Raw genomic sequence first — 115343 nt, 5'->3', positions numbered from 1 at the left:
GATGCCTGCACGGCGCAGGGCGGCCATGACCTGGGTCATCTGGGTGGCGTTGTCGCGCAGGGCGGCGGCGGCGGTCGTCGCCTCGGTCTGAACGCCGAAGCTGATGGTGGCCATGTCCGGCTTGATCTTCACTTCGCCATAGGCCGACAGATTCAGGGCGGGTGCAGCTTGCACGGTCTGGACTCCGGTTTGGACAGTCTGCGCCAGGGTCGGCGAAGCGGCGGCGGTCAGGGCGACAGCAGCGGCCATTGCGCCACCCATAGCCAGGGCCTTGAACGTGCGGGTCATGTGATCATTCTCTCCGTGGGGGCGATCGCGGTTGACGAGGTCGTCATCCGTTATGGCGACAACCTTCGCCTTTCCAGCCTGAATGTACGCCAACGCCCGATTGGCAGATTTCGTTCATCTTCATGACATCGCGGAAAGACATCTGTTGGGCACACACTGTCTTGGCAAGCGACACCTGCCCCTGCTAGGCGAGGTGTCCCGCGACGCAAATCGCCCGGGGGCCTGTAGCTCAATGGTTAGAGCCGACCGCTCATAACGGTCTGGTTGGGGGTTCGAGTCCCTCCGGGCCTACCACTCCTTTCCCGATCTGTTTCTCGACACGACTGGCGATCTGATGACGGTCGCTGATCTGGTTTTCGTTCAGGAAAAGCGGCTGACCCTTTATGGCGAGCGCCGCATTCGCGCGTCGGGTTCAGGCCTGTCTGTCGGCGGCGAGGCGTGCAGTTCACCGATCACGTAGAAGCCCCGGTTCGCCAGTTCGGCGGCCAGTTGGACCAGATCGATTCTTTCGGATGCGCCGACTTGATGTCTGCGGTCAGGTTTCATCTGCCTGTCCTCCCGAAGATCAACGCGTATCGGCGGTTTGAGTGGCTTCACATCCGCGCGACTGAAAGGGACGCAGACCGCTCGCCTGCACTCTCGCATCAGACGCGCCAGCACCCTATATCGCCGCCCGTTGAAGGAGAGTTCTGATGGCCTATGTCGCCCGCGACGACCGCCCCGCCGACAAGGCCGCCCGCTATGCCGAGGTCGAGGCCGAGATTCTGGCCGTGCTGGATGGCGAGCCGAATCTGACGGCGCGGATGGCCACGGTGTCGTCCATGCTGGCGGACGCGTTTGAGCACTTCTTCTGGACCGGCTTCTACGTCGTGGATCCGGACAAGGCAGACGAACTGGTGGTCGGTCCCTATCAGGGCACGCTGGGCTGTCTGCGGATCGCCTTCGGGCGCGGGGTGTGCGGCGCGGCGGCGGCGACGCGGGCGACCCAGATCGTCGAGGATGTTCACGCCTTCCCCGGCCACATCGCCTGCGACAGCCGTTCCGAGAGTGAGATCGTCGTGCCGGTGTTTAACGCGTCGGGCGCCCTGATCGCCGTGTTCGACGTGGACGCCACAGTGAAAGCCGCCTTCGACGCCGAGGATCAGACCGCGCTGGAACGCCTCATGTCCCGGGTCTTCGCCGCCGGCTGATCTGCCTCTATGGTCCGGCGGTGATGGAGAACGAAATGTCGGAACGGGTGATCGCGATCACGGGCGGACACGGCACCCTGGGCCAGGCCGTCTTGTCGGCGGCGCGCGACGCAGGCGGCGGGGCCGGGCTGAAGATCGCCGTCATCGACCACGCCATGGGCAATCCTGTTCCGCAGGGCGTGCTGGCGCTGGGCGGGGTGGACCTGACCGATCCCAAACAGGCCGAAGCGGCCATCACCGGCGTGATCAGCCGCTTCGGAAGGCTGGACGTGCTGCTGAACATCGCGGGCGGTTTCGTCTGGCAGACCACCGATGACGCCGCCCCCGCCTGGGACCGGATGCACGCGCTGAACGTCGCCACCGCCCTGAACGCCAGCCGCGCGGCCCTGCCCTATCTGAGGGTGTCCGATGAAGGGCGGATCATCAACATCGGCTCGGCGGCAGCGCTGAAGCCCGGCGCTGGCATGGGGGCCTATGGCGCGGCCAAGGCCGGGGTCCATGCCCTGACCCAGGCGCTGGCTGACGAGTTGAAGTCCACGCGCGTCACCGTGAACGCCGTCCTGCCCTCGATCATCGACACGCCCGCCAACCGCAAGGACATGCCCAACGCCGATCCCGCCGCCTGGGTGGCGCCCGCCGACCTGGCCGCCGTCATCCTGTTTCTGGCCTCGCCCGAAAGCAGGGCGATGACCGGCGCCCTGGTGCCTGTGACGGGGCGCGTCTGATGCGCGCCGACCGCGTCCGCAGCGTTCTCTACCTGCCCGCCTCCAACGCCCGCGCGGTCGAGAAGGCCCGCACACTGGACTGCGATGTCGCCATTCTGGACCTTGAAGACGCCGTCGCGCCCGAGGCCAAGGCAGAGGCCCGCGCCGCTGCGGCCGCCGCCGTTCAGGCAGGCGGCTTCGGCCCGCGCCTGGGCGTTCGGATCAATGGGTTGGACACGCCCTGGGGTCTGGATGATCTGGCGGCGTTGAAGACAGTCGGCGCCGCCCTGATCGTCGCGCCCAAGGTCGAAACGCCCGAAACAGTTCACGCCATCACTGCCTGGCTGCCCAAGGGCGCCGCCCTGTGGGCCATGATCGAGACGCCGCGCGCCCTGCTGACCTTGACCGAAATCGCGGAGGCGGGCGGCGCGTTGGACGGGTTGATGCTGGGCGTCAATGATCTGGCCAAGGCGCTGGGAACCGGCCCGTCTCCGGATCGCGAACCGTTCAAACCGTGGCTGGCCCTGCTGGTCGCCGCCGCCCGCACCCACAATCTTCTGGCCATCGACGGGGTGTTCAACCGCATCGACGACACGGACGGTCTCGCCGCCGAGGCCGCCCAGGGGCGGCTGTACGGGTTCGACGGCAAGAGCCTGATCCACCCGTCGCAGATCGCCCCGGCCAACGCCGCCTTCTCGCCGTCCGAGGCTGAGGTCGAACAGGCCTGCGCCGTCATCGCCGCCTTCGCCGCGCCTGAGGCCGAGGGTCTGGGCGCGATCCGCGTCAATGGCGCCATGGTCGAGCGACTGCATCTGGAGCAGGCCAGGGCTCTGCTCGCACGGGCAGGATGAAGTCCCTAGCCGCCTTTCGCCAACCGGCCTAAAGCTGGTCGTCCACCACGTCGGATCGTCCTTGTTCGCAACCGCTGAAAACTCCGCCAAGACCCCGGCATGGGTCTGTGCGCCCGGCGTGCTGAAGGTTCCCTTCCTCAGCGCCTTCCTGCCCGACTATGAGCTGAAGGCGCTGCCGACGAATGATATCGAGGCGATCCTCGGCTGGGGCATGAAGCCGACCGCCGCCGCCGGACGCCGCAAGGCGCAGAAGGCCGGGCTGACCTATGTCGCGCTGGAGGACGGCTTCCTGCGTTCGGTCGGCATCGGAGAGGCGGGCGCGGCCAGCCTCAGCCTTATCGTCGATGATCTGGGCGTCTATTACGATGCGACCCGACCCAGTCGGCTGGAGCAGTTGATCCAGAGCGCCGACGGCTGGTGCGATGCGGCCATGACCGCCCGCGCCCGCGCCCTGATCGACCGGATCGTCGGCGCACGGGTGTCCAAGACCAATATGGGCGGGCCGCTGGACCCCGGCCTGCTGAAGCCCGGACGGCGTGTGCTGATCGTGGATCAGACGTTCGGCGACGCCTCCATCGGCTATGGATTGGCTTCACAGCAGAGCTTCGCGGACATGGTCGCCGCCGCGCGACGGGACGAGCCGGACGCCCAGTTGATCCTGAAACGCCACCCCGCCGTCGCGGCTGGCCGTAAACAGGGCTGTGTCACCGACCTGAACGGCCTGACGCTGATCGACACCGATGTGCGGCCCGCCGACCTGCTGGATGCGGTGGACGCGGTCTATTGCGTGACCTCGGCCCTGGGGTTCGAGGCCCTGCTGCGCGGCCTGCCCGTCCGCTGTTTCGGCGCGCCCTTCTATTCCGGCTGGGGCCTGACGACCGACGCCGTAGAAACGGGCCGTCGCGGCGTCGCGCGCAGCATCGAACAGATCGCCGCCGCCGCCCTGATCGCCTACAGCCGCTATGTCGATCCGGTCACGGGCCACAGATGCGAGGCCGAACAGGCGCTGGAGCGGCTGATCGCCCTGCGCGACCGGGCGGACCGGCTGGCGGGATCATGGGCGGCGGTCGGTTTCGCCCCGGCCAAGCGTCCGCCCGTGCGCCGCCTGCTGAACTCGCCCAAGGCCTCGCTGCGCTATTTCATGTCGCCGCGCCGCGCCGCCGCCCATGCCCAGACGACGCACGGTCGCCTGATCTGGTGGGCGGGCAAGGAGAGCGAGGCGACGCGCCAGGCGGCCGCCGCCTTCCACGGTCCGACCGTGCGGATGGAGGACGGCTTCATCCGCTCACGCGGCCTGGGGTCGGACTTTGTCGGCGCCCTGTCGGTCGCGCTGGACGATCAAGGCGTCTATTATGACCCGTCCCGCCCGTCACGGCTGGAAACCCTGATCGAGACTGATGACCTGTCGCCCGATCAGCTGGCGCGGGCCGCGAAACTGCGGATGTGGGTCGTCGATGCGGGCCTGTCGAAATATAATCTGAAGGGTCAGGCCCCGACCGGCTGGCCCACGGACCGCGACATCCTGCTGGTGGTGGGCCAGGTCGAGAATGACAAGTCGATCCTGCTGGGCTGCGGCCCCGACCTGAACACCAACTCGGCCCTGGTCGAGGCGGCGCGCGTCGATCACCCGGACGCCTTCCTGGTCTATCGCAACCACCCGGATGTGCTGGCGGGCAACCGCCCCGGTCGGCTGGACGCCTCGGCCATGGCGTCGGTGGATGCCACGGCGGACGGGCTGGACATCATCGACTGTCTGGCAGCGTGCCAGCGGGTCGCCACCCTGACCTCCCTGACCGGGTTCGAGGCCCTGATGAGGGGCAAGGCCGTATCCGTCTATGGCCGCCCCTTCTATGCGGGCTGGGGCCTGACCGACGACCGGATGACATTCGAGCGCCGCCATCGCCGGGCCAGCATCGACCACCTGATCCACGCCGCCCTGGTCGCCTATCCGATCTATGTCACGCCCGAGGGCTGGCCCTGCGAGGCCGAGGATCTGGTCGATATCCTGATCGCCGCCCGCAGCCAGCCGACGCCCAGGGCGCCGCGCGGGCAAGTGCAACGTTGGGCCACCGGCGTGATCGCCAGTCTCGACCGAAAGCCTCCGCCATCCTATTGACGGGTTTAGATATGAAACGCTCTGCTTCGAACCACCGAGGCCGTGCGACAGGAACAGGCTCCTCAAGCAGCGAGGCCCCGCGGGCTGAGCGATAGGAACAAAACAAAGATGCCCCACGCCGTCATCGCCGCCACCGGCCTCTTCACCCCCGAACAATCCGTCTCGAACGACGAACTGGTCGCCAGCTACAACGCCTGGGCCGACGGGTGGAACGCGCGTCACGCCGCCGAGATCGAGGCCGGCGAGCTTGAGGCCAAGACCCATTCCTCGTCCGCCTTCATCGAGAAGGCTTCGGGCATCAAGAGTCGCTTCGTGCTGGACAAGACCGGCATCATCGACCCGCAGCGCATGGCCCCTCACCTGCCGGAACGCTCGAACGAAGACCTGTCGATCCTGGCCGAGATCGCGGTCAAGGCCGCCCAGCAGGCCATCGCCGCCTGGGGCAAGCCGGTCAGCGAGATCGGCGCCGTCCTGTGCGCCGCCTCCAATATGGAGCGCGCCTATCCCGCCCTGTCGATCGAGGTGCAACAGGCCTTGGGCATCGAGGGTTTCGCCTTTGACATGAACGTGGCCTGTTCGTCGGCGACCTTCGGCATCAAGACGGCGGCGGACTTCATCGCCTCCGGCTCGGCCAAGGCGGTGCTGATGGTCAATCCCGAGGTCTGTTCCGCCCACCTGAACTTCACCGACCGCGACAGCCATTTCATCTTCGGCGACGTGGCCACGGCGGTGATCGTGGAATCGTCGGACACGGCCGGTCCCGGCGGCTGGGACGTGTTGGGCGCGCGGCTGAAGACGGTCTTCTCCAACAACATCCGCAACAACTTCGGCTTCCTGAACCGGGCGGCGCGCGACACCAAACATCTGGACGCCACCGTCGCCGACGACAGCCAGCAGAACGACAAGCTGTTCGTCCAGCAGGGCCGCAAGGTCTTCCGTGACGTGGTGCCGATGGTGTCGGACATGATCGTCGACTACGCCGACGAACTGGGCCTGGACCCGCACGGGCTGAAGCGCCTGTGGCTGCACCAGGCCAACATCAACATGAACACCCTGATCGGCAAGAAGGTGCTGGGCCGCGAACCGTCGGAAGACGAAAACGTCATCATCCTGGATGACTACGCCAACACCTCGTCGGCAGGCTCGATCATCGCCTTCCATCTGCATAACGACGGGTTCGAGCCGGGCGACACGGGGCTGATCTGCAGCTTCGGCGCCGGCTATTCCGCCGGCGCCGTCTTCGTTCGCAAACGGGGCTGAGAGACTGGTCTAGGAAACAGGCTTGCCCGTCTCGGGGTGAGCCTTCTTCCACTCCATCGCCCGGCGTACGCGGTTTTCGACGCTGGGATGATCGTAGAACAGGAACTCCTCGACGGCCGAGGGTGAAGGCGCGCGATATTCGGCCGTCTTCACCAACGCCTTGGCCAGACCATCCGGCTCATTGGCGTGAACCAGCGAGAAGTGGTCGGCGTCTTCCTCGATGGTCCGCGTCATGGTGGCGAACACCGGGGTCGCCAGCACGCCCAGAAAGGCCAGCACCAGCCCCAGCACCGGCAGGCCCGCCGGGTCGGAGATGTCCCCCACCCGCTTCGCGCCCAACAGACGCCGCGCGAACGGATACAGCCGGTCGGTCAGCCAGAAGGCCAGCCCCGCCAGAATGACCAGAACCCCGACCATCCACAGCACATGGGCGTGGACGTAATGCCCCATCTCATGCCCCACCACGCCGCGCACTTCTGACAGGTCGGCGCCCTGCTGGAACATGGTGTCGCTCATGGCCACGCGCGCCGTGCCGAACAGGCCGGACACATTGGCGGTGTAGCGGTCCGACTGTTTGGAGCCGTTGTAGATGAAGATCTTGTCCGACGGCGTGCCGGTCTGTTTGGCCAGTTCGACCACGGCGTCACGGACGGGGCCGTTCGGCGCAGGCGTATAGGTGTTGAAGATCGGCTCGATCAGGATCGGCGACGCGACCAGGCCGATGACTATGAACACCGCCGTCACCACCGCGCCCCACGCCCACCACAGGCGCCGCGCCCGCCGGATCAGGGCGTAGATGACAACCAGCAGCAGCGACGACAGCACGACCGACATGGCCGCGCCGATCAGCGCTTCGCTCAGCCAGCCCCCGAAGGCCTGGCTGGTCAGGCCATAGGCCTTCTCGCGCCACCAGCTCTCATAGACGGCCCACGGCAGGGCCAGAACGGTGCTGAGCGCGAAATAGGCGGCCGCAACCGCCAGGGTCGCCAGATTGGGCCGAGGCTTCTTGCGTTCGACCCGCTCCCGGATCGCCACAAGCCAGTTCGCCCGCACGATGATCCAGGCGACCAGGGCCGAAACCAGAAAACCCCACAGGATCAACCAGTGCGAGCCCTGCGTATAGGCCACCGCCCGCGCCGTCTCCTGCGGCGACAGGGTCGCCAGCCAATGGGCGGTCGCCGCCGCCGGATCAAAACTGTTCATATCGTCCTCCCTCCAGAGAACCAGAACGTGTGACCGGCGTTATGTCAGGTTAATTCGCTTTCATGATCACAAATGCGCGGCCAAGCTTGAAACTCCGGCCCGTTTTTGTCACGGCTTCTGCTGTCGAGAACAGGGGAGCGCCCAGATGGCTCAGACAACACCGAAACATGTCCTGGAAAGCCTGGCCAAGGACATCGCCGCCGTGCTGCGAAGCATGGGCGGATCGGCGCACCAGAATCTGGTGGTCGACTGCGTGACGGCGATGAAACGCCAGCGTGGCGAAGCCGTGAATCCCACGGACCTGCGCCAGAAGATCATAGAAGCCTTCGAACAGTATCGCGACATGTTCGTGCGCCCGTTCGGCGAAGGCTCGCAACGTTGGGCCCTCGCCGGCGACATGGCCTGACGCCTTGGCCTGACGACCGTCACCTGGAAAATGCAAAAGGCGCGCCCCTTTCGGAGCGCGCCCTTTTTCTGTTCAGCGAATGCTGAAGATCAGAAGCGACGGATGTAGCTGACCGAATAGGCGTCAGCCTTGCCGCCGTCATCGCGGTAGTCGCGGCGGGTCCAGTCGGCGCGGACGCCGTTCACGCCGTCCAGGAAGTAGTTGGCGCCGGCGCCGTAGTTCCAGCTGTCGCCGCCAATGTCCGTCTTGGCGCCCAGAACGTCCTGCTTCAGTTCGGTGTGGCCATAACCGCCACGCGCAAACAGCTCCAGGTTATTGGACACCGGCACGCGGCCAACCACATAGCCAGCGGCGTCCCAGTTCTGCTTGATGCGGCTATCAACGCCGTTGATCGTCACATCGTCCTTTTTGACGCCGACCGAGGCTTCGGTCTCGACGCCGATGTAACGGTTGATGTTCACGCCCAGGCGGCCCGTGACGGCGCCAGTCGTGGCGGCATCGCCATCAAGATAAGTGTAACCCAACGAACCGTAACCACGCGGCTCAGGATTGGTTTGAGCAAAGGCGGGTGCGGCGATTGCGGAAACGGCGACGGCAGCGAGAAGAATGTTACGCATTGTTTCTTATTAACTCCTAGATGTGATGAACCGAAGGAACATCAGCCCCATCCAGCGAGTGCTTAAATAGGTGACCGCCTGATCTGTTCCAGAGCCAGACAGAAGCAATCTATGCCTGTTGAAACCGAGACACACACAACGTTTGACTAAAAGTGACAGTTTTGCGGCACGCAATCGATTAGGCGCCGTCAGGACCATGCCCCGGTCGCAACTCCTGCTAACTCGCGCAGGAGCGGTTCTAGTCCGCCGCCGCGTTTGCGGCCTGGGCCGCGTCTCTGATCCGCCCGACCATGCTGTTCAGACCGTTGGCGCGCTGGCGGGTCAGGGCGGAGGGAAGACCCAGCCGCTCCAGCGCCGCCTTGGCGTCGAAGGCCAGAATCTCGGCCGGGGTGCGGCCCGAATAGAGTTTCAGCAGCAGGGCGATATTGCCCTTGGACAGGGCGCTGTCGCTGTCGGCGGCGAACCACAGACGACCTTCGCCTGCATCGGTCGCCAGCCAGACCTGGGCCGCGCAGCCCGGCACCTTGTTGGTCTCGATCCGGTCGGCGTCAGCCAGAGGCGCCAGCCCCTTGCCCAGTTCGATGACATATTCGATCCGCTGCTCCCAGTCGCCCAGCAGGTCGAAATCCTCGACCAGTTCGCCAAAGGTTTCGTCCAGAGATTCGGTCGGCGGGGTGCGGGCGTCAGTCATGCGCCGCCACATAGTCCCTGATCGTCGCCGTGCAAACTGCTTGCCCACATCAAACGAGACCTGAAACCAACCGGCGTTTCATTGAGAGCACGGGCTGGTCAGGGACAGATCAGGGGCGGCGTTAACGATATGCGCCCGTATTGTCCCCTGAAAAGCTTGGTAAACGCCGCCGCCGGAGTCGCCTCAGGGGGGAGCGGCCTCGCACCGACTCAGACGCGGGCCTAATCTGACGCTGCAAGACATATGGCCTGAACCCTTGAACAAACCCCGCCAGCACCAGCAGAGGAACGCCACCCGCGCCCGGCCAGACGCCGACGCGGCGCGCGGGCCGTCGCTGGTCGCCCTGTGGCATGCGGGCTGGGCCGTGTCGGTCGCCCTGACGGCGCTTGCGGCCCAGATCATGGGCGCGATCCACGAACCGGCCCTGTCGGCCCTGCTGGTCATGGCCCTGCCCGGCGTGGCGGGGATCGTGCTGATGGCGCAGGACGGCGCAGGCCTGCGGTTCCTGCTGATCGGCGCCTGGCTCCTGGCGTCCCTTGCGGCGGCGGGCCTGACGGGGGGCCTGGCCGGGCCGCTGCCGGGCCTGCTGGTCATGCCCTTGGCGGCGGGGATCGCGCTCGATCATTCCGGCGCGGGCGACGACCGGCTGACCCGCGTGGGCGCCTTGGCCGTGGGGCTGGCGCTGGCGGCGGGGCTGATCGCGGTGTGGCTGAACGGGGTCGGCGCGCCCCAGCCCGTTCTGGCCGCCGCCTCCGGCTTCCTGGCCCTGATCGCCACGGTGACGGCCATGCGCCTGACCTGGGGCGAGCGCCGCCGCCGTCTGCAACGGGCCGAGAACGGTCTGTCGCACGTCGAAAACCTGCTGAACGCCCAGCCCGGTCTGGTCATGCTGCTCTCGGCGCAAGGTTGGCTGGAGGCCTCATGGGGCGCCGGATCGCCCGCCCTGCCCCTGGCCGAGGTTCGGACCCACGGCCTGTCCGCCATCGTCAACACGCCCGACCAGGCCGCCGTCGCCGCCGCCCTGGCCCGCGCCGAGACGGGTCAGACGGTCGAGGTTCAGTTCAGCCCGCGCGCCGCGCTGGACCGCCGCATCACCCTGATCCTGCGTCGCTTCGACATCGCAGGCGACGCCCCGCGCCTGATCGCCCAGGCCTTTGACGGCACCGCCCAGTTCGCGCGGGAACTGCGGCTGGAGAACGCCCGCCTGGAGGCCGAGGCCCAGAGCGCGGGCAAGACCCGTTTCCTGGCGAACATGAGCCATGAACTGCGCACGCCCCTGAACGCGGTGATTGGCTTCGCCGACATCATGCGCCAGCGCCTGTTCGGCGCCCTGCCCGACCGTTACGCGGGCTATGCCGACTCCATCCATGAGGCGGGCGGCCATCTGCTGGCCCTGATCAACGACGTGCTGGACCTGTCGAAGATCGAGGCCGAACGCTATGAACTGGCGGTCGAGACGTTCGACGCGCGCGACGCCATATCCGCCGCCATCGCCCTGGTGCGGCTGCAGGCCGACGACCGCGACATCCATCTGGCCGGGGTGCTGCCGCCCCAGCCTCTGGCCGTGACCGCCGATCCGCGCGCCCTGAAGCAGATCACCCTGAACCTGTTGTCCAACGCCGTGAAGTTCACGCCCAAGGGCGGATCGGTCACCGTCACCCTGGACGCCATCGGCCCCTATATGGAGCTGGCCGTCGCCGACACCGGCGTGGGCATCGCGCCCGAGGATCTGAAGCGTCTGGGCCGTCCGTTCGAACAGGCCGGCGGGGCGGATCAACGCTCGCAGGGCACAGGTCTGGGCCTGTCGCTGGTGCGGTCGCTGACGGAACTGCACGGCGGACGCATGACCATCGACAGCACCCTGGGCGAAGGCACCGTCATCATGGTGCGCCTGCCGGTCGTCGCCTTCGCCTCGCGCGTCGAGCCGACCGCCCCCGTCGCCAAGCCCGCGCCCGTCGAGGCTTAAATCCGACCCATCGACATTTAACCGGCCAAAATCTTAGATCGTCATTCCGGGGCTGAGCGAAGCGAAGAACCCGGAACCCAGGACTGCGGCGCCGTTGCTTGACGTGTTCAGGGGCGTATCGCCTCTCCTGGGTTGGCTGCTACGCGCCGCCCTTCGGGTCCGGGTTCGTCCTACGGACGCCCCGGAATGACGATTTGGAACTGAATATCGATTGAGCCTAAATCCGGCCCATCGCCAAGAAGGCGCGGCCGGCGCCGAAGTCGCCTGCCTCAAAAGTCGACGTGGCGATGCTGCCGTCGCGGAACACGAACTGGACCACGAAAACCTCACGCGGGTCCAGATGCGACAGGGCGTCCGCCGCCGTCGCCGGGAAGACCCAGGCCTGTCCTGTCGTGCGCTTCGCCGCCAGCAAACTGGCGTCCGCCGCCGTCACGCCCGACGCCCAGAAGACGCGGCGCTGGGCCTGCGGCGGCAGTTCCCGCGCCAGCCACGGGCGATCCGTCACCGTCTGGTCGCGCATGACGATCCGCACGCTAGTCGGGCGCGACCGCCCCTGCCAAGACACCACCGACATCAGCTGATCAGGCCGGTCCAACCCGCCGACGACCCCGAACCGCACGGGCGAGGCCCCGGTCGTCGTCGCCTGCATCAGCCGCCACGTCGGGCGGGCATAGGCGGAGCGGTCGGCGCTCCAGCTGGCGCGGTCCCCGGGAAAGGTCATGCGGGCCGTGCGCGACAGGCCCGCAAAAGCGTTCTCGACCCGGCCGCTGACCGTCTTCAGATCGTCGGATTCACAGGCGGTCGAGGCCGCCCGCGCCCGCGCCCGCGCCGCCGTCTCGGCGACCTCGCGGTCATTGGCCCCGGCGCGCAAGGCCGCGCCCCGCGCCTGCCAGGCGGCGGCGTTCAGGGCGGCGGTGAGCTGAGGCTGAAACAGGCTGCAGCGCTCATTGGCGGCCAGGATGAAGCTGCGCTCATAATAGGGGTCGAAAACCCCCGCTGCGGCGCTGACAGGCGCCGCCGTCGCCAGCACGGCGCAGATCAGGGCTTGGGTTCGCCGGGTGGAAAGGCCTATCCTCATGCCTCCACCCTAGCGGCTCCTCGTTTGGGTTCCGTGTTCGAGCAGGGTTAGCAAATTGCTTCTTTCCAGCGACCTGTGGGTCAGCGCCCTGATCCGCCGCGCCCAGCTCGAAGGCGCCTACGCCACAGTGGTCAAAAAGGGCGACGACCGCGCCGGATCGGTCATCGTCAAGGCCTACGACACCTCAACCCGCACGGCGAAACTGTACACCGAAGCCTTTGGTCAGGACGGCGACCGTCTGTGGATCCAGCCGGTGACCAGCGAAAGCGAAAGCGAACTGGACGCCTACATCACCCGCCAGCGCGGCTACGACCCCGACCTGTGGGTGGTTGAAATCGAAGACCGCCAAGGTCGCCATTTCATCACGGAGAAGGTGGCGGGATAGCCGCCGCCCCGCCTACCGCCGGCAATACTGATAGATGATTTCGCAGCTGGCGCCGCTGCGGGCGCAGCGGCTTCGCACCATGGATCGAACCTCGCTCATGGTGGCGGCTGCGGCCCACGGGTAGCTCTCGCCGGAATTAATGCTGGCCACGGCCACGCAAGGGTTTGAGTATGAGGTGACCAGGGCGCAGTCATCGCCGCCGTTCTCCCTGCACTGCTGCAAGGCGGCGTTTTCAGCCTCCTGCTGATCGGATGCGTTCACCCATGCGCCCGACACGACGCCCGACGCCGCCACCGCGCCCCAACGCCCGCTGCTGCCGCTGCTTCTGGTGTCGCCGACGCCGTGCGCGGGAAGAAAGACGCTGTTGTAGGCCGCAGTCCCCGGCTGCTGAGCGCCCGCCGGCGCCGCGCAGAAAACCAGCGCCGTCAGTGACAAGGCCGCCGCCAAAGCGATCTTCATGTTTACGCTCCTCATCAGGCTCTCTGGCGACGACTGACGCCGCCTTCTCATTCCATCCTTCCAGAAGGAAACGGCATCTATCGAGACAGTCAATCGCCTACCGCTATCCAGTTACGGCGGCGTCGCGCTCGGCCCGGTCTTTGATGATCGTCAGCACATTGTCCTGAATGTCGCCCATCATCAGCTCACCCCACAGCTTGGCGTAAGGATTGACGTGAGTCTTGGCGACGTAGCGGGTCGTCAGAGTCACCTCGGTCATGTCGGATGAAATCGGACGCAGGATATAGTCACCTGAATCGATCTTCAGGAACTCGCCATCCGGCGAGATATGCTTGTCCGTATAGTCCTGGACCGAACTGTTGGTGAAGCTGAACGCCCAACCCAGCTTGCGACCCGGCTCCCAGGTCACGATCCGTTCTTCAAAATTGACGTGGTCGCCCCAATAGGCCGTCCGCACCGCGCCCACGCCGACACCGGAAACAGAGGATTCTCTGGGACGAGGCATGCCGATGATGTTGTGCGTCACGGTCCAGCGCCCCTCATCGGCACCGATGTCGCGGCTGGAGACGGCATAGGGCCAAATCTCTTCAGGGGCCGCCTTCACCACCACGCTGCGGCTGAGCGTGACCGTCTCATGCGGCGTGGGAATCTGCGCCTCCACGACGCCCGCAACCAAGGGTATGATCAGAAAACTGGACTCGAGAACGCGGCCACGACGATTGCGCTGCGACCGCATCAGAAACGCCCCCACCCAGCCGCTGACCAGCCAGATCGGCGCCACCATGATCAGGCAGATCACGCCTTCATGCAGAATAAAGACCGAGGCCAGGCAGACAATGGCGCAAAGGATCAGGGGGACCAACCAATAGAAGCCGGAGGTTCGGTTCCGGTCCGGGTCGCCGATGTAGCAGATCAGCGCACAGAGCATGGCGGGCAGCAGGGCCAGAAACCACAGACTGGCAAACCAGATCGTTCCTGCGCGCGAGGCCGAAAACAACATGAAGGCGGTGAGCGCGATGACCAGCGCCAGGCCGAACGCCGAAACAAGCCTGTGACGCAGACGCCGACGGCCCCTGACGGCCACTGCCTCCTGTTCAGTCATGACACCCTCACCTATTCGTCAGTTATTTCTGTAAAAAGAGAAATCAGTCGCCAAATTTTTAATCAGCCGCTGCGGTCCTTGACGCCGACAAACTTCAGAAGGCTGGCGACCTTAGAGCCCATGCGGATAAGCCGCATCAGTGTTTCAGGCGGAACGTCCAGCATCTGTTGGTACCAGTCGTCGACCGTCGTAACGAAAGCCTGCATCCGCTTCAGCCGCGCCTTGACCTCCGGGCTGATGTCAGAATCGTTCTCGTTGACCCCGACGACCGCATCATTGATGGCGGCGACCATGGGATCAATCTCGCGCGCCTTACGTCCCTGGGCGACCTTGGTCGCCATCTGCCAGAGATCGGTTTCCGCCTGATAATGATCGCGGCGATCGCCCAGCACCGGAACCCGGTGGATCAGCTTCCAGGTCTGCAGTTCCTTGAGGCTGTTGGAGACGTTAGAGCGCGCCAGACCCAGGGTCGCGGCGATGTCTTCAGCCGTCAGCGGCTTCTCACTGAGATAAAGCAGGGCCTGGATCTGGGCCACCGACCGGTTCACCCCCCATTGCCCGCCCAGGTCGCCCCAGCGAAGCACGATCTGCTCCACGGCGAGAGGCATCGACCTGTCGTTTATTTCTGTCATGACAGAAATAAACGACGAACATCGTCATAAGTCAATAGAAGGCGTCAGGCGCGACCTCACCCCTTTCGCCCATCAAACGCGGCCCGCGCCGCTTCAATGCGGTCGATGTTCTTTTCGGCCCAAAGCCAGACGCCGCAGAAGGCTTCGGCCAGGGTGACACCCAGGTCGGTCAGGCGGTATTCGACCTTGGGCGGGATGACGGGGTGGACGGTGCGGACGACCAGGCCGTCGCGCTCCATCTGACGCAGGGTCTGGGTCAGCATCTTCTGGCTGACGCCCTCGACCAGCCGGCCCAACTGGGTGAAGCGGGTCTCGCCGTGTTCGGCCAGAACCTCCAGGATCAGCATGGTCCATTTGTCCGCAACCCGCCCGATCACCTCGGTGACCAGGGCCTCGACGCGCGGATCGGCGGTCTGTCCGGTGTCAGGATGTGCGATTTTTGCGGCGGGAAGTCCCGTCATGTCTTAATCTTTCCGTGCGGTAAGTATGGCGGGTTTCGGTGCCTACTTTCCATAAGAGAGCGCCCGTCATAACTGGGTTTCAACGCGATTGCACGCGTCAGAACAGGAGCCTGACCATGAACATCACCGGCAACACCATCCTGATCACCGGCGGCGGCACCGGCATCGGCCGCGACCTGGCAGAGGCCCTGCACGCGCGGGGCAATCAGGTCATCATCACCGGCCGTCGCGAGGCCCCGCTGATCGAGGCCGCAGCCGCCAACCCCGGCATGGCCTGGGCCACGCTGGACATCGCCGACCCGGCCGCCATCCGCGCCTTCGCCGCCCAGGTCGTCAGGGATCACCCGGCCCTGAACGTGGTCGTCAACAATGCCGGCGTCATGTTGGCCGAGGACCTGAAGGCCGAGCCGTTCGATCTGGACACCGTCGAGACGACGGTCGCCACCAACCTGCTGGGCCCGATCCGCCTGACCGCCGCCCTGCTGCCGCATCTGCGCGCGCAGAAGGCCTCGACCGTGGTGACCGTGTCCTCGGGCCTGGCCTTCATCCCCCTGGCCGCGACGCCGACCTATAATGCGACCAAGGCGGCCATCCATTCCTGGAGCCAGTCGCTGCGTCACCAGTTGGCCGATACGTCGGTCGAGGTGCTGGAGCTGGCCCCGCCCGCCGTCGCCACCGACCTGATGCCCGGCCATGCCGAGAACCCGAACTCCATGCCCCTGGCCGACTATACGGCGGAGGTCGTCAGCCTGATCGAACGCGGCGACACCCCGCGCGGCGAAATCCTGGTCGAACGCGTCAAGCCGCTGCGGTTCGCGGAGCGGAATGACTATCAGGCGGTGTTCGAACGCCTGAACGGCGCGCACTAGCGTCCGCCGACCCTCTACTAAGAGCCGTCATTCCGGGGCGCCTGAAAGGCGAACCCGGAACCCAGGAGGCGCGCATCCAGCGCCAACGTCCAATGGCGCAATCACGCCCCTGGGTTCCGGGTTCTTCGCTACGCTCAGCCCCGGAATGACGACCCGATGAATAGGCCGAATGTAAAATCGACCGCCTAGGTCTCAAACGCGGTCAGGATCGGGCAGGGTCCGGCGTGGTTCTGACCGCAACGTTCGGCCAGGGTCGTCAGCGAGGCGCGGGCGGCCTGAAGCTCGGCGATCTTGACGTCCAGATCGGCGATCCGCGCCTGGGCCAGGGCGCGCGCCCGGTCGTGGTCGTGGCCTGAATCCAGGGCCAGAAGCTCGCCGATCTGCTCCAGGGTGAAGCCCGCGCCCTGGGCCGCGCGGATGAAGCGCAGGCGGCGGACCTCCGGCTCGCCATAGCGGCGCACCCCGCCGTCGCCGTCCGGTTTGGGCATCAGATCGCGCCGCTGATAATAGCGCACCGTCTCGACGCCGACGCCGCCCGCACGGGCCAATCCTGCAATCGTCGTGGTCATGCCTTGACTCCGTACCATGGTCCGCACCCCACATGGGGTTCGACGCTGGAAACGCAAAGTCGAAGGAAGCCCCATGTCCGCTCAAAAGACCGCCGTCCTGCACCGCATGGTGATGGATAAACACGTGTGCCCGTGGGGTCTGCGCGCCCTCTATCTGCTGAAAAGCGAAGGCTACAAGGTCGAGGACCGCTGGCTGACCACGCGCGAACAGGTCGACGCCTTCAAGGCCCAGCACGACGTCAAGACCACGCCCCAGACCTTCATCGACGGCCAGCGGGTCGGGGGATACGACGACCTGCGCCGGTTCCTGGGCAAGCCGGTCAAGGACAAGGACAAGAAGACCTACACCCCCGTTCTGGTCGTGTTCGCGGTCACCGCCCTGATGGCCGTCGCCGCCAGCTATGCGGGAGGAACCCTGCTGACCATGCGCACGCCGGAATGGTTCATCGCCTTTTCGATGGCGGCGCTGGCCATGCTGAAGCTGCGCGATCTGGACGGGTTCGCCACCATGTTCCTGGGCTATGACGTGCTGGCCAAGCGCTGGCTGCCCTATGCCTACATCTATCCGTTCATCGAACTGGGCGCGGGCGTGCTGATGATCGCAGGCGTGCTGAACTGGCTGTCGGTGCCAGCGGCCGTTGTCGCTGGCTCCATCGGCGCCTGGTCGGTGTTCAAGGCCGTCTATATCCAGAAGCGCGAGCTGAAATGCGCCTGCGTCGGCGGCGACAGCAATGTGCCGCTGGGCTTCCTGTCCCTGACCGAGAACCTGATGATGGTGGCGATGGCCGTCTGGATGGGGTGGATGGCCTGGGGCTGAGGCCATCCACTCGCGACCGTTTACCGGTCGCCGGTCGAGCGGGCGATAACGGCGCGCATCCCCTCGGCGTGAAGGGCGCCGGACGGTGCGATCTTGGTGTTGGGCGTCTCGGCCGGGCCGGTGTTGGCCGTCAGGTCCTCCGGTCCGCGCCAGCCGGGGTTCTCGGACTTGTGCTGCACGGCCGCGGCCAGGTTCCGGGTCGCCTTTTCCGCCGGAGATTTCCTGGCGGCGTCGCGGCGGGCGTGAACCTCGTCCGTCACCCGCTTCACGGCCTCGGCTAGCAGGGCCTTCTTCTGGCGCGCGCCCGTGTCTGGGCCGGGGGCTTCGGCGTTGCGGGTCCGTGTGCGGATCATGCGCTGGACCCGGTCGCGCCGGGCGCGCAGCCGCTTCTGCAGATCGGTCAGCTGGGCCTGATTGAGAGCGCCGAGGTCACGGCTCTGAGCGACCAGTTCACGCTCGCCCGTGTCCAGAGCGCGCTCTTCGTGGCTGATGGCCATCCGTTTTCTCCGTTTTCCGTTGCAGGAAAAATAAGCGTCCGCCCTCGCCGGATGTTCCATATTTGCGACGGTGGGTCACAGCCCGAGACGCCGGGACAGGCGTTGTTCTTGACTTCACGCGCCTTTGCCTCCATTTGCGCCGCATCGCACAATCGCGATCTCCGGCGTCTCCAGCGCGTGTGGGTCCCTCCCCGGGCCTGTCTGTAGAAGTCGCCGGTTCCTCAAGTTCATTCGCTGCCCGGACACGCGGGGCGGCGCCCGATCCACCCCGCAGGCCTCACCCCCGAGGCCCCGTCGGGACTGGCGGTGCGCGGCCCTTAGGCGTCATGCCATGGCTGAAAGCGCCCTGCCGCACGCGAAAGACACTGCTGTGAGCACCACATTCGAATCCATGGGCCTGAACAAGGCCCTTCTTCAGGCCCTGACCGCGACCGGCTACACCAAGCCCACGCCGATCCAGGAAAAGGCCATCCCTGACGTCATGCTGGGCAAGGACCTGCTGGGCATCGCCCAGACCGGCACCGGCAAGACCGCCGCCTTCGCCCTGCCGATCCTGCATCGCCTGGCCGAGAACCGCACCCCACCCGTGCCTCGCACCACGCGCGCCCTGATCCTGAGCCCGACGCGCGAACTGGCCACCCAGATCGGCGACAGCTTCAAGGCCTACGGCGCCCACCTGGGCTTCCGGGTCGCGGTCATCTTCGGCGGCGTGAAATACGGCGCCCAGGAACGCGCCCTGCAACAGGGCCTGGACATCCTGGTCGCCGCGCCGGGCCGTCTGCTGGACCATATCCAGCAGAAGACGCTGGACCTGTCCTCGACCGAAATCTTCGTGCTGGACGAAGCCGACCAGATGCTGGACCTGGGCTTCATCAAGCCGATCCGCCAGATCGTCAGCCGCATGCCTGCGCGCCGTCAGAACCTGTTCTTCTCGGCGACCATGCCGTCCGAGATCGGCAAGCTGGCGGGTGAACTGCTGAAAGACCCGGTCAAGGTTCAGGTCACCCCCCAGTCGACCACCGTCCAGCGCATCAGCCAGTCGGTCGTCTATATCGAACAGGGCAAAAAGCGCGCCCTGCTGACCGAGATGTTCAGCGACCCGGAATACAAGCGCTGCCTGGTCTTCACCAAGACCAAGCACGGCGCCGACAAGGTTGCGGCCTATCTGGAGACCGGCGGCGTCGAAGCCGGCGCGATCCACGGCAACAAGTCCCAGCCCCAGCGGGAACGCACGCTGGAAGCCTTCAAGAAGGGCAAGCTGCGCGTTCTGGTCGCCACCGACATCGCCGCGCGCGGCATCGACGTGGACGGCGTCTCGCACGTCGTGAACTTCGAACTGCCGCACGTGCCGGAGAGCTATGTCCACCGCATCGGCCGTACGGCCCGCGCGGGCAAGGACGGCACCGCCGTCAGCTTCGTGGCTGGCGACGAGATGAAGCTGCTGCGCGACATCGAAAAGGTCACGCGCCAGAAGATCCCGGCTGCGGATCGTCGCAACGACAAGCAGCTGGCGGCTCTGGACGCCTCCATCATGTCGGCGGGCGTGGCCAAGAAGGCGACCCTGCCGGAACGTGAAGGCGGCGAACGCAACGAGGGCGGACGCGGGGGCCGCGGCCGTCGCAACCCGCATCGCGACGGCGTGCGTCCGGAAGGCGGCGGCCAGCCTCACCGCAAGCGTCGCGGTGATCGCGGTGGCGAAGCGGCGGCGGCGAGGCCTGAGAAGACCTACAACCCGATGGCCGGCGAAAAGACCACGCCGCGCGAACCCCGCCCGTCGGATCCCCGCAAGAGCGAGCCGCGTCCCGAGGGCGAACTGAAGCGCCGCCCCCGCCGCCGCCCGTCGAACGGCGGCAAGGGCTACGGCGCCGCCAAGGGCTGAAACGATCCTGCCCGTGAAGCGTAGCGGAACGGAGCCTTCTAGCTCGTCATTCCGGGGCTGAGCGTAGCGAAGAACCCGGAACCCAGAGCGCCCCTCACGCCGCTCAATGCGACTGGCGCCTGGTGCAAGCCTCCTGGGTTCCGGGTTCGTCCTGCGGACGCCCCCGAATGACGGCTCTAGATTCCTCCCCCGCTGCGGGAAGAGGAATAAAAACGGCGGCGCCTGCGAAGGCGCCGCCGTTCTCATGTCAGCCGATGGCTGCGGACCTTAGAAGTTCCAGGTCGCGCCCACCGAGAAGCCGACGCCCGAGCCGCTCGACTCGGCCAGGATGTTGGAGATGGCCACACCATTGCCATAGACGTCGCGCGTCTCGACGACCTTGCTCTTGTCGATGTCGATATAAGTCACCGCGCCGTCGAAGGTCACCGAACCCAGGGTCTTGGAGATGCCCGCCGAATACAGCATGCGGTCGCCGTCCGGGATGCGGGCGGTGCGCTGGCCGTCGCGGGTCGGGGTCGGATCATAGCCGATGCCGCCGCGCACCGTCATGGTCGGATCCACGGCGTAGTCGAAGCCGATCGCGCCCGTGGTCACGTCCTTGTAATTCTGGACGATGGCGCTGTCGGTGGTGTTGTAGTGGACGCGGATGGCGTCGAACTCGCTCCAGCCGATGCGGTTGACCTGGGCGTTCAGCGTCAGCTTGTCATTGACGTGATAACGGCCCGACAGGGTGGCGAACCATGGGGTGTTGAAGTTGGCGTTGCCGTTGGCGGCGACATTGGCCACAGCCAGCGCGCCCGTCAGACCCGAGATGTTGATGTCGCCGTCCAGGTCATGCTCGATCTTGGAGCGGTACGACAGACCCAGGTCCAGCTTGCTGAAGTGCGCCTGGGCGCCGACGTTCCAGCCGTAATCCCAGCCGTCGCCTTCCAGCGAGTTGAAGCCGTCCGTCGCCGCCGGCAGCAGGAACACAGGCACGCCCGTCGCCGTCGGCGCGCCAGCCACGCCCGTCACCGTCGGCAGGTTCGGCATGGCCGAGGTCAGCTTGGCCTTCACATACTGAGCGTCGAAACCGGCGCCGACGTCCAGCCAGTCCGTGACCTTGGCGGCCAGCACCAGGCCGATGTTGGCCGAGCGCAGTTCGGACGTCATGGCGTCGTAGCGGGCGAAGTCGTTGGCTTCGTACTTGGTGGTGAAGTTGTAGGGCGCCTGAACGGCCAGGCCAACGGTGAAGCGGTCGCCGATCGGCTGGGCGATGGCGAAGTTCGGCACCAGGCCGCTTTCAACCACGTCATGGACGTGCGGGTTGCCGCCGACCGGGGTCGAACCCGTCAGGATGGTGCCGGCCGGGAAGGGCGCGGGCGCAGGCAGGTTGTAGTTGATGGTCGATCCGCGGTCGTCGACGCTGGAGTCCAGGATCAGGCCGTGGGCACCGACATAGGCCTGACGACCGCTGCGGGCGATGGCGGCGGGGTTCCACCACAGCGACTGAACGCCGGTGTCGGCGCCTTCGCCGGAATAGGCGCGTCCTGCGCCGCGGGTCGATTGTTCTTGAAGATAGAAGGAGCCGGCCATGGCCGGGGCGGAGACGCCGACCAGCAGGGCGGTCGTCAGGGCCAGTCCGCCTACGCGGGCGATGTTCCTGGGGTTCATTTCATACACCTAATAAGCGTCGCCCGCCTGATCAGCGGGACGATCGGGGGAGGAGCCCAAAAAGCGTTCTCGTCATGAAAACGTTGCAGGCAAGGCCCCCATCGGACCGGAAGCGGGCGAAACAGTGGCGCGAAAGCCGCACACGATCACGCCTTCGAGAGGTTCCGCGACGGCAAGATCAACGCCAGGCTTTGCCGTCATTCTGGTCAAATATTGCGCCCGATCAGGGGCTTCGACGCCTTGTTAAAGCCAGCATCCGATCATGTGCGTCCGATCGCCCTGGCAGGATCAGACCCGGATGTGGCCATGAAACGACAGGTTGGGCGCAGCGGCGTCAGCCTAGCAGGAAGCGTAGCGGAATCTGGACACGGCGCGCCCAGCTGGGTTCGTTGTGGCTGGCCCCCGGAAAGACCGAAGTCTCGAACGACACGCCGTCGACATAGCCGCGCGCCCTGGCGACCCGATCGGCGACCGGTTGGAACAGCGCATAGCGCGCGTCCAGATCCTCGGTGCCGCGATCGAAATAGAGCCGATGCATCGCCGGGTCCGGCAGAGCCGCGCGCATATAGTCGATCATGGCCCCGTCGCCGATGATCCAATGGGGAGACAAACAGGCCGCGCCGCCGAACACCTGGGGATATTCGCACATCCCATAGAGCGAGATCAGTCCGCCCATGCTGGACCCCATCAGCAGGGTGGCGGCCGAACGGCGGTCCGTGCGGTAGGTCCGGTCGATGTGCGGTTTGACCACCTCCACGACGAAACGAAGATAGGCGTCCGAGGCGATCTGGTCTGCCAGGACGGGACGCCCGGTCGAGGTGGCGACCGGCGCACCGCGCGCCGTGGCGATGTCAAAGGCGCGACGCGGCATATATTCGCCCGAGCGGTTCGGGCTGTTGTCGATGGCCACGATGATGGCGGGTCGGACCGCCTGTCGCGCCAGCAGATCGCTCATGGCCTCGTCGACAGTCCATCGGCCAAAGGGACCGGCCGGGCGGGGATCGGCCGAAAAGACGTTCTGGCCGTCGTGCATGTAGATGACGGGCAAGTCCCCTGACAGGGCGTCATATCCGGGCGGCAGCCAGACCTGCACCTGCCGCTCGGGCAGGCCCTCGCCGCCCGCCGCAAACGCGGGCTCCAGCCGCCCCCTGTCCGGCGCCCGGGCCTGAGCAAATGAGGCCGCCAGAAGACCGCCTCCCGCCCCCGCCAGGACGGCGCGGCGTGTCGCGATCACCGGCCCGCCGCCGGAACCGCCGCGTAGCGCCGTCGGATCGCCTCGGGCATGTCGGCCAAATGGGCGCGGAACGACGCCAGATCGGAAGGCGGCGCCTTCCAGTCGGGGTCGGGATATTGCTGCAGGGCGCGGTCGATGTTGGCCTCGGTGACGAAATCCACCTCGGCCGTCGCTGGCTGCAGTCGCGCGATCGGCGCCAGGAAGACGTAGCCGTCAAAGAAATCGCCAAGGGTGAAGTCAGCCTGACAGGTCGCAAAGGCGCTGGCGTCCGGCAGGCGGCCGACCGGCGCGCCCCGCAGATCAAAGCCCAGCGGCCGATCGCCCACCCGCGCCATCAGCCGCTCGATCCCGCCGCCCGCCGGCTGGATATAGGAGTCCGCTCCGCCCGCCGCCGGGAAGGGCTGGTGCATCAGGATGGCGGCGATCCTCCCGCCGTTGCGTTTCAGCAGATGATTGCCCAGCCATTCATCGTCATAGCTGCAGAAGCCGTCGGCGTTGCGCTCGACCCGCCCCGAAGCGTAGCGCATGAAGGCGTGCGGCGTGCCGGTCAGGACCAGCGCTTTCTCTTTGCGGTCCAGCACTTCGCGCTGGATCAGATCGGCCCGGAACCGGTCGATCGTGCCGCGCGGGAAGATGCGACGCAGTGACTCGGGCGTCGCAGGCGATTCATAGGCGCTCCAGTCGAACACATAGCTCATGTTCAGGATGCGGAACGGCGGCGCGCCAGCCGGAAGCGTTCGGTTGAAACGCCAGGCCGCCTCATAGAAGGCTCGATATTCCAGCCAGCTCCAGGCGACATTATAGTTGAACATCAACCGACGCGCCGTCTCCGGGTCCCAGGTCGGCGCGGTGATCAGGGCGTCCAGCGCCGCCTGATCCTCTTCTGCGCCGAACTCCATGACCAACTGCCTGATGCCTGCGCGGTACAGGTTCGGGATCAGATCGCGCACAAAGGCCAGGGTCTGGGCGATGGCGTGATCTTCGCCCAACAGGACGACATCGGCGCGTTCGAACTGGCTGATCAGATAGTCGCCAGGCGCTCGGCCATTCTGTCGCAGATAGGCCAGGGCGGCGTCTTCGACGCCAGCCTGCGCATGACCGACCGTCGGCCTGATCGCCAGCCCAAGGCCCAGCGCGCAGAACGCCGCGCCAAACCGGCGGCGATCCAGCCCCGACGCCCTCTTGTCCAACCCAGTCACCTGATCGCCCTCCCCTTGGAATCAATTTTTGTCGGGAGCGACCATACCGGCGAGGTTTTCTTTCAACCGATCAATTTGTGTGGCGGGCGCCCCTGAGCAGACGTCGCGTCTGAATCCAGAACCGGACTTGAGGTTTTGTGCTATAAGGACCATCTCGGGCGGACGGATTTCGCCCCGCCCAGGCTTTTTGCCGCCAGCCTTTTGCAGACCGATCCCTATGTACGAAACGCCCGAACTGGAAACCGACGTCCTGGTCCGTTCCAGCAGCATCCGCATCCACACGCCCGAGGATTTCGAGGGCATGCGCAAGGCCGGGCGTCTGGTCGCCGAGGCGCTGGACATGATTATCCCTCACGTACAGCCGGGCGTGACCACGGGCCGGATCGACGATCTGGTGCGCGAGTTCACCCTGGACAACGGCGGCCTGCCCGCCTGCCTGGGCTACAAGGGTTATGAGAAGACCGTCTGCACCTCGATCAACCACGTCGTCTGCCACGGCATTCCCGGCGACAAGGTTCTGAAGGAAGGCGACATCGTCAACATCGACCACACCGTCATCGTCGACGGCTGGCATGGCGACAGCAGCCGCATGTATGCGGTCGGCGAGATCAACGCCCGCGCCAAGCGCCTGATCGACGTCACCTATGAATCGCTGGATCTGGGTCTGGCTCAGGTCAAGCCGGGCAACACCTTCGGCGACATCGGCTTCGCCATCCAGAAGTTTGTCGAGGCCCAGCGCATGAGCGTGGTGCGCGACTTCTGCGGCCACGGCATCGGCCGCGTCTTCCACGACAGCCCCAACGTCCTGCACTATGGCCGCAAGGGCGACGGCGCCGTGCTGAAGGCCGGCATGTTCTTCACCGTCGAGCCGATGGTGAACCTGGGCAAGCCGCAGGTGAAGGTGCTGTCCGACGGCTGGACCGCCGTGACCCGCGACAAGTCCCTGTCCGCCCAGTGCGAACACACCATCGGCGTGACGGAAGACGGGCTGGAGATTTTCACCGCCTCGCCCAAGGGCTTGTTCCGCCCGAACTGACTCCAGGTCTGATCGATACCGGACCTTCCTCCCGGCTCGTCATTCCGGGGCGTCCGAAGGACGAACCCGGAACCCAGGAGGCGTGCATCCGGTGTTGAATGCGGCCAGGGTCGTGATTGTGGCCCTGGGTTCCGGGTTCTTCGCTTCGCTCAGCCCCGGAATGACGGTCAGGCTGAACGCCGCCACACACGTCTTCCCCCGACGAACGTAGTGAGACCGCGGGACGGCGAAAGAGTTGACGTCCGCACACGCCGTGCTTGCGCCCGCCCCCGGATCGACCGATCCTGCCGGCGCATGACCGACGAACTTCCCGCCAAGACCCCGCCGCGCCACAGCGGCCACCGCGACCGGCTGCGCGAGCGGGCGGCCAAGGGGGGACTAGGCGCCCTGCCCGACTATGAACTGCTGGAGCTGCTGCTGTTTCGCAGCGTGCCATACAAGGACACCAAGCCGCTGGCCAAGGACCTGCTGGCGCGGTTCGGCGGGCTGGAGGGAATAGGCGCGGCCAGTCATGAGGCGGTCGAGGACAGCGTGGCGCGGTCGCTGGGCTATGCGCCGGGCAAGGCGACGCGGGCGGTGGCGCTGGACCTGCAGCTGATCTTCGACGTGACGCGCCGGATCGCTCGCGAACCGACCGCCAAACGCCCCGTCATCTCGTCCTGGTCGGCGCTTCTGGCCTATGTGCGGGTCGCCCTTCAGCACGAACCGCGCGAGCAATTCCGGGTGCTGTATCTGGACAAGAAGAACCAGCTGATCCTGGACGAGGTGCAGAACCGCGGCACCGTCGATCACGCCCCCGTCTATCCCCGCGAAGTGGTGCGCCGCGCGCTGGAGCTGTCGTCCAGCGCCCTGATCCTGGTCCACAACCATCCGTCCGGCGACCCGACGCCCAGCCGGGCCGATGTCGAGATGACGAAACAGGTTGTGCTGGCGGGCCGCGCCCTTAACGTCGAGGTGCATGACCATCTGGTCGTCGGCCGCGACGGCGTGGCCAGCCTGAAGCAACTGGGACTGATGTGACGACGACGCTGAGCACGGAACGGCTGGTCCTGACCCCCGCCGGGGTCGATGACTTCACCGAAATCGCCGCCCTTTGGAAGAAACTGGACTTCACCCAGTTCATCATGGGCCGCGCCCTGTCGGATGAAGAGGTCTGGTTCCGCCTGTTGCGCGACCTGGGGCACTGGACCGCGCTGGGCCACGGCAACTGGTCGATCCGATTGAAGCACGGCGGCGCCTATCTGGGCAGCGTGGGAGTGCTGAACTACCGGCGCGAGATGACGCCCGCCTTCGATGCGCCCGAACTGGGCTGGGGCGTCGATCCGGCCTATCAGGGCCGGGGTTACGCCGCAGAGGCCCTGACCGCCGCCCTGGCCTGGGCCGACCGGACCCTGGGCGCCGCGCGCACCGTCTGCATGATCGCGCCCGACAACCTGCCCTCGCTGAAACTGGCCGCCCGCGTCGGCTATCGGCCCTATGCCGAGACGACCTACAACGACCATCTGGTGCGGCTGTTCGAACGGCCCAGCATAGCCGCGTAGTCAGCCATTAAGGTTTATGAGGCAGGTTGCAGGGTGAACGTCTCACGAGTGCCTTCCCATGCCCATGCCCGTCGAAACCCTGCGCCAGCATCTGGTCGACGCCTTCCCTGACGCAGAGATCACCATCGAGGATCTGGCCGGAGACGGCGACCACTATCGCGCGCGCATCGTTTCCGGCGCCTTTGCGGGCCTGTCGCGCGTGAAGCAGCACCAACTGGTCTATGCGGCCCTGAAGGGCCAGATGGGCGGCGAACTGCACGCCCTGGCGCTGGAGACCTCCGCCCCACAGACGGCCCAGGGAACCTGATCCATGCGTTATCGTCCGTTCGGCGCAGCGGGCGCCGCAGTTTCGAACCTGACCTTCTCCATCGGCACGGACACCCTGTCGGGGGGACGCGGCGCTACGCTGGACCTGCTCTATTCGGCTCTGGAGGCGGGCATCAACTCCTACCGGCTGGACGCGCCCGACCCCGTCACCGCCGAGGTGCTGGGCGAGGCCCTGTCCCACGTCAACCGCGACCTGGTCTGCGTCAGCCTGAACCTGGGCGCGGGCGAAGGCAGGAATGCGCCCCGCGACTTCTCCGCCGAGGGCATGACCGACGCCATCGACCAGGTTCTGCATTTCTCGGGCCTGGGCTGGATCGACGTCGCCGTGCTGCAGGAGCCGGGCGAGCACGAGCTGCAGCAGTCGTCCCTGACGGCGTTGAAGGGCCTGCGCGCGACCGGACGCATCAAGCTGCTCGGCGTGGCGGGCGAAGGCGAGGTGATGGACGCCTATGTCTCGACCGGCGCCTTCGACGTGCTGATGACGCCCTACAACATCCATTCGGACTGGAAGATCCGCAACCGCGTCCGCGCCGCGCGCGAACAGGACATGGCGATCTTCGTCTATGACTATTTCCGCGACCGCCGCGCGCCGGATCGCGACATCTCCAAGGCCCCGCCCCGCAAGCGCGGCTTCTTCGGCATAGGGGCGGAGCCGCGCGTGAAGGGGACCGCCGATCCCTATCATTTCCTCTACAACACGCCGAAATGGACGGCTGAGACGATCAGCCTGACCTACGCCCTGATCGATCCGTCGATCGCCAGCGTCATCGTCCGCGCCAAGGACAAGGACCGGCTGAAAACCCTGGCCGAGACGCCCGAACGCGACATGCCGCCGGGCCTGGCCGCCCAGATCGAGATGGCCGGGGTCCAGCCCAACGCCGCCTGAACCCATCACGTTAGGGTCAGGACGCGCGACGCGACGCCGCGCAGCGCTTGACCCGGAGCCTTCGCCTCCCTAGCTGACGGGCTTCACGAAAGGCCAATATCCGTGACCGACACCGTTCAAGCCGCAGACCCCGTCCACGCCTTCATCGCCGACACCGTCGCCCAGCACGACGTGGTGCTGTTCATGAAGGGCACCCCGGACCAGCCGCGCTGTGGCTTCTCCTCCCTGGCGGTTCAGATTCTGGACCATGTCGGCGCGTCGTTCGTCGGCGTGGACGTGCTGCAGGACGAAAGCCTGCGCGAAGGCATCAAGAGCTTCACCGACTGGCCCACCATTCCGCAGCTCTATGTAAAGGGCGAGTTCGTCGGCGGCTCCGACATCGTGCGCGAGATGTTCCAAGCTGGCGAGCTTCAGGCCCTGATGGTCGAGAAGGGCGTGGCTCTGGGCGAGGCCTGATGGCGCGCGCGACCCTGACCCCGCGCGAAGACCGCGAGATCTTCGTCCTGCCGCTTGAGGTTCTGCCCGAGCATATCGACGCCAACGGCCATGTGAACAACGTGGTCTATGTCGGCTGGCTGCAGGACGCCGGCACGGCGCACTGGAACGCGCGGTTTTCCGAGGAAGACCGCGCGAAATGGTCGTGGGTCGCGACCCGGCATGAGATCGACTATCTGCGCGGGATCGAGCCGAACGCGACGGGCGTTGTCGCCCGCACCTGGGTTGGCGAACCGCACGGTCCGCGCTTCAACCGCTATGTCCGCATCGAGAACGCCGAGGGCAAGGTCTGCGCCCAGGGCGTCACCGAATGGGTGCTGGTGGACGCTGCGACCCTGAGGCCGCAGCGCATACCGCCGTCGATGCTGACGGTGTTCGAGGCTACTTCAGCGGATTGATGATCCGCACCGGGCTGCCCGCCTCGATGCCCAGGTCCGCATAGGTCCAGCGCAGCTCCACGTCGGGAACCGCGACCAGCGAGCGGCAGATGTCTTCCTTGATCCGGCGCACTGTGACCTCGGCCTGACGGTTGTCAGCGACCGAAACCTCGAAGTCCGCCTGGGTGGTGCAGCCGTTGGACGAGACCAGAACGACCAGGGCACCATCATCAATCCGGGCGCCGCGAATGGTTTCTGCGGCCGGAGCGTCATTGCGCGTGACATTGACCCGGACATTGTCGCTGGCCGTGCTGTCATAGATGACGCAGGCCGACAGGGCCGGCGCCAGCAGACCCGCCAGCGCCAGAACCTTCAAACCGCGCATCACTTGGCCGCGCATCACTTGGCCTCGGTGGAGGACGTCACGACGCGCGTCGTCGGCTTTTCGGTCGAGATGATGATGCAGCCCGACAGCAGCGGCGCGGCGATGGCGAGAGCGAGAGCGAGACGAAGCATTGGTGTGATCCCCTAAAGAGCTTGCCCCTTACTGACCTGCCTTTGCGCGCCGCACACGTGAAAAATCAGCAAGGCAGGTGAACAAAATGACAGGTCCGGGGCGGACGGCACCGTCAGGCAGCCTCTGACGCCGCCTCAGCGATGAACACGATCTTTTCGCCATTCCACATGGTCAGGGCCTCATCCTGAAGCTGGCTGTCGGCGACTGGCTTGGGCCGTCCCAGCAGATAGCCCTGGACCTCGTCACAGCCCTGATCACGCAGGAAGCTGAGCTGCTCCAGCGTCTCGACCCCTTCGGCCAGCACCGGAATGTCCAGGCTTTCGCCCAGGGCCAGCACGGCGCGGATGATGGCGGCCGACTGAGGCCCGCCGTCCAGCTCCGACATGAAAGAGCGGTCCAGCTTGATCTTGTCGAACGGGAAGGCCCGCAGCGTCGACAGCGATGAATAGCCGGTGCCGAAGTCGTCCATGGCGATGGAGACGCCCAGCAGCTTCAACTGGCGCAGGATGTGGGTCGTGCGGTCCAGGTCGGCGATCATGGCTGTCTCGGTGATCTCCAGCTCCAGACGGTGCGGCGCTAGCCCCGTCTCCATCAGGATCTGATGCACCAGACGCGGCAGGTCCACGTGGCCCAGCTGGATCGGCGACAGGTTGACGGCGATCTTGTACGGCGCCTCCCACAGGGCGGCCTCGGCGCAGGCCTTGCGCAGCACCCACTCCCCGATCGGCAGGATCAGGCCGCTTTCCTCGGCCAGCGGGATGAACTCGGCCGGCGACACGAATGTCCCGTCCGGCTGGATCCAGCGCAGCAGCACCTCGTAGCCCGTGACCTCGCCCGTTTCGGCCGAGGCCTGCACCTGCCAGTTCAGGCTGAACTGATCCTGGTCCAGCGCCTCGCGCAGTTGCTGGACCAGGCGGCGGCGCTCGCGCACGGCCTTGTCCATTTCTTCTTCGTAGAAGCAGACATCCGTCGTCAGCGACGCCTTGGCCCGGTACATGGCCAGGTCGGCGTCATTGATCAGGGCCGACGGCTCTGTCGCATCATCGGGCCATATGGCGATGCCCACGCTGGCGCCGCACATCACATCGGCATGGCCCAGATCGACCGGCTCGGTGATGGCCACGCGCAGTCGGTCGGCCAGCCCCAGGGCGTCCTCGCGCTGGGTGATCTGCATGACGGCGACGAACTCGTCCCCGCCCAGACGGGCGATGAACTCGCCAGGCTTGAGGCAGGCCTTCATCCGCTCGCCGATGCGCACCAGAAGCTGGTCCCCGGCGGCGTGGCCGTGAATGTCGTTGACCTCCTTGAAGCGGTCCAGGTCGATGGCCAGCAGGGCCACCTTGTGCGCCACGCCTGCATCGGCGGTCTGTTTGGTCAGCAGTTCAAGGAAGGAGGTGCGGTTCGGCAATCCCGTTAGGCTGTCGTTGCGCGCCAGGTGGGCGATGCGGCGCTCCTGGGCCAGACGCGCGCGCAGGTCGCGCACGGCGTAGATCATCAGGGGCGCGGTGTTGGCTTCGCCGCCGTCGCGACGCACGGCGACCTCGACCGGCACCAGACGCCCCTCGTCCAGATGCAGCGCCGACTGCGTCAGGACGCCCACGCCCAGCTGGTTGCGCTCCGGCAGCCATTTGGACAGATCGCCGCCGATCAGCGCCTCATGGTCGGCGCCGACCAGATCGGCGAAGGCGGCGTTGGCGGCCAGGATGACCCCGCCCTGCTCCACCACCATGCCGTCCACGCTGCCCTCGACCAGATGGGCCAGACGCTGGCGGGCCTGGGCGCGCGACTGCAGGTCCAGAGCATGGCTGGAGACGCCCGTGCCCAGCACCAGAAGACCGACACCCGCCACGGCGAAGGCCATGACCAGATTGGCTTCCTGTCCGGTGATGTCGCCGACATTGGGGGCGAAGGGGATGACGATCATGGCCGCCATGCCGGTGAAGTGCAGGGTCACGATCCCGCCCACCATCAACAGGGCGGCGGGCCGGGTCGACCCGCTGCGGCCCGCCCGGCGCGCAACCTCGAACGCCAGGCCGCCGAAGACCACCGCGCCGATGATCGAGGCCGCCACATATTCGGGCGACCAGTGGATCACGGCCTCGGCCGCAAAGGCCTTCATGCCGATATAGTGCATCAGGGTGACCGCCAGGCCGAACAGCACGCCGCCAATGGGCGCCGCGAACCGCATCTGGCGCGACCCGAACCACAGGGCCAGGGCGCTTCCGCAGATGGCGATGCCCAGGGACACGCCGGTCAGACCGGGTTCATAGGTGACGTCCACGCCCGGCTGATAGGCGATCATGGCCACGAAATGGGTGCACCAGATGGTCGCTCCGGTGGCGATGGCTCCCATGAAGGCCCAGGCCAGACGCCCGCCCTTTTCGGCGAAACGCAACTTCTGGAATAGTCGCGTTGCAACTAGAGATCCAAGAAGACAGAGAATAGCCGCGATAAAGACCAACCAGAGGTTATGATCTTCAACCAGGCAGGAGAAGAAACGCATCAGAGAACCAGGCAAATTCGAAGAATAGCCTCGCTCTTTAATGATGGGACCTTATGAATCACCCACTGAACAGGCCTAACAGACCCTTAAATCCAGAGCGCGCCCGTCGAACGCCAAGTTTTAAAGCGTCAGGTCTGGGGCAGTTGATAGGGATTGTTGACGCTGACCGGCGAACCGGGCTGCAGGCCCAGCTCCTCGAACGACCACTTCACCTGCACCCCCTCGGCCAGCTTCTGGTGGCACTTGTCCTCGTCGATCCGGCGCAGGGTGATGACGGCGTTTCCGCCCTGGATGCTGACGATGGGGATCAGGTCGGACTTGGAGGTGCAGCCGTTGGAACTGACCCAGAACACCGCTTGGTCACGGGTGAAGGCGGCGGCGTGGATGGCTTCCAGTTCGCCCGGCATTCCCGCCGTCGACACCGTGGGCTGAGCCGTGAGGCTGGCGCATCCTGACAGGCTGGCCGCAGTCACGGCGGCCAAGGCCATACGTCCGATGACGGCGCGCTTCACCTGGCGGCCTCCCATTCCCATCTGCCTGAACACCCTCAGAATGCGCCTGTTCGCCTGATAAGGGAACAGCAGGAAATAACAGAAAAGGCCCCGAACGAATCCGGGGCCTTCTCCAAACTCAAACTCATGAACGGCGGGCGCACATCGCGATGTGCAAGCCGTTGTCTTTTTAGATCTTCGAACGCTTCGTGGATTACGAAGCGTAGTATTCGACGACCAGGTTCGGCTCCATCTTCACCGGGTACGGCACGTCCGACAGTTCCGGAACGCGGACGTAGCGAACGGCGAACGAACGGTCCGACAGCTCCAGGTAGTCCGGCACGTCACGTTCCGACGACTGCTGGGCTTCCAGCACCAGAGCCATGTTGCGCGACTTTTCCTTCACGGAGACGACGTCTTCCGGCTTCACGCGGTACGAACCGATGTCGACCTTCTTGCCGTTGACCAGCACGTGGCCGTGGCTGACGAACTGGCGGGCGGCCCAGACGGTCGGGACGAACTTGGCGCGATAAACGACGGCGTCCAGACGCGATTCCAGCAGGCCGATCAGGTTCTCCGAGGTGTTGCCCTTGCGACGGGTGGCTTCCTCGTAGGTCTTGGCGAATTGCTTCTCGGTGATGTTGCCGTAGTAGCCCTTCAGCTTCTGCTTGGCCTTCAGTTGCAGACCGAAGTCCGAAACCTTGGACTTGCGACGCTGACCGTGCTGACCGGGGCCGTAAGAACGCTTGTTGACCGGCGACTTGGCGCGGCCCCACAGGTTCTCGCCCATGGCGCGGTCGATTTTGTACTTGGCGCTGTGGCGCTTGGACATTCTATTCTCTTTTCACTCGATGCGGCCCGGCATCCCCTGGATTGGGAATGCGATCTCAACGGCGGTCCACGCATCTTCCGTCATCAACCCCGCCCCTCGGCGAAGCGGGAGGCGTGGAAGGCGGCGCTTATGGCCAGCCCCGCCTCCAGAGTCAAGCTGCGGCCAGCCCCAGCGGGCGTTAAGCACGATTTTGGGGGAACCGCAGGCGCAAGCTGCGCCTTACAGACCGAGCGCCCTGGTCTTGCGGCGCTGGACTGACGATGCACCCAGCCGGAGTATCTGATGCGACCGAACGGAGACAATTTTCACCTCAGCCCCCACGTCGGCCTTAGCCACGTCGGCTTCGATCACCTGCGGACCCAGTTGGTCGATCTGGTCGAACCGCTGAACGACCAGCAACTGCTGTCCCTGGCCGACGGCATTCACGAACTGCTGCGCCAGCGCCGCGCCCTGCGCCAGCATCACGTCGAACGCCTGCGCCACAGGCTGAACGAAGCCCCCGACTTCGACATCTGACCCCAAAGAAAACGCCCGCCGGATAATCCGGCGGGCGTCTTGGTCGTTCTGACGACGGGCCTTACTTGGCGGCTTCGTACAGTTCGTTGACCTTGTTCCAGTTCACCACCGACCAGAAGGCCTTGAGGTAGTCGACGCGGCGGTTCTGGTACTTCAGATAATAGGCGTGCTCCCACACGTCGGCGGCCAGAAGGACGGCGCCCTTCTCTTCGGCGACGTCCATCAGCGGGTTGTCCTGGTTCGGGGTCGAGGTGACCTTCAGCTTGCCGTCCTGAAGGATCAGCCAGGCCCAGCCCGAGCCGAACTGACCGGCGCCGGCGGCGTCGAAATCGGCCTTGAACTTGTCCAGACCGCCCAGTTCGGCGTCGATCTTGGCGGCCAGTTCAGCCGAGGGCTCGCCCGCCTTGTCGGCCGGGGCCAGCAGCTCCCAGAACAGGCTGTGGTTCCAGTGGCCGCCGCCGTTGTTGCGGACGGCCTTGGGCGCCTTGGAGATGTTGGCGAACAGTTCTTCCAGCGACTTGCCCTGCAGGCTGGCGTCGGCGTCGACGGCCTTGTTCAGGTTGTCGACATAGGTCTGGTGATGCTTGTCGTGGTGGAAGGTCATCGTCTCCTTGTCGATGGCCGGCTCCAGCGCGTCATAGGCATAGGGCAGCGGGGGCAGGGTGAAGGCCATGGGAGGTTCCTTTTTCCAACAGAGTTCGATGGGGTGCACATAGGCGCCCGTTCCTCAAACCCAAGCGCCTGCGCCCGGATTTGTTCCCCGCTTAATCCGCGAGAACGGTCAAGCTGGCAAGTTCGACTTCAGGCAATCGCGCACGGCCCGCTTCAGGTCGCCCGGCGCATTGGGTTCGTCCACCCCTTCGGCGGCGAAGACGGCGCGCACGGCGGCGTCCAGGCCCTTGGGCAGGGCCTCGACCACCCGCTTCTGGCCCTTCTCGTGCAGGCAGAGGCCCACCTCGCGGCAGAGGGCGGAAAACATCGGTTCGTAAGCATCAAGAGCAGTCATGCCGCCCCTCTATCATCAGGGGAGAAGTCGCGACAGCCAATGCATCAGGTTCAGCGCGAACTGCTGGTCGTCGTGCCCTGACGTATTCAGTCCCATGCGAACGGGTTGGCGATCCGGTTGGTCGGGAAAACGCACGATCTGCGCCGTAAGCATCCCGGCCTCTCCAAGTACGACGACCCGGCCCTCGCCGAAACGGAACGCAAGACCTTGTGCAGGCAATGCGGGCCTCGACAGCTCCGCGAGGACGACCGACTGATCTTCACCGGCGCGCAGGCGACGCCTTATGGTCTGCATGGCTTCAAGATCCGGAGCCTCCCGCGCATCCACGCTCATCGCCAGCAGCACGGTGGCGTCCTTCGGCCCAGCCAGTGATTGCCCGGTGAAGCTCCTGACCACATTCACGCGCTCACTGTCGTCACGCCCTTCGATGATCGGATGATCCGCAAGCGCTTGGCGCGGAAACACCAGATTGGCCGTGGCGTCATCGCCTAGGGGCTGAAAAGCATAGCCCGTGCCCATCAATACCCCGAACCTGGCGGCCAGAGCTTCAGCGGCTGCGCCATGGGGCGCGTGATCGGCGGCTAGAAGCAATGACCCGCCTAGCTCCACCCAACGGCTGATCGCTTCGATTTCCGCGTCGTCAAAAGCCGAGGCGCGCGACGCGTCCGCAGGTCGCGCCGGATTGGCGATGACCAACACCGCCACGCCATTAAGCGCGTTAGGCGCATCGAAGCGACCCCGGCTCGCCTCGATGCGATATCCGTCCGTCCGCATCAGGGCGGCGAAGGCGGCGTACCGCCCGTCTATCGTCTGCTCGCTGCCATGCCCCTGATCGACACGGACCAGAGGCCCGTCGGCTGCGTACGCCCGCGACGCCAGATTGGGCCGCCAGTCGAGATCGCCGACCTGCTCCTGCGCCAAGGCCGATCCAGCCGCCAGCATGACCGTGAGAACCATCCAACCAAGGCGACGCGTCATCCGAATGTCAGCCCTTCAGACGCTTTGCATGGAAGGCGACGTGGTCGGCGATGAAGCTGGCCATAAAGAAATAGGAGTGGTCGTAGCCGGGCTGCATGCGGAGGGTGACCTTCTGGCCCACGGCGTCGGCGGCGGCCTCCAGCAGTTCGGGCTTCAGCTGGTCAGCCAGGAAGCTGTCGGCGTCGCCCTGGTCGATCAGGATGTCGTCATAGACGCCTTTAGCAGCGCCCGCCGCGATCAGCTTGGTGGCGTCATGCCGGTCCCAGACAGCGCGGTCGTCGCCCAGATAGGCGGTGAAGGCCTTCTTGCCCCATGGCGCGACGGACGGCGACACGATGGGCGCAAAGGCCGAGACCGAGCGGAACAGGTCGGGGTGTTTCAGCGCCAACGTCAAGGCGCCATGCCCGCCCATCGAATGGCCCGAGATCGAGCGCACGCCGGTGGTCGGGAAATGGTCGTCGATCAGGCGGATCAGCTCGCCCGTGACGTAGGATTCCATGCGGAAATGCGACGCCCACGGCTCTTGCGTCGCATCGACATAGAAGCCCGCCCCCTGCCCCAGGTCATAGGCCGGATCGTCCGCCACGCCTTCTCCGCGCGGGCTGGTGTCGGGCGCCACGATGATGAGGCCATGCTCGGCGGCGGCCCCGTAGACCCCGGCCTTGGTGGTGAAGTTGTCTTCCGTGCAGGTCAGGCCCGACAACCAGATCAGGACCGGAAACGGCCCCTCTCCGGACGGAACGAAGACCGACAGGGTCATGGGCGTGCCGGTGGTTTCGCTGTCGTGCTTCAGATAGCGAAGGGTTCCGCCATGAACGATGTGGGTCTTCGTGGTTTGCATCAGCCGTACCTGTAAACAGCGCAGATCTTGTTGCCTGACGGATCGCGCAGATACGCCAGATACATGTCGCCGAACGGATTGGGACGACGGCCGGGCGGGTCCTCGATCGCGGTTCCGCCATGGGCCACGCCCGCCGCATGGAAGGCGTCCACCGCCGCCTCATCCTTGGCGTAGAAGCCGATGGTGCCGCCGTTGGCGTGGCAGGCCTCTTCGCCGTCGATAGGCGCGCCGACGGCGAAGGCGCCCAGACGGGTGCGCCACCAGTACCGCCCCTTGGGGTCCGGCCCGGCGGAGGCCGCAACCCCCAGCGCGCCCAGCGCCGCATCATAGAACTGACGCGACGCCGCGACGTCGTTCGCCCCCACGGTGACGTGTGTGAACATGGTCTTGTCTCTTTCCCTTCGCCGCTCTGATCCGGCGGCTCGGCGTCATCTAGTCAGAGAGCATTTCGATGCACAACTGACCGATTGGCCGCGGCGGGTTCAGACCTAGAAGACCACCACCGAACGGATCGACTTGCCCTCGTGCATCAGGTCGAAGGCCTTGTTGATGTCTTCCAGACCGAAGGTGTGGGTGATCATCGGGTCGATCTCGATCTTGCCGTCCATGTACCAGTCGACGATCTTGGGCGTGTCGGTGCGGCCGCGCGCGCCGCCGAAGGCGGAGCCGCGCCAGACGCGGCCCGTGACCAGCTGGAACGGACGGGTGGCGATCTCCTTGCCGGCCTCGGCGACGCCGATGACGACGCTTTCGCCCCAGCCGCGATGGCAGGCTTCCAGCGCCTGACGCATGACGATCGTGTTGCCGGTGCAGTCGAAGGTGTAGTCCGCGCCGCCGTCGGTCAGTTCGACCAGACGCGCCACCACGTCAGGCGTGTCCTTGGGATTGACGAAATGGGTCATGCCGAAGCGACGGCCCCACTCCTCCTTGTCGCCGTTGATGTCCACGCCGATGATCATGTCGGCGCCGACCATCTTCAGCCCCTGGATGACGTTCAGGCCGATGCCGCCCAGACCAAAGACCACGGCGTTAGCGCCCGGCTCGACCTTGGCCGTATTGACCACCGCGCCCACGCCCGTCGTCACGCCGCAGCCGACGTAGCAGGCCTTGTCGAACGGCGCGTCCTTGCGGATCTTGGCCAAGGCGATCTCGGGCAGGACGGTGTAGTTCGAGAAGGTCGAGCAACCCATGTAGTGGGCGATGGCCTGACCCTTGTAGGAAAAGCGCGACGTGCCGTCCGGCATCAGGCCCTTGCCCTGGGTCGAGCGGATCGAGGTGCACAGGTTGGTCTTGCGCGACAGGCACGACTTACACTGGCGGCATTCCGGCGTGTACAGCGGGATGACGTGATCCCCGACCTCGACCGAGGTCACGCCCGGCCCCACCTCGACCACCACGCCCGCGCCCTCGTGGCCCAGGATCGAGGGGAAGATGCCCTCTGAGTCCAGACCATCCAGCGTATAGGCGTCGGTGTGGCAGATGCCGGTGGCCTTGATCTCGACCAACACCTCGCCCTCACGCGGCCCCTCCAGATCGACCTCGACGATTTCGAGCGGGCGTTTGGCTTCAAACGCGACGGCGGCGCGGGTTTTCATAATTCTAGGTCCTCCGGAGGCCCCTATCGCTCGCCGCGCGGCGGCGCGCTGCTTGAGGGGAATTGGGTGCGTTATTACGCCCGATGAGGCGGCATCGAAACGGCGACAAACGCAAAACATTATTGCAGAAAGGCAACAATAATGATCGAACGTCCCAATGAGCCGCTGGGACGGGATCGACGAATTCACCGCCGTGGCGGAGCAGGCCAGCTTCTCCGGCGCCGCGAAACGTTTGGGGCTGTCGACCTCGGCCGTCAGCCGTGAGATCGCCCGGCTGGAGGACCGGCTGCAGACACGGCTTCTGAACCGCACCACCCGCCGGGTCGAACTGACCGATGCGGGCCGTGATTTCCTGGCCCGCTGCCGCCGTCTGATCGACGAACGCGACGAGGCCTTGGCCGCCGTCCAGCCCGACGACAGCGCCCCGCGCGGCCTGCTGCGGATGACCTGTTCCGTCTCCTACGGCGAACGCTTCGTGGCTCCCGCCGTCAACGCCTTCGCCCGCACACACCCCGAACTGTCCATGGAACTGGACCTGGACAACCGGCTGCGGGATCTGGTCGGCGACGGCTATGATCTGGCGATCCGTTTCGGCCATCTGACGGACTCGCGGCTGATAGCGCGCAGGCTGGCGTCGCGCAGACTGATCCTGTGCGCCGCTCCCGATTATCTGGGCCGTCGCGGCGCGCCGCGCGACCTGTCCGAACTGCCCGCGCATGATCTGCTGACCGGATCATCGGAACACTGGCGGTTCACCGAGGCCGGGCGAGAGGTGAGCCTGCGCCCCACGGGCCGCTGGCGCTGCAACTCGGGCGCCGCCGTGCTGGACGCGGCCCTGCAGGGTCTGGGCCTGTGCCAGTTGCCGGACTTCTATGTGTCAGAGGCCCTGGCGACCGGCGCCCTGATCCGCGTCCTGCCCGACCACCGCCCGCCCGACGAAGGCGTCTGGGCCGTTCACCCGCACCCCCGCCACGTGCCGCCCAAGGTGCGGCTGATGGTCGACCATCTGCGTGACAGCCTGTCGGCCCTGGCCGCCTGACCCTTTACTTCGCGGCCTCGTGCGCCTGCACCCGCGCCCGGATGTCGGCCAGCAGTCCGTCCAGTTCAGCCCGGTCCAACAGACGGCCATCACGCACGACGGCATTGATCCGGCGCGTGGCCGCGATGTCGGTCAGGGGATTGGCGTCCAGCACTATTAGGTCCGCCGCTCTGCCCGACGCCACTGCGCCATAGCGGTCGCTGACGCCCATCAGCGCCGGACCATTGATCACAGACGCCTCCAGCGCCTCACGCGGGGTCAGGCCGTTGGCGACATAGAGGGCCAGTTCGTCATGCAGCGAGAAGCCCGGATAGTTGAAGGCGTTCAGGAACCCCGCATCCGTGCCCGCCAGCACCCGCACACCGGCTTCGCGCAGCAGCGGCAGGGTCCGCAAGGTCGTCGCCTCGACCCGGTGGCGCGCCTCGACCTGCTCAGGCGTCGCCGCCGCAGCCCGTTCGACCCGCCAGCCATAGGTGCCGCGAATGCCCGGGCCGATATAGGCCAGTTCTTGGTCGTGGCTGTGGTCGTCGCGGTCCAGCCACGCCAGGGTCGATGATCCATGCTGGGTCGGCGAGGCCATGACGCCCAACTCGGCCAGACGCCGATAGACGCGGCGCGCCGTGTCGGGGTCAAAGGTCGCGGCATACTGGGCCATGGCCTCGGCGTAGGTGTAGCGCCCCGCCAGGTAGTCGGCCGAAATCGCCGCCTCGTCGCGCGATCCCGCCTTCATCAGATAGCTGAGGTGTTCGATGGTCGACAGACCGGCCTCGGCCGCCTCCAGCACCGTGATCCCCATCGGGATATGGCCCGAGGTCTTCATGCCGCGCGCCTTGGCCTGACGCACCGCATAGAGGAACAGTTCGGGCTTCAGGGTGCTGTCGGTGATCTTGACGAAATCGACCTTGAGTCCCTGCAGGCGGTCCAGGGCGGCGTCGACATCAGCCTCGTCGCCGACCTCGATCACGCCTTTCCAGACGGGCGCGATGCCTTCGATCTTGGGGCCGGAGGTGAACAGGCGCGGACCGATCGGGCGCGGCGGCGTCGCGCGCCAGTCCAAGACCGTCTGGGCCAGATCGCCCGCCGCGTCGCGCACCGCGACCACGCCATTGGCGACATAGAGGGGGAACAGGTCGGCGTTCTCGTCCTCCAGACCCGCGCCGCCGAAATGGACGTGGTTGTCCCACAATCCGGGCATCACATAGCGCCCGGCGGCGTCATAGGTGCGGGTGGCGGCATAGGTCTGGGCCGCCTCGGCGTCGGCGGTCACGGCGACGATGTCATCACCCCGCACCACGACGGTCTGGCCGGGCGTGACCTGTCCGGTCTTCACATCAATGACATTGGCCGAGCGTATCAACAGATCGGCGACCTGAGGCGCTGCCAGTGCAGACGACGACAGGCCGCCCGCCAGAACGGCGCTTGCGGCGAGGGCGGACATGAAGGTCAGAATCTGGCGCATGATTGGCTATAGAATTGGCCGCCGACCGCGCCAAGATAAAGCCTGCTCGTCATCAACCGGGACCCTTGCATGAACATCGTCATTCTGACCGGCGCGGGCATATCGGCGGAATCGGGGGTGCCGACCTTCCGGGCCTCGGACGGGCTGTGGTGCGGGCATCGGGTCGAGGATGTGGCGACGCCGGAAGGCTATGCCGCCGACCCGGCCCTGGTTCAGGACTTCTACAACCAGCGCCGTCGCCAACTGGCCGAGGTCCAGCCCAACGCCGCCCACTACGCCCTGGCCGATCTGGCGGCGCGGTGGGAGGGGGACTTCATGCTGGTGACCCAGAATGTCGACGACCTGCACGACCGCGCCCACGAGACGTCGCCCCCCGCGCCGGGGTTCGAGCTGATCCACATGCATGGCGAACTGCTGAAAGCGCGCTGCAGCCGTTCGGGTCTGGTCAGCGACTGGCCGGGCGACATGGCGGCGGACGAACCGTCGCTTGATCACCCGCACGGCCGGATGCGGCCCCACATCGTCTGGTTCGGGGAAATGCCGCTGCACATGGACCGGATCGAGGCGGCGCTGGCGGCCTGCGACCTGTTCGTCTCCATCGGCACGTCCGGCGCGGTCTATCCGGCGGCGGGCTTCGTGCAGGCGGCGCGCCATGCCGGGGCGCGGACGGTGGAGATCAATCTGGAGCCGACGCAGGGGGCCGACCTGTTCGACGAAGGCGTCTACGGCCCGGCGACCGAAACGGTCCCGAGCTTCTTCAACAGCCTGAAATAGACGGCGGCCGCCCGCAGACGGCCGCCGCTGAAATCACGCGAGGACGACGATGGTCACGCGGCGGTTCTGCGAACGGCCCTGGGGCGTATCGTTCGAGGCCACCGGCTGTTCCTGTCCGTACGAGATGGTCGACATCCGGTTCAGCGCGACGCCCTGACGGTTCAGGAACCGACGCACGGCCTCGGCGCGCTGCTCGCCCAGCTGGTCATTGTGCTGGGGCGTGCCGGTGGAGTCCGTATAGCCCTGGATCTCCAGATAGACGTTGCGGTTCTCGCTGGTCAGACGCTGGGCGAATTCGGCCAGACGCTGCTCCGCTTCCGGCGACAGGGCCGAAGCGTCGGTCGGGAACTTCACGGAATCATCAGACAGCACCACCTGGTAGAGGAACTTGCCCTCGGCCAGCTTATGGGCGTCGTTGGCGCGTTGCAGCGCCTGTCCCGCCGTGCCTTCCACGCCGGTCACGCGGGTGTCCACCACCTCTAACTGATCACGCACGAAACGGTGGCTGGCGCAGCCGCTGGCCGCAAGGCCGAGGGCGAGAAGCGCGCCGCCGACGACCGCAGTCCTGAGTTTCGATCTGCTCAAGTCATGTCTCCTTTTTGCTGGTGCGCCACGTCCAGATCATGCGCCAGATGAACCTGCCGTAGGGGAAACGGCAGAGTAATGGCGCGTATTTGGCCAGAAAATGTCAGCTTAGCCGTAGAAAATCACGCAAATGGGCATGATTATTCCAATTCATCGGAACCATAGGTCGAGTGAAAACGTTGGCCCGCCAGAAGGCTGAAGGCCGATTGACGGACCGCTCTACAGAACGTCGATCAGTCTCAGCGATAGGTTGTATTTCGCCAGCGCCACGTTCCTGACGCGCCGAAATGTTTTCAACAGGCGTGTAGAGTTTTTACAGGCGTTTGTTGCTGATGCCCATGCGACAGAGAGTTCACATTCCATCACGGTCAGGCGATTGAGCGCCCGCCCGGACCGTCGCCGCCCCGACCGTCGCCGCCCTGCACGGCGGCCCGCCCGCTGGCCCGCCGCCGTCGCCCCGGTGCTGGTCGCGCACGGGGCAGTTCTGATGGCGCTGATGTGGGCCAGACCCGAGGCGCCGGTCACCCGGATTGATGAGACGCCCGCCGTCATGGTCACCCTGACGCAGCCGCCTCCTCCGCCTCCCCCGCCTGCTCCTGCGCCAGACCCCGCGCCCGTTCCCGCGCCCAAGCCGCAGGCGTCGTCGCCGCCCCCCGGCCCCAAGTCCGCCCCGCCCGCCACAGCGCCCAAGCCGTTGCCGCCCGCACCCCGCGCCTCGCGTCCCCGACGCGTGGTCGCCCAGCCCCCGCCCGATGTGGAGCCCCTGCCCGCCTCGCCCGCGCCGCCGGGACCGCCGCTTCCCTTGCTGGGCGCGGCGCAGCTGGCCGGCGCCATGACGGCAGGGCCGGGGGCAGGCGGCGGCGATGGCGACGGGCCGGGCGGCGGCGGTTCGGGCGCAGGCGCCGGAAGCGGCGGCGGCGCGGGCGCCAGCGGCGGGCGCTGCGACATGGTGCGGCGGGTTCAGGACCGTCTGCGACGCACCCCCTCGGTCCGCACCGCCGTCAGCGAGGCGGGCCGTGCGATGAACGCCTCCGGCCGCGCCATCCTGGTCTGGGACGGCGACTGGCTGCAAAGCCAGGGTCAGTCGGGCAAGGGGCTGGCCGGCGTGCGCCAGGCCATCGCGCTTGAGGTCGCCTTCTCACCGCCCGAGTGCAAGACCCAGGCGATGCATGGCCTGGCTGTGCTGTCGATCGAAGACGGCCCCGGCAGCGCCCGTCTGGCGCTGGGCAAGAGCAGCTGGCGCTGGTCGGACCTGCTGGGCGCGGGTTAGGCGGCGCGCGGGCCGAACAGGATGATCCCCGCCCCGATCAGGCAGACCAGACCGCCCAGAACGTCCCAGCGGTCGGGGGTCGTCTTCTCCACCACCGCCATCCAGATCAGGGACGCGCAGATATAGACCCCGCCATAGGCCGCGAACGCCCGACCCGCCGTGTCGGTCGGAACCAGCGTCAGCAGCCAGGCGAAGGCGATCAGGCAAATGACGCCCGGCGCCAGCCACAGCGGCGAACGATCCAGCTTCAGCCACGCCCAAAAGGCGAAACAGCCGCCGATCTCGGCCAGGGCGGCAAGGGGATAGATCCAAAGCAGTTTCATAGAGGCTCCCTATGCGGTCCTGGGCTCCGGGTTCTTTGCTGCGCAAAGCCCCGGAATGACGATCAGTCCTTTTTGGCCCGTTCCGCCGCCAGCTTGGCCAGCACCCGCCCACGTCCCTTGGCCAGCGCGTGGATGGCGCCGCGCATGGTGGCGACCTCCTGTTCGGTGAAGGCGGCGCGGCCCAGCATGACGCGCAGGTTCTGGCTCATCGAACGCTTCTTCTCGGGCGGATAGAAGAAGCCGCCGTTCTCCAGTTCCTCCTCCAGATGTTCGTACATCCCGACCAGCAGGGCGTTGGAGGCGGGCGCCTCGCCCTCGCGAAAGCGCGGCGGCGGGGCGTCCAGGATCAGGGTGCGCCATTCATAGGCGTTGATCGCCACCGCCTGCGCCAGGTTCAGGGAATGGTGTTTGGGGTCGATGGGAATGGTGACGATCCCGGCGCACAGGGCGATATCGGTCGTCTCCAGTCCCGCGCGCTCGCCGCCGAACAGCAGGCCGGTCTTCAGGCCGGACGCGGTGTCGTCATACAGGACGCGGCTGGCCTCGCGCGGAGTGCGGACGGGCTGGCGCGTCTCACGCGGGCGGGCGGTGGTGGCGAAGACGGTGTTCAAGTCAGCGATGGCCTCGGCGACGCTGTCAAACACGCGCACACCCTCCAGCACCCAGTCAGCGCCCGAGGCCGTGGCCCAGGCCCGCTCCTGAGGCCAGCCGTCGCGCGGCGTAACCAGACGCAGATCGGTCAGGCCGAAATTGGCCATCACCCGCGCCACGGCGCCGATGTTCTCGGCCATCTGGGACTTGTCGAGGATGACGGCGGGGGGAGTCAGGTCGGACATGGGCGGCCTTCTAGGCCTTCTCCCCTTGTGGGAGAAGGTGGCTCGCGCAGCGAGACGGATGAGGGGTCACACAAAGCGTGGACTACTCACCCGTCAAAAGCTGCAAAACCCCTCATCCGAGCCCTGCGGGCCCACCTTCTCCCGCAAGGGGAGAAGGGAAATCGGCTCAGTCGTCGCCGACCATCGACTTCCACGGATCGACCGTTCCGGCCTCGACCTCGGCGACCTTGACGGCGGGCCAGCCGATGGAGGCGGTGGCGGACGCGCGCCAGGAGGCGGTGATGAAGTCACGCAGTTCCGCGGCGCCCGCCGCCAGACGCTCGTTGACGAAGGCCGCGCCGCGCGGATCCACGTCGCGGAAACCGCCCTGTTTCTCCAGACGATAGAAGGGGATCACCGTCCCCAGTGTCGTGGTCAGATAGGAGACGGTGCGGGCCTTCACGTCGAACCCGTCGATGTTCAGAGGCGCCATGGCGGCCTCGACCGTGTCCAGACGCGCGACGCGGCTGGTGAAGGCGCCCTCAAACTGGCCGTGGGTCTGGCGCGAGTTGGTGAAACCTTCAGGGTTGGGGAAGTCGCCCCAGCCGTTGAAGTGAATGCTGGTGTGGTGCGGCTGCGAGCCGTCGCCGACATAGTGGCCCAGCACGCCGATGTCGCGCAGGATCAGGGCCTCGCGACGGACGCGGTCGGCCTTGTACCAGGCCTGACGCTCCAGGTTCGTCTCACGCTTTTCGGCGGCGGTCAGAACGCGCCAATAGGCGAAGTCGCGACCCAGCTGCTGCCAGGCGTCCATCATGGCGTAGGGCAGGTAACCGGCGTCATCGACCTTCAGGCCCGCCTGGGTCAGGGCGGCGTCATATTCCGACTTCAGGCGCGGCAGGGCGGTGATGGCCATGCCGCGCTGGTCATAGACGCGGCCTTCGTCATCCAGATCGACGAAGTGAGCGGTGTCGCGTTCGCGGTCGTGCGGCTGGCCCGCGCCCTTCCAGCGGTCCGGCTCACGCGCCAGTTCGCCGACATCGGCGATGGCGCCGGGCGTCAGCAGGAAGGCGGGCAGATCGCTGGGCAGGGCGCGCATCGCCGCCACCCCGATCAGGCGGTGGCCGGTGTTGCCCCAGGCGGTGACGGTGACGGCGGGCGCGGCGACCGCAAGAACCGCCAGGGCGGCGATGGCGAGACGTTTCATGAAGACGGACCTCGGTGGGGGATATGGCTTCGCTCTAGCCTATCGCTGCCGCCGCCTCCACCCGCGTCAGACGCCGGCCTGCTCGGCGTCGGCCGTATCGGCGGCGTCAGGGGCGGGCGGCCCCGCCTCGTCCTCGTTCAGCAGACGCCCCTCGCGACGCGGTTTGACATAGGGGGCGGGCTGCGGCGTCGGCACATTGCCGCGCATCAGCTGACGTCCCGCCGCCAGACCGCCGGTCAGCTGCAGGTCCAGACGCGCCTCGTCGCGACGGCGCACCTCGCCCACGGTGTCGGCGGCTTCGCTCTCGTCCAGGCCCAGTTCGACCAGGGCCCGTTCGCCGAACTTCAGCGCCGATTCAAACGTCTCGCGGATCTGGTAATCGACGCCCGCCTGGATCAGCCGCATCGAATGGCCCCGGTCGAAGGCGCGGGCCATGATCTTGGTGGTCGGGAACTCGTGCTTGACCAGTTCGACGATGCGGTCCGCCTGTTCAGGCTTGTCGATGCAGACCAACACGATCTCGGCCTCTTCGGCGCCCGAGGCCCGCAGCGTGTGCAGCTGGGTGCCGTCGCCGTAATAGACCTTGAACCCGAACTGCGAGGCGGCCTGGATCATCTCCACGTCGTTCTCGATGATCGACACGTCCACGTCGCGCGCCAGCAGGGGTTGGGACACCACCTGGGCGAAACGGCCAAAGCCGATGATCAGCACCTGGCCGCGCAGGTCCTTGGCGAAGTCCACGTCGTCCGCATCCTCGGCCGATTGTTTGGGCTTTGGCAGCAGGCGGGTGGTCAGCAGACTGGTCAGAGGCGTCAGGGCCATCGACAGGATGACGATGGCCGTCAGCATCCCCCCGACACGGGCGTCGAACAGGCCCGCGGTGATGGCGGCGCCATACAGGACAAAGGCGAACTCGCCGCCTTGCGCGAACAGAGAGGCGCGCTCCACAGCCTCGTGGTGGGACGCCTTGAACAGGCGCGCGACGCCATAGATGCCCAGCGCCTTGATCGCCATGAAGACGACCACGCCGCCGATGACCAGCCGCCAGTCGGCAATGACCACCGACACATCCAGCGACATGCCGACGCTGAGGAAAAACAGGCCCAGCAGGATGGCGCGGAACGGCTCCACATCCGCCTCCAGCTGGTGCCGGAAGGTCGAATCCGACAGCAGAACCCCGGCCAGGAAGGCGCCCATAGCCATCGAAAGGCCGCCCAGCGACATGGCCCAGGCCGCGCCGACCACGACCAGAAGCGCCGCCGCCGTCATAACCTCGCGCCCGCCGTATCGGGCCAGCAGGCGGAAGACCGGATTGACCGCATAGCGTCCCGCCAGCAGCACCCCGCCGACCGCCGCGACCGCCAGGCCGATGGTCTGCCACAAGGGCGGGGCGGTCTCATGCGCCACGCCGGTCACGGAGGCCAGGATGGCGACGATGGCCAGAAGCGGCACAATGGCCAGGTCTTCCAGCAGCAGGATGGACACCGCCCTCTGGCCCGCCCCGCCCGCAATCTCGCCGCGCTCCTCCAGCATCTGGATGATGACGGCGGTCGACGACAGGACGAAGCCCATGGCCCCGATGAAGGCGACCGGCGCCGAAAAGCCCGCCAGCATGGCCGTAAGCGTCAGGATCAGGCCGCAGAACAGCACCTGGGCCGCACCCAGGCCGAAGATTTCACGCCTCAGCCCTCACAGACGCTTGGGCCGCATCTCAAGCCCGATGATGAACAGGAAGATGACCACGCCGAACTCGGCGACATGCAGGATGGTCTCAGGCTCGCGGAACAGCTTCAGGCCGAAGGGGCCGATGGCCAGACCGGCGGCCAGATAGCCCAGAACCGCCCCCAGGCCGATGCGCTTGAAGATCGGCACAGCCAGAACGCCCGCCGCCAGAAGGGCCGCCGCCGCGCCCAGATCCAGTCCTGTCGTCGCCTCGGCCATCGGCCCTCCATCATGTTGAAGACCTATTGTGGGGTCGAAACCGCCGGATTGCGAGATGGCGCAAATGACACGGTGGCGGATCACTGTGCGGCGGACGGCGCCGCGCGCCACAGTTTCGCCCAAGCCGCGCTTGCGACTAGGCTGATCGACAACCGGAGGAAGCCATGACCCGTCCCCTCAGGATCGCCGCATCGGCGCTGCTGGCCCTGTCCGTCGCCGCTCCGACCGCCGCGGTCCCAACCTTCGCCGCGGCGACGCCGCGAGACGGTGAAGCGACCCCCGCAGCCTGCGCGCCCCTCGGCTTCGACCTGAACCAGAGACATCAGACCACGATCGTTCGCCGCGGCCGGATAGCCCCCCTGCCGGGCGTGCCTGCGCCGCCTCCTCCGCCTCCGCCTCCGCCGCCTCCGCCTCCGCCTCCCCCAGCGACGATCCAGCCGGCTCAGCGAGACGCCCGCATCGAATATTCCGCCCCCGCCGTGAACGAGATCGTGACGTCCGGCTCGCGCGTGCTGCCGGGCGTGACGCCCCCGCCCGCCGACACCGAACGCTATCCCGACGCCACGCCAAACCCGGTCAAGCGGACGGCTGACCAGCCGGTCTCGACCTTCTCGATCGACGTGGACACCGCCGCCTACGCCAATGTCCGCCGCTTCATCAACGAAGGCCGCACCCCGCCGCGCGACGCCGTGCGGGTCGAGGAGCTGATCAACTATTTCGACTACGGCTATGCCCGCCCGCGGTCGCAGGCGCAGCCGTTCGCCATCACCACCGGCGTCGCGGCCTCGCCCTGGGCGCCGGGACGCCAGATCGTGCAGATCGGACTGCAGGGCTATGAACTGCCCGAGGCCCAGCGCCGCCCGCTGAACCTGACCTTCCTGGTCGACGTCTCCGGCTCGATGAACAGCCCGGACAAGCTGGCCCTGGCCCAGCAGTCGATGAACCTGATCATTGACCGCCTGCGCCCGCAGGACACCCTGGCCGTCACCTATTACGCCGAGGGGGCAGGCACGCGTCTGGCGCCCACGCGCGGCACGGAAAAGCTGAAGATGCGCTGCGCCGTGGCCAGCCTGTACGCCTCAGGCGGGACGGCGGGCGCGACCGGCATGACCAACGCCTATGACCAGGCCCAGGCCAGTTTCGCCCGCGACAAGGTCAACCGCATCCTGATGTTCACCGACGGCGATTTCAACGTCGGGGTCACCGATGACAAGCGGCTGGAGGACTATGTCGCCGACAAACGCCAGACCGGCATATACCTGTCCGTCTACGGCTTCGGGCGCGGCAACTATCAGGACGCGCGTATGCAGGCCATCGCCCAGGCCGGCAACGGAACCGCCGCCTATGTCGACAGTCTGAACGAGGCGCGGCGCCTGTTCGGCCCCCTGTTCGACAAGGGCGCCTTCCCCATCGCCGATGACGTGAAGATTCAGGTCGAGTTCAACCCGGCCCGCGTCGCTGAATGGCGGCTGATCGGATACGAGACCCGTCTGCTGAACGAGGAAGACTTCCACAACGACCGCATCGACGCGGGCGAGGTCGGGTCGGGGGCCAGCGTCACGGCCCTGTATGAGATCACCCCCGTGGGCGGTCCGACGCAGATCCCCGATCGTCGCTATCCCGATAATCGCATTGGTGTTGGTGGCGGCGATCCGAACGGCGAGATCGGCTTTGTCCAGGTGCGCTACAAACAGCCGGGCGCCGCCACCTCTCAACTGATCCAGCAGCCCCTGACCAACCGCACGTCAGGCGGCGTCAGCGCCCAGCCGCCCGAGGCCCTGCGCTGGGCCATCGCCGTCGCCGCCTTCGGCCAGAAGCTGCGGAATGATCCCTGGATGAACCCCGACTACGGCTGGGACCGGATCATCGACCAGGCCCAGGGCGCGCGCGGCTCTGACCCCTTGGGCGAACGGGCCGAGTTCGTTCAGATGGTCCGCGCGGCCCAGAGCCTGCCCGAGCGCCGCACGCCGTAAAGCGGAACCGCAATCTTCGCGGCGGGTTCTCAAGCCCAGCACACATCAGGAGACCCGCCGTGAAGATTCGTGACGTGATGACCAAGGATGTCCACCTCGCCCACCCCGGCGATACGATCCAGGACGTCTCCAGCCGCATGGCCAAGGGCGGTTTCGGCTTCATTCCGGTGGCGGACGGCGACCGGCTGATCGGCACGATCACTGACCGCGACATCGTGGTGCGCGCCCTGGCCGCTGGGGCCGCGCCCACCGCCTCGGTGATCGAGTTCATCACCCGTGATCCGCAGACCGTGCTGGACACCGACGACCTGAAGGTGGTGCTGGACCTGATGGCGTCGCGCCAGATCCGCCGCGCGCCGGTGGTCGACAAGAACGGCCGCGTCGTCGGCGTGGTGTCCCTGGGCGACCTGTCGATCCGCGTGAAAGAGAAGTACGCGGGCGAGGCGCTGGAGAGCATCTCACGTTAAGGGCTGAGTAACCGCGCCCCCACACCGGTTTTCAACCTTCGCCATTCATTCTGGCCGACTGAATTTCGTCGGAGAAGATGGAATGGCTCGTGCGCAGTTCCAGAAGGGCCAGAAGGTCTGGGTCGAGTGCGTCGGCGCATGGGCGGCCATCGAACAGGTCCAGCCCGTGTGGGCCAAGGGTTTCGATGAGCCGGTGCGCGTCACCTATGACGTCGGTCTGGGCCGCGAGTTTCTGGCCCACGAGCTGATGCTGGCGGCCGACGACCCTTCCGCCGTCGCCAACGGCGAATGGCGGCTGATGCGCGCTCGCAACAAGTGGCAGCTGCTGGAAGACTGCCTGCACCACCCCCATCCCGGCACCTATCCCGTCGTGGTGACCGATGACGCCGACTGGGGCGGCTGGCGCGTGCCGGGCGCCGAGTACAATCGCGACCCCGGTCTGATCGAATATCAGGCCCGCCTGATTACGGCGGCCCCGCAGCTGATGAAGCTGGCGGAGGAGATCATGGCCCTGACGGCGGAAAATCCCGAGGACGCCCCGCCTGCCGTGCTGGAGCTGGCCGGGCGCGCCCGCACCATATTGCGAAACGTGTCGAAAGTGCTGGCCAAGGCCCCGGAAGGCCTGGTCTCGCCCGCCGCCGCAGCCTGATTTCAGATTTCATTAACCACATCTCGACAGGAATCTGCGACGCAGCCTAGATTCCCCCCACAACTGATTTGTTCGGGAGACAGTTTTGCCAGGCACGGAGCGGCGCGAGAATAATCCGGGGCGCCGCGCCTCGGATCGCGTCCCGGCCCGTTCGGCGGGCATGCCCGGCTGGCTGCGCATCACGATCCTGGCCCTGGCCTTTGGTCTGGCGGCCTATGCCCTGATGGTCAGCCGCGAGGTGGCGCGCCCCGATCGTGAGGCGCATGAGCTGCGCGATCAGGTGCTGCAGCAGGGTGCGCGCCTCTACGCGGCCCATCTTCAGGCCCGGCTGACCGCCGCCGACACCGGACTGGACGCCGCCACCGCCGCCCTGACCGCCAACGCCGCGCCCAGCGATGTCGCCGACGTCGCCCGCCGCGCCGCGCCCGGCGTCGCCTTCGGCGTGATCAGCGGCAATGGCGTGGTGCTGGCCTCCGCCGGAGCCGAGGCGCGATCCTTCGCATCGGGCCTGAACCCGACCGACGGCGACCTGCGCCTGTCCGCCGACAAGTCGCTGCTGCTGAACGGCCCCGCCGCCCAGGGCCGCCGACTGGTCGCGCAGATCAATCCGCCCGCCGCCGACCGCGACATCGCCACCCTGCGTCTGGCCTCCGCCGAAGGCGTCATCCTGGCGTCGCCGATCACGGCCGAGATCGGCCAGAGCGTCCAGACCGTGCTGGGCCTTTCGCACCAGGGCCTGCTGGCCGACGCCAAGCCCCGTTCGATTACGCGAGGCGACGCCACGACGAACATCTATGCCGAAGCTCTGGACCAGCACGGCCTGATCGCCATCGCCGCCTCTCCCGCCCCGCTGACAGGCGGGCGGGCCATGATCAACGACGCCTGGATCCTGGCCGTGCCGCTGTTTCTGGGCATCGGCATGTTGCTGCTGGTCCTGCTGCAACGCGTGTCCCAGGCGCGGATGAGCCGCGAATGGGCCTCGTCCGAGAAGCGCTTCCGCGTCGCCGTCGAGGCCGCGAAATGCGGCGTCTGGGAATGGGATCTGGCGGGCGAGGAAGTCACCCTGTCGGACTATATGGCCACTCTGCTGGGCTTCGAGAGCGGCGGCGCGGTCAAGGCGGAAACCGTGCTGGCCCGCATCCACCCCCGCTTCCGCGAAGAGGTGAAACACGCCCTGCGCCAGGCTGCGGCCTATGGCGCCTTCGCCGTCACCTTCCCTGTCCCGGACGAGGTCGGCCGCACCCGCTGGATCGACGCGCGGGGTCAGGCGCGCGGCGTGCGCGGCGACACGGGCTACACCGCCATTCTGGGCGTGGCGCTGGACATCACCGAGGCGCGCCGCGCCAAGGCGGCGGCACAGGCGGCCGAAAGTCGTCTGCGCGACGGGGTCGAAAGCATTTCGGACGCCTTCGTCCTGTTCGACCGCCAGGGTCGTCTGATCCTGTGGAACCAGGCGTTCGAGGACGCCTTCGGCTTCGGCCCCGGCGTCGTGCGTCGCGGCGCCCAGAAGGATGAACTGAACCGCATCGCCGCCCTGGCCATCAAGGCCGAACACGCCCCCGCCGACGGCCGGGCGGGCCTGCGCGAGGTCGAACTGCACGACGGGCGCTGGCTGCAGCTGTCCGAGCGGTTCACCTCCGAAGGCGGCTCTGTCGTCACCGCCGCCGACATCACCGCCATCAAGCGCCAGGAAGTCGAACTGCACCGCGCCGCCGACAGCCTGCGCCAGATGGTGATCCAGCTGGAGAGCAGCCAGGAGAACCTGGCCCTGCTGGCCCGCAAGTACGAGGTCGCCATGACCCGCGCCGAAGCCGCCAACCAGGCCAAGTCCGAGTTTCTGGCCAATATGAGCCACGAACTGCGCACGCCGCTGAACGCCATCAACGGCTTCTCGGAGATCATGGCCGGCGAATTGTTCGGGCCGCTGAACGACAAGTACAAGGGCTATGCAGGCGACATCCTGAAGTCGGGCCAACACCTGCTCAGCCTGATCAACGACATCCTCGACATGGCCAAGATCGAGGCGGGCAAGATGACCCTGCACTACGAACCCGTGTCGATGACCGAGGTCTGCGAGGACGCGGTGCGCCTGATGCGCGGCAAGGTTCAGGACGCCGGACTGAAGATCCATGTCGAGGCGCGCGAGATCCCGGACATCGAGGCCGACCACCGCGGCGTGAAGCAGATCATGCTGAACCTGATCTCCAACGCCGTGAAGTTCACGCCCGAGGGCGGCGCCATCACTGTGTCGCTGAAACGGTTTGAAGCCATGGACGGCAGCGACCGCATCCGCGTCGCCTGCGCCGACACCGGCATCGGCATCGCGCCCGAAGACCTGGTTCGCCTGGCCCGCCCGTTCGAACAGGTCGAGGGTCAGCACTCCAAGACGACGCAAGGCACCGGCCTGGGCCTGGCCCTGACCAAGTCGCTGATCGAGATGCACGGCGGCCAACTGAACATGGAAAGCGAACCCGGCGTCGGCACCGTGGTCAGCTTCGACCTGCCGGTGAAACGCCCGAGCAGCAACGTCGAACCGATCCGGGCGGCGTTCGCGGCTTAAGGGCGTTCGCTTGACGTTCTGTTAGCCCGGAAAGCGATGTCGCTTTCTAACTCAACTCGCACAATGGGATTGTCTGCTCGCGGGGCTTGAGGAGCGTAAAACTTCAGGAGGAATCAGAGTAGTCTTTTCGTTATGGCCACGCTCCTCACCCCCGACATGACAATTAAGCTCGTCGGCGAAGGGCCAGACTGGCTTAGCTCCATTGCTTCAATGGTAGGAGCGATGGCGTGGCCTGCGGTCATTATAACCTGCCTTGCACTATTCCGATTAGAAATAAGAGCAATCCTATCTCGAGTGACCTCGATAGGGATTGGTAGTGTGACCGCCCAAGTTGACCAGAGCCTTCGTGCAACTGAGGTTTTGTCTGCAGCGACAGCTTTGGAAGGCGCTGGAGGTGATGATCTGAGTATAGAACAAGATTCCGTCTCCACACTGCCGTCTGAAAATGTCGCAAAGGAAATTGAAAGTTCTAACTCTACCTCCGAGACGGCGAAGGCCGTAGCCCCAACGCCGCAGCGAAACATAGATGCTCAAGCCAGAGCCCCGCGCCGTGACGATGCAATCAAGTCCTATGAAGAGTGGGCGAATAAGGCTCGTTCTGAAATAAACATGCCCATAGCGCCGAGAATGATACGGGCGTTTAAACCTGTAGAAGAGCTTATTCGGGAATTGGCCAATCGCCACGGCGTGCCGAATGACATTTCGACCGAAGATACACTTCTTGCGCTCACCGGAATGGGAGTGATTTCCGGCAGCTATGGGTCTCTACTCGCCTCTCAAACGAACTTACGCAACGTGATCGCACAGAACGGCGGCGTTGGAGTTTCAGAATTTCAGGCGCGACAATACATTGAACAGCTTGAGGAAAGCCGACGGCGCCTTGAGGAGCTTTTAGCGCAAAGCAAGGCGTAGCGCCATATCCAGTGTCCGATACAAAGCTTCAATTTGGCATGCCGTTACTTAAAGGCCGATGCTTCATCCTTATCGGACGTAGTGTTCGTTTTCTGCGCGAGCGCCAACATCGTTAACCATCCGTGACGAATGCTCGCAAGGCCTGCTTAGCCCCCTCCCTAGATCAACTCCACGCCCATCGCCGTGGCTTCGCCGCCGCCGATGCACAGGGCGGCCATGCCCTTGGTCTTGCCGTGGGCCTTCAGGGCGGCCAGCAGGGTTGTCAGGACGCGGGCGCCGGATGCGCCGAGCGGGTGGCCCAGGGCGCAGGCGCCGCCGTTGACGTTGATCTTGTCGTGGGGGATGCCCAGTTCCTGCATGGCGATCATCGGCACGATGGCGAAGGCCTCGTTGACCTCCCACAGATCCACGTCGTCGGCGCTCCAGCCTGCCTTCTTCAGCGCCTTCTGCAAAGCGAAGACCGGGGCCGTGGTGAACAGGTGCGGCTCGTGCGCGTGAGCGGCCTGGCTGACCACGCGGGCCACCGGCGTCAGGCCCAGGGCCTGCGCCGTCGACTGGCGCATCATGACCAGGGCCGCCGCGCCGTCAGAGATCGAGGCGGCCGAGGCGGCGGTGATGGTGCCGTCAGCGCCGAAGGCGGGGCGCAGGTTGGGGATCTTGGACGGGTCTGATTTGGTCGGCTGTTCGTCGCGGTCCACCGTCACCACGCCTTTGCGCGTCTTGACCTCGACCGGGGTGATTTCGGCGTCGAAGCCGCCGCTGTCCTGCGCGCGCTTGGCCCGGCCCGCGCTTTCGATGGCGTAGGCGTCCTGCTGCTCGCGGGTGAACTGATAGGCCTTGGCCGTGTCCTCGGCGAACTGTCCCATCAGCTTGCCGGGGGTGTAGGCGTCCTCCAGCCCGTCCAGATACATGCTGTCGGAAATGACGTCATGGCCGATGCGCGCGCCGCCCCGGTGCTTCTGCATCAGGTATGGAGCATTGGTCATGGACTCCATGCCGCCCGCCACGATCACATCGGCGGAACCGGCGGCCAGGGCGTCATGCGCCATCATGGCCGCCTGCATGCCCGAACCGCACATCTTGTTGATGGTGGTCGCCTCGGTCGAGACGGGCAGGCCCGCGCCCATGCCCGCCTGACGCGCCGGCGCCTGGCCCAGCCCTGCAGGCAGGACGCAGCCCATGATGATCTGCTCGACCTTGCCTGCATCCAGACCGGCCCGCTCCAGCGCCGCCTTCACCGCCACCGCGCCCAGGTCCGTCGACTTGGCCTCGGACAGCGCGCCCTGGAACCCGCCCATCGGCGTGCGGGCGTAAGAGACGATGACGACGGGATCGGCGGTGGCCATGACGATTTCCTCTTTATCTTTGAGGGACAGATAGCGATCCGTCAGGCCCGTGTGAACCGCAGGGGCTCAGGAGAAATGCAGCCGCCTGTATTTGCCCCGGAAATACAGCAGCGGGTCGCGATGCGGTTCGAACCGCGCGCGGGTCACCCGGCCGATGAAGACCAGATGGTCGCCTGCATCCACCACCTGATCGGCGTCGCATTCGAAACTGGCCAGCGAGTTGGACAGGATGGGCGCGCCGCTGTCCCAGGTCTCCCACTCCACGCCCTGGAAGCGGTCGGATGACGGGCGGGCGAAGACGCCGGAGGTCGGCTGCTGGCCGATGTGCAGCACATTGACGGCGAAATGGGGCGCGGCGCGGAACCGCTCCAGACTGGCTGAGGCCTTGGCCAGACAGAACAGGATCAGCGGCGGGTCCAGCGACACCGAGGTGAAGGAGTTGGCGGTCAGGCCGATGGGCTGGTCGTTCTCGTCGCGCGTGGTGACCACCGTGACCCCGGTGGCGAAACAGCCCATGGCGTCGCGCAGCACCCGCGCATCCGAACCGGCCTCGTAATGCACCGCCTGACGCGGCGCGCAGCGCTCAAGAAAGCCCAGCAGGACCGCAGCCAGGGCGTCCGAACCGTTCAGGTCCGCGACGGCGTCGCTGGGCGAGACGGGCTGGACCTTCAGCGCCCCTGCAAAGGCCGCGGCGTCCGCCCCCTGCCCCACCACCAGCGACGGCGTGTTGATCTGAACCTCCGCATCTGCCGCGCCGGTCGGATCGACCAACACCAGACCGCTGAGCAGCGGCGTCTGGCCGTCGGAAAACAGCTTCAGGGCTTCAGACGCCCAGGCGCCCGCCGCCACCAGAACGGGTCGGGAAGGCAGTCCCACCAGCGCCTCACGCAGACGCGGCAGGGCGTCGACCGCATCCGTCAGAGCGGGCATCAACACGTGCCGTCCCGCGCCCGCCAGAACCTCGGCGCAGGCGCGCCAGTCGGCGCTGTCCGCCTCAGTCGTGCAGATCACGACCGCCGGATCGTCCGCGCGACCCCAGGATTGGAAATCAAGTTCGTGCATGTCCGCCCATAGACCGGCCCATCAACCGGACCTCCTGCCCGACGCCGCGCCTGTATGGCAAGCCGCGTTTCAGTTCAGGCCTCGCAAATCAGCACCCCGATTAAAGCGAGCGCATGTTTCGTGCTTGTGCGGGAACCGCTCAGCGGTTTCGGCCAAACGATCGTGCGCTAATCGCACCTTCGACGCACTGGCCGCTTGCGTTCGGCGTCGCGGTTATAGAAGGGTCTTGACCGTCAGGCGCTGTGTCTGACCTTGCCCTCACGCTCAGATACGATCTGGTCACGAGCTTACCCAATGTCCGAAGAATTCTACCGCATGCGGCGGTTGCCGCCCTACGTCATCGCCGAAGTCAATGCGATGCGAGCGGCGGCGCGAGCGGCGGGAGAGGACGTGATCGATCTTGGCATGGGCAACCCGGACCTGCCCCCGCCCCAGCATGTGATCGACAAGCTGATCGAGGTGGCCAGCAAGCCTGACGCCCACGGTTATTCGCAGTCCAAGGGCATTCCCGGCCTGCGCCGCGCCCAGGCCAATTACTATGGCCGCCGCTTTGGCGTCGACGTCGACCCCGAGAGCGAGGTCATCGTCACCATGGGCTCGAAAGAAGGTCTGGCCAGCCTGGCCACCGCCATCACCGAGCCGGGCGACGTGATCCTGGCGCCCAACCCGTCCTATCCGATCCACACCTTCGGCTTCATCATCGCCGGGGCCACGATCCGCAGCGTGCCGACCACCCCGGACGAGAAATATTTCGAGGCGCTGGAGCGGGCGATGGCCTTCACCGTGCCCCGTCCCAAGATCCTGGTGATGAACTATCCGTCGAACCCGACGGCGGAGACGGTCGATCTGGCCTTCTATGAACGCGCCGTCGCCTTCGCCAAGGCCAACGACCTGTGGATCATCAGCGACCTGGCCTATTCGGAGCTGTATTACGACGGCAAGCCGACCGTCTCGATCCTGCAGGTGCCGGGTGCCAAGGACGTGGCGATCGAGTTCACCTCCCTGTCCAAGACCTACAGCATGGCGGGCTGGCGCATCGGTTTCGCGGTCGGCAACAAGAAGCTGATCGCGGCCATGTCGCGGGTGAAGTCCTATCTGGACTATGGCGCCTTCACGCCCATCCAGGCGGCGGCCTGCGCGGCGCTGAACGGCCCGCAGGACATCGTCGACAAGAACCGCGAACTGTATCACCGCCGTCGCGACGTGCTGGTCGACAGCTTCGCCCGCGCCGGGTGGGAGATCCCCAAGCCCGCCGCCTCGATGTTCGCCTGGGCGCCGCTTCCGCCCGCGCTGGCGCACCTGGGCAGTCTTGAGTTCTCCAAACAGCTGCTGACCCACGCCAAGGTCGCGGTCGCAGCGGGCGTCGGCTACGGCGAGAACGGCGAGGGCTTCGTGCGCATCGCCATGGTCGAGAACGAGCAGCGCATCCGTCAGGCGGCGCGCAACATCAAGGCCTTCCTGAAGTCGCGGGGCGTCAATGTGCCGCCCGGACGTGTCGGGGACTGATCGCGTCGAACCTGACGCGGCTTCAACGCTGACAGGCCGATAAGGAAAGCCCCCGCCGATGACATCGACGGGGGCTTTTTCAGTCTTGGAACAGCGCCTTGGTCTTAGAAGCGCTTGGAGACCTGAACGCCGTAGGTGCGGGGTTCGTTGACGAAGGCGGTCAGGTTGTTGAAGTCGATGGCGCCGATGACATTGGCTTCATCGGTGATGTTGCGGACATAAACGGCGGCTTCCAGACCGCGGTTCAGGTCGCGCCAGCCTGCGCGCAGGCCGCCTTCGAAGCTGGTGTCCACCTTGAACTCAACCGCGTTGTACAGGAACAGGTTGAAGTCCTTCTGCATGACCCAGTCGGTCGAGGCGAACAGCTCGGTGTCGTTGCCCAGGGCGCGGACGTAGTTCAGCGTCAGGTTGGCGGTGTATTCCGGCGCCTGCGGGAACGGGTTGCCGTCGATCTTGGCGCGGTTCTGACCCGCGACGTTGACGATCGGATCAGTGACCGTGCAGCCGCCGGTGCAGATGGCGACCAGCAGGTTCTTGTCCTTGATCTCGGTGTGGTTCCACGCCGCGCCGGCCGACAGGCTGAAGCCCGCGCCCAGATAGACGTCGCCGTCGAATTCCAGACCATAACCCTCGCCCTTCTCGGCGTTGATCAGGCGGTTGGAGTTGTCGGCGCCGCCGATGGCGGTGAACTGCATGTCGTCGACTTCGTAGATGTAGGCCGTGCCGTTCAGGCGCGCGCGGCCGTCCCACAGACGGCTCTTGAAGCCGGCTTCATAGGACATCACCGTTTCCGAGTCCGCCGTGGTCAGGACCGGCAGGTTGCGGCCCTGGATCGACGGACCACGGTAGCCCTTGGCCACGCGGGCGAACAGGTTCAGCGCGTCATTGACTTCATACAGGGCGCTGACGTCCCAGCTGACCTGCTCGTCGCCGACCGAGATCGCGCCCTGGCCGTTCACGGGCGTGCCGATGGTGATGCGGCCCAGATAGTCGCGGTTGTCTTCGGTGTAGCGAACGCCCGCCGTCACCTTCAGGGCGTCGGTCACGCGGTAGTTGGCCTGACCGAACACCGACCAGGAGTCGGACTTCTGGGTGATGTCGGTGACCTTGGTCGGGATCAGACCGCCCACGCCGTTGAAGGTACCCGAGACCAGGTTGATCCGCTCCTGCCAGTAGAAGGCGCCGACCTGCCAGCCCAGGCGGTTGTCGCCGTTGGAGGCCAGGCGCAGTTCATAGGTGTTCTGCTGCAGGTCGCTGGACAGGGTGCCGCTTTCGACGTTGAACGGCGTCTTGTAGGGGGCGCCCGCCGGAGCCGAGGCCACGCCGCCGTCGATGTCGCCGTCGCCTGCCGACGAGCCCTGATAGGCGCCGACCACGCCCGTCAGGGTCGCGGGGCCGAAGTCATAGTTGACCTGCAGGGTTTCCGAGGTCGTCTTCTGGCGCTGGAAGTTGTTGCGACCGCCGTCGTACCAGACCGTCTTGCGGTCGAAATTGTCGTTCAGCTTGTTGGAGCCCTTGGTGAAGGCGTTGGCGCGGTTCATCGTGCCGGTGCCGTCATAGTCGCGGGCCTGCAGGGTCAGCAGGGCCGACAGGCGCTCGGTCGGGGTCCAGGCGACGTGGACGCGTCCGGCGATGTCGTCGAAATTGCCCAGGTCCTTGCCGTCCTTCTTGGCGAAGGGGGCGTCATAGGCGTTGTTGACCCAGTCATCGCGGTGGTTCCACAGACCCGACACGCGCATCGACAGGGTGTCGGACAGCGGCAGGGTGACGCCGGCCTCGGCGCGGGTCGAACCCAGGTTGCCATAGGTCAGCGAGCCATAGCCGGTCAGGTCATCGGACGGCTTGACCGTGTCGATCTTGACCACGCCCGCCGGGGTGTTGCGGCCGAACAGCGTGCCTTGCGGACCGCGCAGCACTTCCAGCTGCTGCACGTCGAACATCGGGAAGCCCTTCAGATAGACGCTTTCCAGAACCACGTCGTCCAGCACCACCGAAACCGGCTGCGATGCGGTGAAGTCGAAGTCCACATTGCCCAGGCCCCGGATGTAGAAGCGCGGCGCGTAGCGGCCGTTCGAGCTTTCGATCTGCAGGCTGGGGACGCGGCCCGACAGCGACAGGATGTCTGCGCCGCCTGCGGCGATCGTCGTCAGGGTTTCCTGGTTCATGGCCGTGACCGCGAACGGCACTTCACGGATGTTCTCGCTGCGGCGCTGGGCGGTGACGACGATGTCGTCGATGTTGGCGGCGTTCGACGGCGCATCGGCCGACTGGGCCATGGCGGGCGCGGCGAAGGCGAGAGCAAGGCTGCTGACCGAGACGGCCAACGCGGTGAGGCGGTTTGACATGATAGAAGTATCCCCGGGGAAGAAGCGGCCCCTCTAGGCGCGGCGCGGGGGAACCTCCATAAGTGAACACTGTTCTTTTATGAAGATTTGACGACGCGACCACAGGCCGCGGAAAACCGCCCCGCTGGCCGTGCAATCCGCAGCGCAAGCGTTGCGCCGCATGGAAATTGATGGAATTAAACTCGGCCGTGCCCAGTTTCGCCCCCCTGCCCGACCGCCGACGCCTGCTGCAGGGACTGGCTGTCGCCGCCCTGGCCGCCCCCGTCTTCACCCGCACAGCCCGGGCAGATTCGCCCGCACCAGATGCAGCCCCCGTGACAGGTCGCGTCCTGGCCATGTCCGACATCCATTCGGCCTATGACCGGCTGGGCCCATTGCTGGCGGCGCTGGAGGCCGAGGTCGCATCGCAACCGGTTCCCCATGTCATCGCCATCGACGGCGACAGTTTCGAGCACGGCAATGTCGTCACGGTCCGCACGGACGGCGCCATCGACTGGGCCTTCCTGGCCGAACTGCCCAAGATCGCGCCGACCGTCTTCAACATCGGCAACCACGACAACGACATCACGACGGACCTGGCCGTCGTGGTCGCCCGCCTGAAGGGGCTGGGGATCACGGTGATCAGCAACATCATCGACACCCGCACCGGCGCCCCCTATGCGCCCGCCGCCGCCGATGTGCCTTTCGGACCGAACCGGACCCTGCGCGTGGTCGGCGTGGCCACAAACTCGATCAACACCTATCCCGCCGCCAGCCGCGCCGACCTGACCATTCCCGTGCCCGGCGAATGGGCGCGGGCCAATCTGGCCCAGGCCATGGCGGGCGCCGATCAGGTGCTGGTCATGAGCCATGCCGGTGTGTCCAAGGATCGCGAGATCCTGCCCCTGCTGCCAGACGGCGCCCACATGATCGGCGGCCACAACCACCTGCTGTTCCAGCATCAGCAGGGCCGCAGCCAGTACGCCCACACCGGATCCTGGGCGGCCGCCTATACGACCCTGACCCTGCGCGCAGACGGTACGGCGCAAGTCACCTCCACGCCCGTTTCAGCGACAGCGGCCCCGTCGCCGCGCATCGCCGACCTGATCGCCGCGACCCTGGCGGCGACCCTGACGCCGGAGGAAACCGCCGTGATCGGCGTCTCGCCCGCCGCACTGTCGCTGGGCGACACAGGCCGCGCTGTCGCCGCCGCCATGGCCCGGGCCGCAGGCGCCCAGGCGGGCTTCATCGGCCACACCACCCTGGGCGCCGGCCTGCCGGACGGCCCCGTCTCACGCTACGCCTTCGACGCTATCGTCCGTTTCGACGGCAAGCTGATGGTCGCCGAGGTCACGCCTGAGCGCCTGGCCCAGTTGATGCGGCGCGCCAATCAGGACCGCCCCATCCCCTTCGCCGAGCGGCTGGGCGACTTCGTCTATGGGGCGACGCTCGATAGCCCTGCGACGAGCCCGATCCGCATCGTCACCACCGACTGGTGCGCCACCAACCAGTCCGAATATTTCGGCGTCACCGACCTGGCCTTCACCGAGGTTCCCGACCTGCGGGTCAAGACCGTGGCCACCGCCGCGATCCAGCACCGCTGATCGGCCCGGCGGGGCGGTCAATATTCACCCTTCGCCGTCCTTCCGGGGCGACCGAAGGTCGAACCCGGAACCCAGGAAGCTCTCATCCAGCGTCGAACGCGTTCAGCAGCGGGATCGCGACCCTGGGTTCCGGGTTCTTCGCTCCGCTCAGCCCCGGAATGACCGAGGATATTCTTAGCCCTATCCGTTCGGCAGGGTCACATCGCCGGTGCGGTGCAGCTTGCCCCACGCCTGCCCCAGCCCTGATACCGCGCGGGTCAGGGCGCGCCAGACGACGATGTACATGATCTGGCGATAGACGATCCGCTGGGTCGGCAGCAGCCACAGGTCGCCTCGCTTCTCGCGATCAAACCCATAGGCGATCCAGCCCGCCAGCAGCTCCAGCCCGGTGAAGGCCACATAGACGGCCAGGGTGAACCACAGCATCGGATTGGGCGCGGCGCTGACGTCGGAATGCTGCAGGCTGGACAGCCAGGTCAGTCCCTGGATCACCAGGGCCAGCAGCATCTGCAGGTCGATCAGCGGCGCCAGCACCTGCCCCATGATCTGGAACAGCCACAGGCTGGGCAGGGCCAGTTTGCCGAACCAGCCGTGGCGGAACAGCGACCGGCGGTGCTTCCACAGGCATTGCAGGGTGCCGAAGCTCCAGCGGAAACGCTGTTTCAACAGGCCCTCCAGGCTGGACGGCGCCTCGGTGAAGGCCAGGGCCTCCGGCTCATTGGCGATGACCCAACCGGCTTCGCGCCCCCGCCACGTCAGATCCATGTCTTCGGCCAGAGTATCGGAACGATAGCCGCCGAGCGCCCTCAGCCCCTCGGTGCGCCAGGCGCCGATGGCCCCCGGCACGACGGTGACCGCATTCAGCAACGCCAGCGCCCGGCGGTCGATATTCTGGCTGGTGATATATTCGATGGACTGCCAGCGGGTGACCAGTCCCCGGCGGTTGCCGACCTTCACATTGCCCGCGACCGCGCCGACGGCGGGATCGACGAACCAGGCGGCCAGCCGCGCCAGGGCGTCGATGGACAGCTGGGTGTCGGCGTCCACGCCCACCACGACCGGGGCCGTCGCCTCCATCAAGGCCAGGTTCAGGGCGGACGCCTTGCCGCCATTGCGCTTGGTGCGGATCAAGACACGCGGATCGGCGCCATAGACGGCGGTGACGGCCTCCAGCGTGCCGTCCGTCGATCCGTCGTCCACCACGATGACCCGCACATCCACGCCCGTGCTGGCCAGCAGGCTGGACAGGGTGCGGTTGATGACCGTCGCCTCGTTATAGGCGGCGACCAGCACGTCGACGCGGGGCGGCGCGGCGCCCTCGACCGGCTCCGGCGGGCGACGGCGGCGTCGCGACGCCAGCGCCAGCATCAGCACGATCCGCGCCAGACCCAGCGCGATCGCCAGGGTGAAGCCCCAGAACAGCACCACCCCCATGAAGTGCGAGAAGCCAAAGGCCGCTGAATCCGCCACGATCAGCGACTGCTCATTGGCCGGCAGCGGCGGCATCGTCTGTTCGGGCGTCTGGCCGACCAGCCCGCCGATGGTGGTCAGCTGATATCCCCGCGCGCGCAGGGCGTCGATCAAGGCAGGCAGGGCCGCGACCGTCGCCGAGCGATCCCCGCCTGCATCATGCAGCAGCACGGCGTGGCCTGCGCTGGCCTGGGCCAGCACATCATCGATGATCTGCTGGGGCTGGAGACGGCGAGGTTTCCCGTCCGGCCCGATCCGCGTCAGGTTCCAGTCATTGGGGTCGATGGACTCGCCCGCGGTGGTGTAGCCCAGCCGCGACGCCACCGCGATCGGCAGGATTTCGCCATAGGACTCAGGCTCTGAATCCGCATTGTAGGGCGGCCTGAACAGGGTGATCTGGCGGTGCAGAATGCTCTCCAGCGCCCGGTCCGTCGCCGTCAGCTCCAGCTGCACCCGCTGGTCATCGACATGGGCCATGTTGGGGTGGGTGAAGGAATGATTGCCGATCTCGTGCCCCTCGGCATAGACGCGCCGCACCAGGTTCGGATTGGCCGCCGCATTGCCGCCGATCATGAAGAAGGTCGCCTTCACCCCCTTGGCCTTCAGGATGTCCAGCACCTTGGGCGTCCACTGCGGATCGGGGCCGTCGTCAAAGGTCAGGGCCAGGGTGTGGTCGGGCGCGCCCGTGCGCCGCACGGTCCAGGCCGAGGGCCAGCGCTTCCACACCTCGTCCACGATCAGGCCGCTGGCCGGATCGACCTCGATGCTGCGCTCGCCGGGGTGCGGCGTGTCGATGACGTTCAGCAGTTCCCCTTGTCCGGTGAAGGCGATCTGCTGCTTCAGGGTGACGTTCGCCAGGGCCGACGCGGTCTGTCCCGGCGCCACGGCGTTGCGGCCGAACACGTGCCAGCTGGTCGGGTCTTCCTCGCCCAAGGCCCACAGGGCGGCGCCGCGCAGTCCCCTGCCCCGGCTCAGGGTCAGGGCGTTGGCCACCGATGTAGCATCCTGCAGCCAGACCTCGTGCTTTCGGCCCTGATCGTCGGTGTAGCTGAAGGTCGGCTGCAGCGCCTTGTCGTCGAAGTCCATGACCTTGGCCGGATCATCGTCCGGTCGATAGCCCCGCGCCGCCGCCAGCGCCGCCGTGGTCGTCAGGGACTCCGCCGACGACGCGCCCTCGCGCCAGTCATAGGCATAGACGCCGACGCCCAGGATCAGACGGTTCGCCGGAACCAGCCGCGTGAACCGCTCCAGCGCCTGATGCACGAAACCGACGGAGGAGATCGGCCCCGGCAGGCTGTCCTCGCCATGCTCGTCATAGGCCATGACCGCCGCGTAATCGACGACATCGGCCAGGGCCTTGATATCGTGGTCGCTCAGTCCGACCTCCAGCGCGATGGACAGCTCCTTGCCCTGGGCGTTCAGTCGGCTGCGCAGCTGGGCCAGCCACGGCGTCAGGCGCGCAATCTGGTCGGGCGTCATCAGTTCGAAGTCGATCTGCAGGCCCGCGAACTGGTTCGTCTGCACGAAGCCGACCAGGCGATCCATAACACGCTGGCTGTTCTCGGGGGCCAGCATCCGGTCGATCCGAGCGCTGTCGAACTGACCTTCGGTCGCGTTGCTGACGACGGGCACGATGCGCACGCCGTTGGCGCGGGCAGCCCCCCTCAGGGCGTTGGTCGTGGGGCTGTGTTGCGGGTCCCAGTCGGTCGTCAGGATGTCGCCGCCGTCCGGGCGCACCTGAAGCCAGGTCGGATAGACGTGGGTCAGATTCTTGGCATGACGCACGAAGGAATCCAGCGCCCCGTCCTCCCACGGCGCGAACCAGGCGCCGGCAATGGCGGCGTCCTGTCCGGCCGAAACCGGCGTCTTGCGGCGATCCTCGACGGCGATGTGTCTTAACAGGGCGTGCTCGGCCCCGTGCAGGTGCTGGGCGAAGGCCGTCTGCACGGGCGCCGTGAACGACACCCCCGTCAGACGCGGCAGGATCACCAGACTGGCGATGAAGCTGGCCAGGACTACCGTGGCCAGACAGGCCGCCGCCACCGCCGTCCACCGCAGCCGCCGCGCGCGCCGCCCCGTCGCATCCAGAAACACGGACGGTTCGTGATGATCAGAACGCGAAGGATCGGTCATGCGGCATCTATGGAGCGATCGCGCCCGATGCGCGTCATTTCGCCGCATAGAAGCGAAGAACGGCGAGATGTGGGCCTTGGCCGGCCCTCTGTTCGGAATGGGCCGTTTCCGACCGCGCACGCGCCTTCGCCGAAGGCGTCAGGATGAAATTTGAGTTTTGTGACAGTAGTGACTACCACCCGTTTCGAATTCACCGACGAGTTGTCTCGGACCGCGAGATCAGCGCCGATCATCGGATCGCGTCCCCCTTCAGACCCCTGCTTTCGGAGCGCGCGTGCTTATTTTGGCGATCGGTTTTGTCGTAGCGGCCAGCGCGGTTCTCGCCTTCCTGCTGCTTGACGACCGCCTGAAGATCTCCGCCCGCCGCCACCGCCGCAAGGAACGCGCCGCCAACCGAGCCCGCTCCAAAGCCGAGGGCCGGTTCTAGGATCGCAGCCAGCCGCTGTCAGTTCAGCTGGTGACGAGCGCTATGCACGCGTCTTAGGCCTTAAAGGCCCGCGAAATCGACGGCTTTGGCGAACAGTTCGCCCCGGCTTTTCACGCCCAGTTTGCGGTAGGCGTGTTTGATATGGGTGCGCAGGGTTTCCATGGAGATGTCCTGCTTCTGGGCGATGCGTCCGGTTTCGAGCCCGGCCAGCATCATCGTCACGATCCGCGTTTCACAGGGCGTCAGATGGTGCATGTGCAGCATGGCTTCATAAGAAACCGGGTCCGCCATCCTATGGGCGGCCAAGCCGATGCTGGCGTCGTCCCCGGGGATCAATTGTTGCGCCCAGAGCAGCCATTGCCGCCCTGCATCCATCGCCGTGATGGCGTAAAGCGCCGAGTCGTGGGACGCCTGCTGCAACAGGTCTTTGAGAACCAGAGTTACCGAGGCGCTGCTTGCTATCAAGGTGTCGTCAACAACCTTCAACCCACCCTCATCTTGAAGCATTCGGTATGCTGCGTCATTGACCCACTGGACTCGCCCGGAACGTGAAACCAGCATTCGCGCCCTTGGGTCTGTATTGACCCAGGCTGTTATCGCACGCGAACAGGATGGAGCCATGCCGAGATCGTCCTCAAAAACAAACATTGCCTGTTCTGGTTCAATCTTGTGTCCGCCTCCAACCAAGCCAAGACAACCGTTAACCCCCACGATCATTGTTCTCGCCTTATTATTTACCTCGCCATCAATTGCACCCCGCGTCTTCGACATGGAGTTCATTACGACAGCCGTTTGTCGGTAAAGTAACCCATAACATCCGAATTAACATACCCGAGTTAGGGGAGGCGTTTTCAACCTTCACTATTACGCTGATCAAGCCCCTGACGGATCATCAAAAAACCAGCATTTTCATAACGAAACCATATTCGCCTGCCCTGAACGCGGACTAATGGCGAAGGTTGAAAGTCAAACATCACTAGCAATATTGGTTACTCTTCTTGGCGATGCGTCGCCCCCTCCAGCGCTCAATAGATGCCGCCGCCGCAAAACTTGTGGCCCCCAGCCGGTCATTCGGCGGGGTTGTTTAAAAAGCTGGAGGAAGAAATGCGTACCTATCTCGTCGCGGCGGCAGCCACCGTCGCAGCCCTGCTGGCCATGCCGGCGGTCTCAAGCGCTCAAACCAACGTCACTGTGTCGACGAGCGTGACCAACTTCTGCGGCATCGGCCTGGCCAATGTCGCTGGCGGCAATGTCGCGGTCGCCAATGGCGCCCGTCAGAAAGTCACCACCCTGCGGATGTCCTGCAACTCGGCGACCGGCGCCAAGCTGACGTCCAGCGCCCAGAACGGCGACTTCAAGTCACCGGCCGGCGTGCTGATCAACTACGACTGGGATCTGTCGGTGCCGGAAATCGCCAGCCTGGGCTTTGCTCCGGTCGACACATGGCCCGGCAGCCCGGCCATTGTCACCAACTCGGGCGGCTATAGCCAGAAACTGGCGGACGGCATCTACGCCGATCTGTTCCTGAACCTTTGCTACAACGTCCCCGGCGGCAACGGCGTGGGCGGCAGCCAAGGCGACAACACCAACCCAGGCTCGTCGGGTTGCGCCGCATCTCCCTCCGGCCCAGGCGCAGCGTCCGCGCCCGCCGGCACCTATACGGAAGTCTTCACCTTCTCGCTCGACCCCGCTTGATCGAACGGAACGGGGAGCCGCCTTCGGTCGGCTCCCCGTGTTTTCGAGGATTTTCTCGTAACTGATGGGGGCGACAATGACGCGTCGTGGATTCGCCGCTCTGCTGGCGGCAACTGTTTTGATGACCGGCGTGACCGCGCCGACCTACGCCATGGACATCACGCCCATGGTCTCCAAGATCACGCCGACGGGCAGCGGCTCCAGCTATCGAATGACCATTCGCAACACCAGCGCCGTACCGGCGACGGTGGAGATCGAAGTCTATCGCATGCAGGTCGACGACAAGGGCGAGCGCAGTCTCGTCGCCGAGGACAACGACATCGTCGCCTTTCCGGTTCAGTCGGTCATCCCGGCCAATCGCGAACAGGTGGTCCAGATCCGCTATATCGGCGATCCCGTCGAAGAGGGGCGGATGTATCTGGTCCGCGCGGCGCAATTGCCGATCAACATGCCGACCACCACAGCCGAGGGCGGGGCCGGCGCCGATGTGCAGGTCGCTTTCACCATCAACACCTATGTCTTTGTCGCGCCGGCCCGATCGCGGGGCGTGATCGATGTGACGAGCGTGACACGCGCGCCGAACGGCGACATCCTTTTGGAGACGCGCAACACCGGAAACGGCTTCGCCTATCTGCGCGAGGCCAAGATCACCCTGAAGACGGCTGACGGAAAGACCATCGACATCGCCCCGGCCGACATCGATGTCGGACAGGTCAGCGCAGTATCGGGAGGGGCGACCCGTCAGGTCAGGATACCGGCGGCCCTGGCCGCGACAGCCGCCGGGGACGTCACCGCATCGATCGTGCTGTTGTGAGGGCGGGGCGATGGCGCGCAAGGCCCGCAACGGCGGGCGCACCGGCAGGCGGTCGGCGTTCAGGCGCCTGAGCGTCATCGCCTGTCTGGGCGGCGGTTTCGCCACCGTCGCGCACGCCTGCATCATCCCCACCGACGAGGTCATCCGGACCGCCCGCGTCTATCCCGATGAAATCTATGGCAAGTTCGCCGCAGTCGCCGCCGTGGACCGCAGTCGCGACGTGGCCGCCCGTGTGGACGACACGCCTTCGCCGCCCGCTCCGTCGCCCAGCCCCGCCCATGGCCCAGCGGACAGCGCCGCACAGGATCAAATCCCTGCGGCGCGGCCGACGCCCGTTCTGACCCCGATCCAGGGACCGCTGACGCTGGACGGCAGATATCTGGGCGATGTCAGCGGCCTGGTGGATTCGCAGGGCGAGGGCGTCATCGACGCCAAGGGTCTGATGGACCTGCTGGGACCGCAGGTTTCACCCGCCGTTCTGGAGACGCTGAGGGGGCGCATCGCCGCCCAGTCAAAAGTGAATATGGCGGACCTGAACGGAGCAGACTTCTCCCTGATGTTCGACCCCCTGGCCCTGACCTTTGTGGCCAGCCTCAGCCCGGAGGGGCGCGCCCGTCGCAGTGTCGGCTTCTCCCAGAGCGAGAACATCGACCCGACGGCCTTTGACCAACCCGCCAACTTCTCCGCCGGCGCCAATATCGCCCTGGCCCAGCAGTACTCCCATACCGAAGGGCATTTTGCGCCGCTTCAGGGCGGCATCGACATGTTCGCCAATTTCGGCGGCTTTGACGGGGTCACCCTGACGGCGGGCGTCGACTATGACGGATCCAGCGACCAGGACCGCTGGAAACGCCGCGAAATCCGTCTGACCAAGGATATCTTCCGCTCCGCCGTTCGGCTGACGGCGGGGGAGTTTGCGCCGCCGGTCGAGAGCTTTCAGGGCTCGCAACGCTTCCTCGGCTTCTCGGCGGCGCGCGCCTATTCCACCATCCGCCCCTTTCAGAATGTGCGCCCAGCGGGACGTCGCCAGTTCATTCTGGATCGCCCGGCCCTGGTCGTGGTCGAGGTCAACGGGGTGATCGTCGAGCGCATCCGTCTGGATGCAGGCCCTTATTCACTGGGCGATTTTCCGTTCGGCCAGGGCGCCAACACCGTTCGCCTGCTGGTGGAGGACGACAACGGCCAGCGCGAGATCGCCGTCTTCGATCTGTTCGGCGGGACCGGCCTGCTGGACCCGGGCGTCGTGGATTTCGGGGTCTCGACGGGCGTGCTGGAGGAAGGCGGTCAGCTTGAATACGGCTCGACCCTGGCCGCCAGCGGCTTCTTTCGCAAAGGGATCAGCGATGTCCTGACGGTCGGCGCCAACGCCCAGATCGCCAATGGGCGTGAACAGGTCGGGGCGCTGGCGACCTGGGGATCCAAACTGGGTCTGGTCCAGTTCAGCGGCGCCGCCAGCCACAATGGCGACACGGGGACCAAAGGCTACATCGCCGCCGTCGATTATCTGCGCGAAGCCTCGCTGGGCAAGGATGTGGACGCGCGGCTGGTCGCGTCGGCCCAGGCGACCAGCCGCTATTTCCAGACGGCGTTCGATCCGAAGGCCTTCAACACCGAGAAATGGCGCGCTGCGGCGCGCCTGCTGGTGCGGTTTCGCGACTATTCCGTCAGCGCCGGCGCCGCCTTCGTCAAAGGGCGCGACCGGGCGGACCGCACGGACTACAGCCTGGCGCTGGGCCGGACCTTCCGCCGCTTCGCCGTCAACCTGGCCTGGCAGCGCGGCTCGACCGAGGACGGACGCGACGAGGATCGCTTCGGCCTGACCCTGACCTCGCGCTTTGGCGGGCGCTGGAGCAGCACGGCCCGTTACGACAGCGACAACGACCTGCGCGAGGTCGGCATTTCGCGCGCCTCGACCGGACGCCTGAATGACGTCAGCGGCGATCTGCGACTGTCCGAAGACCGCACCAATCAGACGATCTCGGGCGATCTGCGCTACATCAATAATCGCTTCGATGCGGAGTTGGTGTCCAACCGGCTGGTGACGTCGGAGCCCGGCGGCGTCAATCGTCAGGAATCCCTGTGGCGGCTGTCGACCATGATCGGTTACGCCGACGGCGTCTTCGGCATCGGCCGTTCCGGGCGCGAAGGCTTCATCCTGGCCACCCCGCACAGGACCCTGGCCAAGTCGCGCATCAGCCTGACGGACTCCAGCGGCTACACCATCGCCAACAGCGGCTGGTTCGGTCCCGCTCTGGTTGGGCTGAGCCGCGGCTACGGCGTCAATCGTTATGAGATCGAGGCCGACCCCCTGCCTGCGGGATATGATCTGGGCAGCGGCGTCATCAACGCCTTCCCCGGCTTCGGCAACGGCTATCGGTTCGTGGTCGGCAGCGACGCCTCGCACACGGCGCGGGGCATCCTGATGTCGCCCTCCGGCCCCGTCGCCCTAATCGGCGGCACGATCGAGGCCGAGCACGCCGCCCCTGGCGCAGAGGGCAAGCCCTTCTTCACCAACCGCAACGGCCGTTTCGTGGCCGACGGCCTGGCGCCCGGTCGATACCGTCTTCTGGTCCAGGGCGCGGTCGTGGGCGAGTTCAAAATCCCCGAGAATGTGGAAGGAACGATCGATGTCGGCGAAATCCGCACGTCCAAACCGGTGGAATAATCACAAGCGCCGACACCTGTTCTCCTGGCTCTTTACGGGGGGACTGGCGTTCGGACTCACAACGGGCGCCCAGGCCTGCGACCTTGCCTTGACCCGCACGCCCAGCGCCGTCGTCATCGACTACAATCCCTTCGCCCTGGGGCCGTCCGCCGGGGCGCTGGACCTGGGTCTCAAGAACCAGGGCGACGCCGAATGCGACCTGCGCCTGTCGTTCATCGACGAAGCGGGCGTGCCCGCCGCCAGCCTGGCCCTTGGCGGCGTCGGCGTGCAGTTTCGCCCTCGCGAATCTTCCGGCCTGAGAACCTCTGAGCTGGAGCCGGGCGTGTTCCGCTACACCCTGTCGGGTCAGGCGTCCGGCGACGCCCAGTTGGACACCGCCATTGTCGTCGATGCGGTGCCTGACGCCGGAACCTACGCCGCCGATCTGAAGCTTTTGATCCAGGACGGAGAAGGCAAACTGCTCGTCCCGCCCCTGCCTGTCCGCGTGCAACTGGTGTCCACGCCGCGCGCCCAACTGAACCTGGCGGGCGCAGCAGGCGCCTTCGGCTCGGGCTCAAGCGTCGAGGTGGTCGATTTCGGAGACGCCGTCACCGGCGCGACGCGTCGGATCTTCGTACAGGTCCGCGCCAACGCCCCCTCGACCCTGTCGATCAGTTCCGAGCATCGCGGGGTGATGCGGCGGCTGGGGGATGTGGAGACCCCGTCAAACGTCCCCTACACGGTTGAACTTCAAGGCGATCCTGTCGATCTGAGCGCGCCATGGACAAAGGCGATCGATCCGCCGCGCACCCTGGCCGGCGCCTCCTTGCCGATGCTGTTCACCCTGGGCGCCGTCTCCGGCCAGATGGCCGGAAAATATCAGGACGTACTCACAATAGACATTTCGCCCCACTGACCCCCAACCCGCAGCGTCACCCATTCGGGTTAGCCAACAATGGCAATTACGAGTGGCCGATCAAAGTGATAACGCTGAAATCAAGGATAGTCGAACGGGTCGGCGCGGTTAGATCGGCCGTCTCTGTTCGATGGGATCTTAAGGGCGTCCGCCCCTGGCGATCTCATGTAGCGTTCTGATTTCAACAACATAACACGGCAGAGCGAACGATCTGACTGTGGATTGGGACTGGGGAGAGGCATGATCGAACACGCGTTTACACAGGCGCCGTCAAGGACTGACGCAGACCGGCATTTCAGGGGCCCGATCGCGGCGCCCCTACGTATGACCGAGCGCCGCAGTTTCTTGTCCGGTCCCGGACCGCTGCCGCAGGATGACTGCACAAGTTGGTTCGAACATGATGGTCTGGCGCGGTTTGTTCTGAACGCGCAAGGCGCCATCCAGCAATGCAATGCCGCAGGCCGCGCCATGATCGCCTCCGGCATGGTCGGCGCAGGCGGCGCCTTCCTCTGTCAAAAACATCGCAACCGCCCCGAGTTTGACAGTCTCCTGGCCCGACTGAACACGCACCGTCAGCCCAGCGGCCGGGTCCTGTTTCGATCAGGCGACGACGACTGGTGCCTGCTGGACCTGATCGCCCTGCCCGATGTCGAGAACAAGATCTTCGCCACCGCGCGGCCCGCCCAGTGCGTCAGCACCGAAGGGATCGAATCCCTGCGCGCCGTGTTCGGTCTGACGCGCGCCGAGATCACGGTGCTGTCTCACCTGACTTGCGGCGAACCGCCAAAGGAGATCGGCCGCCAGATGGACGTCTCCATCCACACCGTCCGCGCCCACCTCCGCGCCATCTGCATGCGCATGGGCGTCAAAGGCATCAACGGCGCGCTAAGGTTGAGCTTCCAGCTAACGACCACATGAGGCCGCGCCCCTCGGCGTCACAGCGTCAAAGATGTAAAATATTCCGCCAAACAGACGTCAACAAGGGCGCTGGAGAAGCGCGTCAAACGCAAAGTGCACGATTGAAGAAAGATGGCGCACCCGAAGAGATTCGAACTCCTGACCCCCAGATTCGTAGTCTGGTGCTCTATCCAGCTGAGCTACGGGTGCGTCTGCCTTGCGGCGAGGGCGGGTCTGTAGCGGCTCCCATCGAATGACGCAAGCGCCGTCGCGGTTTTTTCCCGCCCGACAAGGTGGTGCTGCCTGCCCAGCGCCATGCGATCTACGGAAGGCCGCTTCACCCCGAAGGACGGCGAAGCGTTTATGAGCGCGGCTTTTTCAGAATGTGGCTGCTACGCGCCGACCTTCGGTTCGTGCTCCATCCGAAGTTGCCCGTTCTCGCGCCGCAACCGGACCATTTCCGCCGCCAGATCCGACGGTGACGATGCTTCACCCGTTCTCGTATCCCCGCCACCATTTGACGAACTGCTCCAGCCCGTCCTTCAGCGGCACCTTCGGCCTGTAGCCGGTCAGGGCGTTCAGTTTAGAGACGTCGGCGTAGGTGGCGGTGACGTCGCCGGGCTGCATGGGGCGCATGATCTTCTGCGCCTGGGCGCCTAGGGCGTCTTCCAGGGTGGAGATCATCTCCATCAAGCCGACGGGCTGGCTGTCGCCGATGTTGTAGACCTCGTGCGATCCTTGCGGCGGCGGGTTGTCCAGAACGCCGACGATGCCGTCGACGATGTCGTCGATATAGGTGAAGTCGCGGGCCATCCTGCCCTCGCCATAGACCTCGATGGGTTCACCGCGCGCGATCTTCCGGGTGAAGCTGAAATAGGCCATGTCCGGGCGGCCCCACGGACCATAGACGGTGAAGAAGCGCAGGCCGGACTGGGGGAAGCCGTACAGTCTGGCGTAGCTCTGGCTCAGCAGTTCGCACGAGCGTTTGGTCGCGGCGTACAGCGAGACGGGATCGACCGTCGGGTCATCTTCGCGAAAGCCTGCGCCCTCCAGCGGCCGGTCGCCATAGACCGAGCTGGACGAGGCATAGACCAGATGTTTCACGCCGTTGTGGCGCGCAGCCTCCAGCATGGACAGATGGCCCGCCAGGTTGGAGCGCTCATAGGCGAACGGGTTCTCGATCGAGTAGCGAACGCCGGCCTGGGCGGCCAGATGCACGATCCGCTCGGCGCCTGCGTCGTCGACCAGGGCCTTCATCTGCTCATGATCAGCGATGTCGGCCCGGACCATGCGAAAGCCCTCGCGGCCTTCCAGCCGGGCGGCGCGGGCCTCTTTCAGCGCCGGGTCGTAATAGTCGTTGAAGACATCGACGCCGATCACGGTCTCGCCACGGTCGAGCAGGCGCTCGGCCGTGTGCATGCCGATGAAGCCAGCCGCGCCGGTGACGATGATCGGCGCGCCCATCAGCCGCGTCCGATGCCGGAGTATTTGAAGCCGCGCTTCAGCATATCCTCGGGCCGATAGACGTTGCGCAGGTCCACCAGCACAGGCTGTTTCATCAGCAGCTTGATCCGGTCCAGATCCAGAGCGCGGAACTGGTCCCATTCGGTGACGATGACCACGGCGTCGGCGCCGGTTACGGCCTCATAGGCGCTGGCCTTCATCTCCACCCCGTCCAGCAGCTTGGCGGCCTCATGCATGCCCTCGGGATCAAAGGCCTGAACCCTGGCGCCGGCGGCGATCAGGGCGGGGGCGATGTCGAGGCTGGGCGCGTCGCGCATGTCGTCGGTGTTGGGCTTGAAGGTCAGGCCCAACAGGGCGACCGTCTTGCCGGAGACGCTGTCGCCCAGGGTGGTCTCGACGCGACCGGCCATGGCCTTCTTGCGCGCGTCGTTGACCTCGACCGTGGCCTCGATCAGCTTGACCGGTGCGCCATACTGCTGGGCCGTGCGGACCAGGGCGATGGTGTCCTTGGGGAAGCAGCTGCCACCATAGCCCGGCCCGGCGTGCAGGAACTTGGACCCGATCCGCTTGTCCAGGCCGATGCCGCGCGCGACCTGCTGCACGTCGGCACCGACGGCTTCGCACAGGTCGGCCATCTCGTTGATGAAGGTGATCTTCATCGCCAGGAAGGCGTTGGCGGCGTATTTGATCAGCTCGGACGTGCGGCGGCCCACGAACAGCAGCGGGCTCTCGTTCAGGTTCAGCGGGCGGTACAGTTCACCCATCACGCCCTTGGCGCGCTGGCCTACGTCGCCGTCGATGTCGTTGACGCCGATCACCACCCGGTCGGGACGTTTGAAGTCGCCGATGGCGGCGCCTTCGCGCAGGAACTCCGGGTTCGACACCACGGCGAAGTCGGCGTTCGGATTGGCCTTTCGGATGATGGCCTCGACCTCGTCGCCGGTGCCGACCGGGACGGTGGACTTGGTCACCACCACGGTGAAGCCGTCGATCAGGCCGGCGATCTCTTCGGCGGCGGCATAGACATAGGACAGGTCCGCATGGCCGTCGCCGCGACGGGTCGGGGTGCCCACGGCGATGAAGACGGCGTCGGCCTTGCGAATGGCCTCGGCGCCGTCCAGGGTGAAGGACAGCCGCCCTTCGCGCACGTTCGTCGCGACCAGATCATCCAGGCCCGGCTCATAGATCGGAATCTCGCCGCCGTTCAGCCGCTCGATCTTGGACGGATCCTTGTCGATGCAGGTCACCACATGACCGAAATCGGCAAAACAGGCCCCTGACACCAGGCCGACATAGCCCGTGCCAATCATCGCAACACGCATAGAATACTCCCAACGAGCGTGACAGACCCTTACCCCGGCGCAATGGACGCGGGCAACGGTTGATAAGGTCTAGGCTCAGGCCCATTGATGTGACGCGCACGATCTGATTCAGGCCACCGAGAAGTCTGAATATAAGCGACCTGTATTGGCAGGCGGTGAAATGAATGCCGCGTCTTCGTGCGGATGATGGAGGGTCTGTCCGGCGCCCAGTCCGAACGTCGCGACCGATGCGAACGGACGCCCGATCAGCCTGTTCATGACGGCAGGCCAGGTCAGCGACTACACCGGCGCTGATGCCTGCCCAAGGCGCAATGGGTGTTGGACGAGAGAGGCTATGGCGCCGATTGGTTCAGCGACGCTCTGGAGGCCAAGGGGATCACGCCCTGCATCCTCGGACGAAAGCCCCGGATCGAACCCATCCGCTACGACAAACGCCGCTACAAACGACGCAACCGCATTGAAGTCATGTTCGGACGCCTGAAGGACTGGTGGCGCGTCGCCAGTCGCTACGATCAATGCCCGACCGCCATAGCCCTCCCCGCAACCGCGCTCTTCCGGCTATGAGTCCTGAGCCTAGAATACGACTGAAGATCGGAACACCGGGTACAGGCGGGTGTCGGGATCCCACGAAGAATGTCGGCGGGCGAAGAACTCGATGCGGGCGCGGGGGTCACGGGCGAATTCCGGCTCGCGGGCCAGACGACGGGCGAACTCGGCGGCGACGGCCGGGTCGCGCAGTTGCTCCAGTGCGATGTCTTCGGCGACATAGGGCTCCAGATAGGCGCCGGACTGCAGCGCGCCGTTGAACTGGCCCCATGACAGCAGAGAATCCGGTCCAGCCGGTTCGAACAGGGCCGCGACCAGCCGCACCCCGGACTGTGCGCTTGGGACGAAGAGCGATCCGACGGGAAGGTCGCGCACCTCGGGCTTCCATTCGCCGGTCACCTCGGCGCGTTGACGCCCTTCGTTGGGGACCGGCGCCAAGGTCACTGTCTGCGCGCGGAAAGTCTCCAGCGCAGCCGTTGGAACCGGACGATCAAGCCGCCGATAGGTGACGCCGTGCAGGTCCAAAAGCGCCGCCACAGCATCGGCATAGGCGGGCTGGACCACATAGCCGCCGCGCGGCAGGCGGGCGGTGATCGACGGCTGCATCTGATCACGCAGCGGGACACGCCATATCTGGGGCTGCGTCTCGTCATAGCGAACCAGCAGGCCGCCCGTCACAGCCGAGGGGGTCAGGGTGTAGGCGTAGCCGCGAAAATCGATCAGACGCGCCTGATCGGTCGCCTTCCAGTCCAGAACGACCGACTGTCCGGCCAGACGGACGGCGCGTTCGTCCGCCGCATGGGCTTCACGCAGCCAGGCTTTTCCGTGCGCCGCCGTCTCCTCGACCAGATCGACGATGAAGTTGCGCGTGATGTTGACCCGGACCGGATATTCTTTCCACGAATGGGTTTCGAGCAGGATGGAGAAGCGGTTCCTGAGCACGGAATAGCCCGTGGAGTATCGCGGCGAATAGACGGTGTTGACGAAGCCGGACGTGGGATCATCGCGCCGGGCCAGCGTCGGATAGAAGGGCAGCGGCAAGGCCCCATGACGGGTCTGTCGGGCGATGAGCGCATCCCTCAGCGACAACCCCAGCCCCGCCAGCGTCGCATCCCCCGCCGTCAAGGGCTCCAGCTGGATCGCGACATCATGTTCGAACTGGGCGCCGTTCGTCACATGCAGGTCCGTATAGATGATCGGATCCCAGGTGTTGATCAGCCCCAGCAGGGCGCGTGTCTCAGGCGCGTCCGCCTTCACATAGTCGCGGTTCAGATTGTAGTTCTGGGCCGTGGCGCGGACGCCGCTCTCCACCGGTCCGCGCTGATTGGGCCGGTTCCAGCGGCCGAAACGTTCGTGACCGTCCGCATTATAGACCGGGACGAACAGGACCACCTGTTTCTCCAGCGCGCCCGCGGCGACTTCACCCTCCAGCAATTGGCGCAGGGCCAGATAGCCCGCGTCCTTGCCATCGATCTCGCCGGCGTGAATGCCGCCCTGGATCAGAATGACCGGCAGACCGCGTTCACGCGCCGCCTCTGGCGTCAGGGCGCCGCTGCGCGAAACCGCCAGCGCATGGAGGGGTCGTCCTTCCGCGGTCGTGCCGAAGGTGAAGGCCCGCACGGCGTCCGGATAGGCCGCAGCAAAGGCGGCGTTCAGCGACGCGACCTCGGCATAACGGCCGGTATGGGTGAAGCCGGACCGCTCCGCCTCGGTGACAAGCGCAGGATTGAGGTTTTGCGCCAGAACGGGGGCGGCCCCGATCTGAACCAGCAAGGGCAACAGCCTCGCCCATCGCATCGCCCGGCGCCCTGCCCGACTGCGAACACCGACGCCGCGCGGACGCGCCCGCTCTTGAATCCCCATCAGACCACTCAACCCCAAACATGATTTAGAAGAACACCGCCTGCGTACAGGCGGACGATCCTGCCCGACGCGCATCGCAGCCAAGGCCGCGACACGCGCCGGACAGGATCACCGGCTTCAAGCCGCGACTAGAAGGTCGCCTTGAAACCCACCTTGAAGAAGCGGCCGATCGCGCCCGATTGCGCCCATGCGGTCTGGTACTGGTATCCGCCGTAAGTCGCCGGATCCAAGGGGGCGTCGGCGCCGAAGGCGTTCAGGACGGTGGCGAACAGCTGATAGCCGTCGTTGATCTGGAAGGTCGCGTTCAGGTCGACCTTGATGAACGAGTCCGTCTTGCACAGTATCGGCGTCACGCCGTCGGCATAGGTGCCGTTGGCCGAGGCCGCGCTCTTTCCATTGGCGTCGACGCAGCGACCGATGACATCGCCATAGTCTTCAGCCTGCAACTGATAGCCGTCGGTATAGTAGGCCGTGGCGGTCAGGACCGTACGCCCGAAGTCCAGGCTGTTCTGCCAGTTGCCGCGCCATTGCGGCGTGCCGAGGCAGCCGCCGACGTTGCAGGGGCCCAGCGAACCCGCATAGTGCTGCACCTGCACCTCGCCGCCTGGCAGAGGGAAGCTCTGGTTGAACTTGTCGATATAGGTCGCCGAGAAGCTGCTGCTCCAGCGGATATCCGACGTCAGCTGGAAATCAGCCGTCGCCGCGAAATCAAAGCCCGACGTCTCCAGCGAGTTCAGGTTCTGGAACGGCGACAGGATGAAGCCGGGCAGAGGCAGCAGGTCCGGCTTGTTGGGGTTGGGTACGCCAGGAATGACGGTGTAGCCCGCCGGAATGGGCTGGCCGCTGAAATAGGCGTTCAGCGCCGGGATCGAATCCCCGCCGGCGATGACGCCGTTTTTGTTGATGCGGAAGTGATCGACGCTGAAGGTCAGATTGCGGGTCGGCGTGAAGACAAAGCCGAGGTTCACACTGTCCGAGGTTTCCGGCTTCAGATCGGGATTGCCGACGGTCGTCAGGCCGAGCTGATAGCTCTGCCCATAACCGTCATTGCCGTGCAGCGTCTGGAAGCTGGCGGGCGCCGCGCGTCCGGCATAGCCGGTGACCTGAGAGTTCCCCTCCGCAATACTGGGAATGCGGAAGCCTTCCGAATAGGTGGCGCGGAAGGTCAGGGCCTCAAACGGGCGATACCGCACGCCGACCTTGGGCGAAAAGGCGCTCTGCCCCGTCGAATAGTCGTCATAGCGACCCGCGACGTCCAGGTTCAGGTTGCTCAACAACGGCGCGTCGATCTCGAAATAGGCCGCCGTCACGCTGCGGTCGCCCTTGGAATAGAAGGAGTTGATCCCCAACCAGCCATCGGTCGGGCCGCCCTTGAACGGGTTCGCGCTCGGATTATCGATGCTTTCCCAACGCCATGAGGCGCCCAGACCGACCGACAGCGGACCGCCCGGCAGGGTCCAAAGCGCCCGCGAGACACTGGCTTCACCCTGCACGATCTCTGAAACCGACGTCTGCACATTGTCCGGCGAAACATAGTCGCGGACCTGCTGCGAGTTCTTGGTCTGGTCGATGAAGTTGTAGCTGCCGTCCGCGATCACGTCCAAAAGATGCTGGATGTGGATCTGGCCGCGACGTGTGAAATCAAGCGACGACCGACCGGCGGTGAAGCGCAGATTATAGTCCCAATCGCTCGCAAACGTTCCCTGCAGTCCGGCCGCGACGCGGATGTTCTCGTTCTTGAGGTTGCTGGTGCTGGGAATGTCGTAAAGCGAGGCCAGAATGCGCGCGACCTGCCCTTGGCTGGCGAAGGGGTTCTGCGGGTTCAGGTCGCCGTTCTTAAGGCGGACCGGCAGGGTCAGGGCCGTGCCGATGTAGCGCGAAACCCCCACGGCAGGCGGGGCGCTCAGCGCGACCTGATTGGGGGTCGCCACCCGGTCGGTTTCGTTCTGATAATAGCTTGCCGACACATAGGCCTCGGCGCCGTTCGAGAAGCGTTTGGTGAAACGGCCCGACAGGCTGAACCGCTCGTTCTGCGGCTGGATCGTGCGGAACTCCTTGACCGCGTCCAGCTGGCAGATGACCGTGCCCGGCGCGATGTTCGTCACCCCGCCCAGCCTCAGTTCCTCAGCCGTCAGCGTATGGGGCGTCGCCGGTGACGGGCAGTTCGTGGCCAGCAGCTGCCACGGCCCCTGGGCCGTCGTGTTGGTCGGGTCATAGGGACGAACCAGTGCGCCGAACTGCGTCGCCGTCGAAACGCCGCGGAAGGCGCCATTGCCCTGGATCCCGTTGATGACGCCGTTGGTGCGATAGACCAGTTTTCCATTGGCGTCATAGCCCGTGGTCGGGGTCAGATTGGCGGTGTTGTAGGGATAATCCCGGTCGCGGTTCCAGATGAACTCGTCGCGCTTGTATTCGCCGCTCAGGTAGAAGTTCCAGCCGTCGGTGTTCAGGTTCCCCTTGCCCCAGATGGCGGAAAAGCTGGGAGATTCACCGTCGCCGTATTCCGAGACGCCGTATTCGCTCTTTACGGTCAGGCCCTGGAAATTCTTGCGCGTGATGATGTTGATGACCCCGGCGATGGCGTCGGCGCCATAGGTCGAGGACGCGCCGTCCTGCAGCACTTCGATGCGGTCGATGGTGCTGGCCGGGATCGAGTTCAGATCGACGAAGTTCCGCTGACCGTCGTCGGCCAGCGGATAGAACGGCCCCCGAAGACCATCCACCAGAACCAGCGTCGAGTTGACCAGCAGGCCGCGCAATGAAGCCCCCGACGCCCCGGCCGCGAACGCGCCGCTGAACGTATCCGGCAGGGCGCCCGCATTGTTGCCCGCCAGAGACTGAATCGCACTGGCCACCGTGGTCGCGCCGCGCTTCTCCAGATCCTCCGATCCCAGCACTGTCAGGGGCGAGGTGGAATCCGCGTTCCGACGCCGGATGATGGAGCCGGTGACGACGATATCATCGACAGCCGCCGCGCCGGGCGCGGTCTCTGGCGCCTGAACCTGAGCGAAAACCGGCGCCGCTGAAGCAATGACGGCCCCGCCGATCACCGTCGTAATCATAAGACGCGCCCGACTTATTCGCGGCGCATGCGTCCTTACTGAAGATTTCATTCGCGTTCTTTCTGAAAGATTCCCGAGAGACAGACACGCAAATCCGACAGCCCCCACAGCCGAAAGATCCGCTATTCGCAAACTGAAGTTGCGGAAAATACATATCGGCAATCTTTGAGAACGTCGCAGAAGATTTACTTCAACAAGAACGCAATTATCTAAACATCATACAGATAAGATGACAAAAATGCCGACCAGGCACCTGATCGGCATTTATGGTTATTTGGATATAATCAATTTCACGCCGCCAATCTTCTCGGTCGCGCGCAGGTATTCCAGAAGGTCGGCTGATGAAATCGGGTCAAACTCTCCCGCCAGGAAGTCCCGTATCTCCAAGACGGTCTTGCCCTGAGAAATCAGAACCGACAGCTCCGCCGCCATATGCTGCGGCAGCCTTTCATAGGCCGCGACAATGGCCGGACGGTCACGCGCAGGCAGGCTGGCGAACAGGACGTCGTTGCGCCCCTTCCTGCCGAAGAACCGGCCGCCCGGAACACGCTGAACGGTCGTATTGGCGGCCTCGTTGTCCGCCGAAGACGGGACATAGGCGACCGCCTCGACGCCCAACTGCCTCGCGCGCAGTTGATAGAAGGCCGCAACCTCCTGCTGCAGAACAGCGCTTCGACGCTCGATCAGGCTGGACAGGTCAGCCAGTTGGCCCGACGCGGCTTCGGGATTCGCGAACAGCACACCCGCCGAGGCGATCACCGCCTTCTCGACGTCCTGCTGGTGGCGCACCGCGTTCGACGCCTCGCGGAAAGCCTCAACCAGCGCAGGGCCTTCGGTGACGTCCGCCAGATAGCCCAGCCCTTTTCTTTGAGAGGCGCCCAGACGCTCCACGCCTCGCGCCAGCGATTCCGCGACGATCTTCAGCGCCGCCGCATCATCAGCCGACGCCAGCAGGCTCATGACCCCGGCGCCGACCACAGCGACACGGCGCAACTGGGTGGCGTCCAGCTTGTCAGGCGTATCCTGGGACGAATGATACCAAGGGTCCGGCCAGGTCGCGAAGATCAGGGCCGGCACATTGCGCGACAGATACAGCGAATGGTCGCTGGAGCCGTAGTGCTTCTCCGTCGCCACATAGAAGGGATCGCGGCTGCCGTTAGGCGACAGCACCGGCAGGGTGAAACGATAGCCATTGTCCCTGAAGCGGACCCGCTCCTGGTTCACGTCGGACAACCATTCCGTCACGCTCTGACCGACATCGTTGAGATAGGTCGGGAAACTGTCCGGCGTCCTGTACAGCACCCAGCGCGCACCGCCGCGCGACAGGCCCAGCCCCTCCATGTCGAAGTTCAGGTCCGCGATCAGGGTCTTCTCGACGTCCGGGTGCGCGTCCAGCCACGCATTTGTCCCGATGATTTCAGGCACCCAGAGGAAATGTATCGTCCGCTTCGGCCGGGGCAGCTTCCCCTCGTTGATCAGCCGAATATAGGTCCGGCCCATTTCAAGAATGGACGCGCTGCCCGACGTATTGTCGTTCGCGCCCTGCTTGATGTAGCCCTCATGCAGGTGGGCCGAATAGATGATCGCCTGATCGGAGGTTCCGTCGCCCGGGATGGTGGCGTGAACGGTTTCGATCTCGCCTGGGAAGGTCTCCGCCTCGACAATCGACTTGATCCTGATCGTCTGTCCGCGATTGATCAGATCGGTCAGTTCACGCCCGGCGGTGGCCGAAATCACCCAGGCGAAACCCGCTTTCTTGCCTGCGGGCGCGGTGGCGATGCTGCCTTCCAGAATGACGTCCGGGTTTTCGATGCGCAGGACATTGGCGCTGATGACGCCCACGGCGCCCCGTTCGAACACGGCCAGCCGCTGCAGGGTGGCGGGCGGAGCCGTGCCCAGCACCACCTTTCCGGCGACATCCTTGCCCGCATAATCCTCGGGACGCGCGCCGCCGCCCACATCGATCACCTCGGCGGTCACTTCGCCGCTGTCGCTGTTGGGCGCCAGCGACACGACCACATCATGGATGTCATAGAGCTTGCGTGTCTCCGGCGCCGTCAGCCAGAGCTCGCCCCGCCACGGCTGCCAGGACGGCCGGGCGGACGGAAAGGACTCGATCTTCACATCCGAGAAGCCGTAGTCCCGCGCAAGAGAGGCCACGACCTCGTTCTCACGGAAATGCCCCAGATACTCGCTGCGCGAACGGATGCGCGGGTAAGGCGTCAGCTCCAGAACCGTATGCAGAGCCCGGTCGCCTGACGCCTCATTGATGATGGCGTGAAGCTGATCCCACGCAAGCAGTGTCCGGTCTTCCCGCTCCTGCGCCGCTGCTGCGCCGGATGCACCGGCGGAAATCGAAGAAACCAACAGGAAGGCCGCAACGGCCCCTTGCCTTAACGCCCGCACAATCACCCCCAAAGTTCAGACGCAACCCCCAGTCACGTCACTGCAAACTATAGGGACGCTGCGAAACAGCACGTCACAATCTCTGACACCTCCTGCAACCAATCTAAAGATGCGATCCCACCACCAGCCAACCAGCCATCAGCCGCCAGATGCTTGATTTAGCGGCTGATGGCTGGTTGGCACAGATGCCGGATCTTCGTGGCTAGAAGACCTCAAACAATCCCGCCGCGCCCATGCCCCCGCCGACGCACATGGTGACGACGACGTAGCGCACGCCGCGTCGGCGCCCCTCGATCAGGGCATGGCCGACCATGCGGGCGCCGGACATGCCGTAGGGGTGACCGATGGAGATGGCGCCCCCGTTGACGTTCAACCGCTCGTCCGGAATGCCCAGGACATCGCGGCAATGCAGCACCTGAACCGCAAAGGCCTCGTTCAGCTCCCATAGGCCGATGTCCTCGACCTTGAGGTTGAAGCGCTCCAGCAGGCGCGGCACGGCGACGACCGGCCCGATGCCCATCTCATCTGGGCGAACGCCCGCGACCGCCATGCCGACATAGCGGCCCAGGGGTTGCAGGCCGCGCCGTTCGGCCTCCGCCGCCTCCATCAGGAGGCAGGCCGATGCGCCGTCCGAGAGTTGACTGGCGTTGCCTGCAGTGACCGTGCCGTCGGGGAAGACCGTCCGTAGCGAGGCCAGGCCGTCGGCCGTGGTCTCTGGCCGCGCGCCCTCGTCCTGCTGGAGTTGGACATCGCGATAGGTGATCTCGCCGGTCTGTTTGTCGACCACCTTCATGCGGGACGCCAGCGGCACGATCTCGTCCGCAAAACGGCCTGCCGCCTGGGCCGCCGCTGTCCGCTGCTGGGATTGCAGGGCGTAGGCGTCGCAGACCTCGCGCGAGACGCCGTAACGGCGCGCCACGGTCTCGGCGGTCTCCAGCATCGACATATAGGCGTCAGGCTGGTGGTGCAGGACCCAGGGATCAGGCGTGACGCGCATCTGGTCAGTCTGAACCAGAGAGATGGACTCGACGCCGCCTGCGACCGCCACCTGCATGTGATCGACAATGATCTGTTTCGCCGCCGTGGCGATGGTCATCAGGCCGGACGAGCATTGCCGGTCCAGGGTCATGCCCGCGACCGAGACGGGGAAGCCCGCCGCAAGGGCCGCCATCCGGCCCACGGACTGCTGCACGCCCTGCGGCAGGGAGCAGCCCAGAAGACAGTCCTCGACCTCGGCGGGATCAACGCCTGCGCGCTTGACCGCGGCCTTCAGCACATGGGCGGCCAGGGACGGCGAGGACGTATCGTTGAAGGCGCCGCGATAGGCGCGGCCGATGGGCGTGCGGGCGGTTGAAACGATGACGGCGTGACGCATCATGCCCTCGCCATCACAGGGCCGACAGCGCCCGCCGAAGCCAGTTCCTGCTCCGCCTGCTGGAAGCCATAGGCGGGCACGGCTTCGTCCGAACGATCAGAAGCCCGGTCCCAGGCGGCGATCAGCCCCTGCCCCGCATCGTCTGCACCGATGCGCACGCCCTTGGTCAGGGTGATGTTGGCGCGGGCGAAATGACCGCCCCCGGCGCACAGGATGGCGCGCGTCGGCGCCTCTTCCTGAACCAGAGCCAGAAGGCCGGGGCTGACCAGACCGGGATCCAGCGCCGTCAGGCTTTCGTCCGACAGGACGCCGTTGGTCATCTGGGTGGCGGCGGTGGGCGCCAGGGCGTTGACGCGGATGCCGTATCGTTCCCCCTCGATGGCCAGGGTCTGCATCAGACCGACCAGGGCCAGCTTGGCCGCCCCGTAGTTGGCCTGGCCGAAGTTGCCATACAGACCGGACGACGAGGTGGTCATGACGATGCGGCCGTAGTTCTGCTGGCGCATGATCTCCCACACCGCCTTGGAGCAGATGGCGGCGCCCATCAGGTGCACGTCCACGACCAGACGGAAGTCATCCATCGTCATCTTGGCGAACGACTTGTCGCGCAGGATGCCGGCGTTGTTGACCAGAATGTCGACCCGGCCCCACTGGGCCATGGCGGCGTCGACCATGGCCTGAACCGCATCGACATCCGTGACCGAACCAGCGGCGGCGATGGCCTCGCCTCCGGCCGCCACGATCTCATCGGCGACGGCGCGCGCCGTAGCTTCGGTCAGGTCATTGACCACGACCCGCGCGCCCTGAGACGCCAGGTAAAGCGCGTGCTTGCGCCCAAGTCCGCCCCCGGAACCGGTGACGATGGCGACACGGTTCTGCAACATTGATGATCTCCGCTTTGATGCTGAATGAATATTGGTCGCCCCCCGCTGCGCCGTCGGCGGCATGGGGCTGTCACGCTGCGAGGCGTGGTGTGAACTGTCGCCAGGACGATGCAGCGTGGCTCAGCGCGCGCCGTATTCGGCCCTCAGCTTCAGCTTGTCGATCTTGCCCGTCGCCGCCAGCGGCATCCGCTCGAGCCGGTGAACCGCGTCAGGAATCCACCAGGAGGCGACCCGTCCCTTCAACGGCTCCAGCAGCGCCTCGTCATCCGCAGGCGCGTCCGGCGACAGCTCGACCAGAAGGATGGGACGCTCGCCCCACTTGTCGTCAACCCGGCCGATGACCGCCGCCAGCGCCACCCCCGGCAGGGCCCCGATCACGGCCTCGATCTCGGCAGGATTGATCCATTCCCCCCCGGACTTGATCAGGTCCTTGGCGCGGCCCGTGATGGTCAACTGCCCCTCGGCGTCGATGCGCGCCAGATCACCGGTGGCGAACCAACCGTCGGCGTCAACCGCATCCTCATCCTTGCCGAAATAGCGTTGGATCACGGCGGCTCCGCGCACTTTCAGATGGCCTTCGACGCCACGTTGCTCGGGCAGGGCCTGCCCCGCCTCGTCCGTCAGCAGCAGATCGACCCCGACTGCGGGGCGGCCTGACACCCCGGCGGATCGACGCCGCTCCTGTGGCGACGCCACCGTGCCCGAGGGCGACAGCTCGGTCATGCCCCAGCTGGTCTGGACAATGACGCCCAGCCGTTTTTCGATCCGCTCCATCAACGCGGGCGCCAGCGGCGCGCCACCCATTATGATCCGCTCCAGGGACGGCAGCTCAAGGCCTGTGGCCTCGACATGCTCAAGCAGAGCCAGCCAGACCGTGGGCACGCCCACGCCCGCCGTCACGCCTTCCGACAGGATCAATCGGGCCAGGCTGGCGCCGTCCAGCCTGCGCCCCGGCAGGACCAGCCTGGCGCCGACGGCTGCGGCGGCGAAGGGCAGACCCCAGGCGTTGGCGTGGAACATGGGCACCACCGCCAGCAGCCTGTCGCGGCTGGTCACCGCCATGACGTCGGCCTGCAGCACCCGCAGCGTGTGCAGGAAGCTGGAGCGGTGGGTGTAGGTCACGCCCTTGGGCGCGCCGGTCGTGCCTGAGGTGAAACACAGACCGCACGGCGCCGTCTCGGGAAAATCGCCCCACACCACGTCGCTGGGCGCCTCGGCCAGCATCGGCTCCAGCAGGCGGATATCGGCCCGGCAGTCAGGCCTGGCCTCAAGGGGCTCGGTCTGATCCAGCACGAGGATCAGCGACAGACCGGGCGACAGGGCGGCGATGCGGCCGGCCTGACCAACCAGATCGGGGCTGACGAACAGGATGGCGGCCTCTGACTGGGCCAGCATGTCCGCCAGTTGTTCAGCCGTCAGGCGCGGGTTCAGCGTATGGCATACGGCCCCAATGCCCATGATGGCGAACCAGGCCTCGACATGGCCCTGGGTGTTCCAGGCCAGGGTGGCGACGCGGGCGCCCTGTTCGACGCCATATCGGCGCAACAGGCCGGAAATCCGGATGCTCCGGGTGCGTAACGAACCATAACCGATCCGTGCGGTGGAGCCGTCGTCTCGCGCCGTCGTCACCTCTGCCAACGGTCGCCATTTGGCGGCATGGTCGAGGAATTTGTCGAGGGTCAGGGGAAAGGACTGAACGTCCCCGTCCTTCATCAGCATTTACTCGGTATCCTTCAGGGGCGCCCGCAGGCGCCTCAAGCATAAAACTCGGCCAGCCCGGATCGCCGACGCCCCAGACATGAGGCTCGGGCGCAGGCAGGCGGCGTCGGCGACGTCGTCAGGTTTTCAGCGCGGCCCCGTCGCTGAGCGGCAGGGCACCCAGTGCAGCCTCTGGATCCGTCTTTCGTCGGCAGATGGCCAGGAAGCCGGCCGCCATGAAGCTGGCCATGCGGTCCTTCACCGCGCCGAAGTCGTCGGAATCGCACAGGCCGCCCGACAGCCGATTGATCCGTCCAGTGCGCGCCAGCGTCAGCATCAGCGCCCCGGTGACGAAGTGATAGCCCCAGAAGATGTCCTCCTCGGCGCAATCCGGCAGGGCCTTCTTCAACAGGTCGATCAGTTTCAGGACCACCGGGTCGAAGTGGAAGTCCATCAACTCGGCGCCATAGGGAGTGTTCGACGCCTGGGCGCCCAGGGCGCCGTAGTTCTTCCAGTTTTCGCCGCCCTGGCTGTAGAGGTCCAGGTCGGTGTCCAGAAAGGCCCGCAACGCCGCCTCGACCGTGGGCCGCCCCCCTTCGGCCGCCGCCTCGCAGTCGTCCAGAGCCTTCATCCGCAGCGAGACGGTGACCTCTGCCCGGCGCGCGATGACGGCGTCGTACAGTTTCTTCTTGTCGGTGAAATAATAGTTCAACAGCGTGTGGTGAACGCCGACCCTCTGGGCGACATCCTTCAACGTCACCCCGTAAAGGCCGTGGACGGAAAACAGATACTCGGCGGCGTCGAGGATCTGCTCCATGGTTTCGGCGCGCTGCTCGACCTTGCTTTTCGGGCGACGCGTCCGGACCACCGCCTTGGGTGCGGCGCCAGCTTCCTGGGTTGTGTCAGTCGCCATGGCGGTTCTCATCATTCACGGGCAGGAAGGCGTTTGCGGCGGCAGGGGCGGCGACAGGACGCCGAAATTCCAGTTCCATGGAATCCCGCCGGCGACCCGACGACGACAGACCACGGTTTCATGGGTGTCATACATGCCCGGCATCAACTGCTCGCGCACGACCGGCGCCCCCTCAAAAGCCATATAGGTCCGCGCCTCGTCATAGGCAGGCCAGACAGGCTGGCCGGGCGCACTTGGCGTTCCGGTGCGGGCGAAGCTGCCCCAGTAGGCCATCATGGCGTCCGACAAGCCGCGCTCGACCGGCGTGTCGGGAATGGCCGGCCAAAGCGGCGGCGTGCGATCCATCGTGCCGAAAATATAGGGGATTTCGGCGGCGTGGAAGGCGTGCAGCCCCTTGTCGTCCATGGCCGGATAGCCATGGTCAAAGAAATAGAGGAAACCTTTTTGACCGGTGCGCGCCTGACGGCGCATCAGTCGTTCCGAGGTCCAGCCGTAAAGGCCGTCACGCGGCGTGGCCAACAGGCTTTCCTGAAGATCGGTCGAGGGATAGAGGCGCAGGAAGGCGTCGGCCAGGGAGCCATAGGCGCCGCGGATCGCCGTCTCATAGGCTGCGGCGTCGGCAGGCGGCGACGGCGGCAGGAGGATGCGAAGCGAGCGGATCTCCCCCTGATTGAACCCGGCCAGCAAGGACACAGGCGCCTGTTGGCCCCGGTCGAATATCTCCACCAGCTGTTCAGGCAGAATCTTGCCGTCGATCGTCCCCCAGGGCGCATAACCCTTGGCCTGGGCGCTGGTCGTCAGTTCCTGCGCCTCCATGGCGCGCAGTTCGGCCAGGCTGCGGCGGCCCAACTGATCCTGCAGCCAGACGCCGACCATTTCAGCCGCCGGGTCGCCATGTCGACTTGAACGCAGCTCTGGCGTCGAGATCATGTAGGCGCTTTGGGCGATGGCCTTGTGGAACAGGCCGCGCGCCTCGGGCGAGGCCATCAGGTACATGACGCTGAGGGCGCCGGCGGACTCGCCCGCGATGGTGACATTGCCTGGATCACCCCCGAACGCCACAGCATTGGCCTTGATCCATTTCAGGGCGGCGATCTGATCCATCAGACCGTAGTTGCCCGAGATGTTGCGGCGCGATTCCGCGCTGAGCTCTGGATGGGCCAGATAGCCCAGCACGCCTAGACGATAGTTGATCGACACCACCACCATGCCCTGGGCCGCCGCCATGCGCGCGCCGTCGTACATGGCTTCATCTGACGCGCCCGTCGCCAAGGCGCCGCCGTGTATCCAGACAAAGACCGGCGCCGCCGTTGCGCCCTGCGGCGCCCAGACGTTCAGGAAAAGACAGTCTTCGCTCAGCGTCGGCGTCTCCCCCGCATAGATGCTCTCGCCGCGGGCGACGGGCTGATGACAGGCAGGACCGAACCGGGACGCATCACGCGTCTGGCGCCAGCGCGGCATCTCCACAGGCGGACGCCACCGGCGCCAACCGGTCGGCGCCATCGCATAGGGCAGCCCGCGGAAGACGTTGACGCCCTCAAGCGCCTCGCCCCGCACGGGTCCGGCCGGGGCCTGAACGACGGGACGGTTCACTGCGGCGGCTGCAGTTTCCGTTCCAGCCCAGACCGGAGAGTGGATTGCTGCACATCCAAGAACGGTCAGTCCCGCCAGCAGTCGGACAGCGGCTCTCATCACGATACAGCCTCCTTTTTCGACTGGAGCCGGATCTTGCGGGCCAGTCCCAGGAACATCACAATCGCCAATCCGTAGAAAGGCAGCAGGGAATAGAAAGCCATCTGCAGCGAATTGTCGGGATGGCTGGACCGGAAGAAATCACTGGCCGCGCCAAGGAAGGTCGGACCCAGCCCCAAACCGATCAGGTTCATGATCAGCAGCAGCAGGGCGCCCGCCAACACCCGCTGATTGGGACGCACCTCTTCCTGCACCAGGGTCACCGCCGGCGACAGATAGAAATAGTTCAGCGCCATCGGCACCGACAGGAACAGCAACGCCAACCGCCAGTCGGACGCCCAGACAAAGCCGACGAAGAAGGGCGCGGCGATGATCAGGCCAATGGCCGGGAGATAGGCGTATGCGGTCTTGTAACGGCGGCTCAACCGGTCGATCAGCCAGCCCGAACCAAAGATGCCCAGGCTAACGCTGACGCCCAGCAACAGGGCGTACCACAGGGCGATCTCCTGCAGCGTCATGCCTTTCTCGCGCATCAGAAACAGGGTGGCGAAGTTCATCAGGGCGTAGGTGACGAACTGGGTCGCGCCGCTGGCCAGGGCCATGCCTCTCAGCACCGGGTTGGAAAGATACATCCGGCAGGCGGCCATGAAGCCGGGCTGGGGTTCAGGCGCTAAGGCGACCGAGGCGACTTCAGCCGGATCGACCACCGTCGCCGCCGGTGCATCCAAACCGCCCTTCTTGGGCTCGCGCACGAAAATCCACACCACCAGGGCGGTGACCACCCCCACGACGCCGACCCAGATGAAGGCGTCGCGCCACGAATAGGCGGCGGCGATCGAGGCCCCGAACGCCACTCCCAGCGCCGAACCGATCGGCGGCCCCAGGTTGAACAGGCCCAGCGCCGTGCCCCGCGTTCCCGGACGGAAATAATCGGAGATGATGGCGTAGGACGGCGGCACGCCGCCTGCTTCGCCCACGCCGACGGCCATGCGTGCCGCCGCCAGTTGCGGATAGGATTGGGCGAAACCGCACGCCGCCGTCGCCGCACTCCACAGGGCGCAGGCCAGCGACAACACTCGGACCCGGTTGGTGCGGTCGGCCAGCCAGCCGACCGGAATGGCCAGGATGCAGTAGAACATCGCGAAATACAGACCGCTGATCAGCCCCAACTGGCCATCAGTCACCCCGAGATCGTCCTGGATGGGCTTAGCCAGGATCGACAGCAGCTGCCGATCCAGGAAGTTCAGGACATAGACGAAACAGAGCAGAGCCAGGACGAACCAGGCGCGCCCTCCCGGACGCGCATCCTGCGCGCCCGGAATGACCGATGAAGGAGCGGCGGCCATCAATCAGAACTCATAACCGACGCGGACACCCATGGTGCGGGGCCGCTGACGGCCGTAGCGGCTGTCGATGAAGGCTTCAGGGTGGACATAGTTGACTGACCGATCATCAAACAGGTTTTCGACGTAAACGCCGACGGTGAACTGCGTGAAGGCGAAGGCAGCGTTGGCGTTGACGACGGTGTAGCTGTCGGTGTCGTCATAGGTCGGCAAGGGCGTCAGCGGATGTCCGGGCGTGTTCGGGAAGGCGTTGGGGAAGCTGCCCACATGCGAAACCGCCACCGAAGCATTGCCCGTCACACCAGTCATGGGCTGCCATTCATAATTGACCCTCAGGGAGCCTGAGACCTTGGGCCCTGCGAGACGCGCGCCCATGACGGCGCCTGAAATCGCGGCTTCCATATCTGTAAGATCATCGACCTTGGCCTCGTTCCAGGAGCCGGTCAACGCCACCGTCCAACCCGACGCCGGCAGGGCGACGAGCGACACCTCAAGCCCCTTGCTGGTCGCGCCGCCGATGTTGGTGGCGAACTGGATGGAGTCTGAAACCCGGTTGGCCTGAACCTGGATGTCGTTCCAGTCGATCAGATACAGGGCCGCGTCGGCATAGAGCTTGCCGCCGAACCAGCGTCCCTTCACCCCGATCTCATAGTTGATCAGATTGTCCGAGGTGGCGCCGGTGGGAATGACGATGTCGTTCGGATCGATCTGGCTGATCGTCCCCGCCTGCGCATTGATGATCGGCGGCCTGAAGCCGGTGGACACCGCGCCATAGGTCGTAATGGCGGATGTGGGCCGCCAGGACAGGCTGACGCGATAGGACGGGCCATCCTCTTCCGCCTTCACGCCAGCGGCAGCCTCATAAGGCGCGGTCATGGTGATCGGCGTATTGGCGAAGCCCCAATAGGCAAGCGTCAGGTAGTCGGAGTTATAGCCGCCCGCCTTGGTGAAGCCCTGCGCGTCGGTCTTGCCGTACCGCATTCCACCTGTGATCCACAGATCGGGCGTGAAACGATAGGTCAGCTGGCCAAACGCCGCGATCTCATGGCTGACGAAATAAGAGCCGAAGCGCTGATAATATTCGTCCGGCAGGCCCGTCAGCCCGCGCGACGCCAGGAACTCGGGGTTTGAGCGGTAATTGTAGTCCACGTCGCGACGCTTGCGGAAATAGAAGCCGCCGACCGACCAGTCAAAGCGCCCGCCCGGATCGGAAACCAGGCGCAATTCCTGAACGAACGTGTTGTCCGTCGCATCCGCATCCAGCGCGAAGGGGAAGGCCTGTCCGTAGGAACCGGCCAGATCGACAAAGAACAGCCCCTTGTAGTCGGAATAGGTCGATGAACTGGTCAGCCGCGCGCCGTCGAACTGATATTCGATCGTCGCATTATAATTGGCCATATCGCTGCTGAAACGATCCGGGCGGTCCGTCAGACGGGCATATTCGCCCAGATTGGGATTGGTCAGCGACGAGTCATGCGGGTTGCTGATTTCATGTGAATACATCAGCCGCGCGGACAGCCTGTCGTTCGGCGTCCACTGCAGAATGGCGCGGCCGCCATACTGAACCAGGCTGTTGGCGTCTTCGATGCCCGTGCCGACGTTGTCGACCCACCCGCCTTCGTGGCGCGAGAAACCGACGACGCGCAGCGCCAGTTGGTCTTCAATCAGCGGCAGGTTCACCATGGCGTTGTAACGCTGGCGCAGTCCGCCCTCGCTCATCACGCCCAGATCGACCAGGGCCGAAGCGTCGAAGCGAGAAGCGTCAGGACTGTGCGTCAGGATGCGCAGCGCGCCCGCCAGAGAGCCCGATCCGAACAGGGTGCCCTGCGGTCCGCGCAGAAACTCGATGCGCTCCACATCATACAAGGTGGGGTCCAGAATGGTGGAGTTGCCGTTGGATGAGATCGGCAGTTCGTCCAGATAGATGGCGACCGTGCTCTGCAGATTGGCGCCATAGCCGTTGGTGGCGATGCCGCGCGCCGTGAAGTTGTTGAAGTTGGCCGAAGCGCGGTTCAGCACCACGCCCGGCGTGGCGGTGGCCAGGCCGTCATAGTTGACGATGCCGCGCGCATTCAACTCCTCCTGCGACAGGCTGGTGATGCTGACGGGAACATCCTGAAGCCGCTCGGCGCGGCGGGTGGCGGTGACGATCACGTCCTCGACGTGACTGTCCTGACGGTCGCGGGCCTCCCCCTGCGACGCCGTCGATTGATCCTGAGCCCATGCCTGGCCCGACGCCAGAACCGCGGCAGGTGCGAGCAGACACGCGGAAGCGAGCAGTAACGCCTTCATCGATTTTCCTCCCAATGCGCCGATCATGAGTGTCGGCGCTTGACCAGATTGGGCCACGCATTCAGGCCGGAGTCAACATTCGCTCTCACGTGCGTGAATATCTTGAGCCGACAACGGCTTTCGCCGCGCGCAGCGACGATCTGCCGACTGTCGCCCACGTCAAAAGGCAGCTTAACCAATCCGTCCGCCCCTTGATGACAGCCGCTTTCGTGAACCTGGGCCTCTATGACGCGGCGCGCAGTCCGGTGTGAACAAGCGGCGCGGTCGTCACTAGTACCCGCTGATTGCAGTGCCGAAAATTCTGGAAATTCCGCGACTTTCACGCTTACCTGAGGTCGGCGTCATGCGGGCCCGCTGCACACTTCAGCATCTGCAGGACCCTGATCCTGGGAGGGGTGGTCATGCGCGAACCTGTTCAAACAGCCGAGGCAAGGCGGTTGAGCGGCGCCTCAATCGGACGCCGCGAACTGCTCCTGGGCACGATGAGCGGTGCAGCCTTCGCCCTGGCTTCCACCCAAACCGCATCTGCGCGGCCCGCAGTCCAGACCGGGGTCGGTCGCCAGGCCCCTGATGCGCCCGCCAGCGGCGCCGCCACGGTTTCCGCCCACCGCGTCGAAGTGCCCATGCCTCACGGCGGTGTCGCGGCGGGCCATCCCCTTGCCTCCATGGCCGGGGTCAGGATGCTGATGCAGGGCGGATCGGCGGCCGACGCCGCCGTTGCAGCCATGGCGGTCCTGAACGTCGTCGAACCCTGGGCGTCCGGCGCTGCGGGCAATGGTTTCGCCACCTGCCTGGACAAGAAGACTGGCGAGGTCACCTCGCTGGCCTTCACCGGCGCGGCGCCCGGCCTGCTGGATAATCAGGTCGATCCAGCCGAATTGGTCGCCGGACACAAGGCCGTGGTCACGCCGGGCGCCTTTGGCGGGTGGATCGAACTGGCCCGCCGATTCGGCCGTCTGCCCCTGTCCACGCTGCTGGAGCCGGCCATAGGCTATGCGCGCGACGGCCATCCGATGGACGCCTCCATCGCCGACACCATCCGCCGCCAGCAGGCGGCCCTGGCCCGTTACCCAACCACGGCGGCGATCTATCTGCCCGGCGGACAGCCGCCTGCGGCTCGCTCGCTGTTTCGTAATCTGCCCTTGGCCAACACCTTCCAGGCCCTGGCCGACGCCGAGACTGCGGCCCTGGCAACGGGCGCAGACCGCAGCACCGCCCTTCAGGCCGCCTATGACTATTTCTACAGCGGCCCTGTCGCCCGCGAGATGAGCCGCTTTTCCGAAGCAGGCGGCGGCTGGCTGCGACTGAAGGACATGCAGGACTATCGTCCCGGCTGGAGCGCGCCGGTCAGCACCAACTATCGCGGCGTCGACATCTATTGCAGCCCGGTCACCTCGCGCACCGGACTGGAGATGTGCGAGCAGTTGAACCTGCTGGAAGGCTTCGACTTCGCCAGCCTGCCGCCCGACAGCCCCCAGGCGCTTCACCTGATCGCCGAGACGATCAAGGTCGCCAAGTCCGACGTCTATCGCTACGCCGCCGATCCCGCCTCTGCCGTCGTTCCCACAGATGTCCTTATCTCCAAGGCCTTCGCAGACCAGCGGCGCCGCCTGATCAATCCGCAGGCCGCCATCGCCTATCCGACCGGCGCGGACCTGAGCACCAGCCGCCCTGCCCCGCGTCGGCGCCCCCGCGCGTCCAGCGTGCCGGGCGACACGACCAGTCTGTCGGTGATCGACAGCGATGGCAATGCGATCGCCTGCACCACCACCTTGGGCGGCGGGTTTGGAACCCTGCTGGTGATGGGTGACACCGGCCTGATCTGCAACAACGGCCTGCGGGTCGGCTCGACCGCCCCCTATCGCGATCACCCGAACTTCGTCGCGCCCGGCCGCATCCCTCTGTTGGGCAATGGTCCGGTGATCGTGAAGCAGGACGGACGGCTGCGGATGCTGTTCGGCTCGCCCGGCGGCGAGACCATCGGCCAGACCCAGTTCCAGACCCTGGTCAATGTGATCGACCGGGGCATGTCGATCCAGGAGGCTATCGAGGCGCCGCGCATCGCCCTGGATGCTGAACCCGGCTTCTACACGCCCGGCGCGGCTATCCGCCTGCAGATGGAGGCCCGTTTCCCGCTGGCGACTTTCGCAGGCCTGACGGCGATGGGACACAAGGTCGAGCCGGTCGGCCCCTATTCGATCGGCAGCATCCAGGGAATCCTGGTTTCCGCCGACGGACAGCCGATGGCCGGCGGCGACCCCCGCCGCATGGGCTATGCCGTAGGCTACTGATGCGGCGCGCCATCAGAGACGAGAGCGCACCGCGCCCTCGCCTCGCTCAGGTTCAGAAGGTCGCCTTGATGCCGACGCGGATCATGCGAGGCTCCATCGCACGGCTGTGGATACCCTCGACGCCGTCCAGCGGTTCGCCCTGCAGGCGCGAGGCGTAATAGTATTCGATGTCCTTCTTGTCGGTGTCGAAGATGTTCAGCAGATCCACGAACACCTCGAACGGCTTGGGCGTCCAGGCGGCGCGCAGATTGACCACCGTGGCCGATGAGGTGCGCAGGCTGTTGTCCTCGACCAGCGCATGCGGCCCCAGATGGCGTACTCTCACCGCCGCATTCCACGACGGGAAGATCGCTGAAACACCCAGTTCGCCGGCGTTTTCCAGGGCCCCGGGGATATAGTCTTCGCCCGGGCTGTCGGTGAAGCGGGCATGGCTCCAGGTCCAGACCCCATCGACAGCCAGCCACGATGACGGACGCCAGAAGGCGGTCAGTTCATAGCCGTAGCGGCGCGAAGCACTGGACGGCTCCACCGATCCGGCATCCCCGACATAGATCAGTTCGGAATCCACCTTCATGCGCCAGTAGTTGGCCGTGACCACCAGACCACCCCGCTCCAGCCGCACCCCGGCCTCGCTGCCATCGCCAACGACCAGACCCGGCGCGGGATCGCCGGGCGCCGTCACCCCACGCGCATCATTCGAATGGAAGCCGCGCCCCCAGTTGCCATAGAGGGCCAGACCCGGCGACACTTCGTAGTTCGCGCCCAGTTTGGGTGAAACCAGCGTCTCGCTGACCTTGCCGCTCCAGGCCTCTGGCCCCAGGGCGCGCGTTCGGAAACGGTAGGCGTCGCCCCGCGCCCCGGCGAACAGGGCCAGTCGGTCCACCGGCCTCCAGGTCGCTTCGGCATAGAGGGCGGCCGAGGCTTCATCGACCGCAAACTCCCCCTTGTTGGCGAACCGCTGGCCATCGACCGCCTGGAACAGGCCGACGCGCGCGATGTCGTCATAGCGGCCCTCGACGCCGACCACGCTGGACAGCCGGTCGCCCAGGCGGAAGTTGCGTTCCAGCCGCCCGCCATAGGTGTTCAGCTTCTCCGACTGCTCCAGTTCGTCGCCGTTGACCGGATCCTCCAAGAAGAAGGTGAAGTTGGAGATCATCGCCCATTCGTAATGTTGGGCGTAGGCGGTGGCGCGCCAGTTGTCCCCGTCCAGTCGCACCGAAAGGATCTGGCGCTGGGTGCTGCCGGTCAGGGATTTGTCGATCGCGCCATAGGCGTCCTTGACCTCATTGCCGATGGCCCGCTCCGGGATCTGCTCGGTCGGTCGCCAGGTCGCGTCATAGATGGACAGACTGGCGCGCAGCACGCCCCAGCCGGTGTCGCGGGTGTATTTTCCGTAGGCGGAGGCATGACGCAGCGCCTCGGGCAGTTCCCACGGCCCGTCATAGGTCTTGAACTCGGCGGCAGCCAGCAGATCACCGCCACCCGCCTTGATCGAGCCGCCCGCACCTATCCGTTTCCAGTCGAAACTGCCGACCTCGGCGGAAATATAGGGCGCATCGAACCGATCCACCGTCGTCAGCTGCGCGATGCCGACCAAGGCGAAATCCCCGACGTCTGCCCGATAGGGGCCTTTGCGATAGTCGATACGGCGGATCACATCCGGGATCAGGCCGCCGACATCCAGATAGCCCTGACCATGACCGTGAGTGCGGAAATTCATCGGCACGTCGTCGATGGTCAGGCTGAAATCCGTGCCGTGATCCAGATTGAAGCCGCGCAGGAAATACTGGTTGGCCTTGCCGCTGCCGGAGTGCTGGGTGGCGATCATGCCCGGCACCGCCTCAATAAGTTCGGCAGTCCGCAGGATCGGGCGGACCGACAGATCGGCCCCCGCGACCGCGCCCTCGCTCGCCGCCACCGCAATGCCGATCTTGCGCTCTCCCCGGCCATAGACAACGACATCATCGACCGTCTCCGACCGCCCCCCATCCGCCTGAGGCGCCCCTTGCGGCGCCCCCTGAGCCTGGGCCAGCGCCGATCCGGCCGATGCCAGCAACAACATATTCACCGCGACCACGGCGTAACCCGATTTCATTGATGCACCCCCGTTAAACAAACAGAGAGAAACATCGAAGCAACCTGAAGTGTCTTGTTATTTATATGTTATTTTTGTTCCGTAACGTTACACGCGAGAACGTGCTCATTACGGCACAAAACGGCCCTCCGTCACGATCCTGATCGACAAAATCCGCATCGAAAACCGGCCCGATGATGGCCAATCACCAGCCGAAGACGTAGCGTTCTCTTCTGACGTCGGCCCCGCCCCTCAACGTGCCGTGGACGGGATCGACACCTGCAGCAACAATGCCGGTGGAGACCGCATAGGGACCGACGACATTCAGTTCATGTCCGCGCGCCGCCAGGGCCGCGCGCACCTCTGGCGTCACGCGATCCTCGACCTCCAGCAGACCAGGGCGCGCGCGCTTGATGGCGAACGAACTATGGAAATGCTCCGAGTTGATGCGCGGGGCCTCGATGGCCTGCTGGATGGGCAGGCCGTGGACGAGGATGTTCAGCAGCACCACCAGAATCTGCTGATCCTGATTGTCTCCGCCCGGTGTGCCGACCGCCAGGAAGGGTTTGCCGTCCTTCAGCACGATGGTCGGCGTCAGGGTGGTGCGCGGTCGCTTTCCGCCGACCAGAACATTGGGACTGTCGGCATCCAGATCAAAGACCGACATGCGGTTGCTGAGCGGCACGCCCGTATCGCCCGCCACATAGGCGCCGCCCAGCAGCCAGCCGGAACTGGGGGTGCAGCTGAACAGATTGCCCTGCCTGTCGACCACTTCGATGGCGGTGGTGTCGGCGGTGGGCGTCGGGGTGGCGGTCAGTTCGTGGGGCGTAAAACGGGGCGGCTTTCGCGCCGGACCGCGCTGGAAGGCGTAAGGGTCGCCGATATTGTGGACGCGCGACGCCGTCTCGCCGATCTGGGCCGCGCGCGATCCGGCATAGGCCGGCGACAGCAGACCCGCCTCTGGCACCGAGGCAAACAGCGGGTCGCCGAAATAGGCGTTGCGGTCGTCAAAGGCCAGTTTGATCGCCTCCGTCACCGTATGCAGATACGGATCGGACAGGTTGGGGTATTGTTTGATGTCGCGCGCCTGCAGGATGTTCAGCGCCATCAGCAGGGCCGGCCCCTGGCTCCAGAACCCGCATTTATAGACGTCGTAGCCATAGAAGCGGGTTGTCTTGGGCTCCTCGATCCGGCCGCTGTAACCGGCCAGATCCTCATAGGACAGCAGGCCGCCATCCGCCTGAACCGAGGCCGCGATGCGACGTGCGATGTCCCCTTTGTAGAAGACGTCGCGCCCGGCGGCGATGGCCGCGTCACGCCCCAGACCGCGCGACAGGGCTTCTCGCTCCCCCGTCGCCAGCGCCCTCAGGGTGCGCGCCAGGTCGGGCTGCTTGAAGACTTCGCCGACATCCGGGATCCGGCCTTCGGGATAATAGGCGCGGCGCGATCCGGCCCAGCGGCTGCTTGACCTTTGCTGGCTGGCCAGAACGTCGCGCAGCATCCCGTACATGGGGAAACCATCGGCCAGCTCAATCGCGGGCTGAAGCACGGCCTCAAGGCTCATCGTGCCATAGCGCGCCAGCGTCAGCGCCATGGCGTCGACAACAGCGGGCACGGTTCCGCCATTCGGCCCATTGCCCGGTATGACGCCAGCCGGGCGGAAATAGTCCGGCGTCGCCGCCTTGGGCGCCGGTCCCTGACCGCTGATGACCTTAACGGTCTGATCGGACGCGGAATAGACGATGGCCGGGGCTTCTCCCCCCAGACCGAAATGCGAGATCTCCGTCACCGCAGCCGCGAACACGGCCGCTACGCCCGCATCGAAAGCATTGCCGCCCGCCTGCAGGATCCGCGTACCTGCCGCCACGGCATAGTGACGCCCCGCCGCCACGATCCCGGTCGTGCCCAGTATCTCGGGCCGCAGGGTTTCCTTGCTGACCAGGCGCGTGGGCTCCACCAGAGCCGGGTCTGTCGTGCGCACCGTTGTCTGAATCGGGGATGCAGAAGCCTGCCCGGACACAAAGGCCGCCAGGCTGGCGCCACCCAGCAGATTGCCCAGGAATCTACGGCTCACGCCGGATGAAGACCTAGCTTTCATGACATCCCCCACGTCGCTGAATGCGCCCCGCCAAGGCATCACACACCGCCTGAGCAATATCAACAAGCCCTACGATTTCATGATCTTGCATCCAAATCGTTTCAACTGATGGATGCATGCAGGGCCGTCAATTTGGACGAACAGCTCAAATAAAGGGACTCAACAGACCTCTAGGACGGCGGGTGAATGGCGGAACCCAGCCCGCCGCCTGCGACAACAAGCGCCGGCGCTGAGCATGGACACAGGCCGTGGCGATGACCAGATGGCGGCAATGCCTAGCCTAGATTACTTCCCTCTGGTCACTGACCGCCTGACCCTTAGACCGATCAGAGCCGCCGACTTCCCCGCCTACGCCGCCTATCACGGCCGCGCGGATGTCTATCGCTTCCTCTACGCGGCGCCGCCGCAGAACCAGGCGCTTGAAGCCCAGTTCATGGACGCTGCACAGCCGAAATTCGCCCAAGATGGAGACGTCTTCCGCCTAGCCGTCACATTGACGGGCAAAGACGAAATGATCGGCGAAGTTCTGCTCAAGCTAGCCAATCAATCGGCCGCTCAGGGAGAAGTCGGCTACATCTTCAACCCCGCCTGGGCCGGACCCGGTTATGCCATCGAGGCGGTAGAGGCCCTGGTGCGCGTGGGGTTTGAACAGGGCGGGCTGCATCGGATCTTCGCCCGCCTCGACGCGGCGAACGCTGGCTCAGTCGCCTTGATGCAGCGCCTCGGGTTTCGGCGCGAGGCGCACCTGATCCAGAACGATTGCTTCGACGGCGTCTGGGGCGATGAGTTCATCTACGCCCTCCTCCGATCCGAGTGGATGGCGCGTCCCGCGTAGCACATCGTCGCCTTTGAGACAGGTCTCGCCTATATAGCGCCCCTCACCTCCAACCTGGCCCCGTCATGTTCTGGACGGGAGCTTCGACTAGGACAAATCGACATTCATCCCATCCAGATTATGGCTGCGGCGATGTGGATGAAGGCGAGGCACTGGTTGGCCAGTCGGTCGAACCGCGTGGCGAAGCGCTCAGGAAGGTCCTGCCAATGCGCTCCGGACCTCAGCACCCAGAGCACGCCGTTCACGAACAGCCGGTTGTCCGAGCCCGTTCGACCCGGGTCCGACGCCTTGACCGGAAGCAAAGGCGCGATCCGGACCCACTGCGCCTCGTTCAACTCGTAACGCTTCACGCCCATCACAAATCTCCGACAAGGCGGAGACCTATGAATCACGCATCCGATCGCGCGTGAATCTGAATGTCGATTGGCCCTAGTCGCGGCTCAGGCTCATCTGGATCACATCGGTCCGGCCCGACCGGAAGCCGGCCTCGCAATAGGCGAGATAGAAGCGCCACAGACGGCGAAAGCGCTCATCGAACCCTGCATTCCTTCGGGCGATGTCGGTCCAGGCATCATCAAAGCGTCGCGCCCATTCGGCCAAGGTTTCGGCGTAGTCGCCGCCGAAACGCTCGACGCTGGTCTCGCTGAGGCCAACCTGCGCCAGCACGGGCGCCAGCCTCGCCTCAGACGGCAGGCTGCCGCCGGGAAAGACGTACTTCTGAATGAAGTCTGTGCGGGCGTCGTACTCCTCGAACAGGTCGTCCTGGATGGTGATGACCTGAAGACCCACGCGTCCGCCGGGCTTCAGAACATCGTGGACCTTTTGGAAATAGGTCAGCCAGTATTCGCGCCCGACCGCCTCGAACATCTCGATGGAGGCGACACGGTCGAACCGGCCCTGAACGTCGCGATAGTCGACCAGGCGAATGTCCGCCCGCTCGGCCAAGCCAGCCTCGAAAAGGCGGCGACGCGCGTAGTCGTGCTGTTCGCGAGAGATGGTGACCCCCGTGACCACGGCCCCGACCTCTCGCGCGGCGAATTCGGCAAAGCCACCCCAGCCGCAGCCGATCTCCAGCACGCTATGTCCCGGCTGCAGGTCCATCATCCGCGCCAGAGCGGCGTACTTGGCGCGCTGGGCGTCCAGCAACGGCTGTCCCGGCGCCTCGAAACGCGCCGAGGAATAGGTCATCGAAGGGTCCAGCCATGCGCCATAGAAGGTGTTGCCCAGGTCATAGTGGGCATGGATATTGCGGCGCGATCCACGGCGGCTGTTACGATTCAGTCGATGCCCGATCCCGTTGACCAGCTTCATCAGGGGATTGCCATCGAACAGGCGTCGAATATGGTCGTAGTTGTTGACTAAGGTCTCCAGCAAGACCGCCAGGTCAGGTGTATCCCATTCGCCGGCCATATAGCCTTCCGCAAAACCGATATCCCCGCTTTTCAACACACGGGCGGCGCAACGAGGATCACGGATCGTCAGGACGGCGGCGTGGCCCGATGTCCGGCCGGTCAACTGATGGCGGTCGCCATCCGGCAGAACGAGGGTGAGCCGTCCCCAGGTCCAGTTGCTGGACAGAAGGCGCACAAGCAGACCCAAAACCGGAGACGCAGTCCGCTTGTCGTTTCGCTCGCCATAGAAGGTGGTGGTCATGTCGTCGGGCGACCTTGTGCTTGGGGAACAGCGGATGTTCAACGCGCGAGACGGCTGTCTCGAGCCCGCCGCTGGATTGTGACTGGCTCGCAGGCCGGCGGAGGCTGGCGCGTCAGACGAACCCCCTTGAGCCAGAGCTTCAGAGCCTCCCAATGAATGGCGGCCACGACCTTGACGGTCATCAACGGCAAAGCCAACACGGTTGACAATAAGCTCCTGTCATCTAGCGGGCGACGCTCGCCAGACATGGCGGCGGTGATCAAAAGCCCCTCGGCGTCCACACCGTCGATGGTCATGTCCAGCCGGAGGCCTGGCGCGTGACCGCGAAAGACGTAATCCATCTCCATCCCCATGAAGGGCGAGACATATAGGGCCTTGGCAGCGCCCTGACGGATGAGACCCGCCGCCTGGTCTTCTTCCGCCACGGGAATGACATAGGCGTGGCGCACGCCAAAGGTGCTGGTCACCTCATAGACCATGGCCTTCAGCCGACCGTCGACCTGATGGCAGTAGTAGAGGCTGATCGGATTGAACACGTAGCCTAGCACGCGCGGCATGGTCAGCAGGCGCACCGCCCCTTTGCCGATGTCGATCCCCGCACGCCCGAGGAAGGCCTCGATCTGGGGGCGCAACGCCGCGCCGGAGCCATCGCCGTGATCTCGATCGTGAAAGGACAGCAGGTTGAAACGGTTGCGCGAGAACCAGCGCAGGCTGCGGTCCAGTTCGTCGATCTCCGCCAGATCCAGCAGCAGCCAGAAGACGCGATAGTGCAACCGATGCGCCCTTGGCCGCAGCCGCCGATGCATGACGTCTCCGCGATAGAGGGCGGAGGCCTGGGTCACGCCGCCCTCTCCAGGACAGCGGCCGGGGCCGACGACAGATGGATGCGGCCGCTCTCGTTCTCGACCGACCAGGGACGTCGCACGCCGCCCAGTTGCTCGGCCACGGCGAGACCAGACTGCAGGCCATCCTCATGAAAGCCCGCGCCGAAGTGGGCTCCGCAGAACCAGACTCCGCCCTGCCCCTGCAGGCTCCACAGCTGCTTTTGCGCCTGAAGGGCGACCGGGTTGAAGATGGGATGATCATAGAGCTCGCTGCGCAGCAGGGTGTCGGGCCTGGGCGGACGCGGCGGGTTCAGGGTGACGAACAGGTCCTGCCCTGGCAGGCCCTGAAGCTTGTTCATCCAGTAGGTGACGCACAGGCCGTCGTCAGCGCCGATATAGTTCCAACTGGCCCAGGCGCGGCGGCGACGCGGCATCAGGCCAGCGTCGGTGTGCAAAACGGTCAGGTTGCGGCTATAGCGGAAGGTGCCCAGCACCTCCTTTTCCTGCGCGGTCGGCTCGTCCAGCATGGCCAGGGCCTGATCGGCATGGGCGCCGATGACGACGTGGTCGAAGCGCTCGACGCCGCTCTGGCTGTCGTGGATCATGACGCCCTGGTCTGTGCGCCGCACCGCCGTCACGCCGTGGTTCAGCCGTACGTCGTCAATGGCCCGGGCCAGCCGTTCGACATAGGTCCGACTTCCACCCTCAACCGTCCGCCACAGCGGTCGGCCGATCAGCTTGAGCAGGCCGTGGTTGCCGCAGAAGCGGATGAAGGCCTCTGCCGGATAGTCCAGCAGCGTGTGGGCTGGCGAGGACCAGATCGCCGCCGCCATCGGCAGCAGATGGTCGTCACGGAAGGCCGCGCTGAAGCCTTCGCGCTTCAGATAGTCGCCCAGCGTCAGGTTGGGGTCGCTCAACCCGCCCAGATCAATCGGTGCCTCACGATAGAAGCGCAGGATCTCGCCCAGCATGGACCAGAAGCGCGGCCGCAGAACGTTGCGGCGCTGGGCGAACAGACCGGGGGCGGCGTATTCAAATCGTCCGTCGTCCAGCGACACGGCGAAGGACATGTCGGTCGCGCGGGCCGGAACGCCCAGGTGCTCGAACAGTGCGATCAGATTGGGATAGGTGGCGTCGTTGAAGCAGATGAAGCCGGTGTCGACGGCGACATCTCCGGTCGCCGTCCCTGCTGTCACCGTATGGGAATGCCCGCCCAGACGATCCGCCTTCTCGTAGAGCGTCACCCGGTGGCGCTGCGACAGCAACCAGGCCGACGACAGAGCGGCCACGCCCGATCCGACCACGGCGATCTTGAGCGGGCCATCGGAAGGACGAGCGGACGAATGCGACATGACGGCTCCGAAACGCGCCCGCGCAATCGCTGCAGGCCTGATCGGATTACGCAGCGGCGTCGCAATCGGATTGCGAATGATCCAGACATTTTGCCGAAGCGTATTAGGCTGCATGCATGTCGAGGCCGCCTCTTTCAAATCGTCTGACAGGACCCGGCGCCGCATGAGCGCGGGCGGGCCCTCGCCGGACGCCTTTGCGCATGACCGCCTGATCGAGGCGGTGGCGTTGCGGCGGGATCGCGAAGCCTTCGCTCAACTGTTCAGCCATTATGCGCCGCGCCTGAAGGCCTGGCTGATCAATTCAGGCGCGTCCCCTGCCGCCGCAGAGGACTTCGCCCAAGACGCCATGCTGACGGTCTGGCGCAAGGCGGACCTGTTCGACGCGCGCAAGGCCCGGGCCGCGACCTGGATCTTCACCATAGCCCGCAACCGCCGGCTCGACATGCTGCGCCGCGACGCCCGTCCCCTGCCGACGCCCGAAATCGAGCTGGCCGAGACCGAAGTGCAGCAACCGGACGACATCCTGTCCGCTTCACAGGACGCCAAACGCATTCGCGACGCCCTGTCGCGCCTCAAGCCCGATCAGGTCGAGGTTCTGCGCCTCGCCTTCTTCCTGGACAGCCCTCATTCCGAAATCGCTCGGCGGCTCGACCTGCCTCTGGGCACCGTCAAATCCCGCATCCGCAACGCCATGATCAAACTTCGCATCATACTCGAACCATCCGAGGGGGCGCCCCGATGAACCCAAAGCACAACCCGTCTGAAGAGCGACTGCTCGCCTATGCCGCCGGATCGCTCAGCCCGCCCGAGGCCGTGGTCGTCGCCGCGCATCTGGCCCTGCGCCCCACCAATGACGCCTGGGTTCGCCGCCTTCAGGCCGTCGGGGGTGAGTTTCTGGAAGAGGTCGCGCCGGTCGCCCTGTCCGCCGACTCCCTGACCCGCACCCTGGCGCTGATCGAAACCGATGCCGGTGAAGCCAGGTCAACGGCGCCGCTCAACGACATGCCCGAACTGCCCGAGCCGCTACGGCGCTACGCCCTCGGGCCCTGGCGCTGGATCGGCCCCGGCATCCGCGCCCGCGACGTCCACGCCCCGCGCGACGGCGCCTGCCGGGTCATCCTGCTGAAGATAGATCCCGGTCGCGAGACGCCGCGTCATACCCATGGCGGGGTCGAACTGACCTGCGTCCTGTCCGGCGCCTACGCCACCGAGACCGAACGCTTCGACGTCGGCGATCTGGAGGAAGCCGACCACGACGTGCTGCACCAGCCGCGCGTGGTGTCGGACATTCCCTGCCTCTGCGTCGTCGCCCTGGATGGAGAAATCCAGCTCGACGGCTGGCTGGGGCGGCTGATGCAGCCGTTCGTGCGTCTGTGATCGCTCTGCTGCCGCTCTGGTTTGCGGCGGCGCTGTTTCTCGTTCTGGTCATGAGCGCGGCCTGGGCGGTTCAGCGCCGCACCGGCCAAGGCGGATGGGCCGACGCCTTCTGGTCCTTCGGCCTCGGCATGGCTGGCGTCGGCGTCGCCCTCTTTCCTCTTGGCGGCGTGGCGCCCTCAGACCGCCAATGGCTGATCGCCGGCCTGATCGGGCTCTGGGGCCTGCGGCTGGGCCTGCATATCGCACGTCGCGCCGTCGGCGAAACTGAGGACGCGCGCTACGCCCGGCTGCGCACCGAATGGGGCGACAGCTTCCAGGCCCGGATGTTCGGCTTCCTGATGCTTCAGTCCGGGGCCGCCGCCTTCCTGGCGCTCAGCGTGCTGCTGGCGGCGCGCAACCCGATGGCCGGGCTGACTCTGCAAGATGGTCTCGCGACCCTGATCTTCCTGTCCGCCCTGCTGGGCGAAGGCGTCGCCGACCGTCAACTGACCGCCTTCAAGGCTGATCCCGCCCATCGAGGCCGCGTCTGCGACACCGGCCTCTGGGCCTGGTCACGGCACCCTAACTATTTCTTCGAGTGGCTGGGCTGGTGCGCCTGGCCGGTGTTCGCCATCAACGTCAGCGGCGCCTGGCCCTGGAGCTGGCTGGCGCTGACGGGACCTGCCTACACTTATTGGCTGCTGAACCATGTGTCGGGCGTCCCCCTGCTAGAAGCCCACATGCGCCGCTCGCGGCCCAACGCCTTCGCCGCCTACGCCGCCCGCACCAGCCGCTTCTTCCTTCGCCCGCCCCATCGCTAATCAGGCTTAAACGAGGCGCGGCGCTTAAGGCTGGTTCGATCTCCGAACCTATTCGGTCTGTGAGCAAAACAACCTTGCAGCACCTGCGAATTAGTCGCATGTGAAGCGGCCATTGTAACCGGCGGTTTGGGGGATGGCCGACTTGCCAGCCTCGAACGTCTTGAAAGACCTGTTCCGCCTGCGCCGTGCGGGTCTGGTCGAATATGCCTGCGCCGTCACCCGTGACCGCGCCGCCGCGGAGGATGTGGTTCAGGACGCCTGGGTGCGGCTGCATGGATCCGACGCCTTCGCCGCCGCCGATCAGCCAGAGGCCTTTCTGTATCGGACCGTGCGCAATCTGGCGCTGGACCGGATGCGGCGCACGCGGTTTGAGCGGCTTCATTTCACCGATCACGACGCCGCCGACCTGCGTGCGCAGGCTGACGAACCTACGCCAGAGGCCGCCGCCGCATCACGCGAGGCGCTGCGTAAGACCCTGACGGCCATGCAAGCCCTGCCCCAGCGAATGCAGATCGCCGTGCAGATGCATCGGATCGAAGGGGCGCGGCTGAAGGACATCGCCGAACGTCTGGGCGTGTCGGTGACGGTCGCGCATGAACTGGTCGCGGAAGGGGTCGAACGCTGCCGCGACGCCCTGCGCCGCAGGGGCTGACGCGGACATGCAGCGGGTTTCCGAAAAACCACGACGCCCATGCGTCTATTCGTCAAGAAGCGCCGCCGCCCCGGTCGCGCAGGCCGCCTCGGCTGCAGGAATGGTTCCATGAGCCTGAACGACTCATTGCGCGAGATTGCCGACCGCCAGGCGGCCGACTGGCTGATCCGTCTGCGCGAGACCGAGGACGAGGCCGTGTTCGAAAGCTTCGAGGCCTGGGTCTGCGCCGCGCCCGAGAACGCCGCCGCCTGGAGCGAAATCGCGCAAACCTCGCACGCCATCGCCGCTGCTGCGGCCGTTCCATCCGCACGACGTCCTGTGCATGTCCGTATTCGCCAAGCCGCGCCCGCCCGCCGCGGCAGACGTCTGGCCGCCGCCCTCGCCGCCTGCGCTGCGGCCCTGTTCGCCGTAGTGGCCGCGCCTGATGCCGTGCTGCGGTTGCGATCCGACTATGCGACTGGCGCACAGGAGCTTCGCACAGTGCGCCTGGAAGACGGCAGCACCGTAACGCTGGCGCCGCGCAGCGCCGTCTCGGTGCGTTACCAAGCCGAGCAGCGCCATATCGACCTGTTGAAAGGGGACGCCTATTTCGAGGTGGCGCGCAATCCCGACCGCCCCTTCAGCGTGACCTCCAGACGCATCGAGACCACCGTGCTGGGCACGGGCTTCGAAGTCCGCTCGGCAGAGGCTCTGGTTGGGGTTCGCCATGGCCGAGTGAAGGTTGAGACCACCGCTCTCAAGGGCAACTCGCGCATCCTGACAGCGGGTGAAATAGCCCGCGCCGACAAGACCGGCGCCCTGCAACTGCTGGGGACCGATCCCGACAATGTCGCCGCCTGGACCCAGAAGCGTCTGATCGTCGAGGCCGAGCCTGTCAGCACGGTCGTGGACGCCCTGCGGCCCTGGTACGGCGGCGTCATCCTGACCAAGGGCGCGCGGCTGGAGACGGCGCGCGTGACGGGGGTTTACGACCTGGGCGATCCGGTCGGCGCCCTGATCGCCGTGTCACGGGCCAATGGCGCGACCGTCCAGCGGATTTCGCCCTGGGTGATGATAATTTCCTTCGACTAAGCCGTCGCTTGGCCAGCGAGTCGAAAAAACTTCCGAAACACCGCCGCCCCCGTTCGTCTCCTCATGCGACGAGCAATGCAGTTGCGTTGCATTTGCAATAATGTCGGACCACCGACAATGGAGCGTAAGGCGTGTTGATTTCTCTGGCGGTGAAGCAGCGTGAACGACAGGCGGGGGCCCTTGGCGGTTTGCTGATGGCGACGACGGCCCTGGCGGGTCTGACCACCGCCTTCCCCGCAGCGGCCCAGTCCACCGCCACGGTGACCGCCCGCGACTTCTCCATTCCGGCCCAACCTCTGGGCGCCGCCCTGACCGCCTTCGGCCGCCAGTCGGGTCTTCAGGTCAGCGTCGACGCCGCGGCCATTCGCGGCGTCCAGTCGCCCGGCGCATCGGGCCATGCCGCACCGATGCAGGCGCTGGGCCGACTGTTGAACGGCACCGGTTTCACCTATCGACTGGACGGCGATCTGGTGACGCTGGAGCGTGCGCCTGACGCGGCCGACGGGGCCATCATGCTGGGCGCCGTTCGGGTTCAGGGCGCAGTCAACGAACCGGGACTGGCAGGTCTGTCGGCCGGCAGCGGCCCTGCCCCGGCCGACGCCCCATACCGCACGGCGGGCTCCAGCGCCTACATCTCGCAGGAGGCCATCCAGCGGAACCGGGGCATTTCGACCGGCGACTTCCTGAGCGGAACACCGGGCGTCATCAACAGCGACAACCGCAACTCCGGCGCCCTGGATGTGAACATCCGGGGGATGCAGGGCATGGACCGCGTGCCGGTCGTAATCGACGGATCGCTGCAGCAGTCGACCGTCTATCGCGGCTATTCCGGCGTGGCGGGCCGCACCTATCTGGACCCTGATCTCGTCGGCTCGGTCACCATCGAGAAGGGGCCCAGCGCCTCGGCCGACGGGGTCGGCGCGACCGGCGGCGTGGTCCGTGTCGAAACCATCGGCGTCAATGATCTGGTCGCGCCCAACGGCGTGTTCGGCGCCCAGGTGCGCGTCGGCCTGACCGGCAACACCGTCGCGCCCCCCGCTCCTGGAACCCTGGGCGCGGGCAAGGGCACGGCTGAACGCTTCAACCGCCCCGGCGCCCTGAATTTCAACGACGGCCAAAGCCTGAGCATCGCGCTGGGCCGCCGCTTCGATCGGTTCGATCTGGTCGCCGCCTACACCCACCGCGAAGTCGGCAACTACTTCTCGGGCGAAAGCGGCCTGATCCCCAACGCCTATGGCGTCCAGCGCTACGATCATGGCGAGGAGGTGCTGTCCAGTTCCCAGAAGAACACCTCGTATCTGTTGCGCGCCGTCATTCGCCCGACCGACGAGCAGGCGCTGGACCTGTCCTACATGCGCTATGAGAGCGACTTCGGCGAAACCATGCCGTCGCAGATCATCCGCTACGGCGGGCCGCTTCAGTCGCCGTTGAGCCGCACAGAGGTCGACACCTGGACCGGCCGCTATCGCTACAAGCCCGCAGGCAGCCGCCTGATCGACCTGAAGGCCGACGCCTGGTCCACCGCCAACTACACCAGCATCGAGACCCTGTATCGCTACGTGATGTGGGACGGTTCGCTGTCGATCCAGGACGTGGCCTATATGAGCCAGTCGGACCGCTGGGGCCTGAACCTGTCCAACACCTCTGGCTTCGACACGCCGGTCGGGCCGCTGGCGATGAACTATGGCGCCTCCTACACCCACGAGCGGATTTCGCCGCCCAAGGGATGGAAGGACTACAAGGACAACTCCAACTATCCGGCCTTCCTGGAGCCCCGCGACGGCGAGCGCGACGAATACAGCGCCTTTGTCGCGGGCGAGTTGAAGCCCAACGAATGGCTGACCCTGAACGCAGCCCTGCGCTACACCGACACTCAGTCCCGCGACTATAATCTGGTCGATGTCACGGCGGGATCCAACTCGAACCGCGTGACGGGCTACAATCGGTCCAAAAGCTCGGGCGTGTCGCCGATCCTGTCGCTGCTGGTCGAGCCGACGCCGGGGCTTCAGTTCTATGTCCGCTACGCCGAGGCCATCCGCGCGCCCAGCCTGTTTGAATCCACCACCGGCTTCTCCTTCTACCCGGACCCGCGCAAGCCCGTGCGGCCCGAGCGCGCCAAGAACACGGAATTGGGCGTCAACTATCAGCGGGATTCCGTCTTCATGGGTAGCGACGTGCTGCAGACCAAGTTCGCGGTCTTCTCCAACCACGTGGACGACTATCTGACGCGCGGCGAGAGCGACGGCCTGACCTCGGTCGTCAACATCGGCCGGGCCGAGTTCCAGGGCGTCGAACTGAACGCCCGCTATGACGTGGGCCGTTTCTTCGCCGAGGCGGGTGGAACCCTCTATACGCACACCCAGTTCTGCGACACCGACAAGGTCTGCCGCGAAGGCAATACGATCAACAGCTACATCCCGGCGCATATTCCGCCCAAGCGGTCGCTGGCCGTCACCCTGGGCGCGCGGCTGCTGGACGAAGACCTGACGCTGGGTGCGCGTTACCGCCACGTCGGCGGGCGCGACACCTCGGTCGTCACCTACGGCGGATCGATGGCAGTGCTGGACTGGACGCCCTACGATCTGGTCGACCTGTGGGGGGCGTACCGGATCAACGACAGCATCAGCCTGGACTTCGCCGTCGATAACGTCACCGACCGTTACTACATGGATGCGCTGACCATGGGGCTGATGCCCTCGCCGGGCCGCACCTTCCGTCTGAACCTGACCAGCAGGTTCGGCGGGCCGCGTCAGGCGAACTCGCTAGCCCAGCGGACTCGTTCGGTCGAGAGCGTGCTGGATCAGGGCGTGGTCTTCGGCGACTTTGACGGCGACTGGTCGGGTCTGCGCGTCGGCCTGCTGGCAGGACACGAATGGCTGAAGAGCCGGGGCCAGACCAGCTTCCTCGACGGTTCGACCGGGCCGGTCCCCGCCAGCGAGTCCGCAGATGTCACCGCTCGCGACGCCCGTCTGGGCCTGATGGCCGGCTATGACTGGCAGGTCGCGGACCGCTGGGTCGTGGGCGTTCAGGGTGAAGGCTCGTGGGGAAGCGCCAAGGCGAACCAGGATGCGGTTTCCAGCGAGCTTCGCATCCTGCGCGAACCCGACGGCACGCCGCTGTTCCCCGACGACATCCGCATGCAGGCGCGCACCCTCTACAGCTTCGACTGGAACGCCGCCCTGCGCGCACGCGTCGGCTACACCTTCGGCCGCGCCATGATCTACGGCGCAGGCGGCCCGGCTTGGGCCAGGGAAAGCCAGACCCGTCTGCAGTATGTGGACAAAAACCGGCCCGAAAACCTCAGCTCCCAGTTCCCCTACGGCTCCAGCAGCGGCATCGGCTTCTCGGAGAAGACGTCCAAGATCCGCAAAGGCTGGACGCTGGGCGGCGGCGCCGAACTGGCGCTGGACAACCACTGGACCGTGCGCGCCGAGTATTTCTACACCCACTTCGGCAAGCAGGACTTCAACTTTGATCAGGCGCGCGCGGGCGTGGGCCGCAGCTACGTTGACCGCATTGTCACCGGTTACGACCCCAATGGCGAGTTCTGCTTCGACATCGGTGAAGACCAGCCGCTGTGCATCCCGATGGAGATACCGATCTATCAGGATACGCCGGTCACCGGCACCTACGACATGATTTCGGGCCGTCGCGCCCGAAACGACGCCGAACTGCACACCCTGCGCGTCGGCCTGACCTACCGCTTCTGAGACATGACCATGACCGACACCCAAACGCCGCCGACGGTCCGTTCGCGCGCCAAGGACCTGAAGGCTCAGACCCACGGAACCCACGACCGTCTGGACAAGGCGATCATGGCCGGAAACCCGTTCGGCGACCGCGACCGCTACGGCCTGTTCCTCAAGGTCCAGCAGCCGTTCCACCGCGACATCGACGCCCTGTACGATGATCCGCGCCTGATCGCCCTTCTGCCCGATCTGGGCGAGCGCCGCCGTCTGTCCCAGATCGAACAGGACATCGCCGATCTGGGTCAGACTGTCCCCGCCGCGACCCAGGCGCCGCGCTTCGCCGCCGACGAACAGGCCGATCTGGCGACGGCGCTGGGCTGGCTCTATGTCGCCGAAGGCTCCAACCTGGGCGCCGCCTTCCTGTTCAAGATGGCGCTGAAGCTGGGCCTGTCGGAAGACTTCGGCGCGCGGCATCTGGCCGGACACCCGGACGGCCGCGCCGCACATTGGCGACAGTTCACCTCGGCGTTGGACGCCATTGAACTGGATGTGGATCAGGAAATGGCCATGGTCGCAGGCGCCAACGCCGCTTTTGGCCGCGTCCATGCGCTGGTTCAGGAGGCGTTCCGCTGATCGCCCCGCCCGCGCGACCCTGAACGCCAAAGCCGCCTTTCCCCTTAGTACAGACCCCGCCCCGGCGGGGTCTTCGCCACAGGTCCAGCCATGACCCGCCTTACTCATCTCGCCGTACTGACGGCGGCCTCCCTGTTGTCCGCCGCACCCGCCCTGGGCCAGGAAACCGCCTTGAACGTCGCCGTGGCCCTGCCTGGCCACGACCTGACGCCTTGGGGCATGTTCATGGCGGCGGACGGGGTAGTGAAGACGGTCATCCTGGGGCTGGCCCTGGCCTCGGTCGCGACCTGGACCGTGCTGGTCGCCAAATCGTTGGAGCTGAAGAACCGCACCCACGCCCAACGCGCCGCCTTCGAGGCCGTCGACGCCGCCCGCACCCTGAACGAAGCCGCCGCCGACGAACGCGCTGCTCGGTCCCCCCTGATGCAGGCCGCCCTTGCCGAACTGGCCCTGTCGTCCAACGCCCTGAACGACGGCGAAGGCCTGAAGGAGCGCGTGGCCTCGCGTTTCAACCGCATCGAGGCGGCGCTGGGCCGCCGCATGGTGCGCGGCACAGGCGCCCTGGCCACCATCGGCGCCACCGCCCCTTTCGTCGGCCTGTTCGGCACCGTCTGGGGCATCATGAACAGTTTCATCGGCATTGCTGCGTCCCAGACGACCAACCTGGCTGTCGTCGCGCCCGGCATCGCCGAGGCCCTGCTGGCCACCGCCATCGGCCTGGTCGCGGCCATCCCCGCGGTGGTGATCTATAATCATTTCGCCCGCCAGACCGCCGTTTACCGCGCCCTGGTCGGCGACACTTCGGCGGCCATTCTGCGTCTGATCTCACGCGACCTGTCGCGCGGCGTCCGGGGCTAAGCTCATGGGGTTCAAGCTGTCCCACGACGATGACGCCGACCTGACGGAATCGCACGAGATCAACGTCACCCCCTTCATCGATGTCATGCTGGTGCTGCTGATCATCTTCATGGTCGCGGCCCCTCTGGCCACGGTGGATGTCAAGGTGGACCTGCCCGCCTCGACCGCCATACCGACGCCGCGCCCGGACAAGCCGCTGTTCGTCACAGTCAAAGCTGACGGCGCCGTCGCCATCGACAATGAGGTCGTCAGCGAGGACCAACTTGGCCCGCGCCTCGACGCCCGCACAGGCGCAGACCGTGACCAGCGCCTGTTCCTTCGCGCCGACAAGACCGTCGAATACGACCGGCTGATGCAGACGCTGAACCGCCTGCGCGACGCGGGCTATCTAAAGGTGGCCCTGGTCGGTCTGGAGACAGGGCCCGCGTCGTGATCCTGATCGACGAAGACAACAGGTCCGAGCGACGGCGCTGGCTGAGTTCTCTGGTCGGGGTTCTGGCCCTGCACGCGGCGCCCCTGATCGTCGCCGCCTGGTGGCTGGGGCCGGTGCTGTCGCCGCTGCCGCCCGAACCTGCAATCCTGATCGACATGGCCCCGCCCGCCGCGCCGCCGACGCCGCCTTCGGAACAGCCCCCGGGTCCGCGCCAGCAGAAGGCCGAGGCCCCGCGCCCTGTCGTGCGCCAGTCGGCACAGCCCGTCCCGACCGCCGTCCAGCCCGACGTCGCCTTGCCGGACCGCCAGCCCGAACCGCCGCAGCGCCCTGCCCCGGCCGCCGCACCCGCAGTTCAGACCACCGCCCCGCCCTCGCGGCCCAGCCCTCTGGCGCCCAGCGCATCGAATGGCACGCCCGATTGGCGCGGTCAGGTTCTTGCGCGACTGGATCAGGCCAAACGCTACCCCGCCGCCGCCCAGATCCGCCGCCAACAGGGCGTGCCCTACATCCGCATCACCATGGATCGTCAAGGCCGCGTCCTGAACACCCGGCTGGAACGCAGCTCAGGCGTCCCCGCGCTGGATCAGGAAGCCCTGACGATCCCCCGCCGCGCCCAACCCTTGCCAGCCCCGCCGGCCGAAATGCCGGGTGATGTCATCGAACTGGTGACGCCGATCGAGTTCTTCATCACGCGATAGGGTGATTGCCCGTGGCGAGATGGCTGGACGCTACGCACTTTGTGACCGAAGAGCGAAAACGGATCGGCGGATTAGTCCCGATGCGACAACGTCAAACACCTCAACCATCGCGCCACACGTCACCCAGACACCACATGACGTCCATATCCTGTCTGGGGCCGCGACTTTTATGCGCCGATTCCGTTGAAAAAGGCGGCTGTTGAGATCGCGGCCAGTAACAGGCACAGCGGTTCTATCCCGCCTTACGCGATCACCGGCGTGGGTGA

The 115343-nt window shown here is 65.8% G+C and carries 100 protein-coding genes, 2 tRNA genes and 3 pseudogenes (1 of these 105 running past the window's edge); 50 read left to right on the top strand and 55 right to left on the bottom strand.

Annotation, left to right across the window (positions count from 1 at the left end; all coding sequences use genetic code 11):
- Positions 1-288, bottom strand: the 5' portion of a protein-coding gene (locus tag JKF87_RS14835; protein WP_201100660.1) for an SIMPL domain-containing protein. The gene continues 468 nt to the left of window position 1, outside the view; only the first 288 of its 756 coding nucleotides appear in the window; it begins with the start codon at positions 286-288; its stop codon lies beyond the left edge, outside the window.
- Between the two features lie 218 nt (positions 289-506).
- Here JKF87_RS14835 and JKF87_RS14830 point away from each other — a divergent pair.
- The 7 genes from JKF87_RS14830 to JKF87_RS14805 all read left to right on the top strand — a co-directional run bounded on the left by JKF87_RS14830 (position 507) and on the right by JKF87_RS14805 (position 6409).
- Positions 507-582: transfer RNA gene (locus JKF87_RS14830), tRNA-Ile, on the top strand.
- A gap of 40 nt (positions 583-622) precedes the next feature.
- Positions 623-748 (top strand): hypothetical protein, encoded by a 126-nt coding sequence (locus tag JKF87_RS18540; RefSeq protein ID WP_275945264.1) that lies wholly within the window; start codon positions 623-625, stop codon positions 746-748.
- A gap of 232 nt (positions 749-980) precedes the next feature.
- Positions 981-1478: a GAF domain-containing protein gene (locus JKF87_RS14825; protein WP_201100659.1), complete on the top strand. Its 498-nt coding sequence runs from the start codon at positions 981-983 to the stop codon at positions 1476-1478.
- Between the two features lie 35 nt (positions 1479-1513).
- Complete coding sequence (locus JKF87_RS14820; protein WP_201100658.1) at positions 1514-2203, top strand: SDR family NAD(P)-dependent oxidoreductase; 690 nt, start codon at positions 1514-1516, stop codon at positions 2201-2203.
- Positions 2203-3033 carry an HpcH/HpaI aldolase/citrate lyase family protein gene (locus JKF87_RS14815; RefSeq protein WP_201100657.1) on the top strand — a complete coding sequence of 277 codons (831 nt, stop codon included), beginning with the start codon at positions 2203-2205 and terminating at the stop codon, positions 3031-3033. The genes JKF87_RS14820 and JKF87_RS14815 overlap by 1 nt, the downstream gene beginning before the upstream one ends.
- 61 nt (positions 3034-3094) lie before the next feature.
- Positions 3095-5149, top strand: coding sequence for a capsular polysaccharide biosynthesis protein (locus JKF87_RS14810; protein WP_236261410.1), 2055 nt, complete (start codon positions 3095-3097; stop codon positions 5147-5149).
- A gap of 108 nt (positions 5150-5257) precedes the next feature.
- Positions 5258-6409: a beta-ketoacyl-ACP synthase III gene (locus JKF87_RS14805; RefSeq protein ID WP_201100656.1), complete on the top strand. Its 1152-nt coding sequence runs from the start codon at positions 5258-5260 to the stop codon at positions 6407-6409.
- 9 nt (positions 6410-6418) lie between these two features.
- Here the strand turns inward: JKF87_RS14805 and JKF87_RS14800 are convergent, their stop codons facing one another.
- Complete coding sequence (locus JKF87_RS14800; RefSeq protein ID WP_201100655.1) at positions 6419-7612, bottom strand: M48 family metalloprotease; 1194 nt, start codon at positions 7610-7612, stop codon at positions 6419-6421.
- Positions 7613-7757: 145 nt separating this feature from the next.
- Here JKF87_RS14800 and JKF87_RS14795 point away from each other — a divergent pair, with 145 nt between their 5' ends.
- Positions 7758-8018: a hypothetical protein gene (locus JKF87_RS14795; protein ID WP_201100654.1), complete on the top strand. Its 261-nt coding sequence runs from the start codon at positions 7758-7760 to the stop codon at positions 8016-8018.
- Positions 8019-8107: 89 nt separating this feature from the next.
- Here the strand turns inward: JKF87_RS14795 and JKF87_RS14790 are convergent, their stop codons facing one another.
- Together JKF87_RS14790 and JKF87_RS14785 are read right to left on the bottom strand one after the other, a co-directional pair.
- Positions 8108-8635, bottom strand: coding sequence for a porin family protein (locus tag JKF87_RS14790; RefSeq protein WP_201100653.1), 528 nt, complete (start codon positions 8633-8635; stop codon positions 8108-8110).
- A 238-nt stretch (positions 8636-8873) separates the two neighbouring features.
- Positions 8874-9326 carry a SufE family protein gene (locus tag JKF87_RS14785; RefSeq protein ID WP_201100652.1) on the bottom strand — a complete coding sequence of 151 codons (453 nt, stop codon included), beginning with the start codon at positions 9324-9326 and terminating at the stop codon, positions 8874-8876.
- Positions 9327-9582: 256 nt separating this feature from the next.
- Between JKF87_RS14785 and JKF87_RS14780 the strand changes: the two genes are divergently transcribed.
- Positions 9583-11292: a sensor histidine kinase gene (locus tag JKF87_RS14780; protein WP_236261409.1), complete on the top strand. Its 1710-nt coding sequence runs from the start codon at positions 9583-9585 to the stop codon at positions 11290-11292.
- A 217-nt stretch (positions 11293-11509) separates the two neighbouring features.
- On the opposite strand, the gene JKF87_RS14775 is transcribed toward JKF87_RS14780, so the two are convergent.
- A complete protein-coding gene (locus tag JKF87_RS14775) occupies positions 11510-12370 on the bottom strand; it encodes a hypothetical protein (RefSeq protein WP_201100651.1) in 861 nt (286 codons plus the stop codon).
- A gap of 55 nt (positions 12371-12425) precedes the next feature.
- Between JKF87_RS14775 and JKF87_RS14770 the strand changes: the two genes are divergently transcribed.
- Positions 12426-12755, top strand: coding sequence for a DUF1491 family protein (locus tag JKF87_RS14770; RefSeq protein WP_201100650.1), 330 nt, complete (start codon positions 12426-12428; stop codon positions 12753-12755).
- A 12-nt stretch (positions 12756-12767) separates the two neighbouring features.
- Here the strand turns inward: JKF87_RS14770 and JKF87_RS14765 are convergent, their stop codons facing one another.
- The 4 genes from JKF87_RS14765 to JKF87_RS14750 form a co-directional block, all read right to left on the bottom strand.
- Positions 12768-13214, bottom strand: a complete 447-nt coding sequence (locus JKF87_RS14765; protein WP_201100649.1) for a DUF4189 domain-containing protein — start codon at positions 13212-13214, stop codon at positions 12768-12770.
- A gap of 103 nt (positions 13215-13317) precedes the next feature.
- Positions 13318-14316 (bottom strand): SRPBCC family protein, encoded by a 999-nt coding sequence (locus JKF87_RS14760; protein WP_201100648.1) that lies wholly within the window; start codon positions 14314-14316, stop codon positions 13318-13320.
- A gap of 62 nt (positions 14317-14378) precedes the next feature.
- Complete coding sequence (locus tag JKF87_RS14755) at positions 14379-14924, bottom strand: GbsR/MarR family transcriptional regulator (protein WP_201100647.1); 546 nt, start codon at positions 14922-14924, stop codon at positions 14379-14381.
- Positions 14925-15004: 80 nt separating this feature from the next.
- Complete coding sequence (locus tag JKF87_RS14750) at positions 15005-15409, bottom strand: winged helix-turn-helix transcriptional regulator (RefSeq protein WP_201100646.1); 405 nt, start codon at positions 15407-15409, stop codon at positions 15005-15007.
- A gap of 116 nt (positions 15410-15525) precedes the next feature.
- Here JKF87_RS14750 and JKF87_RS14745 point away from each other — a divergent pair, with 116 nt between their 5' ends.
- Positions 15526-16278: an SDR family oxidoreductase gene (locus tag JKF87_RS14745; protein WP_201100645.1), complete on the top strand. Its 753-nt coding sequence runs from the start codon at positions 15526-15528 to the stop codon at positions 16276-16278.
- Between the two features lie 185 nt (positions 16279-16463).
- Here JKF87_RS14745 and JKF87_RS14740 read toward each other — a convergent pair whose 3' ends face one another.
- Positions 16464-16847: a MerR family transcriptional regulator gene (locus JKF87_RS14740; RefSeq protein WP_201100644.1), complete on the bottom strand. Its 384-nt coding sequence runs from the start codon at positions 16845-16847 to the stop codon at positions 16464-16466.
- Between the two features lie 73 nt (positions 16848-16920).
- Between JKF87_RS14740 and JKF87_RS14735 the strand changes: the two genes are divergently transcribed.
- Positions 16921-17664 (top strand): MauE/DoxX family redox-associated membrane protein, encoded by a 744-nt coding sequence (locus tag JKF87_RS14735; RefSeq protein WP_201100643.1) that lies wholly within the window; start codon positions 16921-16923, stop codon positions 17662-17664.
- 20 nt (positions 17665-17684) lie between these two features.
- On the opposite strand, the gene JKF87_RS14730 is transcribed toward JKF87_RS14735, so the two are convergent.
- Entirely contained in the window at positions 17685-18161 is a 477-nt protein-coding gene (locus tag JKF87_RS14730; protein WP_201100642.1) for a hypothetical protein, read from the bottom strand.
- A gap of 331 nt (positions 18162-18492) precedes the next feature.
- Here JKF87_RS14730 and JKF87_RS14725 point away from each other — a divergent pair, with 331 nt between their 5' ends.
- A complete protein-coding gene (locus tag JKF87_RS14725) occupies positions 18493-20040 on the top strand; it encodes a DEAD/DEAH box helicase (RefSeq protein WP_201100641.1) in 1548 nt (515 codons plus the stop codon).
- A gap of 267 nt (positions 20041-20307) precedes the next feature.
- Here the strand turns inward: JKF87_RS14725 and JKF87_RS14720 are convergent, their stop codons facing one another.
- The 3 genes from JKF87_RS14720 to JKF87_RS14710 all read right to left on the bottom strand — a co-directional run bounded on the left by JKF87_RS14720 (position 20308) and on the right by JKF87_RS14710 (position 24126).
- On the bottom strand, positions 20308-21693 hold the full coding sequence (locus JKF87_RS14720) for an OmpP1/FadL family transporter (RefSeq protein WP_201100640.1): 1386 nt from the start codon (positions 21691-21693) through the stop codon (positions 20308-20310).
- Between the two features lie 334 nt (positions 21694-22027).
- Entirely contained in the window at positions 22028-22927 is a 900-nt protein-coding gene (locus JKF87_RS14715) for an alpha/beta hydrolase (RefSeq protein WP_201100639.1), read from the bottom strand.
- Positions 22924-24126: a ChaN family lipoprotein gene (locus JKF87_RS14710; protein WP_201100638.1), complete on the bottom strand. Its 1203-nt coding sequence runs from the start codon at positions 24124-24126 to the stop codon at positions 22924-22926. Before JKF87_RS14710 ends, JKF87_RS14715 begins: the two co-directional genes overlap by 4 nt.
- A gap of 217 nt (positions 24127-24343) precedes the next feature.
- On the opposite strand from JKF87_RS14710, the gene map reads away from it, so the two are divergent.
- The 7 genes from map to JKF87_RS14675 all read left to right on the top strand — a co-directional run bounded on the left by map (position 24344) and on the right by JKF87_RS14675 (position 28809).
- On the top strand, positions 24344-25162 hold the full coding sequence (map, locus tag JKF87_RS14705) for a type I methionyl aminopeptidase (protein ID WP_201100637.1): 819 nt from the start codon (positions 24344-24346) through the stop codon (positions 25160-25162).
- Between the two features lie 294 nt (positions 25163-25456).
- A complete protein-coding gene (radC, locus tag JKF87_RS14700; RefSeq protein WP_201100636.1) occupies positions 25457-26182 on the top strand; it encodes a RadC family protein in 726 nt (241 codons plus the stop codon).
- Positions 26179-26703 carry a GNAT family N-acetyltransferase gene (locus JKF87_RS14695; RefSeq protein WP_201100635.1) on the top strand — a complete coding sequence of 175 codons (525 nt, stop codon included), beginning with the start codon at positions 26179-26181 and terminating at the stop codon, positions 26701-26703. The genes radC and JKF87_RS14695 overlap by 4 nt, the downstream gene beginning before the upstream one ends.
- 58 nt (positions 26704-26761) lie before the next feature.
- A complete protein-coding gene (locus JKF87_RS14690) occupies positions 26762-27010 on the top strand; it encodes a BolA family protein (protein WP_201100634.1) in 249 nt (82 codons plus the stop codon).
- A gap of 3 nt (positions 27011-27013) precedes the next feature.
- Complete coding sequence (locus tag JKF87_RS14685) at positions 27014-27916, top strand: aldo-keto reductase family protein (RefSeq protein ID WP_201100633.1); 903 nt, start codon at positions 27014-27016, stop codon at positions 27914-27916.
- A gap of 102 nt (positions 27917-28018) precedes the next feature.
- Positions 28019-28372 carry a Grx4 family monothiol glutaredoxin gene (gene grxD / locus JKF87_RS14680; protein ID WP_201100632.1) on the top strand — a complete coding sequence of 118 codons (354 nt, stop codon included), beginning with the start codon at positions 28019-28021 and terminating at the stop codon, positions 28370-28372.
- Positions 28372-28809 carry an acyl-CoA thioesterase gene (locus tag JKF87_RS14675; protein WP_201100631.1) on the top strand — a complete coding sequence of 146 codons (438 nt, stop codon included), beginning with the start codon at positions 28372-28374 and terminating at the stop codon, positions 28807-28809. The genes grxD and JKF87_RS14675 overlap by 1 nt, the downstream gene beginning before the upstream one ends.
- Here JKF87_RS14675 and JKF87_RS14670 read toward each other — a convergent pair.
- The 4 genes from JKF87_RS14670 to rpsD all read right to left on the bottom strand — a co-directional run bounded on the left by JKF87_RS14670 (position 28793) and on the right by rpsD (position 33131).
- Positions 28793-29188, bottom strand: coding sequence for a hypothetical protein (locus tag JKF87_RS14670; RefSeq protein WP_236261408.1), 396 nt, complete (start codon positions 29186-29188; stop codon positions 28793-28795). The genes JKF87_RS14675 and JKF87_RS14670 overlap by 17 nt on opposite strands.
- Positions 29189-29417: 229 nt before the next feature.
- Positions 29418-31700, bottom strand: a complete 2283-nt coding sequence (locus tag JKF87_RS14665) for a bifunctional diguanylate cyclase/phosphodiesterase (RefSeq protein WP_236261407.1) — start codon at positions 31698-31700, stop codon at positions 29418-29420.
- 236 nt (positions 31701-31936) lie between these two features.
- Positions 31937-32320 (bottom strand): hypothetical protein, encoded by a 384-nt coding sequence (locus JKF87_RS14660; RefSeq protein ID WP_244999474.1) that lies wholly within the window; start codon positions 32318-32320, stop codon positions 31937-31939.
- 193 nt (positions 32321-32513) lie between these two features.
- Positions 32514-33131, bottom strand: a complete 618-nt coding sequence (rpsD, locus tag JKF87_RS14655) for a 30S ribosomal protein S4 (RefSeq protein WP_201100629.1) — start codon at positions 33129-33131, stop codon at positions 32514-32516.
- Between the two features lie 282 nt (positions 33132-33413).
- Between rpsD and JKF87_RS14650 the strand changes: the two genes are divergently transcribed.
- A complete protein-coding gene (locus tag JKF87_RS14650) occupies positions 33414-33647 on the top strand; it encodes a hypothetical protein (RefSeq protein WP_201100628.1) in 234 nt (77 codons plus the stop codon).
- A 61-nt stretch (positions 33648-33708) separates the two neighbouring features.
- Here JKF87_RS14650 and JKF87_RS14645 read toward each other — a convergent pair whose 3' ends face one another.
- The 6 genes from JKF87_RS14645 to JKF87_RS14620 form a co-directional block, all read right to left on the bottom strand.
- Positions 33709-34320 carry a superoxide dismutase gene (locus tag JKF87_RS14645; RefSeq protein WP_201100627.1) on the bottom strand — a complete coding sequence of 204 codons (612 nt, stop codon included), beginning with the start codon at positions 34318-34320 and terminating at the stop codon, positions 33709-33711.
- Positions 34321-34428: 108 nt separating this feature from the next.
- Positions 34429-34653, bottom strand: coding sequence for a hypothetical protein (locus tag JKF87_RS14640; protein WP_201100626.1), 225 nt, complete (start codon positions 34651-34653; stop codon positions 34429-34431).
- Between the two features lie 15 nt (positions 34654-34668).
- On the bottom strand, positions 34669-35631 hold the full coding sequence (locus tag JKF87_RS14635) for a DUF4350 domain-containing protein (RefSeq protein WP_201100625.1): 963 nt from the start codon (positions 35629-35631) through the stop codon (positions 34669-34671).
- Positions 35632-35638: 7 nt separating this feature from the next.
- Complete coding sequence (gene fghA, locus JKF87_RS14630; RefSeq protein ID WP_201100624.1) at positions 35639-36472, bottom strand: S-formylglutathione hydrolase; 834 nt, start codon at positions 36470-36472, stop codon at positions 35639-35641.
- Positions 36472-36855, bottom strand: a complete 384-nt coding sequence (locus JKF87_RS14625; protein ID WP_201100623.1) for a VOC family protein — start codon at positions 36853-36855, stop codon at positions 36472-36474. The genes fghA and JKF87_RS14625 overlap by 1 nt, the downstream gene beginning before the upstream one ends.
- A gap of 105 nt (positions 36856-36960) precedes the next feature.
- Positions 36961-38067, bottom strand: coding sequence for an S-(hydroxymethyl)glutathione dehydrogenase/class III alcohol dehydrogenase (locus tag JKF87_RS14620; RefSeq protein ID WP_201100622.1), 1107 nt, complete (start codon positions 38065-38067; stop codon positions 36961-36963).
- 157 nt (positions 38068-38224) lie between these two features.
- Here JKF87_RS14620 and JKF87_RS14615 point away from each other — a divergent pair, with 157 nt between their 5' ends.
- Positions 38225-39106: a LysR family transcriptional regulator gene (locus tag JKF87_RS14615; RefSeq protein ID WP_201100621.1), complete on the top strand. Its 882-nt coding sequence runs from the start codon at positions 38225-38227 to the stop codon at positions 39104-39106.
- Positions 39107-39110: 4 nt separating this feature from the next.
- On the opposite strand, the gene JKF87_RS14610 is transcribed toward JKF87_RS14615, so the two are convergent.
- Positions 39111-40565 carry an amidohydrolase family protein gene (locus tag JKF87_RS14610; protein WP_201100620.1) on the bottom strand — a complete coding sequence of 485 codons (1455 nt, stop codon included), beginning with the start codon at positions 40563-40565 and terminating at the stop codon, positions 39111-39113.
- A gap of 69 nt (positions 40566-40634) precedes the next feature.
- On the opposite strand from JKF87_RS14610, the gene cobB reads away from it, so the two are divergent.
- Positions 40635-41339, top strand: coding sequence for a Sir2 family NAD+-dependent deacetylase (gene cobB / locus JKF87_RS14605; RefSeq protein WP_201100619.1), 705 nt, complete (start codon positions 40635-40637; stop codon positions 41337-41339).
- Positions 41340-41372: 33 nt separating this feature from the next.
- On the opposite strand, the gene JKF87_RS14600 is transcribed toward cobB, so the two are convergent.
- Positions 41373-41924, bottom strand: coding sequence for an OmpA family protein (locus JKF87_RS14600; RefSeq protein WP_201100618.1), 552 nt, complete (start codon positions 41922-41924; stop codon positions 41373-41375).
- A gap of 376 nt (positions 41925-42300) precedes the next feature.
- On the opposite strand from JKF87_RS14600, the gene JKF87_RS14595 reads away from it, so the two are divergent.
- Complete coding sequence (locus JKF87_RS14595) at positions 42301-43194, top strand: hypothetical protein (protein ID WP_201100617.1); 894 nt, start codon at positions 42301-42303, stop codon at positions 43192-43194.
- Here JKF87_RS14595 and JKF87_RS14590 read toward each other — a convergent pair.
- The 5 genes and pseudogenes from JKF87_RS14590 to JKF87_RS18405 form a co-directional block, all read right to left on the bottom strand.
- Entirely contained in the window at positions 43191-43517 is a 327-nt protein-coding gene (locus JKF87_RS14590) for a YnfA family protein (RefSeq protein ID WP_201100616.1), read from the bottom strand. The genes JKF87_RS14595 and JKF87_RS14590 overlap by 4 nt on opposite strands.
- Before the next feature lie 62 nt (positions 43518-43579).
- Positions 43580-44353, bottom strand: coding sequence for an RNA methyltransferase (locus tag JKF87_RS14585; RefSeq protein WP_201100615.1), 774 nt, complete (start codon positions 44351-44353; stop codon positions 43580-43582).
- 166 nt (positions 44354-44519) lie between these two features.
- A complete protein-coding gene (locus JKF87_RS14580; RefSeq protein ID WP_201100614.1) occupies positions 44520-45539 on the bottom strand; it encodes a phospholipase C/P1 nuclease family protein in 1020 nt (339 codons plus the stop codon).
- 66 nt (positions 45540-45605) lie between these two features.
- The gene (locus JKF87_RS18410) at positions 45606-46361 is read right to left on the bottom strand and encodes an NAD-binding protein (protein WP_236261417.1); all 756 of its coding nucleotides are present in this window, start codon (positions 46359-46361) and stop codon (positions 45606-45608) included.
- Positions 46356-47480 (bottom strand): annotated as a pseudogene (locus tag JKF87_RS18405) (monovalent cation:proton antiporter-2 (CPA2) family protein); the annotation flags it as partial. The gene JKF87_RS18410 and the pseudogene JKF87_RS18405, both read right to left, overlap by 6 nt.
- Positions 47481-47644: 164 nt before the next feature.
- On the opposite strand from JKF87_RS18405, the gene JKF87_RS14570 reads away from it, so the two are divergent.
- The 5 genes from JKF87_RS14570 to JKF87_RS14550 all read left to right on the top strand — a co-directional run bounded on the left by JKF87_RS14570 (position 47645) and on the right by JKF87_RS14550 (position 54041).
- Positions 47645-49453: a vWA domain-containing protein gene (locus JKF87_RS14570; protein ID WP_201100613.1), complete on the top strand. Its 1809-nt coding sequence runs from the start codon at positions 47645-47647 to the stop codon at positions 49451-49453.
- Between the two features lie 59 nt (positions 49454-49512).
- A complete protein-coding gene (locus JKF87_RS14565) occupies positions 49513-49920 on the top strand; it encodes a CBS domain-containing protein (protein WP_201100612.1) in 408 nt (135 codons plus the stop codon).
- Between the two features lie 82 nt (positions 49921-50002).
- The gene (locus JKF87_RS14560; RefSeq protein ID WP_201100611.1) at positions 50003-50569 is read left to right on the top strand and encodes a hypothetical protein; all 567 of its coding nucleotides are present in this window, start codon (positions 50003-50005) and stop codon (positions 50567-50569) included.
- Between the two features lie 85 nt (positions 50570-50654).
- On the top strand, positions 50655-53129 hold the full coding sequence (locus tag JKF87_RS14555; protein WP_201100610.1) for a PAS domain-containing sensor histidine kinase: 2475 nt from the start codon (positions 50655-50657) through the stop codon (positions 53127-53129).
- 318 nt (positions 53130-53447) lie between these two features.
- Positions 53448-54041 carry a hypothetical protein gene (locus JKF87_RS14550; protein ID WP_201100609.1) on the top strand — a complete coding sequence of 198 codons (594 nt, stop codon included), beginning with the start codon at positions 53448-53450 and terminating at the stop codon, positions 54039-54041.
- A 158-nt stretch (positions 54042-54199) separates the two neighbouring features.
- Here the strand turns inward: JKF87_RS14550 and JKF87_RS14545 are convergent, their stop codons facing one another.
- The gene (locus JKF87_RS14545; protein WP_201100608.1) at positions 54200-55387 is read right to left on the bottom strand and encodes an acetyl-CoA C-acyltransferase; all 1188 of its coding nucleotides are present in this window, start codon (positions 55385-55387) and stop codon (positions 54200-54202) included.
- Between the two features lie 66 nt (positions 55388-55453).
- Positions 55454-56449 carry a flavin reductase family protein gene (locus JKF87_RS14540; protein WP_201100607.1) on the bottom strand — a complete coding sequence of 332 codons (996 nt, stop codon included), beginning with the start codon at positions 56447-56449 and terminating at the stop codon, positions 55454-55456.
- 294 nt (positions 56450-56743) lie between these two features.
- On the opposite strand from JKF87_RS14540, the gene JKF87_RS14535 reads away from it, so the two are divergent.
- Positions 56744-57955, top strand: coding sequence for an LL-diaminopimelate aminotransferase (locus JKF87_RS14535; RefSeq protein ID WP_201100606.1), 1212 nt, complete (start codon positions 56744-56746; stop codon positions 57953-57955).
- A 104-nt stretch (positions 57956-58059) separates the two neighbouring features.
- Here the strand turns inward: JKF87_RS14535 and JKF87_RS14530 are convergent, their stop codons facing one another.
- Positions 58060-60300, bottom strand: coding sequence for a TonB-dependent receptor (locus JKF87_RS14530; protein ID WP_201100605.1), 2241 nt, complete (start codon positions 60298-60300; stop codon positions 58060-58062).
- A gap of 170 nt (positions 60301-60470) precedes the next feature.
- On the opposite strand from JKF87_RS14530, the gene JKF87_RS14525 reads away from it, so the two are divergent.
- Positions 60471-61883, top strand: coding sequence for a metallophosphoesterase (locus tag JKF87_RS14525; RefSeq protein ID WP_201100604.1), 1413 nt, complete (start codon positions 60471-60473; stop codon positions 61881-61883).
- A gap of 180 nt (positions 61884-62063) precedes the next feature.
- On the opposite strand, the gene JKF87_RS14520 is transcribed toward JKF87_RS14525, so the two are convergent.
- Positions 62064-65486 (bottom strand): polysaccharide deacetylase family protein, encoded by a 3423-nt coding sequence (locus JKF87_RS14520; RefSeq protein WP_201100603.1) that lies wholly within the window; start codon positions 65484-65486, stop codon positions 62064-62066.
- A gap of 274 nt (positions 65487-65760) precedes the next feature.
- Here JKF87_RS14520 and JKF87_RS14515 point away from each other — a divergent pair, with 274 nt between their 5' ends.
- Positions 65761-65913 carry a hypothetical protein gene (locus JKF87_RS14515; RefSeq protein WP_201100602.1) on the top strand — a complete coding sequence of 51 codons (153 nt, stop codon included), beginning with the start codon at positions 65761-65763 and terminating at the stop codon, positions 65911-65913.
- Between the two features lie 60 nt (positions 65914-65973).
- Here the strand turns inward: JKF87_RS14515 and JKF87_RS14510 are convergent, their stop codons facing one another.
- A complete protein-coding gene (locus JKF87_RS14510; RefSeq protein WP_201100601.1) occupies positions 65974-66630 on the bottom strand; it encodes a helix-turn-helix transcriptional regulator in 657 nt (218 codons plus the stop codon).
- A 387-nt stretch (positions 66631-67017) separates the two neighbouring features.
- On the opposite strand from JKF87_RS14510, the gene JKF87_RS14505 reads away from it, so the two are divergent.
- From JKF87_RS14505 to JKF87_RS14485, 5 genes are all read left to right on the top strand, one after another.
- On the top strand, positions 67018-67608 hold the full coding sequence (locus JKF87_RS14505; RefSeq protein ID WP_201100600.1) for a hypothetical protein: 591 nt from the start codon (positions 67018-67020) through the stop codon (positions 67606-67608).
- 76 nt (positions 67609-67684) lie between these two features.
- The gene (locus JKF87_RS14500; protein WP_201100599.1) at positions 67685-68422 is read left to right on the top strand and encodes a fimbria/pilus periplasmic chaperone; all 738 of its coding nucleotides are present in this window, start codon (positions 67685-67687) and stop codon (positions 68420-68422) included.
- A gap of 10 nt (positions 68423-68432) precedes the next feature.
- Positions 68433-71087 (top strand): fimbria/pilus outer membrane usher protein, encoded by a 2655-nt coding sequence (locus tag JKF87_RS14495; RefSeq protein ID WP_201100598.1) that lies wholly within the window; start codon positions 68433-68435, stop codon positions 71085-71087.
- A gap of 88 nt (positions 71088-71175) precedes the next feature.
- Complete coding sequence (locus tag JKF87_RS14490; RefSeq protein WP_201100597.1) at positions 71176-71982, top strand: hypothetical protein; 807 nt, start codon at positions 71176-71178, stop codon at positions 71980-71982.
- Between the two features lie 324 nt (positions 71983-72306).
- Positions 72307-72900 carry a helix-turn-helix transcriptional regulator gene (locus tag JKF87_RS14485; protein WP_201100596.1) on the top strand — a complete coding sequence of 198 codons (594 nt, stop codon included), beginning with the start codon at positions 72307-72309 and terminating at the stop codon, positions 72898-72900.
- A gap of 112 nt (positions 72901-73012) precedes the next feature.
- Here JKF87_RS14485 and JKF87_RS14480 read toward each other — a convergent pair.
- The 3 genes from JKF87_RS14480 to JKF87_RS14470 all read right to left on the bottom strand — a co-directional run bounded on the left by JKF87_RS14480 (position 73013) and on the right by JKF87_RS14470 (position 75665).
- Positions 73013-73089, bottom strand: a tRNA-Arg gene (locus JKF87_RS14480).
- 279 nt (positions 73090-73368) lie between these two features.
- Positions 73369-74346: an SDR family NAD(P)-dependent oxidoreductase gene (locus JKF87_RS14475; protein WP_201100707.1), complete on the bottom strand. Its 978-nt coding sequence runs from the start codon at positions 74344-74346 to the stop codon at positions 73369-73371.
- On the bottom strand, positions 74343-75665 hold the full coding sequence (locus JKF87_RS14470) for a UDP-glucose dehydrogenase family protein (protein WP_201100595.1): 1323 nt from the start codon (positions 75663-75665) through the stop codon (positions 74343-74345). Before JKF87_RS14470 ends, JKF87_RS14475 begins: the two co-directional genes overlap by 4 nt.
- A gap of 214 nt (positions 75666-75879) precedes the next feature.
- Here JKF87_RS14470 and JKF87_RS14465 point away from each other — a divergent pair.
- A pseudogene (locus JKF87_RS14465) lies at positions 75880-76229 on the top strand (IS5/IS1182 family transposase); the annotation flags it as partial.
- Between the two features lie 9 nt (positions 76230-76238).
- Here JKF87_RS14465 and JKF87_RS14460 read toward each other — a convergent pair.
- The 10 genes from JKF87_RS14460 to JKF87_RS14415 all read right to left on the bottom strand — a co-directional run bounded on the left by JKF87_RS14460 (position 76239) and on the right by JKF87_RS14415 (position 93739).
- Positions 76239-77990: a M14 family metallopeptidase gene (locus JKF87_RS14460; protein ID WP_201100594.1), complete on the bottom strand. Its 1752-nt coding sequence runs from the start codon at positions 77988-77990 to the stop codon at positions 76239-76241.
- 212 nt (positions 77991-78202) lie between these two features.
- Positions 78203-81136 (bottom strand): TonB-dependent receptor plug domain-containing protein, encoded by a 2934-nt coding sequence (locus tag JKF87_RS14455; RefSeq protein WP_201100593.1) that lies wholly within the window; start codon positions 81134-81136, stop codon positions 78203-78205.
- Positions 81137-81406: 270 nt separating this feature from the next.
- Positions 81407-83503 carry a M28 family peptidase gene (locus tag JKF87_RS14450; RefSeq protein ID WP_201100592.1) on the bottom strand — a complete coding sequence of 699 codons (2097 nt, stop codon included), beginning with the start codon at positions 83501-83503 and terminating at the stop codon, positions 81407-81409.
- 241 nt (positions 83504-83744) lie between these two features.
- Positions 83745-84917 (bottom strand): acetyl-CoA C-acyltransferase, encoded by a 1173-nt coding sequence (locus JKF87_RS14445; protein ID WP_201100706.1) that lies wholly within the window; start codon positions 84915-84917, stop codon positions 83745-83747.
- Positions 84917-85801 carry an SDR family NAD(P)-dependent oxidoreductase gene (locus tag JKF87_RS14440; RefSeq protein ID WP_201100591.1) on the bottom strand — a complete coding sequence of 295 codons (885 nt, stop codon included), beginning with the start codon at positions 85799-85801 and terminating at the stop codon, positions 84917-84919. Before JKF87_RS14440 ends, JKF87_RS14445 begins: the two co-directional genes overlap by 1 nt.
- Positions 85802-85921: 120 nt before the next feature.
- The gene (locus JKF87_RS14435; RefSeq protein ID WP_201100705.1) at positions 85922-87514 is read right to left on the bottom strand and encodes an AMP-binding protein; all 1593 of its coding nucleotides are present in this window, start codon (positions 87512-87514) and stop codon (positions 85922-85924) included.
- 124 nt (positions 87515-87638) lie between these two features.
- A complete protein-coding gene (locus JKF87_RS14430) occupies positions 87639-88412 on the bottom strand; it encodes a TetR/AcrR family transcriptional regulator (protein ID WP_201100590.1) in 774 nt (257 codons plus the stop codon).
- Between the two features lie 15 nt (positions 88413-88427).
- The gene (locus tag JKF87_RS14425; RefSeq protein ID WP_201100704.1) at positions 88428-90104 is read right to left on the bottom strand and encodes a carboxylesterase/lipase family protein; all 1677 of its coding nucleotides are present in this window, start codon (positions 90102-90104) and stop codon (positions 88428-88430) included.
- Positions 90104-91450, bottom strand: a complete 1347-nt coding sequence (locus JKF87_RS14420) for a spinster family MFS transporter (protein WP_201100589.1) — start codon at positions 91448-91450, stop codon at positions 90104-90106. Before JKF87_RS14420 ends, JKF87_RS14425 begins: the two co-directional genes overlap by 1 nt.
- Before the next feature lie 3 nt (positions 91451-91453).
- Positions 91454-93739: a TonB-dependent receptor gene (locus JKF87_RS14415; protein ID WP_201100588.1), complete on the bottom strand. Its 2286-nt coding sequence runs from the start codon at positions 93737-93739 to the stop codon at positions 91454-91456.
- 437 nt (positions 93740-94176) lie between these two features.
- Here JKF87_RS14415 and JKF87_RS14410 point away from each other — a divergent pair, with 437 nt between their 5' ends.
- Entirely contained in the window at positions 94177-96030 is a 1854-nt protein-coding gene (locus JKF87_RS14410; protein ID WP_201100587.1) for a gamma-glutamyltransferase family protein, read from the top strand.
- 52 nt (positions 96031-96082) lie between these two features.
- On the opposite strand, the gene JKF87_RS14405 is transcribed toward JKF87_RS14410, so the two are convergent.
- Together JKF87_RS14405 and JKF87_RS14400 are read right to left on the bottom strand one after the other, a co-directional pair.
- Positions 96083-98125: a TonB-dependent receptor gene (locus JKF87_RS14405; protein WP_201100586.1), complete on the bottom strand. Its 2043-nt coding sequence runs from the start codon at positions 98123-98125 to the stop codon at positions 96083-96085.
- A 184-nt stretch (positions 98126-98309) separates the two neighbouring features.
- Complete coding sequence (locus JKF87_RS14400; RefSeq protein ID WP_201100585.1) at positions 98310-100178, bottom strand: gamma-glutamyltransferase family protein; 1869 nt, start codon at positions 100176-100178, stop codon at positions 98310-98312.
- Between the two features lie 295 nt (positions 100179-100473).
- Between JKF87_RS14400 and JKF87_RS14395 the strand changes: the two genes are divergently transcribed.
- On the top strand, positions 100474-101037 hold the full coding sequence (locus JKF87_RS14395; protein WP_201100584.1) for a GNAT family N-acetyltransferase: 564 nt from the start codon (positions 100474-100476) through the stop codon (positions 101035-101037).
- Between the two features lie 182 nt (positions 101038-101219).
- On the opposite strand, the pseudogene JKF87_RS14390 reads toward JKF87_RS14395, so the two are convergent.
- The 4 genes and pseudogenes from JKF87_RS14390 to JKF87_RS14375 form a co-directional block, all read right to left on the bottom strand.
- Positions 101220-101393: pseudogene (locus JKF87_RS14390) on the bottom strand (transposase); the annotation flags it as partial.
- Positions 101394-101466: 73 nt separating this feature from the next.
- Positions 101467-102690: an SAM-dependent methyltransferase gene (locus JKF87_RS14385; RefSeq protein WP_201100583.1), complete on the bottom strand. Its 1224-nt coding sequence runs from the start codon at positions 102688-102690 to the stop codon at positions 101467-101469.
- A 38-nt stretch (positions 102691-102728) separates the two neighbouring features.
- The gene (locus tag JKF87_RS14380) at positions 102729-103532 is read right to left on the bottom strand and encodes a DUF1365 domain-containing protein (RefSeq protein WP_201100582.1); all 804 of its coding nucleotides are present in this window, start codon (positions 103530-103532) and stop codon (positions 102729-102731) included.
- The gene (locus JKF87_RS14375) at positions 103529-104866 is read right to left on the bottom strand and encodes an NAD(P)/FAD-dependent oxidoreductase (RefSeq protein WP_201100581.1); all 1338 of its coding nucleotides are present in this window, start codon (positions 104864-104866) and stop codon (positions 103529-103531) included. The genes JKF87_RS14380 and JKF87_RS14375 overlap by 4 nt, the downstream gene beginning before the upstream one ends.
- Before the next feature lie 163 nt (positions 104867-105029).
- On the opposite strand from JKF87_RS14375, the gene JKF87_RS14370 reads away from it, so the two are divergent.
- The 10 genes from JKF87_RS14370 (at position 105030) to JKF87_RS14325 (ending at position 115077) form a co-directional block, all read left to right on the top strand.
- Positions 105030-105608 (top strand): sigma-70 family RNA polymerase sigma factor, encoded by a 579-nt coding sequence (locus JKF87_RS14370; RefSeq protein ID WP_236261404.1) that lies wholly within the window; start codon positions 105030-105032, stop codon positions 105606-105608.
- Complete coding sequence (gene chrR, locus JKF87_RS14365) at positions 105605-106243, top strand: cadmium/peroxide/UV radiation responsive anti-sigma factor ChrR (protein ID WP_201100579.1); 639 nt, start codon at positions 105605-105607, stop codon at positions 106241-106243. Before JKF87_RS14370 ends, chrR begins: the two co-directional genes overlap by 4 nt.
- Positions 106240-107043 carry a DUF1295 domain-containing protein gene (locus JKF87_RS14360; RefSeq protein WP_307418168.1) on the top strand — a complete coding sequence of 268 codons (804 nt, stop codon included), beginning with the start codon at positions 106240-106242 and terminating at the stop codon, positions 107041-107043. Before chrR ends, JKF87_RS14360 begins: the two co-directional genes overlap by 4 nt.
- Before the next feature lie 133 nt (positions 107044-107176).
- Complete coding sequence (locus tag JKF87_RS14355; RefSeq protein ID WP_201100578.1) at positions 107177-107695, top strand: sigma-70 family RNA polymerase sigma factor; 519 nt, start codon at positions 107177-107179, stop codon at positions 107693-107695.
- A gap of 108 nt (positions 107696-107803) precedes the next feature.
- Positions 107804-108766, top strand: a complete 963-nt coding sequence (locus tag JKF87_RS14350) for a FecR family protein (RefSeq protein WP_201100577.1) — start codon at positions 107804-107806, stop codon at positions 108764-108766.
- 131 nt (positions 108767-108897) lie between these two features.
- Positions 108898-112476 carry a TonB-dependent receptor domain-containing protein gene (locus JKF87_RS14345; RefSeq protein ID WP_201100576.1) on the top strand — a complete coding sequence of 1193 codons (3579 nt, stop codon included), beginning with the start codon at positions 108898-108900 and terminating at the stop codon, positions 112474-112476.
- Positions 112477-112485: 9 nt separating this feature from the next.
- Entirely contained in the window at positions 112486-113088 is a 603-nt protein-coding gene (locus JKF87_RS14340) for a biliverdin-producing heme oxygenase (protein WP_201100575.1), read from the top strand.
- Between the two features lie 90 nt (positions 113089-113178).
- Positions 113179-113946, top strand: coding sequence for a tonB-system energizer ExbB (gene exbB, locus JKF87_RS14335; protein ID WP_201100574.1), 768 nt, complete (start codon positions 113179-113181; stop codon positions 113944-113946).
- Positions 113947-113950: 4 nt separating this feature from the next.
- Positions 113951-114379 (top strand): TonB system transport protein ExbD, encoded by a 429-nt coding sequence (exbD, locus tag JKF87_RS14330; protein WP_201100573.1) that lies wholly within the window; start codon positions 113951-113953, stop codon positions 114377-114379.
- A complete protein-coding gene (locus JKF87_RS14325; RefSeq protein WP_201100572.1) occupies positions 114376-115077 on the top strand; it encodes an energy transducer TonB family protein in 702 nt (233 codons plus the stop codon). The genes exbD and JKF87_RS14325 overlap by 4 nt, the downstream gene beginning before the upstream one ends.
- The last annotated feature ends 266 nt before the right edge of the window (positions 115078-115343 follow it).

Origin of the sequence: Brevundimonas nasdae, from assembly GCF_016654005.1 — a bacterium.
GTDB classification, from domain to species: Bacteria; Pseudomonadota; Alphaproteobacteria; order Caulobacterales; family Caulobacteraceae; genus Brevundimonas; species Brevundimonas nasdae.
The sequence above is the reverse complement of the archived record's forward strand: the minus strand, read 5'-3'. Positions and strand labels throughout refer to the sequence as shown.

What these genes read in the sequence shown, in the direction of transcription:
- JKF87_RS14650 (WP_201100628.1), top strand. Translation starts at nt 33,414, where the DNA reads ATGCGACCGAACGGAGACAATTTTCACCTCAGCCCCCACGTCGGCCTT.
- JKF87_RS14730 (WP_201100642.1), bottom strand. Translation starts at nt 18,161, where the DNA reads ATGGCCATCAGCCACGAAGAGCGCGCTCTGGACACGGGCGAGCGTGAA.
- JKF87_RS14740 (WP_201100644.1), bottom strand. Translation starts at nt 16,847, where the DNA reads ATGACCACGACGATTGCAGGATTGGCCCGTGCGGGCGGCGTCGGCGTC.
- JKF87_RS18540 (WP_275945264.1), top strand. Translation starts at nt 623, where the DNA reads ATGACGGTCGCTGATCTGGTTTTCGTTCAGGAAAAGCGGCTGACCCTT.
- JKF87_RS14525 (WP_201100604.1), top strand. Translation starts at nt 60,471, where the DNA reads ATGGAATTAAACTCGGCCGTGCCCAGTTTCGCCCCCCTGCCCGACCGC.
- JKF87_RS14445 (WP_201100706.1), bottom strand. Translation starts at nt 84,917, where the DNA reads ATGCGTCACGCCGTCATCGTTTCAACCGCCCGCACGCCCATCGGCCGC.
- JKF87_RS14800 (WP_201100655.1), bottom strand. Translation starts at nt 7,612, where the DNA reads ATGAACAGTTTTGATCCGGCGGCGGCGACCGCCCATTGGCTGGCGACC.
- JKF87_RS14765 (WP_201100649.1), bottom strand. Translation starts at nt 13,214, where the DNA reads ATGAAGATCGCTTTGGCGGCGGCCTTGTCACTGACGGCGCTGGTTTTC.
- JKF87_RS14370 (WP_236261404.1), top strand. Translation starts at nt 105,030, where the DNA reads ATGAGCGCGGGCGGGCCCTCGCCGGACGCCTTTGCGCATGACCGCCTG.
- JKF87_RS14535 (WP_201100606.1), top strand. Translation starts at nt 56,744, where the DNA reads ATGTCCGAAGAATTCTACCGCATGCGGCGGTTGCCGCCCTACGTCATC.
- JKF87_RS18410 (WP_236261417.1), bottom strand. Translation starts at nt 46,361, where the DNA reads ATGGCCCTGACGCCTCTGACCAGTCTGCTGACCACCCGCCTGCTGCCA.
- JKF87_RS14805 (WP_201100656.1), top strand. Translation starts at nt 5,258, where the DNA reads ATGCCCCACGCCGTCATCGCCGCCACCGGCCTCTTCACCCCCGAACAA.
- JKF87_RS14760 (WP_201100648.1), bottom strand. Translation starts at nt 14,316, where the DNA reads ATGACTGAACAGGAGGCAGTGGCCGTCAGGGGCCGTCGGCGTCTGCGT.
- JKF87_RS14440 (WP_201100591.1), bottom strand. Translation starts at nt 85,801, where the DNA reads ATGTTGCAGAACCGTGTCGCCATCGTCACCGGTTCCGGGGGCGGACTT.
- JKF87_RS14690 (WP_201100634.1), top strand. Translation starts at nt 26,762, where the DNA reads ATGCCCATGCCCGTCGAAACCCTGCGCCAGCATCTGGTCGACGCCTTC.
- JKF87_RS14455 (WP_201100593.1), bottom strand. Translation starts at nt 81,136, where the DNA reads ATGATTACGACGGTGATCGGCGGGGCCGTCATTGCTTCAGCGGCGCCG.
- JKF87_RS14785 (WP_201100652.1), bottom strand. Translation starts at nt 9,326, where the DNA reads ATGACTGACGCCCGCACCCCGCCGACCGAATCTCTGGACGAAACCTTT.
- exbD (WP_201100573.1), top strand. Translation starts at nt 113,951, where the DNA reads ATGGGGTTCAAGCTGTCCCACGACGATGACGCCGACCTGACGGAATCG.
- JKF87_RS14580 (WP_201100614.1), bottom strand. Translation starts at nt 45,539, where the DNA reads ATGAAACGTCTCGCCATCGCCGCCCTGGCGGTTCTTGCGGTCGCCGCG.
- JKF87_RS14670 (WP_236261408.1), bottom strand. Translation starts at nt 29,188, where the DNA reads ATGCGCGGCCAAGTGATGCGCGGTTTGAAGGTTCTGGCGCTGGCGGGT.
- JKF87_RS14355 (WP_201100578.1), top strand. Translation starts at nt 107,177, where the DNA reads ATGGCCGACTTGCCAGCCTCGAACGTCTTGAAAGACCTGTTCCGCCTG.
- JKF87_RS14570 (WP_201100613.1), top strand. Translation starts at nt 47,645, where the DNA reads ATGACCCGTCCCCTCAGGATCGCCGCATCGGCGCTGCTGGCCCTGTCC.
- JKF87_RS14750 (WP_201100646.1), bottom strand. Translation starts at nt 15,409, where the DNA reads ATGACGGGACTTCCCGCCGCAAAAATCGCACATCCTGACACCGGACAG.
- JKF87_RS14415 (WP_201100588.1), bottom strand. Translation starts at nt 93,739, where the DNA reads ATGAAGGCGTTACTGCTCGCTTCCGCGTGTCTGCTCGCACCTGCCGCG.
- JKF87_RS14795 (WP_201100654.1), top strand. Translation starts at nt 7,758, where the DNA reads ATGGCTCAGACAACACCGAAACATGTCCTGGAAAGCCTGGCCAAGGAC.
- JKF87_RS14755 (WP_201100647.1), bottom strand. Translation starts at nt 14,924, where the DNA reads ATGCCTCTCGCCGTGGAGCAGATCGTGCTTCGCTGGGGCGACCTGGGC.
- JKF87_RS14615 (WP_201100621.1), top strand. Translation starts at nt 38,225, where the DNA reads ATGAGCCGCTGGGACGGGATCGACGAATTCACCGCCGTGGCGGAGCAG.
- JKF87_RS14375 (WP_201100581.1), bottom strand. Translation starts at nt 104,866, where the DNA reads ATGTCGCATTCGTCCGCTCGTCCTTCCGATGGCCCGCTCAAGATCGCC.
- radC (WP_201100636.1), top strand. Translation starts at nt 25,457, where the DNA reads ATGACCGACGAACTTCCCGCCAAGACCCCGCCGCGCCACAGCGGCCAC.
- JKF87_RS14725 (WP_201100641.1), top strand. Translation starts at nt 18,493, where the DNA reads ATGGCTGAAAGCGCCCTGCCGCACGCGAAAGACACTGCTGTGAGCACC.
- JKF87_RS14510 (WP_201100601.1), bottom strand. Translation starts at nt 66,630, where the DNA reads ATGATCGTGGGGGTTAACGGTTGTCTTGGCTTGGTTGGAGGCGGACAC.
- JKF87_RS14485 (WP_201100596.1), top strand. Translation starts at nt 72,307, where the DNA reads ATGACCGAGCGCCGCAGTTTCTTGTCCGGTCCCGGACCGCTGCCGCAG.
- JKF87_RS14640 (WP_201100626.1), bottom strand. Translation starts at nt 34,653, where the DNA reads ATGACTGCTCTTGATGCTTACGAACCGATGTTTTCCGCCCTCTGCCGC.
- JKF87_RS14685 (WP_201100633.1), top strand. Translation starts at nt 27,014, where the DNA reads ATGCGTTATCGTCCGTTCGGCGCAGCGGGCGCCGCAGTTTCGAACCTG.
- JKF87_RS14500 (WP_201100599.1), top strand. Translation starts at nt 67,685, where the DNA reads ATGACGCGTCGTGGATTCGCCGCTCTGCTGGCGGCAACTGTTTTGATG.
- JKF87_RS14815 (WP_201100657.1), top strand. Translation starts at nt 2,203, where the DNA reads ATGCGCGCCGACCGCGTCCGCAGCGTTCTCTACCTGCCCGCCTCCAAC.
- JKF87_RS14635 (WP_201100625.1), bottom strand. Translation starts at nt 35,631, where the DNA reads ATGACGCGTCGCCTTGGTTGGATGGTTCTCACGGTCATGCTGGCGGCT.
- JKF87_RS14385 (WP_201100583.1), bottom strand. Translation starts at nt 102,690, where the DNA reads ATGACCACCACCTTCTATGGCGAGCGAAACGACAAGCGGACTGCGTCT.
- JKF87_RS14620 (WP_201100622.1), bottom strand. Translation starts at nt 38,067, where the DNA reads ATGAAAACCCGCGCCGCCGTCGCGTTTGAAGCCAAACGCCCGCTCGAA.
- JKF87_RS14505 (WP_201100600.1), top strand. Translation starts at nt 67,018, where the DNA reads ATGCGTACCTATCTCGTCGCGGCGGCAGCCACCGTCGCAGCCCTGCTG.
- cobB (WP_201100619.1), top strand. Translation starts at nt 40,635, where the DNA reads ATGAACATCGTCATTCTGACCGGCGCGGGCATATCGGCGGAATCGGGG.
- JKF87_RS14820 (WP_201100658.1), top strand. Translation starts at nt 1,514, where the DNA reads ATGTCGGAACGGGTGATCGCGATCACGGGCGGACACGGCACCCTGGGC.
- JKF87_RS14520 (WP_201100603.1), bottom strand. Translation starts at nt 65,486, where the DNA reads ATGACCGATCCTTCGCGTTCTGATCATCACGAACCGTCCGTGTTTCTG.
- chrR (WP_201100579.1), top strand. Translation starts at nt 105,605, where the DNA reads ATGAACCCAAAGCACAACCCGTCTGAAGAGCGACTGCTCGCCTATGCC.
- JKF87_RS14825 (WP_201100659.1), top strand. Translation starts at nt 981, where the DNA reads ATGGCCTATGTCGCCCGCGACGACCGCCCCGCCGACAAGGCCGCCCGC.
- JKF87_RS14395 (WP_201100584.1), top strand. Translation starts at nt 100,474, where the DNA reads ATGCCTAGCCTAGATTACTTCCCTCTGGTCACTGACCGCCTGACCCTT.
- JKF87_RS14745 (WP_201100645.1), top strand. Translation starts at nt 15,526, where the DNA reads ATGAACATCACCGGCAACACCATCCTGATCACCGGCGGCGGCACCGGC.
- JKF87_RS14720 (WP_201100640.1), bottom strand. Translation starts at nt 21,693, where the DNA reads ATGAACCCCAGGAACATCGCCCGCGTAGGCGGACTGGCCCTGACGACC.
- JKF87_RS14540 (WP_201100607.1), bottom strand. Translation starts at nt 56,449, where the DNA reads ATGCACGAACTTGATTTCCAATCCTGGGGTCGCGCGGACGATCCGGCG.
- fghA (WP_201100624.1), bottom strand. Translation starts at nt 36,472, where the DNA reads ATGCAAACCACGAAGACCCACATCGTTCATGGCGGAACCCTTCGCTAT.
- JKF87_RS14495 (WP_201100598.1), top strand. Translation starts at nt 68,433, where the DNA reads ATGGCGCGCAAGGCCCGCAACGGCGGGCGCACCGGCAGGCGGTCGGCG.
- JKF87_RS14340 (WP_201100575.1), top strand. Translation starts at nt 112,486, where the DNA reads ATGACCGACACCCAAACGCCGCCGACGGTCCGTTCGCGCGCCAAGGAC.
- JKF87_RS14420 (WP_201100589.1), bottom strand. Translation starts at nt 91,450, where the DNA reads ATGGCCGCCGCTCCTTCATCGGTCATTCCGGGCGCGCAGGATGCGCGT.
- JKF87_RS14435 (WP_201100705.1), bottom strand. Translation starts at nt 87,514, where the DNA reads ATGAAGGACGGGGACGTTCAGTCCTTTCCCCTGACCCTCGACAAATTC.
- rpsD (WP_201100629.1), bottom strand. Translation starts at nt 33,131, where the DNA reads ATGTCCAAGCGCCACAGCGCCAAGTACAAAATCGACCGCGCCATGGGC.
- JKF87_RS14610 (WP_201100620.1), bottom strand. Translation starts at nt 40,565, where the DNA reads ATGCGCCAGATTCTGACCTTCATGTCCGCCCTCGCCGCAAGCGCCGTT.
- JKF87_RS14645 (WP_201100627.1), bottom strand. Translation starts at nt 34,320, where the DNA reads ATGGCCTTCACCCTGCCCCCGCTGCCCTATGCCTATGACGCGCTGGAG.
- exbB (WP_201100574.1), top strand. Translation starts at nt 113,179, where the DNA reads ATGACCCGCCTTACTCATCTCGCCGTACTGACGGCGGCCTCCCTGTTG.
- JKF87_RS14585 (WP_201100615.1), bottom strand. Translation starts at nt 44,353, where the DNA reads ATGTCCGACCTGACTCCCCCCGCCGTCATCCTCGACAAGTCCCAGATG.
- JKF87_RS14430 (WP_201100590.1), bottom strand. Translation starts at nt 88,412, where the DNA reads ATGGCGACTGACACAACCCAGGAAGCTGGCGCCGCACCCAAGGCGGTG.
- JKF87_RS14530 (WP_201100605.1), bottom strand. Translation starts at nt 60,300, where the DNA reads ATGTCAAACCGCCTCACCGCGTTGGCCGTCTCGGTCAGCAGCCTTGCT.
- JKF87_RS14560 (WP_201100611.1), top strand. Translation starts at nt 50,003, where the DNA reads ATGGCTCGTGCGCAGTTCCAGAAGGGCCAGAAGGTCTGGGTCGAGTGC.
- JKF87_RS14545 (WP_201100608.1), bottom strand. Translation starts at nt 55,387, where the DNA reads ATGGCCACCGCCGATCCCGTCGTCATCGTCTCTTACGCCCGCACGCCG.
- JKF87_RS14735 (WP_201100643.1), top strand. Translation starts at nt 16,921, where the DNA reads ATGTCCGCTCAAAAGACCGCCGTCCTGCACCGCATGGTGATGGATAAA.
- JKF87_RS14790 (WP_201100653.1), bottom strand. Translation starts at nt 8,635, where the DNA reads ATGCGTAACATTCTTCTCGCTGCCGTCGCCGTTTCCGCAATCGCCGCA.
- JKF87_RS14590 (WP_201100616.1), bottom strand. Translation starts at nt 43,517, where the DNA reads ATGAAACTGCTTTGGATCTATCCCCTTGCCGCCCTGGCCGAGATCGGC.
- JKF87_RS14425 (WP_201100704.1), bottom strand. Translation starts at nt 90,104, where the DNA reads ATGAGAGCCGCTGTCCGACTGCTGGCGGGACTGACCGTTCTTGGATGT.
- JKF87_RS14405 (WP_201100586.1), bottom strand. Translation starts at nt 98,125, where the DNA reads ATGAAATCGGGTTACGCCGTGGTCGCGGTGAATATGTTGTTGCTGGCA.
- JKF87_RS14625 (WP_201100623.1), bottom strand. Translation starts at nt 36,855, where the DNA reads ATGTTCACACACGTCACCGTGGGGGCGAACGACGTCGCGGCGTCGCGT.
- map (WP_201100637.1), top strand. Translation starts at nt 24,344, where the DNA reads ATGTACGAAACGCCCGAACTGGAAACCGACGTCCTGGTCCGTTCCAGC.
- JKF87_RS14470 (WP_201100595.1), bottom strand. Translation starts at nt 75,665, where the DNA reads ATGCGTGTTGCGATGATTGGCACGGGCTATGTCGGCCTGGTGTCAGGG.
- JKF87_RS14350 (WP_201100577.1), top strand. Translation starts at nt 107,804, where the DNA reads ATGAGCCTGAACGACTCATTGCGCGAGATTGCCGACCGCCAGGCGGCC.
- JKF87_RS14675 (WP_201100631.1), top strand. Translation starts at nt 28,372, where the DNA reads ATGGCGCGCGCGACCCTGACCCCGCGCGAAGACCGCGAGATCTTCGTC.
- JKF87_RS14775 (WP_201100651.1), bottom strand. Translation starts at nt 12,370, where the DNA reads ATGAGGATAGGCCTTTCCACCCGGCGAACCCAAGCCCTGATCTGCGCC.